This window comes from Prevotella dentalis DSM 3688 (assembly GCF_000242335.1).
Lineage (GTDB): Bacteria > Bacteroidota > Bacteroidia > Bacteroidales > Bacteroidaceae > Prevotella > Prevotella seregens.
The window spans coordinates 1-115343 of record NC_019960.1 but is presented as its reverse complement, the minus strand read 5'-3'; the positions used below and the strand labels follow the sequence as shown (position 1 = coordinate 115343).

General features: G+C 58.3%; 69 protein-coding genes, 2 tRNA genes and 1 pseudogene. 39 read left to right on the top strand and 33 right to left on the bottom strand.

Annotated elements, in window-relative coordinates; translation table 11 throughout:
• Positions 1 to 203 precede the first annotated feature (203 nt).
• The 16 genes and pseudogenes from sufD to PREDE_RS00305 all read right to left on the bottom strand — a co-directional run bounded on the left by sufD (position 204) and on the right by PREDE_RS00305 (position 18343).
• On the bottom strand, positions 204 to 1547 hold the full coding sequence (sufD, locus tag PREDE_RS00370; RefSeq protein ID WP_005845693.1) for a Fe-S cluster assembly protein SufD: 1344 nt from the start codon (positions 1545 to 1547) through the stop codon (positions 204 to 206).
• A 135-nt stretch (positions 1548 to 1682) separates the two neighbouring features.
• On the bottom strand, positions 1683 to 2447 hold the full coding sequence (gene sufC, locus PREDE_RS00365; RefSeq protein WP_044126933.1) for a Fe-S cluster assembly ATPase SufC: 765 nt from the start codon (positions 2445 to 2447) through the stop codon (positions 1683 to 1685).
• Positions 2448 to 2498: 51 nt separating this feature from the next.
• Entirely contained in the window at positions 2499 to 3956 is a 1458-nt protein-coding gene (sufB, locus tag PREDE_RS00360; RefSeq protein ID WP_005845689.1) for a Fe-S cluster assembly protein SufB, read from the bottom strand.
• 341 nt (positions 3957 to 4297) lie between these two features.
• Positions 4298 to 7132 carry a translation initiation factor IF-2 gene (gene infB / locus PREDE_RS00355; RefSeq protein WP_005845687.1) on the bottom strand — a complete coding sequence of 945 codons (2835 nt, stop codon included), beginning with the start codon at positions 7130 to 7132 and terminating at the stop codon, positions 4298 to 4300.
• Between the two features lie 120 nt (positions 7133 to 7252).
• Positions 7253 to 8527: a transcription termination factor NusA gene (gene nusA, locus PREDE_RS00350; protein WP_005845686.1), complete on the bottom strand. Its 1275-nt coding sequence runs from the start codon at positions 8525 to 8527 to the stop codon at positions 7253 to 7255.
• Between the two features lie 3 nt (positions 8528 to 8530).
• Positions 8531 to 8998 (bottom strand): ribosome assembly cofactor RimP, encoded by a 468-nt coding sequence (rimP, locus tag PREDE_RS00345; protein WP_005845684.1) that lies wholly within the window; start codon positions 8996 to 8998, stop codon positions 8531 to 8533.
• A gap of 576 nt (positions 8999 to 9574) precedes the next feature.
• Positions 9575 to 10579 (bottom strand): DUF6261 family protein, encoded by a 1005-nt coding sequence (locus PREDE_RS00340; RefSeq protein WP_005845682.1) that lies wholly within the window; start codon positions 10577 to 10579, stop codon positions 9575 to 9577.
• Between the two features lie 466 nt (positions 10580 to 11045).
• Positions 11046 to 11243: a DUF6169 family protein gene (locus PREDE_RS14215; RefSeq protein ID WP_005845678.1), complete on the bottom strand. Its 198-nt coding sequence runs from the start codon at positions 11241 to 11243 to the stop codon at positions 11046 to 11048.
• A complete protein-coding gene (locus PREDE_RS14210) occupies positions 11203 to 11439 on the bottom strand; it encodes a hypothetical protein (RefSeq protein ID WP_235777495.1) in 237 nt (78 codons plus the stop codon). Before PREDE_RS14210 ends, PREDE_RS14215 begins: the two co-directional genes overlap by 41 nt.
• A gap of 17 nt (positions 11440 to 11456) precedes the next feature.
• Positions 11457 to 11600: a hypothetical protein gene (locus PREDE_RS14010; RefSeq protein ID WP_005845676.1), complete on the bottom strand. Its 144-nt coding sequence runs from the start codon at positions 11598 to 11600 to the stop codon at positions 11457 to 11459.
• Between the two features lie 155 nt (positions 11601 to 11755).
• A complete protein-coding gene (locus PREDE_RS00325) occupies positions 11756 to 14731 on the bottom strand; it encodes a fimbrillin family protein (protein ID WP_015298320.1) in 2976 nt (991 codons plus the stop codon).
• A gap of 213 nt (positions 14732 to 14944) precedes the next feature.
• Positions 14945 to 15199 (bottom strand): hypothetical protein, encoded by a 255-nt coding sequence (locus PREDE_RS00320; protein ID WP_015298319.1) that lies wholly within the window; start codon positions 15197 to 15199, stop codon positions 14945 to 14947.
• A gap of 485 nt (positions 15200 to 15684) precedes the next feature.
• Positions 15685 to 15894, bottom strand: a complete 210-nt coding sequence (locus PREDE_RS00315; RefSeq protein ID WP_005845670.1) for a hypothetical protein — start codon at positions 15892 to 15894, stop codon at positions 15685 to 15687.
• 4 nt (positions 15895 to 15898) lie between these two features.
• A pseudogene (locus PREDE_RS13355) lies at positions 15899 to 16393 on the bottom strand (DUF3990 domain-containing protein).
• Entirely contained in the window at positions 16390 to 16647 is a 258-nt protein-coding gene (locus PREDE_RS13350) for a DUF3791 domain-containing protein (RefSeq protein WP_015298318.1), read from the bottom strand. The pseudogene PREDE_RS13355 and the gene PREDE_RS13350 overlap by 4 nt, the downstream one beginning before the upstream one ends.
• A 28-nt stretch (positions 16648 to 16675) precedes the next feature.
• Positions 16676 to 18343 (bottom strand): S41 family peptidase, encoded by a 1668-nt coding sequence (locus PREDE_RS00305; RefSeq protein WP_407635994.1) that lies wholly within the window; start codon positions 18341 to 18343, stop codon positions 16676 to 16678.
• 163 nt (positions 18344 to 18506) lie between these two features.
• On the opposite strand from PREDE_RS00305, the gene PREDE_RS00300 reads away from it, so the two are divergent.
• The 4 genes from PREDE_RS00300 (at position 18507) to PREDE_RS00285 (ending at position 24357) form a co-directional block, all read left to right on the top strand.
• Positions 18507 to 18580, top strand: a tRNA-Asn gene (locus PREDE_RS00300).
• A 190-nt stretch (positions 18581 to 18770) separates the two neighbouring features.
• Positions 18771 to 21257: a hypothetical protein gene (locus PREDE_RS00295; protein ID WP_005845660.1), complete on the top strand. Its 2487-nt coding sequence runs from the start codon at positions 18771 to 18773 to the stop codon at positions 21255 to 21257.
• A 28-nt stretch (positions 21258 to 21285) separates the two neighbouring features.
• Positions 21286 to 21489, top strand: a complete 204-nt coding sequence (locus PREDE_RS00290) for a hypothetical protein (protein WP_005845658.1) — start codon at positions 21286 to 21288, stop codon at positions 21487 to 21489.
• Between the two features lie 177 nt (positions 21490 to 21666).
• A complete protein-coding gene (locus PREDE_RS00285) occupies positions 21667 to 24357 on the top strand; it encodes a glycoside hydrolase family 2 protein (protein WP_044126859.1) in 2691 nt (896 codons plus the stop codon).
• Between the two features lie 446 nt (positions 24358 to 24803).
• On the opposite strand, the gene PREDE_RS00280 is transcribed toward PREDE_RS00285, so the two are convergent.
• The gene (locus tag PREDE_RS00280) at positions 24804 to 25250 is read right to left on the bottom strand and encodes a cupin domain-containing protein (RefSeq protein ID WP_005845652.1); all 447 of its coding nucleotides are present in this window, start codon (positions 25248 to 25250) and stop codon (positions 24804 to 24806) included.
• Positions 25251 to 25486: 236 nt separating this feature from the next.
• On the opposite strand from PREDE_RS00280, the gene PREDE_RS00275 reads away from it, so the two are divergent.
• From PREDE_RS00275 to PREDE_RS00195, 16 genes are all read left to right on the top strand, one after another.
• Positions 25487 to 25834: a winged helix-turn-helix transcriptional regulator gene (locus PREDE_RS00275; protein ID WP_005845649.1), complete on the top strand. Its 348-nt coding sequence runs from the start codon at positions 25487 to 25489 to the stop codon at positions 25832 to 25834.
• A 325-nt stretch (positions 25835 to 26159) separates the two neighbouring features.
• Positions 26160 to 28976 carry a substrate-binding domain-containing protein gene (locus PREDE_RS00270; RefSeq protein WP_005845646.1) on the top strand — a complete coding sequence of 939 codons (2817 nt, stop codon included), beginning with the start codon at positions 26160 to 26162 and terminating at the stop codon, positions 28974 to 28976.
• Between the two features lie 211 nt (positions 28977 to 29187).
• On the top strand, positions 29188 to 32304 hold the full coding sequence (locus tag PREDE_RS00265) for a SusC/RagA family TonB-linked outer membrane protein (protein ID WP_005845644.1): 3117 nt from the start codon (positions 29188 to 29190) through the stop codon (positions 32302 to 32304).
• 22 nt (positions 32305 to 32326) lie between these two features.
• Positions 32327 to 34063 carry a RagB/SusD family nutrient uptake outer membrane protein gene (locus PREDE_RS00260; protein ID WP_005845642.1) on the top strand — a complete coding sequence of 579 codons (1737 nt, stop codon included), beginning with the start codon at positions 32327 to 32329 and terminating at the stop codon, positions 34061 to 34063.
• A 33-nt stretch (positions 34064 to 34096) separates the two neighbouring features.
• On the top strand, positions 34097 to 35599 hold the full coding sequence (locus PREDE_RS00255) for a DUF4960 domain-containing protein (RefSeq protein WP_005845640.1): 1503 nt from the start codon (positions 34097 to 34099) through the stop codon (positions 35597 to 35599).
• A 12-nt stretch (positions 35600 to 35611) separates the two neighbouring features.
• Entirely contained in the window at positions 35612 to 37144 is a 1533-nt protein-coding gene (locus tag PREDE_RS00250; RefSeq protein WP_005845638.1) for a glycoside hydrolase family 32 protein, read from the top strand.
• 135 nt (positions 37145 to 37279) lie between these two features.
• Positions 37280 to 39052 (top strand): DUF4980 domain-containing protein, encoded by a 1773-nt coding sequence (locus PREDE_RS00245; RefSeq protein WP_005845635.1) that lies wholly within the window; start codon positions 37280 to 37282, stop codon positions 39050 to 39052.
• Between the two features lie 10 nt (positions 39053 to 39062).
• On the top strand, positions 39063 to 40256 hold the full coding sequence (locus tag PREDE_RS00240) for an MFS transporter (RefSeq protein ID WP_005845632.1): 1194 nt from the start codon (positions 39063 to 39065) through the stop codon (positions 40254 to 40256).
• A gap of 101 nt (positions 40257 to 40357) precedes the next feature.
• Positions 40358 to 41239, top strand: a complete 882-nt coding sequence (locus PREDE_RS00235; RefSeq protein WP_005845630.1) for a carbohydrate kinase family protein — start codon at positions 40358 to 40360, stop codon at positions 41237 to 41239.
• A 242-nt stretch (positions 41240 to 41481) separates the two neighbouring features.
• Positions 41482 to 44313 (top strand): ATP-binding protein, encoded by a 2832-nt coding sequence (locus PREDE_RS00230; protein ID WP_005845629.1) that lies wholly within the window; start codon positions 41482 to 41484, stop codon positions 44311 to 44313.
• A gap of 658 nt (positions 44314 to 44971) precedes the next feature.
• Entirely contained in the window at positions 44972 to 47956 is a 2985-nt protein-coding gene (locus PREDE_RS00225; protein WP_005845626.1) for an Ig-like domain-containing protein, read from the top strand.
• A 109-nt stretch (positions 47957 to 48065) separates the two neighbouring features.
• Positions 48066 to 49790, top strand: coding sequence for a hypothetical protein (locus PREDE_RS00220; RefSeq protein ID WP_005845624.1), 1725 nt, complete (start codon positions 48066 to 48068; stop codon positions 49788 to 49790).
• Between the two features lie 16 nt (positions 49791 to 49806).
• Complete coding sequence (locus tag PREDE_RS00215) at positions 49807 to 58053, top strand: hypothetical protein (protein WP_015298315.1); 8247 nt, start codon at positions 49807 to 49809, stop codon at positions 58051 to 58053.
• 46 nt (positions 58054 to 58099) lie between these two features.
• Positions 58100 to 60445, top strand: a complete 2346-nt coding sequence (locus PREDE_RS00210; protein ID WP_005845623.1) for a fibronectin type III domain-containing protein — start codon at positions 58100 to 58102, stop codon at positions 60443 to 60445.
• A 62-nt stretch (positions 60446 to 60507) separates the two neighbouring features.
• Positions 60508 to 61167 (top strand): Ig-like domain-containing protein, encoded by a 660-nt coding sequence (locus tag PREDE_RS00205; RefSeq protein ID WP_005845620.1) that lies wholly within the window; start codon positions 60508 to 60510, stop codon positions 61165 to 61167.
• A gap of 711 nt (positions 61168 to 61878) precedes the next feature.
• The gene (locus PREDE_RS00195) at positions 61879 to 63948 is read left to right on the top strand and encodes a hypothetical protein (RefSeq protein WP_005845617.1); all 2070 of its coding nucleotides are present in this window, start codon (positions 61879 to 61881) and stop codon (positions 63946 to 63948) included.
• Between the two features lie 241 nt (positions 63949 to 64189).
• Here PREDE_RS00195 and pncB read toward each other — a convergent pair whose 3' ends face one another.
• Both pncB and PREDE_RS00185 read right to left on the bottom strand, forming a co-directional pair.
• Entirely contained in the window at positions 64190 to 65401 is a 1212-nt protein-coding gene (gene pncB, locus PREDE_RS00190; protein WP_005845615.1) for a nicotinate phosphoribosyltransferase, read from the bottom strand.
• Between the two features lie 445 nt (positions 65402 to 65846).
• Positions 65847 to 68804, bottom strand: coding sequence for a carbohydrate binding domain-containing protein (locus PREDE_RS00185; RefSeq protein WP_005845613.1), 2958 nt, complete (start codon positions 68802 to 68804; stop codon positions 65847 to 65849).
• Between the two features lie 207 nt (positions 68805 to 69011).
• Between PREDE_RS00185 and PREDE_RS00180 the strand changes: the two genes are divergently transcribed.
• Positions 69012 to 69905 carry a DMT family transporter gene (locus PREDE_RS00180; RefSeq protein ID WP_005845612.1) on the top strand — a complete coding sequence of 298 codons (894 nt, stop codon included), beginning with the start codon at positions 69012 to 69014 and terminating at the stop codon, positions 69903 to 69905.
• A gap of 221 nt (positions 69906 to 70126) precedes the next feature.
• Here the strand turns inward: PREDE_RS00180 and pnp are convergent, their stop codons facing one another.
• Positions 70127 to 72370, bottom strand: coding sequence for a polyribonucleotide nucleotidyltransferase (gene pnp, locus PREDE_RS00175; RefSeq protein WP_005845610.1), 2244 nt, complete (start codon positions 72368 to 72370; stop codon positions 70127 to 70129).
• 192 nt (positions 72371 to 72562) lie between these two features.
• Here pnp and PREDE_RS00170 point away from each other — a divergent pair, with 192 nt between their 5' ends.
• Both PREDE_RS00170 and PREDE_RS00165 read left to right on the top strand, forming a co-directional pair.
• Positions 72563 to 73732, top strand: coding sequence for a TlpA disulfide reductase family protein (locus tag PREDE_RS00170; protein ID WP_015298313.1), 1170 nt, complete (start codon positions 72563 to 72565; stop codon positions 73730 to 73732).
• A gap of 12 nt (positions 73733 to 73744) precedes the next feature.
• Positions 73745 to 74296 (top strand): NUDIX hydrolase, encoded by a 552-nt coding sequence (locus tag PREDE_RS00165; RefSeq protein ID WP_005845606.1) that lies wholly within the window; start codon positions 73745 to 73747, stop codon positions 74294 to 74296.
• 15 nt (positions 74297 to 74311) lie between these two features.
• Here PREDE_RS00165 and PREDE_RS00160 read toward each other — a convergent pair whose 3' ends face one another.
• The gene (locus tag PREDE_RS00160; protein ID WP_005845604.1) at positions 74312 to 74914 is read right to left on the bottom strand and encodes a DUF417 family protein; all 603 of its coding nucleotides are present in this window, start codon (positions 74912 to 74914) and stop codon (positions 74312 to 74314) included.
• A 903-nt stretch (positions 74915 to 75817) separates the two neighbouring features.
• Between PREDE_RS00160 and topA the strand changes: the two genes are divergently transcribed.
• The 5 genes from topA to PREDE_RS00135 all read left to right on the top strand — a co-directional run bounded on the left by topA (position 75818) and on the right by PREDE_RS00135 (position 82324).
• Positions 75818 to 78157: a type I DNA topoisomerase gene (topA, locus tag PREDE_RS00155; protein ID WP_005845602.1), complete on the top strand. Its 2340-nt coding sequence runs from the start codon at positions 75818 to 75820 to the stop codon at positions 78155 to 78157.
• A 90-nt stretch (positions 78158 to 78247) separates the two neighbouring features.
• Positions 78248 to 78856, top strand: coding sequence for a shikimate kinase (locus tag PREDE_RS00150; RefSeq protein ID WP_005845600.1), 609 nt, complete (start codon positions 78248 to 78250; stop codon positions 78854 to 78856).
• Between the two features lie 88 nt (positions 78857 to 78944).
• Complete coding sequence (gene speA / locus PREDE_RS00145) at positions 78945 to 80837, top strand: biosynthetic arginine decarboxylase (RefSeq protein ID WP_005845599.1); 1893 nt, start codon at positions 78945 to 78947, stop codon at positions 80835 to 80837.
• A gap of 153 nt (positions 80838 to 80990) precedes the next feature.
• Complete coding sequence (argB, locus tag PREDE_RS00140) at positions 80991 to 81812, top strand: acetylglutamate kinase (RefSeq protein WP_005845597.1); 822 nt, start codon at positions 80991 to 80993, stop codon at positions 81810 to 81812.
• A complete protein-coding gene (locus PREDE_RS00135) occupies positions 81809 to 82324 on the top strand; it encodes an RNA polymerase sigma factor (protein ID WP_005845595.1) in 516 nt (171 codons plus the stop codon). Before argB ends, PREDE_RS00135 begins: the two co-directional genes overlap by 4 nt.
• Before the next feature lie 26 nt (positions 82325 to 82350).
• Here PREDE_RS00135 and PREDE_RS00130 read toward each other — a convergent pair whose 3' ends face one another.
• The 4 genes from PREDE_RS00130 to PREDE_RS00115 all read right to left on the bottom strand — a co-directional run bounded on the left by PREDE_RS00130 (position 82351) and on the right by PREDE_RS00115 (position 84208).
• Positions 82351 to 82629 (bottom strand): YciI family protein, encoded by a 279-nt coding sequence (locus PREDE_RS00130; protein WP_005845593.1) that lies wholly within the window; start codon positions 82627 to 82629, stop codon positions 82351 to 82353.
• Positions 82630 to 82654: 25 nt separating this feature from the next.
• Positions 82655 to 83410, bottom strand: a complete 756-nt coding sequence (locus tag PREDE_RS00125) for an SDR family NAD(P)-dependent oxidoreductase (protein WP_005845591.1) — start codon at positions 83408 to 83410, stop codon at positions 82655 to 82657.
• A gap of 66 nt (positions 83411 to 83476) precedes the next feature.
• On the bottom strand, positions 83477 to 83833 hold the full coding sequence (locus tag PREDE_RS00120; protein WP_005845589.1) for an NAD(P)H-dependent oxidoreductase: 357 nt from the start codon (positions 83831 to 83833) through the stop codon (positions 83477 to 83479).
• 301 nt (positions 83834 to 84134) lie between these two features.
• Positions 84135 to 84208 (bottom strand) — tRNA-Ile (locus PREDE_RS00115).
• 118 nt (positions 84209 to 84326) lie between these two features.
• Between PREDE_RS00115 and PREDE_RS00110 the strand changes: the two genes are divergently transcribed.
• Genes PREDE_RS00110 through PREDE_RS00100 form a run of 3 tightly spaced genes read left to right on the top strand, consistent with a single transcriptional unit; the run spans position 84327 to position 88933 of the window.
• Positions 84327 to 87140, top strand: coding sequence for a calcium-translocating P-type ATPase, PMCA-type (locus PREDE_RS00110; RefSeq protein WP_005845586.1), 2814 nt, complete (start codon positions 84327 to 84329; stop codon positions 87138 to 87140).
• Positions 87137 to 88081: a riboflavin biosynthesis protein RibF gene (gene ribF, locus PREDE_RS00105; RefSeq protein WP_005845583.1), complete on the top strand. Its 945-nt coding sequence runs from the start codon at positions 87137 to 87139 to the stop codon at positions 88079 to 88081. The genes PREDE_RS00110 and ribF overlap by 4 nt, the downstream gene beginning before the upstream one ends.
• A gap of 12 nt (positions 88082 to 88093) precedes the next feature.
• The gene (locus PREDE_RS00100) at positions 88094 to 88933 is read left to right on the top strand and encodes a CPBP family intramembrane glutamic endopeptidase (protein ID WP_005845581.1); all 840 of its coding nucleotides are present in this window, start codon (positions 88094 to 88096) and stop codon (positions 88931 to 88933) included.
• Positions 88934 to 89109: 176 nt separating this feature from the next.
• On the opposite strand, the gene PREDE_RS00095 is transcribed toward PREDE_RS00100, so the two are convergent.
• From PREDE_RS00095 to PREDE_RS00080, 4 genes are all read right to left on the bottom strand, one after another.
• The gene (locus PREDE_RS00095) at positions 89110 to 89604 is read right to left on the bottom strand and encodes a hypothetical protein (RefSeq protein ID WP_005845579.1); all 495 of its coding nucleotides are present in this window, start codon (positions 89602 to 89604) and stop codon (positions 89110 to 89112) included.
• Positions 89605 to 89860: 256 nt separating this feature from the next.
• Positions 89861 to 90505: a cupin domain-containing protein gene (locus tag PREDE_RS14160; RefSeq protein WP_262498065.1), complete on the bottom strand. Its 645-nt coding sequence runs from the start codon at positions 90503 to 90505 to the stop codon at positions 89861 to 89863.
• Positions 90506 to 90517: 12 nt separating this feature from the next.
• Positions 90518 to 90958, bottom strand: a complete 441-nt coding sequence (locus PREDE_RS14155; protein ID WP_005845575.1) for a carboxymuconolactone decarboxylase family protein — start codon at positions 90956 to 90958, stop codon at positions 90518 to 90520.
• A 229-nt stretch (positions 90959 to 91187) separates the two neighbouring features.
• Positions 91188 to 91478: a hypothetical protein gene (locus tag PREDE_RS00080; RefSeq protein WP_154648454.1), complete on the bottom strand. Its 291-nt coding sequence runs from the start codon at positions 91476 to 91478 to the stop codon at positions 91188 to 91190.
• A 69-nt stretch (positions 91479 to 91547) separates the two neighbouring features.
• On the opposite strand from PREDE_RS00080, the gene PREDE_RS00075 reads away from it, so the two are divergent.
• From PREDE_RS00075 to PREDE_RS00050, 6 genes are all read left to right on the top strand, one after another.
• A complete protein-coding gene (locus tag PREDE_RS00075) occupies positions 91548 to 92180 on the top strand; it encodes a helix-turn-helix domain-containing protein (protein WP_154648453.1) in 633 nt (210 codons plus the stop codon).
• A gap of 212 nt (positions 92181 to 92392) precedes the next feature.
• The gene (locus tag PREDE_RS00070) at positions 92393 to 93409 is read left to right on the top strand and encodes an acyltransferase family protein (RefSeq protein ID WP_005845571.1); all 1017 of its coding nucleotides are present in this window, start codon (positions 92393 to 92395) and stop codon (positions 93407 to 93409) included.
• Positions 93410 to 93734: 325 nt separating this feature from the next.
• A complete protein-coding gene (locus PREDE_RS00065; protein WP_235777494.1) occupies positions 93735 to 96698 on the top strand; it encodes a two-component regulator propeller domain-containing protein in 2964 nt (987 codons plus the stop codon).
• Positions 96699 to 96885: 187 nt separating this feature from the next.
• The gene (locus PREDE_RS00060) at positions 96886 to 100092 is read left to right on the top strand and encodes a SusC/RagA family TonB-linked outer membrane protein (RefSeq protein ID WP_005845566.1); all 3207 of its coding nucleotides are present in this window, start codon (positions 96886 to 96888) and stop codon (positions 100090 to 100092) included.
• A gap of 52 nt (positions 100093 to 100144) precedes the next feature.
• The gene (locus tag PREDE_RS00055) at positions 100145 to 101896 is read left to right on the top strand and encodes a RagB/SusD family nutrient uptake outer membrane protein (protein ID WP_005845564.1); all 1752 of its coding nucleotides are present in this window, start codon (positions 100145 to 100147) and stop codon (positions 101894 to 101896) included.
• Positions 101897 to 101948: 52 nt separating this feature from the next.
• Positions 101949 to 103760: a bacterial Ig-like domain-containing protein gene (locus PREDE_RS00050; protein ID WP_005845562.1), complete on the top strand. Its 1812-nt coding sequence runs from the start codon at positions 101949 to 101951 to the stop codon at positions 103758 to 103760.
• A gap of 121 nt (positions 103761 to 103881) precedes the next feature.
• Here the strand turns inward: PREDE_RS00050 and PREDE_RS00045 are convergent, their stop codons facing one another.
• The 3 genes from PREDE_RS00045 to PREDE_RS00035 form a co-directional block, all read right to left on the bottom strand.
• Positions 103882 to 104091, bottom strand: coding sequence for a hypothetical protein (locus PREDE_RS00045; RefSeq protein WP_005845560.1), 210 nt, complete (start codon positions 104089 to 104091; stop codon positions 103882 to 103884).
• Between the two features lie 29 nt (positions 104092 to 104120).
• Positions 104121 to 108524, bottom strand: a complete 4404-nt coding sequence (locus tag PREDE_RS00040) for a hypothetical protein (protein WP_015298306.1) — start codon at positions 108522 to 108524, stop codon at positions 104121 to 104123.
• 296 nt (positions 108525 to 108820) lie between these two features.
• A complete protein-coding gene (locus PREDE_RS00035; RefSeq protein WP_005845554.1) occupies positions 108821 to 110131 on the bottom strand; it encodes an undecaprenyl-phosphate glucose phosphotransferase in 1311 nt (436 codons plus the stop codon).
• A 402-nt stretch (positions 110132 to 110533) separates the two neighbouring features.
• On the opposite strand from PREDE_RS00035, the gene PREDE_RS00030 reads away from it, so the two are divergent.
• On the top strand, positions 110534 to 111766 hold the full coding sequence (locus PREDE_RS00030) for a nucleoside recognition domain-containing protein (protein WP_005845552.1): 1233 nt from the start codon (positions 110534 to 110536) through the stop codon (positions 111764 to 111766).
• A 130-nt stretch (positions 111767 to 111896) separates the two neighbouring features.
• Positions 111897 to 113387, top strand: a complete 1491-nt coding sequence (locus PREDE_RS00025; RefSeq protein WP_005845550.1) for an oligosaccharide flippase family protein — start codon at positions 111897 to 111899, stop codon at positions 113385 to 113387.
• Positions 113388 to 113940: 553 nt separating this feature from the next.
• Here the strand turns inward: PREDE_RS00025 and ruvB are convergent.
• A complete protein-coding gene (gene ruvB, locus PREDE_RS00020) occupies positions 113941 to 114972 on the bottom strand; it encodes a Holliday junction branch migration DNA helicase RuvB (protein WP_015298304.1) in 1032 nt (343 codons plus the stop codon).
• Between the last annotated feature and the right edge of the window lie 371 nt (positions 114973 to 115343).

Here is a 115343-nt window from a genome sequence, read left to right as displayed (position 1 = left end):
ACGGCAAAGTAATATAGAGACCGTTGGCTATTCAAAAGTCATCATTCAAAATTAGACGAGCGAAAGGGGAAAAACGGAGCGATTCTAAAGTCATCATTCAAAATTCAAAATGGGATGGTGCGACGTACAAACTGCCGAACGAAAGGATATGGCTTGTTAACGTCGCGCGAGCCCATTTTGAATTTTGCATTCTGAATTTTGAATTACAAACACATTCTGCACCCCTCACACTTGTTGAGCTCGCCACGGAAGCGTTTTTCCACGAGGTGATGGAGACGTTCGCGCAGGGGCTCGAGCTTGATTTGGTCGATGACTTCGCCCACAAAAGCAAATTCGAGCAGCAGTTTGGCCTCGTGCTGGTCGATGCCGCGCTGCTGCATATAGAAGAGGGCGGCATCGTTAAGCTGGCCCACAGTGGAGCCATGGGCACACTTTACGTCGTCTGCATAGATCTCGAGCATGGGCTGCGTGTACATGTGCGCCGTGCGCGTCATGCAGAGATTCTGGTTGGTCTCCTGCGAAGTGGTCTTCTGCGCGTCCTTGCGCACCAGCACCAGTCCGGCGAAAGCACCCACAGCCTTGTCGTCAAGCACGTATTTATAGAGCTCGTGCGAGTCACAGCAGCCCACCCGATGGTCAATCAACGTGTTGTTGTCCACGCGTTGTTCCTTGTCGGCAATGACGCAGCCGTTGCACCAACACTCGGCTCCTTCGCCCTTGAACACCAGGTCGAGCTTGTTCCTTGTCACGCCATTGTGCAGAGTGATGACGTTGTGGTTGACGCGGCTGTGGGCCTGCTGCTCGATGTAGACGTTGGACACACGCACGTTCTTGGCATGCGTCTCCTCCAGGCAATAGAGGTCCAGGCCGGCGTTCTCACCCACATAAGCCTCGATGACCTGCGTACCGAGGAAGTGGCGGTCGTCGGCCGAGTCGTCGCAGAAAAGCAGCTTGGCCTCGGCCCCCTCCTCCATCACGATGAGTACGCGGCGGTTCACCATCAGGTCTACGTCGGACCGCAGGATGTTGACCACCTGTATGGCGCGCTCCACCCTGACGTTGCGCGGCACGTAGACGAGCAGTCCGTCCTGGGCCAGCATGGTGTTGAGGGCCGTCACGCCATCCTCGCCGGTGCGGGCCAGACGGGCATAATATTTCTCGATGAAACCGGGATTTTTCTCAGCCGCCTCCCTCAAGCTGCCCACAATGACGCCCTCGGGCAGCGAGGCCTTGGTCTGCTGCTTGCGGTAGAACTCGTCGTTGACGACGAAGTAGAGCGAGGTGCTCAAGTTGGGCACGCTGCAGCTGAAAGCCTTGTAGGGGTTGATGGGAATCTCGATGCGGTTCAGGTTGAGCCCGTAGTCGGGTGCAAACAGCTGCTGCATGTCGGTGTACTTGTAGCGTTCCACCTTGCGGGTGGGCAGCCCCTGCGCCTTGAAATCCTCGAAAGCCCGGTCGCGCACGGCATTGAGCACGGCGGCCGAGTGGTCGAAGAGCACCTGCCGGGCCTGACCATAAAGGTCTATGTATTGTTTCTCGCTGTTCATTCTTTCCTATTTTGGAGTTTGGGAGTGATGTAGTTAGGGAGTTAAGGAGTGATGGAGTTAGGGAGACAGAGAGGCCAAGAAGCATTTGTCCTCACTCCTTAACTCCCTGCCCCCATCAGTCTCCCCACTTCAGACTCACTTCCCGAACCTGGCGTCGGCCTCCTCTTTAATCCAGTCGTACCCTCGTTTTTCTATCTCTTTGGCCAGCTCGGAGCCGTCGGTGCGCACGATGCGACCGTTGTAGAGCACGTGAACCACCGAGGGCTTAATCATGTCGAGCAGCCGATCGTAGTGGGTAATGACGATAATCGACTTCTCCGGGGTGAAGAGTTTGTTTACCCCGTCGGCCACGATGCGCATGGCATCTACGTCCAATCCAGAGTCGGTTTCGTCGAGAATGCTGAGCGTGGGGTTGAGCATGGCCATCTGGAATATCTCGTTGCGCTTCTTCTCGCCGCCCGAGAAGCCCTCGTTCACCGACCGACGCGAGAGCTTGGCGTCGAGCTCGACAATTTCGCGCTTCTCTTTCATCAGCTTCAGGAAGTCGGCCGCATTGAGCGGCTCCAGGCCGTGATACTTGCGACGGGCGTTGACGGCGGCCTTCATAAAGTTGACCATCGATACGCCGGGAATCTCCACGGGATACTGAAACGAGAGGAACAAGCCCTCGCAGGCACGCTCCTCGGGTTTCAGTTCGAGCAGGTTCTTGCCGTTGAACAGGGCCGTGCCCTCAGTGACGGTGTACAGCGGATTGCCCGTGAGCACCGCGCTCAGCGTGGACTTGCCCGAGCCGTTGGGGCCCATGATGGCGTGCACCTCGCCGTCGTTCACGGTCAGGTCGATGCCCTTGAGTATCTCTTTGCCAGCTATTGTGGCATGCAAATTTCTAACCTCTAACATCATTGCGGATACAGAAAGATGAATTTTGAATTGTGAATTTTGAATTATGAATTACCCGACCGTTCCCTCCAGCGACACCGACAACAGCTTCTGCGCCTCGACGGCAAACTCCATCGGGAGTTTGTTGAGCACGTCCTTGGCATAGCCGTTGACGATGAGGCCCACGGCATCCTCGGTGGGAATGCCGCGCTGGTTGCAGTAGAAGAGCTGGTCTTCCGAGATTTTCGAGGTCGTAGCCTCGTGTTCCACCACGGCCGTGTCGTTGTGAATGTCCATGTAGGGGAAAGTGTGGGCGCCGCATTCAGAGCCCAGCAGCAGCGAGTCGCACGAGCTGTAGTTGCGCGCGTTGTCGGTGTTGGGCGTGGCACGCACCAGTCCCCGGTAGGAGTTCTGGCTGTGGCCGGCCGAGATGCCCTTGGAAATGATGGTCGACTTGGTGTTCTTGCCCATGTGTATCATCTTGGTGCCGGTGTCGGCTTCCTGGTAATGATTGGTCACGGCCACACTGTAGAACTCGGCCTGCGAGCCGTCGCCGCGGAGCACGCAACTGGGATATTTCCACGTGATGGCCGAGCCCGTCTCCACCTGTGTCCACGAGAGTTTGGAGTTCACGCCACGGCAGTCGCCGCGCTTGGTCACCAGGTTGAGCACGCCGCCACGGCCCTGCTCGTCGCCAGGATACCAGTTCTGCACGGTGGAATACTTCACCTCAGCATTGTCCATCACCACTATCTCCACCACGGCGGCGTGCAGCTGGTTCTCGTCGCGCATGGGGGCGGTGCAGCCTTCGAGATAGGACACGTAGGCGTTGTCGTCGGCCACGATAAGCGTGCGCTCGAACTGGCCGGTGTTGCGGGCGTTGATACGGAAGTAGCTGCTCAGCTCCATGGGGCAGCGCACGCCCTTGGGGATGTAGACAAACGAGCCGTCACTGAACACGGCCGAGTTGAGGGCGGCCGTGAAGTTGTCGCGGAAAGGCACCACGCTGCCCAGATACCGGCGCACCAACTCGGGATGGTCTTTCACGGCCTCGCCGATGGACGAGAAGATAACACCCCGTTCGGCCAGCTGTTTCTTGAACGTGGTCTTCACCGACACCGAGTCCATGATGGCGTCCACAGCCGTTCCGCTCAGGGCCAGCCGCTCCTCGAGGGGGATGCCGAGCTTGTCGAAGGTCTTCTCCAGCTCGGGGTCTATCTCCTTGTTCTGGGGCTTCTTGGCCAGGGGGTCGGCATAGTAGGAGATGCCTTGAAAGTCGATTTCGGGCACGTGCACGTGTCCCCAAGTGGGCATGGAGAGCGTCTTCCAGTAGCGGTAGGCCTCCAGCCGGAACTCCAGCAGCCAGTCGGGCTCGCCCTTCTTGCGGGAGATGAGGCGCACGACATCCTCGTTCAGGCCCTTGGGAATGACGTCGGTCTCGACGTCGGTGGTGAAGCCGAACTCGTATTTGCGCTCTGCCACCTGCCTGACATATCCGTTTTTCTCTGTATCTTTTTGCTTTGTTTCCATATCTAATCATGGTCGGGCAATGACCATGCCACAATGTTTGCAGTCACATTTGTTATCTATGCGCGCATAAAACAATTTGATTCATGACGTGAACCAAACTGATTCTTTGCGCAAATCAAGTTGATTCACGGCATGAACCAAACAGATTCACCACCGCGCCAATCCGTGGGGCTGGTTGGGCCGGGCTGCGGCCGCAGGGTGGCAAGCCCGCGGGGGCGTTGCCTTTACGCCGTAAAGACGTCGCGAAAAGGCCGCAGACGCAGCGCGATTACGCCGCAATCGCAGCGCCGTTACGCCGTCGTGGCGGGGCCATGGCGGCGCGGCGGCAGTGCCGCGGGCCGTCAGAGCTTCTGCTCCACCTCGATTTCGGTGAAGGTTTCGAGGATGTCGCCGGCCTGGATGTCGTTGTAGTTGACGAGCGAAAGACCGCATTCCAGTCCGGTCACCACCTCCTTCACGTCGTCCTTGTAACGCTTCAGGGCAGCGATGGGAGCCGTGTGCACCACGATGCCGTCGCGCACCACGCGGGCCTTGTCCTTGTTGTGCACCTTGCCTTCGGTGACGAGACCGCCGGCCACGGTGCCCACCTTGGAAATCTTGTAGACCTGCTTCACCTCAACCTGACCGGTGACAATCTCTTTCTTCACCTTGTCGAGCATGCCCACCATGGCGGCCTTCACGTCGTCGAGCGCGTCGTAGATGACCGAGTAGGTGTTGATGTCCACCCCGTCGGCATCGGCCAACTTGCGTGCGGCAGCCGACGGACGCACCTGGAAGCCCACGATGATGGCGTCGGAGGCATCGGCCAGCGTGACGTCGCTCTCCGAAATCTGGCCCACGGCCTTGTAGATGACGTTGACCTGTACTTTCTCCGTGGAGAGCTTGATGAACGAATCGCTCAGCGCCTCGATGGAGCCGTCGGTATCGCCCTTGACGATGATGTTGAGTTCGTGGAACTCTCCGCGGGCAATGCGGTGGGAGATGTCGCTCAGCGTCAGGCGGGTCTGCGTGCGCAGACTCTGCTCGCGCTGCAGCTGTTCGCGCTTGTTGGCGATGTCGCGTACCTCCTGTTCGGTGTCGAGTACATGGAACTGGTCGCCGGCCGTGGGCGCGCCGTTGAGACCCAAAATGATGCAGGGCTCGGAGGGACGGGCCTCGTCCATGCGCTGGTTGCGCTCGTTGAACATGGCTTTGATGCGGCCCCAGCAGGTGCCGGCAATCACGTAGTCGCCCACGCGCAGCGTGCCGTTGCTCACGAGAACAGTGCTCACATAGCCGCGTCCCTTGTCGAGCGAGCTCTCGATGATGGTACCCGTGGCCTTGCGGTTGGGGTTGGCCTTGAGGTCGAGCATGTCGGCTTCGAGCAGCACTTTCTCCAGCAACTCGTCCACGCCGATGCCTTTTTTGGCGCTGATTTCCTGGCACTGGTACTTGCCGCCCCACTCCTCGACGAGCAGATTCATCTGCGACAGGTCCTCGCGTATCTTGTCGGGGTTGGCTCCCGGCTTGTCTATCTTGTTGATGGCAAACACCATGGGCACGCCGGCTGCCTGGGCATGGGCGATGGCCTCCTTGGTGGTGGGCATCACGGAGTCGTCGGCAGCGACGATGATGATGGCAATGTCGGTGACCTGGGCACCGCGGGCACGCATGGCCGTGAAAGCTTCGTGGCCCGGCGTGTCGAGGAACGTGATCTTGCGGCCGTTGGCCAGCGTCACGTTGTAGGCGCCGATATGCTGGGTGATGCCGCCGGCCTCGCCGGCAATGACATTGGTGCTTCGGATGTGGTCGAGCAGTGAAGTCTTGCCGTGGTCCACGTGGCCCATGACGGTCACAATCGGAGCACGCGGCAGCAGGTCGCTCTCATCGTCCTCCTCCACGCTCACGGCCTCCTGCACCTCGGCGCTCACGTATTCGGTCTTGAAGCCGAACTCGTCGGCCACGAGGTTGATGGTCTCGGCATCGAGACGCTGGTTGATGGAAGCCATCACGCCGATGCTCATCAGCGTGGAGATAACCTGGGTGACGCCGACGTTCATCATCGTGGCCAGCTCGGACACGGTAACAAACTCCGTTAGCTTCAGTATCTTGCTCTCCTTGCGCTCGGCCTTGGCCTCGGCCGAGAGCTTCTCCTGCACGGCCTCGCGCTTCTCCTTGCGGTATTTGGCGCCTTTCTTGGTCTGGCTCTGCTTGCTGGTGAGGCGTGCAAGCGTCTCTTTCACCTGGCGTGCCACGTCCTCCTCGTTCACCTCCAGCGGTTTCTGGCTGCGCTTGCGGCTCTTGCTCTTCTTGCCGGCCGCGGCATTTCCGGCGTTGTTGCCTCCGCCGTTGCGCGGGCTGGGCTGCTGGTTGACGGCGGCGTTGATGTCCACGCGCTCCTTGTTGATGCGCTGGCGTTTCCGGCGCTCGCCGCTGCTGGTGCCCTGCTTGGCCCTGTCCTCACGCTCCTTGCGCTTCTCCTCCTTGCTCTTTTTCTTGGGGCGGGTGCTCTGGTTCAGGGCGTCGAGGTCTATCTTGCCCAGCACATTCACCTTGGGAGCATTGAGAATTTTCTTCTCGCTCTTGAGCTGGAACACCTTGGGTTCCTCCTTGGTTTCGGCCTCAGCCACGGCGGGCTGTGCGGCCTCGAGCTGGGGTTCGGGCTCGGTAGTGGCGGCAGACTGTGCGGTGGAAGCGGGCTCCGCCTGGGTCTCGGCAGGGGCCGGAGCGGCGGGGGGGGCCTGCGGCTCGGCCTCGACGGCCTTGGGAGCCTCCTCGACGGGCTCTGCGGGAACCGGGCTGACGGCAGCAGCCTTCGTCTCGGGAGCCTTCTCGGGCTGGGGAGCAACAGTCTCGGGGGCTGCGGGCTTCTGTCCGAGGTGGTCGAGATCTATCTTGCCCAGAGGCTTGTATTGCTGGCGAACGTTCGACTCCAGCAGGCTTTCGGCGCGCTGGTCTTCCTTCTTAGTCTCCACGCGCTTCTTCTCCTTGGGCTTCTTGAAGAGCTTCTCCGCCTCGCTGCGCACGGCGGCGTCCTGCTTGAAAGCGTCGACGAGCGCAGCATATTGCTGGTCGTTGAGCTTGAAACTCAGGTCGGCCTTCACTTCGCCCAGCTCATTCTTCTTCTCCAGGAACTCAACTGCCGTTTGAATTCCTATGTTCAATTCACGTAATGCTTTATTTAATCTGATGCTCATATATTCTCCTTGTCAAGGTAAAAAAGTAAAAGGAAACTCGCCCTTTGCTTTTACCTCATTTACGATTAAGTTGTTTTCCCTTTTACTCTTTTACCCTTTTCTTCTTACGCTTTCGCTGATTTAGCTCTCAAACTCGCGGCGCAGCACGTCGAGCACGTGGTCCACGGTCTCCTCTTCGAGGTCGGCTTTCTCCACGAGCATCTCACGGGGGGCGTTGAGCACGGCCTTGGCCGTGTCGAGACCAATGGACTTGATGGCGTCGATGATCCACTGGTCTATCTCGTCATTGAACTGCTCCAGGTACACGTCGTCCTCGTCCTGCGTCTGCTCATTGCCGTTCACCACGCGGTAAACGTCGATGGTATATTCGGTGAGCATGGAAGCCAGCTTGATGTTCAGGCCGCCGCGACCGATGGCCAGGCTCACCTCTTCGGGCTGCAGGTACACGTCGGCTTTCCTGTTCTCCTCGTCGAGGGTGATGCTGGAAATGGTGGCGGGGCTCAGCGCGCGCTGGATGAAGAGCTTGGTGTTGGCCGTCCAGTTGATGACGTCGATGTTCTCATTGCAGAGCTCACGCACGATACCGTGCACACGGCTGCCGCGCACACCCACGCAGGCGCCCACGGGATCGATGCGGTCGTCATAGCTCTCCACGGCCACCTTGGCCCGCTCGCCCGGCATGCGGGCTATCTTCTTGATGGCGATGAGACCGTCGGCAATCTCGGGCACCTCATGCTCAAGCAGACGCTCCAAGAACGTGGGGCTGGTGCGTGAAAGGATAATCTTGGGGTTGTTGTTCTCGTTGTCCACGCGCTCGATGACGGCCCGCACGGTCTCGCCCTTACGGTACTGGTCGGCAGGGATCTGCTCCGACTTGGGCAGAATCAGCTCGTTGTTCTCGTCGTCGACAAGCAACACCTCGCGCTTCCAAATCTGATAGACTTCGGCAGAAATCACCTGGCCCACGCGATCCTTGTACTTGTTGTAGAGCGAGTCGTGCTCCAACTCCAGGATTTTGCTGGCCAGCGTCTGGCGCAGGGTGAGGATGGCGCGGCGCCCGAACTTGGCGAAGTTCACGGGTTCGGACACTTCCTCACCCTCCTCGTAGTCGGATTCTATCTTCTGTGCGTCGGCCAGACTAATCTGTTTGTTCTCGTCTTCCACCTCGCCGTTGGCCACAACCACGCGGTTGCGGTAAATCTCGAAGTCGCCCTTGTCGGGGTTCACGATGACGTCGAAGTTCTCGTCACTGCCATATATCTTTGCAAGCACATTGCGGAAACTCTCCTCCAGCACGCTCACGAGTGTGGTGCGGTCGATGTTCTTCGTGTCCTTGAATTCGCGGAACGAGTCGATCATGCTCACTTGCCCGTCGTCTTTCTTTCTTGCTGCCATAGCTTATTTGAAACTGATTAAGTATTTAGTATATTTCACTTCGTCCATATTGAAGGCATGATCCACGTCCATCATCACGGGACGCTTCTTTCCTTCGAGCTTCACTTTCTCGTTGACAGACACCACGAAGTCGCGCCCGGCGACGCTCTTGAGCGTTCCGCGCACTTTCTTGCCGTCGGCGCCCAGCACCTCCACCGGCTCGCCGATGAAGTTGGCATACTGCTGTTCCACCTTGAAAGGCTGGCCCAGACCGGCCGACCCCACCTCGAGCTCATAGTCTTCCTGCTCTCGGTCGAGACGGTCCTCTATGTATTTGCTGAGCTCCACGCAGTCGTTGATGTAGACTCCATCGGCGTGGTCTATCTCCACCGTAATCTTGTCATCCGGGCTGACTGCCACATCGACCAGAAAATACTCCTTGCCTTCCAGCCACTCTTCCACCAGTTTTCTAACGACGTTCTTGTCTATCATAAGATGTTATTATAAAAAGAATGAGGAGCTCTCCCGGAGCCCCTCATTCCACTGAACGCTGCAAAGTTACGACTTTTATCCTGTTCCCACAACTGTTTACGCCTTTTTCTTCCAAAAAAGACACACACCTCCGTTATTTTTCAGACAGAACCAACCCCATTCCGCGCCGGTCTTTTAGACAGAACAACATATTTGAACATATAGCTGCGCAGTGAATGTGCACAGGAGTTCAGTGTGGTTTTGGCGTGCAGGGCGGCACGGAGGCCGCCCCCCCCTACGCTAAAACCCAATGTCGCACTCTCGCGCAGCATCTGAGAAATCCGTGCAATCTGTGAGAAAAACGCCCCGCATGGAATCGGCGTGCTCCTTTCCATCGCGCAGCTATATGTCCAATATGTTGTTATGTCTAAAACCCCACTGCGCAGCTATATGTTCAATATGTTGTTATGTCTAAAACCCCACTGCGCAGCCATATACTCAATATCTTGTTCTGTCTAAAAGAATCGCGGGCCGTGTCTCACGACACAGTCCGCGTAAAAAAGAGATATTATAAAAACATGATATATTGAGTATATCCTATTTCACGCCGCCCGGCTTCCCTGCCCCGGCCAGATAGTCCACCTTGGACAAGTGGTCGCCGTCGATCTTCACCCAGACGAACTTGTCGGGGTTGCCGTCCACGTAGAGCAGGTAGAGCTTCGTGCCGTCCGGCAGCTCGCCCGTGTGACCGGCATACGCCAGCGAGCCGGCAGCCAGCCCCTGAGCTGTCTCGAAAGTCGGGATGAGCAGAGACAGCTGCTTCTTGACCGAAGACTTGCCGGAGCCCTTGCCTGTTCCAGAACCTTTCGAGCCCTTGCCGGAACCCGTACCTTTGCCGGAACCTTTTCCCGAGGGCAGCACCTGCTCCTTGAAACGCTTGATCTGCTCGTTCACGTAGGTGATGAACACGAAGTAATCGCCCGCGCCCTCTATCTCGGCATGCGCGTTGACGCGACGCACGAGCGAGAGGTAGGCCTCATCCGTCTTCGCACGCGAGGCTTTCAGGGCCCCAAGCGTCAGCCCCGACTGCTCCGTGTCGCGCCCCGAGAGCGACGTGCGGACCGTCTCGTTGGCCGCTTTCATCCCGTCAACGAAAGGTTTCAGCCCGAGAGCCGCCACCTGCGGGGCCAGACGACCCTGAAGGTCCTCCACGAGGTTGGTCAGCAGGCCCGTCTCGCGGTCGAGCTGCATCTTCGGCTCGATGCCATGGTCCGTCATGTGCTGCCACAGCGTGTCCGCCGCCGTCTTCTGCGCCCCCGCGGGGAACGAGCGGAAGCTCCGCACGCCGTTGCGGTAGCCGCGGTAGTAGGCATCGCGCTGGCGGTCGGCCTCGGCAATCGTGTCGCTCAACGAGCTCTTGCGGCTCAGCATCAGGTCCTCGTTCTCCTGCGCAAGGGCCGACACCAGCGCGTCGGTCTGCGACTTGGCCTTGCCATACACAGCCTCGTCGACCTTCGCCTTCTCGGCCACGTTGCTCATGAAGTTGTAGTGCGCACCGTTGTTGATGCCTGCCAGTCTGATAGTTACAATTTCTTCAGTCATAGTTTTTTGGTCTTAAGGGTTAAAAAATATTTTGTGTCGTTTTCCCGTGGGAGAAACGCCCAATCCGTTGTCTTGGACGAATCGACGGCCGTCAACGCTCACTTCCCGTTGTCTTGGACAAATTTCCCACGGGAAATGTTCACTTCCCGTTTTTTATGGGTTGACAAAGACAACGGATAACAACTCATAACAACAGCAATACCGCGGCGCAGCGTTGTTTTCGGTTGTTGTTCGTTGTCTTTCATCAAATCCTATGCGATTGGGCGTTGTCTTTCAATTCCCCATGCGCCGCACAACGTAGGGACACACGCCCCTGTGTGTCCGCAACATCGTCGGAGGAGTGAACACTTCGGGAATGAACCACACACGACGGAAAACAAAAATCCTGGCAAACGGTGGAAAACAACCGTCCCACGCTCCATTCAAGGGCGTGGGACGGAAGAGAAAATGATATTGTCGGCTTGCGTTACTCTGGCTTGCTCTGGAAGAACCCTACAAACTGCTCAAAGTCGTGGATGATTTGCTCAAGCTGCGGATTGTTCCGCTGGACGATGACAGCGGCATAGTTGTCCACACCCTCTGCCGTTATCTTTGATACTTTGATTACGAACTTGCCGCGATGCTCATATTCCTCGAACCAGCGCAGGAACAGGCGGTCGCGCATGGCTTGGCGGTTGTCGCCCGTTCTCGTTCACAATGCCGAACTCATAGGCTCCGTGCTGCCAAATGGTCTGGTCGTCAATGAATCCGATGCGGTATTGCACACCGTAAGCCGTCTTGAAACCATAGGCCTGCTTGCCTACGGGCCATACGGAATAGGGTGTACGCACGTTCAAGCGATTCAGGTCGAGCGCTTTCATCGTTGTGCAGACCTTAGTTAGGCATTGGTTGTCCTTAACTTGGCGAGTTCCTCAAACTCGCGCTCCGTCTTCTCCACCCACTCGCGCTTGCGCTGCATCATCTTGCGCAGGGCCTCGGCTGCTTCCTCACGATTGCGGTATTTCACAGTTTCGTATGCCATGTATTTTTGCTTTTGATGATTCCGTAGGCAAAGATACTATCTTTCAATCATACTTCCAAATCTGCGCCGCGGATTTTCGTTTCCGTCGTGTGTGTCAGTATGTCAAAGAGCGGGGGGGGATGGCCGAGCGTCCGGGCCGGCCGTCAGCCCATGCGTCATTCATCCTTAATGGGATGAACCGGGAGGCCGTTCGCACATTGGCCGGCATTTCCGGGATACACCACATCATGAGAATAACTCATGGCCATGCCCCGAGGCACAAGCCAACCAGTATTGGCTCTATAATTAGACGCCGTCCAGCTGTAGCCATAGTCTTTCACATGGTGCAGCGTGCCGTCGTAATGGTATCGGGTGCCGGTTGCCGGGAAGAATACGGTCTTGTCGGGATTGGAGAGCTTGTTGTAGAAGTGCCATCCCACGTCCCATCCGCCTTTGACGTTGTAATCGGCCGGGTCAGTCACCATATGGCCCTTGCGGCTGAAGCCGTTATGGGCACCGGATGGGGGTACCTTGAAGCCGACAGGGCTGGGATCATAGATGGTCTTGATGACTTGGTGGTTGGAAATGCCCTCTCCCCGCTTGTTTGACCAGAGATTGAGATATATCCTGGAATACCAATTTTGCTCCACCATGAAGAAATCCTGGATATTATGAAATTCCAAAAACTGCTCGGGATGACCGATGGCATAACCGAGGGGAAGGTCGCTGGAGAGGGTAAAGACAGGGTTGGCACCGTCGCTCACCTCTTCTACACCCGGGAAGGCATCCTTGCGGCCCCACTGGTAGAGCGTGGAGGAGGGTACCCGGTCTCTGCCGGCATCCTGCGTAATCGTGATGTCGCTCGTCTGTTTGTTGCCGGTCTGGCCCACTTCCTGCTCCACCCGGGCCTTGACGGAGCGGGGCTGCTTGTAGGTGGTTTCCAGCCATTGGCGCCAGGCAAAGCCGACGGGATGCTTGGAAAATGTATAAATGATGTTGTTATAGTTGGTTACCGGAATGGGATCCAATGCGTCGTCGTAATCGAACCACAGATGCCAGCTCCACAAAACCTGCCCCGAGGCGTTTTTAATGCCAACGACGGCATTGCCGTTCTTGATCTTGTCGGCGGGCACGTGGAAGTTGAGCCAGGAGTTCTGGCCGCTGCCCGTCACCTGAAGGCTGGCGGCCTCCACGATGCCGCTCTGGTCGCTCCAGACGATGTAGGCCTGCGTGGCGGGGTCGGCGGCGTTCTGCACGTTGATGTAGGGCGAGGTGATGGGGGCATCGTTATGGACCGTGAAATGATGTAATATGAGGTCCCATTCCTCCCAATACGGTTCATCCACTAATTTCCCCACATATGGATTCCAAACTTTTCTCGTTTTGTACTGTGACCGCTGCATGTAGGGACTTTCAGAGCAAGTGTACGCCCCTGTGTTGTTTGCCCCGTTCTTGATGGCATTGCCATAGACCAATGGTATCTTGTACCAGCCCGGGGCGGAGATGAGATACGAGTTGGCCGTGTTCTGCTGCGCCGTGGGGTTGCCCTTGAAGTCGTGCATGGACAGGTCGTAAGGGGCGCCCGAAGTGCCTCTCGATGTGGCTGTCTGAAACTTCTGGTTGTAGACGGCAAGGGAGTCGATGATGTCGGTTGTCCTGACGGTGGCCGTTCCGCTCTCCACGCTCATGGCCGTGGTGCTGCCGTCGCCCTCGGTCTTGCTCAGGCCGGTGAGCCAGGCGGGCTTCTCGCTTATGGCGAAAGTGCCGTCGCCGTCGGCATCGTAGCCCACGATCTTCCACTTCACAGGCTGCTGCACGTGGCTGACGGGGTCCTCGCGGTAGCTCAGGATGGTGTAGTCACCGGTCGTGGCGATGTTGTAGGCCACGGCGGCGGGGCTGGTGGTGGTGAGCTGGTAGTCCCATGTGGACGTATTCTGCGAGAGGGCGTAGGTCTTTGTCGTGCCGGGCTTCCACCTGCCGGTGAGTTCTACCTCGATGGGCGTGGAACTGTCAGCAAAAGTTATCTTCACTTTCACGCCTTTGCCGGTGAGTTCCTGCGGAATCATGTAGAACGTGTAGTTGTCGTTGTTGTTGACACCCGTGATGAGTTGGTTCACGGCCTTTTGGGTGCTTACGTTCACGGTGCCGTCGCCGCCGAGGGTGAAGGTGGCCGTGGAGGCATCGAGGCTGCTCCAGGTACCGGTGCTCGTGCCGTTGGTGGGCAGGACGTAGCGGCCCTTGTTCTTGGCCCCGATGATTTCCACCTTGGTGATGGTCTTGCTGTACGACAGGTTCTGGCCCACCTTGAAGCGCACGGCCGTCAGGGCGTGGCGGAAACGGAGGTCGGTCCGCGGGGCCACGTTCGGCGTGTCGTAATGCACGAGGCCCGAGCAGGCGGTCATGAGGTCTTTCTGGTTCTTCACGTCGGGCTCCACCTCGAAGTCCACGTAGGGTGTGCCGGCGTAGGTGTCGGGCGAGATTTTGAGCCTGGTGTAGCTTGAGGCCTCACGCGGGGCTATGGCAAAGAACTTGCCGAAAGGCTGGGCGGCCCACCAATAGATCGTGTTCACGAGTGTGCCGTCGGGGTTGGTGTCCTTGTCGTGGAACCACGGTGTGTTGCTGATGCTGGTTGCTGATGTACCGCGGTAGCCGATGGTGGTAAAGTGCCCCAAAGTGGTCATCGTGGTGATGTTGGCGCGGGTCGCAGCATCGGTGTCTTCCTTGCCTGTGGTCGCCGCCGTGCGGGCTGTCATCGTGCGGTTGTCCTGTCGCATGGGATTGACGCCGGGCGTGGTGGTCTCGATGAGGCAGAGGTCGGTGCCGGCGGCTCCCTGCACGGAGAGCCTCTGTGTGGTGAGGTCCTCGGGTGTGAGGTTCATCATGCCCAGCTGCTCGCTGAACGCCGCGCGCGTCACGGGCATGCCCGGCATGGTCTTGGCGGCGGCCTTTTGTGCATCGTTCTGCGCCTCGCTCACGTTGAAGCTTACGGCGGCTCCCTTGTCGCCTCCATTCTTGTCATTGTCTTTGCCCAAATCCTCGTTGGCGCACGAGCCGAGGAAGAGCCCGCCGAAAACTGCGAGCACCGCAAGGCACACACTCATGAACGCCGCCCTGCGGGCCCTGCGCTCCAAATATTCCTTGAATCTTATCATGGTTGTTGCTTGTTGTTTAATCGTTGTCTACTTGTCAGCTTGCTTGCTGACTCACTTGCTTGTTTTCTTAATGGTCTGCTTGTCTTAAGAGTGGCTCCGTTCCTGCTTCTCCTTTCCTCCGCGTCTCTGCGTGGGAGCTACACGAGTATGGCTCACGCAGAGGCGCAGAGGAAAGGAGGGATCGCGACAGCACCTTTTACTCTTTTACTTTTATCACTCTTCCCACGCGTCCCAGACGGTGGACTTTTTGGCTCCGGAGATTTCCGTGTCGTCGTCATCCTCCACTGGGCCCTCGATGCTGACGCTGCCTTTGTTGCCTACGGGGCCTCCACCACCAGGCTGAACTGCCGGACTGCCGGCAAGGATGGTGTTTTCGTTCTCCACGGCGACGACCTCGCAGTTGGGGCAGACATAGGGTTGCCTGTGCTTGTCTTGCTCTTTTTTTGTTTTCATGTTTATACGCTTCATTTTAGTTTGGATTTAACTTGCTTTTTGAGTGCTTAAAAGCTGCTTATTTCCCTTTTCGTCCGGCTGCGAAAAGGGCACGAAAAGTGGAGCAAAGGAAACTCCGGGGAGTCCTTTGCCTATTGGGGTTGCGCGTGGTTCGCCTCGCGCGCGTACGCGTAAGTGTTTTAGAGAGAGGTTACGCCAGTGGCTTGAGAGAGAGAGAGAGAGAGAGAGAGAGTAGCAAATTATTTGGAACTACCAAACAATTCGACGAAAAATTTGCAGGAAAATTCATCTTTCCCTGTGCTACGCACATCCCTTTATTATTGTTGGAGAAATGCTGCGGACGCTGATGTCTCTCTATGATGTTCAATACCAAAAACTTGGATTCGGGTGCAAAGATAGCGATAAAAACAGAACTACGCAAGAGAAATGGCAATTATTGCGCGCTATTCATGCCCAACTGTCCCCGAAAAGCTGTTACATGGCAAAATCGAACGACATGGTTATGGCTGCTGCGAGGCCAGTTCTCGCAAGAAACTATCCAGCACATATCGGTCGCCCATCAGTTGCAGACCACTGTCCGGATTGTCCAACAAGGCAAATGTCTCCGAGTTATAGAACATATCCATGGCCCTTTCCACAGACACGTCGAGTTCTTCGGCTGCCAACTGGATAATCCGGGCTGTCTTTCTCCACAATACTTGGTCTCTCATGGCTCTATATCTTTACTTCTTCAATCCCCGCAAAAAGCAAGCAGTGGTCGATGGCAGATTGTCTGTTAATGCACATTTGATGAGTAGGTCTGGCAAACTGCAACTGTCCCAACGCCTGTTCGGCTGTGATGCAGCCCACATAATAGTCCTCAACGGTGTCGATAACCTGATCGTTGGCCACGCCGCCCTCAACCACATCATAATCTTTCCATGGCTGTTCTCCACACCGACTGGCCACGATAAAATCGAGTCAAACCTGGTTGTAATCAGGAAGACACAGATGCCGGAAAGAGTTTTTGACAAAGGCTTTTTCGTCCCATTCGTAAATGCTGAGCACCGGATGGGCACTGTGACGAACCACACAAACTCGCCTGGCCCAGCGTTCTGCCTGTTCTTTCAGCCGGGTAAGATAAAAGCCGGGGCCGAAATCAAGTGCCGGACAGCCCACCTGAACCAGCGGTTTGTCCACCGCAACGCTGGAACCATGATACAAAATCATATAGCTTCCTCCTTTTCTTCTGATTCCCAGTTCTTCAGTGCCTCCGTGACATTCCACACCACACCGTCGATACTCTCTGCATGCAGTATGTCGTAACAATCGAAGAGCAGCCTCCGTACAAGCCCCAATCTTTGCAATCTGTTATAGACCACAGTCGGTGAAACTTGCAGCTTTGCAGCCGTAGCACCAATGGCAAGAACTGCAAACTGTAGTTTGCGACTTTCTTGAGCATGATTTTTCGCGGATGGAACCATATCTATTTCTCCTTATTATATAGAGTTGTCACTTCGCCTCTTCTTTCTGCGGCCGGAGCAGGGAGTGGTATTTGGCGGAGTCGAGGAGCAGGTCGAAGGCGGCCTTAACCTGCTTGTCGGTGCGCAAAGTGTTCTGAACGGCACCCCGCTGATAGTAGTAGGCGGCCACGATGTCGCCGGTGAGGAGCTCCTTGATACTCAATTTATTAAAGTCGAGATCCTTGGCCAGGTTGGGCTTCAGCTTCTTTTTCAAGGCCTCGAATTCGGGCTTGGCCTCCTCGTAATAGCCCTCGAAGCGAGCCACTTTTTCGAGGTTCTCGAGTGTCTTGTCGCTCATGGCGTCGTACTTGAAACTGCTGGCGAGCACACGTTGCTTGAAGTCTTCGTAGTCGGCGTCGCTCAACTCGAAGTCGGCCGCCGGTGCAATCGTGGGATGACGGGCAATGTAATCCACCACGTAATCATTGAGCACCTCGGCCGAATCGCGCACGCCGGCCAGGTAATAAGTGATGCTGGGCAGCGAGTCGGCCTTGACTTCCACGTCGGGTTCAATGCCTCCACCATCCTTGACCGGTCGGCCGCCGGCTGTGTAGAACGTCTTGGTGAGCGAGTCGGCCACCACCTCCGTAGAGCCGCCGTCGGCATGCTTGTAGTTGATTTTCTGGATGCAGCGGCCCGAAGGAATATAGTATTTGTTGGTGGTGAGCTTCATCTGGCCATTGTAGGGCAGGTCGATCATGGACTGCACGAGGCCCTTGCCGTAGGTCTTGGTGCCCATGACAACAGCCCGATCCATGTCTTGCAGGGCTCCGCTCGTTATCTCCGAGGCCGACGCCGAACTGCCGTTCACCAGCACCACCACCGGCAGCAACGTGTCCACCGGCTCCACCGCCGTGCGGTAGTCGCGGTTCACCCGCTGCAGCTTGCCTCGGTTCGACACCACCAGGCGACCCTTGGGCACAAAGCAATTCACGATGTTTACGGCCTCCTGCTCCGAGCCGCCGCCGTTGCCGCGCAGGTCGAACACGAGGCCGCGCATCCCTGCTTTCTTCATCTCGATGATGGCATTGCGCACCTCTTTGCCGCAGCCCTCGGTGAAACTGTTCAGGTTAAGATAACCCAGACCGTTGGACTGCACACCATAATAAGGTACGGAAGGCAGCTGAATCGACCGGCGCGTCACCTTGAACTTCATGTCGCGCTGGGTCGAGGGGCGGTGAATCCTCAGTTCAAACGTGGTTCCGGCGTCGCCACGCAGGTGGTCGCTCACGTAGGCATTGTCGCGCTTGGTCATATCTTCACCGTCTATACTCAGGATGACGTCGCCTTTCTTCAACCCCACTTCGGCGGCAGGCATATTCTCGTAAGGTTCGTCGATGCACACGCGTCCGAGCTTGAAGTTATAGCGTATCAGGGCCCCGATGCCCGCATACTTGCCCTGAAGCATCATCTTCAGGTCTTTCTGCTTGTCCTCGGGATAGTACACCGTGTAAGGATCCAGGCTCTGCAACATGGCATTGATGCCGTTGCCCACCACCTCGTCGGCATCGAGCGTGTCCACGTACATCATGTCGAGATTCTTATAAATCACGTTCAGCACGTCAAGATTCTTGGCCACCTTGAAGTCGTGGTCGCTCTGGGCCCAACCGCTCCATACGGCCATGCAGCAACAGGCAATTGCGAAAATCTTCTTCATTTCCATCTTTTTTATGGCTCTCGCCGTCGTCTTCACGGCTTGCAAAGGTATGGAATTTATGGCGACAGGCAAACTTTTTTCGGCTTATTTCATTTTTTTCTTCGATTTTGTTTGGAGGTTTCGGCGAAACTTTCTACCTTTGCAACCGCAAAACAAAAGCACTGCTTCAGTAGCTCAGTTGGTTAGAGCACCTGACTGTTAATCAGGGGGTCGTTGGTTCAAGCCCATCCTGAAGCGCACGCAAAAAGGAATTACTTCGGTGATTCCTTTTTTTTTTTTCCCACAAAAAAATGCCATCGTCTCAAAAAAAAAGTGTATTTTTTCCGCTTATTACCAAATCTTTTGCCTATCTTTGTGCCGTGAACGTTTCACGACTTGCAATTTGTCACCCTATCTTAAACACATATCAATAACCAAACAAGCGTTTATGAAACATTTTTCCGCACTATTCGCTTCGCTGTCCTTACTGGCCACAGTCGGAGCAAATGCACAGAACGGCGGTGCCTTCGCTGACGGCACCTACTATCTCTACGATGCCACGCATCAAGTGTTCCTCTCCCGCGGCGCTGCCTGGGGCACGGAGACCACGGCCGACAAGTATGGCATTCCCGTCAAGGCAACCTTTGCCAACGATGCCTACACCCTTTCGCCGACCGACTGGAACGGCAACGTCTACATCAATGACGGCGTGTACACCGACGGCGGCACCGCCGTAGCCTGGACGGCAACTTCCACCCAAGTGGCCAACGGCTTCATCTTCTCGGTCAACGGCAAGTACATGACCCACCGCACGGGCCCGCTCGGCGAGTACGTCACCAAGACCGACAATGTCGAAGAAGCCACCGTCTGGACCTTGAAGACCACCGAAGAGCGCAATGCCATGGTCAATGCGTACACGAACGCCAACTATGCCAACGTCATTGCCGCAGCAGACATGAGCAATGTCACGCCCGACAATTTCCTTGCAATCCTTGCTTCAAACTACGGTGCAACAACGGCCTACACCATCGCCCCGACGGACTATGGATTCTCCGCCAGACGGGACGGAAGCAAGGCTTCCAACGGTTCTCCCCGCGAGGTTTACCAAGGCACCGGCCGCTTCGCCTACACCATCGAGGGGGTTGCCAAAGGCCTTTACAAGGTGACCATCCCCGCTTTCTATCGCAACGGCAGCAATGCCTGGTGCGTGGCAAAGCATGCCGACATCACCATCAACTCCAATGCCTACATCGTGGCCAACGGCGAGCAGGCCCGTATCAAGGGCTGGGCCGAGGAGCGCGTGGCCGACAACAAGCCCAACAGCGTGTCAGAGGCCAATGCTGCCTTCGCTGACGGCAAGTATGCCAACGAGGTGTACTGCTACGTGGGCGACGACGGCAAGCTCGAACTGGCCGTAGACTTTCCCAACTTCATAGGAATGGGCTGGGGCATTTTCGGCACCACCACTGTGACACGCTACGCCGATGTCAAGACCATTTTCGACTTGTCGATGACCGAGGCACAGAACATTCTGAACGAAGCCACCTATGTCAACGTGTCGGGCAACGAGAGAACCAACCTGGAAAGTGCCGTCAACACCTACGCCAACATCACCTCCGGCTATGAGGCTGCCACCGCAAAGCTGCAAGAAGCCATCGATGCTTTCAAGCAGGCTGCCCCGGCTTACAATGACTGGGCCGCCCTCAAGCAAGACGTTCCCAGCCCGAATACCCTGCCGTATGCCGCAGCATCCAAGCTCGAAGCCATGACCACGGCTGTGATTGCACGGCCCGCCACCGCTGCAGAAGCAACGGCTGCCCGCACGGCTTTGCAGAAAGCCATCCGCGCCGCCTACGAGTCTCAGGGTAAGGCCGAGGGCGTGGCCAGCGCTTCACAGGTCTATGTTTACGACTTCACCGGCAAGAAAGCCGCTTTCCCCAACGTGGGCGAATGGACGGCCAGCCAAGGCGGAGGCAACCTGGGCGTGCTTAGCGCAGAGTCGTGGACCGACTCCGAGGGCAACCATGAATACGGTTACTTCGACTATTACAACGGCTCGGCCAACAACCAGCACGCCACCAAGACCCTCTCGCTGGAGGCTGGAAAATACCTGTTCACCGTGAAATCGCGTGCAGCGGCCAACATGAACACCCACCTCAGAGCCAATGGCGCTGACATGGAACTGCAGGAAATCGGCAACCAAGGCGGTGTGTTCGGCCGCGGCTGGAACGACTACTCTCTGGAGTTCACCACCTATGGCGGCGACGTGACACTGGAGTGGTACTGCGCCCAGGTGAACCATCAGAACGTGGCCGGCTGGGCCGGCTTCGGCGACGTGCGCCTGATGAAGCTGTCCGACCTGCAAACCACGGCCCTCAGCGTGACTGATGCCGGCATGGCCACCTACTGCGGCGAGAGCGATCTCGTGCTTGCACAGGATGCCCCCATCGCCGCCTACAAGGCTGCCGTGGCCGACAACACCGTAACACTGACCCGCATCTACAACGTGGCTGCCGGCGAGGGCGTGCTGCTGAGAAGTCTGGCCGGAGGCGCCGCCACGGCCAATGCCTACGTGGCCGACGGCCTGACCAAGAACAGCGACAATGCTTTCGTGGGCGTGACCGCCGAGACAGCCATTGCCTCTGACGCCACCACCACCTACTACGTGCTGGCCAACCAGAACAACAACACCGGCTTCTTCGCCGTGTCCACCGAGGGTACCACCGTGCGTGCCCACTCGGCCTACCTGCCCGTGAGCACACAGGCTGGCGCCAAAGTCCTGAACTTCGTCTTCGACGGCACCACCACAGGCGTGTCCCTCCTGCCTCAGAGCAAGGCCGACAACGACGCCACCTACAACCTTGCCGGCCAGCGCGTGGGCAAGAGCTACAAGGGTGTAGTCATCAAGAACGGCAAGAAGTATATCGTCAAGTAATCCATCAACCGTAAAAACAACAACGACAATGAAAAGAACATACGTAAAGCCCTGCACGCTCTACAAGGGCATGACAGAGCAAGAGTCCATCCTCGCAGCATCCGTCAACTTCTCTGAAGACAACTCCACGGGCAGCGCCCAGCTCGGCGGCGACACCTACACCGGCGGTGCCGGCGGCAATCTGTCCAAGCGCGGCTCCATCTGGGACGACGAGACCGAGGCCAACGACTGATGCTCCATGCCGGCCCCCACGGGTTCGGCTCCATCCACAGGGCGGGATTCCACACGGAATCCCGCCCTTTTTTGGTGCCCTCGCGGCGCGTTTACCGGCAAATCGTCCATCTTTATTCCGGCTTTGTCTATGGGCAGGATGGCGCGAAACCGTTATCTTTGCCCCAAAGCTACAGACATGAAACCATCCTTTCTCCTCATGCTGGCCCTGCTGTGGCCGAGCAGCCGTGCCGCGGCACAGCCCTCGGCCGACCTCAGCGGGCTCTGGCAGGTCACCACCGCCTTCAGCCCCACACCCCGCGAAGTGTGCCTGCCCACCACGCTCGACCAGGCCGGCATCGGCACCCCCACCACCCTGCAACCCCATCTGCGGCTGCCCGACGGCAGCGTGAACAAGGCCGTGATGCGCCACCTCACCCGCCGCGTGAGCTACATCGGCCCCGCCACCTACGAGCGCACCGTCGACGTGCCCCGGCAGATGGCCGGGCGACCGCTGCTGTTCGAGTTCGAGCGTGTGCTGTGGCTCAGCCGGCTCTACGTGGACGGGCACGAGGTCGGGCCGGCTCAAGAGAGCCTCTCCACGCCCCACGTGTTCAGCCTGCCACGGGGGCTCGCCGAGGGACGGCACCGGCTGCGCCTCGTCGTGGACAACCGCAAGCAGGTGGATCTCTCTTACGAAGACATGGCGCATGCCTATACTAACGAGACGCAGACCATGTGGAACGGCGTGCTGGGACGCATGCGCATGAGCGTGGCACCCCGCGTAACCGACGTGCAGGTCTACCCCGACGTGGAGCGGCGGCAGCTGCGCGTGGTGCTGGGCGGGCGGCCCGTGCGCCACCCCCGCTTCAGGCTCGACGGCCGGCTACGGCCCTACACCCGCCCGAACGACTCCACTTTCATCATCCCCGTCGGCCGCCCCAGGCTCTGGAATGAGTTTACACCTTATATATATAGGCTCACCGTGCAGGCCGACGGCTGGCAGCGCACGGTGCGTTTCGGCATGCGCCGGCTCGAGAGCAGCCACGGCCGGCTGCTGCTCAACGGCGAGCGCATCTTCCTGCGCGCCACGCTCGAGTGCTGCATCTTCCCTCTCACGGGCTGTCCGCCTACCACCGAGGAGGGCTGGCGCAGGGTGTTCGGCCGAGCCAAGGCGTGGGGACTTAACTCCCTGCGCTTCCATTCCTACTGCCCGCCGGAGGCTGCTTTCAGCGTGGCCGACGAAATGGGGTTCTACCTGCAGGTGGAGTTACCCAACTGGACACTCGACATCGGCTCCAATCCCAAGGCCGAAGCCTACTTCTACCGCGAGTTCGAGCGCATCTGGCGGGCCTACGGAAACCACCCGTCGTTCTGCTTCATGACGCCCGGCAACGAACTGCAACGCGACTTCAACTATCTGAACACGCTCTGCCGCCACATGAAGCAGGCCGACCCGCGCCACCTCTATGCCACCACCACCTTCACCTTTGAGAAAGGCCATGGCGGCCATCCCGAGCCCGAAGATCAGTTCTATGTGACCCAGTGGACCGACCGCGGGTGGGTGCGTGGACAGGGTGTGTTCGACGAGCAGCCGCCCTGCTTCCGCAGCGACTACGACTCCACAGCCGCCGGATGCGCCGTTCCCCTCATCAGCCACGAGATAGGACAGTACAGCGTCTACCCCAACCTGCGCGAGACCGACAAGTACACCGGCACCCTCGACGCCCTCAACTTCAAGGCCATCCGCCGCGACCTGGAGCAGAAAGGGCTGCTCCAACGTGCCGACGACTACACCCAGGCCAGCGGCCGGCTGGCCGTGAAGCTCTACAAGGAAGAGATAGAACGCGCACTGAAGACACGCGACTTCAGCGGCTACCAGCTGCTGGGACTGCAGGACTTCCCGGGCCAGGGCACGGCCCTGGTGGGGCTGGTCGACGCTTTCTGGGACAGCAAAGGGCTCTGCACAGAGCGTTACTTCCGCCAGTTCTGCGCCCCGGTGGTGCCGCTGGCCCGCTTCGACCGCGCCACCTGGAGCACCACGGAGACCTTCAGGGCCGACCTCGAGGTGGCCAACTACAGCCCGACCGACCTCACGGGGCACGCCTTGCGGTGGGCCGTCTGCCGCTCCGACGGCACCGTGCTGTCCCAAGGCCGCTTCGCCGCGCCCCCGCTGGGCAAGGGCCGGCTCAACGCCGTGGGCTCCATTGCCGTGCCCCTCGGCGCCATCGCCGATGCCGACCGGCTCACGCTGCGCGTCCGCATCGTGGGCACCGACTATGCCAACACCTGGGACTTCTGGGCCTACGCCCCCTGCGCCGACAGCCCCGGCATCGTCGTCACCACCAGCCCCGACGAGGCCATCCGCCGCGCCACGGCCGGCGAGCGCGTGCTGCTCCACCCCACGTGCAAGGAGCAGATGGAGGGATTGGAGGGCAAATTCCTGCCCGTGTTCTGGTCGCCCGTGCACTTTCCAAAGCAGGCCGGCACCATGGGACTGCTGCTTCGGCCCCGCCATCCGGCCCTGGCCCACTTCCCCACCGACCTCAACGCCGACTGGCAGTGGTGGAACATCGTGAAGCGTAGCCGCGTCATGGTGCTCGACTCGCTCGGCGGCGTGCAGCCGCTCATCGAGTCGGTGGACAACTTTGTCAGCAACCGCCACCTCGCCCTGCTCTTCGAGGCCCGGCTGGGACGGGGCGGCATCGTGGTGAGCAGCACCGAGCTCGATGCCGACTTGCCCGAGATGCGCCACCTGCGCTACAGCCTCACCGAGTACATGCGCTCGCCCGCTTTCGCCCCCCGGCAGACCGTCGACGCTACCCGGCTGCGCCGTCTCTTCGCAGCCACCGCCTCATCCGAAACCCATGCCACAAGCATCTATGAATAAGTCTGCCCTCCTCTCCTTGTCCCTCCCCCTGCTTCCCGCCACGACGACCGCTGATGGGCAGCCACGATAGCTTGAATTTTGAACAATAAATTTTGAATTTTGAATTCTGAATTTTGAATTAAACCATCTGTTCCTGCCATTCGCCATCATGGGTTTTACCGTAGGGGCCGGCCTCCGTGCCGGCCCCTACGTTTGGAACAAACGCCAAAACACATGGTGGGGACAGTGGGAACCCAACGCCCCGATGGGACGCAGGGGGCGGCGCAAAGGCCGGCCCCTACGGCAATACCCACACAAGCCCAAAAAGAAAACGGCGCAAAGGCGGAATGATGACGGCGTAAAGGCCATGCGATTACGCCGAAATCACCACGCCTTTACGCCGTAATCACCGCGCGATTACGCCGTAACGGCTACGCGATGAAGCGGTGGTCATTGGAGCTTGAGCCCTACCACTCCACCGGCTCGGACAGGATTTCACCGTCGGCGGCATCGTCGGCCGTGAACGTATTGCCCCAATACTGCACGCAAAGCATGAGCATAGGCTCGGTGCCCGTGTTGTGGACGGCACGCTTTCCTGCGGGAGCCACACGCACCACAGTGCCCTCTTCCACGGGAATCACCTGCCCGTCGACCTGATATTCGCCCCGGCCGCTAAGGAAGAAATAGAGCTCTTCGTGGTTCTTGTGGGTGTGGTAGAAGCCGCCTTCCTGCCCGGGCTGGAACACCTGGAACGAGAACTCGCCCCCCGTGGCCCCCACGGCCTGACCGCCAAATACCTTGCCTGGAATCTTCAGATCGCCCATGGATAGCACGTAATCACTCATCTCGTTCAGTCTTCCAAACGCTGCGGCACTGAAATGAGCGCCCTCAGCCACTTTCTTCATCTCTTTCATCTTGTTCGTTTTTTAATGTTTCTTTGTTGTTTACAGTGCAAAGATAAGCGAAAACAACACACGCTGCAAGAACGTACCAAGCAGTGGGATAGTTACCTAAAGGTTGGAAACAGGATGCCTACGGGCTTTGACGAAAAGGCGATTAACGTATATTAACACACCGTCAAGCCGCAGCTATGCTCTCTTTCGGAAACTAATGGTTATCTTTGCACGGTACATCCAACAGGAACAAAGCCATGCAACAGATTCCCAACAACGTTTACGACGCATGCCCCATCCGTCAAGTCATCAGCCGGTTTGGCGACAAATGGTCCATGCTGGTGCTCTCCACTCTCGACCAGAGCAGTTCGGGCGTGCTGCGCTACTCGGAGATTCAACGCCAAATCACCGACTGCTCCCAAAAGATGCTCTCGCAGACGCTGCGCCGTCTGGAGAGCAATCACCTGGTGAGCCGTACGGTGTATCCCGTGGTGCCGCCCAAGGTGGAGTATGCACTGACCGACGTGGGACGGTCGCTCATGCCCTGCATCAACAGCCTCATCGCCTGGGCGCAGGAAAATTTCAGCCGTGTCGTGACAGTTTGAGGGGAGGAGCTTTGCAGAGAAAGCTGGGAGACACGCGAATGTTTCTTGCACGCAGAGGCGCAGAGACTGGGAGAAACTGATCTTCTAAACACACTCGGCGACTCCGTGGGAGAGAAACAAAAGGGAGATTGCGCGCACGCAGAGGAGCAGAGACAGGGAGAAATAGCTTCTCCCCGTGTCCTCTGCGCCTCTGCATGAACCAAAAACAAGCCACCCTACACCCTATCAGCACCTCGGCGTGAGAAAGAAGAAAAAAGGGGAACGACGCGGGATGTATCAAAATAAATCCCTATCTTTGCCTGTAGAGCACCAATACCCATCCGCCATGACACAGCCCGACCCCATCCCCTACACCTTATTATATAAGCGGCGCCCTGTCTGCGGCAGACAGATGAAACGGCAGACGGGGCGGCTGCTCCTCTGCCTACTCGCGCTGCTGACCCTCTGCGGCTGCAACCGGCAGCGGCCCCGCAAATACGTCATCGGCGTGTCGCAGTGCAGTCAGGACGTGTGGCGCGACAAGCTGAACCGCGAGCTGAAAACCAGCGAATACTTCAACGACTCGCTGGAGGTGCGCCTGGCCTCGGCCAACGACGACAGCCGGCGGCAGATGGAACAGATCAAGCGGTTCGTTGACGAGGGCGTGGACCTGCTCGTCGTGGCCCCCAACCAGTACCGCTCCATCACCCCGGCCATCGAACGGGCCTACGACCGCGGCATCCCCGTCATTCTCTACGACCGCAAAACCAACTCCAACAAGTTCACTGCCTTTATCGGAGCCGACAACTATGGCATAGGAAAGGCCATGGGACAGTTCATTGTCCGGCAGCTCAAAGGCCGCGGCCGCGTGGTGGAGATACGCGGACTCGAGGGCTCCTCGCCCGCCGCAGAGCGGCACAAGGGCTTTGTGGACGCCATCAAGGCCTGGCCCGGCGTGCAGCTGGTGGCCTCGGAGGCGGGCAATTGGAAAGAAGAGAGCGCCATTCGGGCCATGGGCCGCATCCTGAAGAAGACGCGCGACTTCGACTATGTGTACGGACAGAACGACCGCATGGCCTGGGGAGCCTACGTGGCCCTGCGGCAGCACGGCATACGCCGGCCGGTGAAGTTCACGGGTGTGGACGGCCTGGCCACCGAGGGCGGCGGGCTGGAGCTGGTGCGCGATGGCGTGTTCGAGGCCACATCGTTCTATCCCACGCAGGGCGAGGCGGTGATTGCACTGGCCATGAAGATACTGCGCGGCCAGCCCTACAGCCGCGACAACCTACTGGAGACCACTGTCATCACCCGCGACAACGCTGAAATGATGCTGCGCGAGGCCCGCGAACTGGCCCGCCAGAACGACAACCTGGACATGCTGCACCGGCAGGTAGACCGCTACTTCACGCAGTACAACAACCAGAAAATCATCATCCTGCTCTTTGTAGGACTCATTGTTCTCATGGTGATTGTCGTGGTCAACATGTACCGGGCCAACATCACCAAGAAACGACTCAACCGACAACTGCGGCAGCGCAACGACGAACTGCAGCGGCTCTCCCGCGAGGTGGAAGACATGACACGCGGGCAACTGGCCTTCTTCACCAACGTGAGCCACGAGCTGCGCACGCCGCTCACGCTCATCCAGGGGCCCATAGAGCGGCTGCTGGAAGAGCTGCCACAGCCCGACGAACGCCGGCAGCTGCTGCAGACCGCACAGCGCAACGCCAACATCCTGCAACAGCTGGTGGACGAGATACTCGACTTCCGCAAGGTGCAGAACGGCAAAATGGAGCTCACGCTGTCGCGCTTCAGCCTCGGCGACTCGCTGGCCGACTGGTGCCGGGACTTCCGGGTGGCGGCCGGGCGCCGGCATATCAACCTGCAAATGGCCGACGAACTGACCGACGAAGGGGTTATCGTGGCCGACAAGGACAAGCTGGCGCACATCTATTTCAACCTGATGTCCAACGCCCTGAAGTACACTCCGGCCGGCGGCACCATCACCACCAGCGTGACCGACGAGGGCGACAGCTACGCTTTCAGGGTGAAAGACACCGGCATGGGCATCGGCACGGCCGACCTGCCCAACATCTTCAAGCGGTTTTACCAGGCCCAGGGGGCGGCGGGCGGCACGGGCATCGGGCTCGCCATCGTGCAGGCCTACGCCACGCTGCACCACGGCACGGTGACGGTGGAGAGCCAGACGGGCAGCGGCACCTGCTTCACCGTGACCCTGCCCAAGGTGCAACAGGGCCCCGTGGGCGAGGCAAGCAATGCCCCGCACACGGCCGCCCGACTGCAGGCATCGCCCTATGCCAACGACACGGTGAACGCCAGGCAGCACTTCGACGACGTGGTGGCCGCCGAGCAGAACGCCCAACCCGAGGTGCTCGTCATTGACGACAACGGCGACATGCGGGCCTACCTGCGCACCATTCTGAAAGAAAAGTACCACGTCACCGAGGCCGCCGACGGGCGGCAAGGGCTGGCCCTGGCCCGCAGGACGGTGCCCGATGTGGTGGTATGCGACGTGATGATGCCCGTGATGGACGGCATGGCTTTCACCTGCGCCCTGAAAGACGACACCGCCACCAGCCACATCCCCGTGATTCTGCTCACCGCCCGCAGCCTCGACGACCAGAAAGCCGAGGGCTACAGCCTCGGGGCCGACTCCTATCTCACCAAGCCTTTCCAGGCCAACGTGCTACTGGCCCGCATCGACAACCTGCTGCAAAACCGTGCACGGCTCTATGCCCTGTTCTCCACGGCCCGCAAGGACGGATCGGAAGACGGCACGGACGAGGCCGGCACAACGCCGACCGCGGCCCCCGCGACGGGCGACAAGGACCGGCGGTTTGTGGGGCGGCTGCGCAAGATTGTGCAGAGCCATCTGGCCGACGCCGACTTCAACGTGGAGCGTATCGGCGAGGAAATAGGGCTGAGCCGCGTGCAGCTCTACCGCAAGGTGAAAGCCCTTACGGGGCAGTCGCCCGTGGAACTGCTGCGCAGCGCACGGCTGCAGCGGGGCCGCCACCTGATAGAGACCACCGACATGACGGTGTCGGAGGTGGCCTACGACGTGGGCTTCACCTCGCCGTCATACTTCACCAAGTGCTTCAAGGACGAGTTCGGGCAGAACCCCAACGAGCTGCGCAGCTGACCGCGACCGAGCCCTGCGCCCTGTCATACCGCCACAACAAGCCATCGACGAGCCTCCCCAGCGGGAGGCTCGTTTGTTTCATTGCATGCCACAAATGATACATGAAACATTTTTTAGCAGGGATGAACGCTTTTTTAACCCGTTTGCCGTTGCCGCCGCCTACCTTTGCCGCATCTGAAACACCAAGTACTAACAATTTCAAAACAATCAGATGGAAAACCTAAGAAGATTTCTATTGAGCCTCGTGCTCATGTTGATCTGCGCCGCCGCGTGGGCGCAGGACATCTCTGTCAGCGGAACCGTTCTGGACCCACAGGGCGAGCCGGTCATCGGCGCCACCGTGATGCAGAAAGGAACGTCCAACGGAACCGTGACCGATCTGGACGGCAACTTCTCGTTCAAAGCCCCCCGAGGCAGTTCGATCGAGGTCACCTACATTGGCTACGAGCCGCAAATATTGCCCGCCGGAGCCGGTCTTCGGGTGGTGTTGAAAGAGACGGCCAGCGACCTGAACGAGGTGGTGGTGACGGGTTACCAGGTGCAACGCAAGGCCGACCTGACGGGAGCCGTGTCGGTGGTCAAGACCGACGCCGTGAAAACCTCGCCCGATGCCGATCCGATGAAAGCCCTGCAGGGCCGCGTGGCCGGTGTGACCATCACCAGTACGGGCTCGCCCAGCGGCACGTCGACGGTGCGCGTGCGCGGCATCGGCTCGTTCAACTCCTCGCAAGACCCGCTCTACATCGTGGATGGCGTGCCCATGACCACCGCCCTGAACACGCTCAACGCCAACGACATAGAGAGCATGCAGGTGCTGAAAGACGCCGCATCGGCCTCCATCTACGGCAGCCGCGCAGCCAACGGCGTGGTCATCATCACTACCAAGCAGGGCAAGAAAGGCGAGAAGATACGGGTGGACTTCACGGCCAATCTCACCGCACAGTTCTACACCGGCCAGTCGAAGATGAAGCTCCTCGACACCAAGGGCTACGCTACGGCCATGGCACAGGCCGCCCTGAACGACGGCATAGACCCCGTGGCCTATGCCAGCAACTACGGACTGAGCCTGAACGCCGCGCAAGGCGTGGGCATCAGGGTGTGGAATCCGGCCACAAAGCAGTATGTGAATTATACGGTGAATGGGCTCTACGACGGCTACATCAACAGCAAACGCACGATGGGATGCTCGGATACCGACTGGGTGGACGAGATTTCGCGCACGGGATTCTCGCGCAATTACAACGTCTCCGTGTCCAGTGCCACGGAGAAAGCAACCTCGATGTTCTCGCTGGGGTACAAGAAGAACGACGGCATACTGAAATATACCGACTTCCAGAGCTTCTCGGCCCGCCTGAACAACTCTTACCAAATCAACAAAATCGTAAGGCTGGGAGAGAACTTTACGCTGTCGTATAACAAGCAGGTGGACAGCGCGCCCATGGAAAACGCACTGAAAATGTCGCCTACCGTGCCTGTCTACGAGGTGGACGGAACCACCTTTGCCGGCCCCGTGGGCGGCATGAGCGACCGTCAGAACCCCATGCGCGAGCTCTACCACAACAAGGACAACCACCTGGATTACTGGAAACTCTTCGGCAATGCCTACGTGGACATCACGCCGACGAAGGGCCTTACGTTCCGTTCCAACTTCGGTATAGACTATACCACCTCGTTCATCAACGCCCTGACGCACACCTTTGCCTCGGACATTGTGAACAACAACATAGCCAAAACCGACCTGGGACAGACCAACAACAGCAACTACACCTGGTCCAACACGCTGAATTATCTGTTTGACGTGAAGAGCGCGCACCACTTCAACGTGCTGCTCGGCTCGGAAATCAACAAGCAGAGCTTCGTGGACTTCCATGCGCTCTCCGAGGGATACACGCTGGAGACCAAGGACTACATGTGGCCCAATGCCGCTACCGGCACCACCCACAACACGGGCGCCAAGGTGGGCTACCGCCTGGCCTCGTTATTTGGAAAGGTGGATTACAACTACAACGACCTGCTGCTGGCCTCGTTCACCCTACGCCACGACGGCAGTTCGCGCTTCGGCGAGAAGCACCGCTGGGGCAACTTCCCCGCCGCCACGCTGGGTTTCCGCATCTCGCAACTGCTGCACGAGAAATGGATGGACGACCTGAAGCTGCGCCTCTCCTGGGGTAAGACGGGCAACCAAGGCATTGACAACAACGCCCACTACGGACTCTACGTGGCCGACTACGGACTGGACCGCACCACGTCGACGGCCTACGACCTGCACCTGGCCGGCAGCGGCACCTTCCCCTCGGGCTACCGCGCCACGCAGACAGGCAACAATGACCTGAAGTGGGAGACCACCACGCAGTACAACATCGGTGTGGACTACACGCTCTTCGGCAACACCCTCTACGGCACGGTGGATGCCTACATCAAGAACATCACCGACATGCTCATCAATCCGGCCTACCTGGCCGTCATGGGCGAGGGCGGAAACAGGTGGTCCAACGGCCCCTCGCTCCGAGACTGGGGCATGGAATTTACCGTGGGCTACCGCAAGACGTGGGCCAACGGACTGGGCATAGACCTCAACGGAAACGTGGACTTCTTCCGCAACCGCGTGACCGAGCTGCCCACTTCGACCACCGGTTCCTACGCCCACACGACCAAACAGAACCTCGTGGAGGCCCGGAAACCCTATGGCTCCATCGTGGGCTACGTGGCCGACGGCCTGTTCCAGAGCCGAGAAGAGGTGCTGGCCTCCGGACAGCCCAACGCCCGTCTGGGTGGCCTGAAGTATGCCGACCTCGACGGCAACGGCAAGATTACCGAGGCAGACCAGACCTGGATTTTCAACCCTGTGCCCGCCTTTGCCTACGGTTTGAACGTGGCCGTGACCTATAAAGGCTTTGACCTGAACATGTTCTGGCAGGGCGTCGCCGACCAGGACGTGTACAACAACCAGAAATTCCAGACCGATTTCTGGAGCATCACCGACGCAGGCTCCAACAAGGGCAGCCGTCTGCTCGGTGCATGGACCACGGACAACACCGCCTCGACCATCCCGGCGCTGACCACCAACAACACGGCCGACGAGGGACGAGCCTCCAGCTACTATGTGGAGAACGGCTCCTACCTGAAGCTGCGCACACTCCAACTGGGCTACAGTCTGCCTGCAAAGCTCATCTCCAAGCTGCGCATGTCGAGCTTCCGCGCCTACATTGCCGGGCAAAACCTGCTGACTCTGAAGAGCAGCAGCCTGACCTGCTCGGATCCCGAGAACCCCAACTGGAACTATCCACTGGCTACTTCCGTGTCTTTCGGCATTCAAATTGGTTTCTAACAATCACTTATCCACACGCAAAATGAAAAAGCTATCATTCGCAATCATACTGGCAATTGGCCTCGGCATGCCGCTGACCAGCTGCAACGACTTCCTCGACTACAAGCCCAGTGCCGTCATTGACGAAGACCAGGCGTTTGCAGACCCCGAGGGCATGGTCACTTCGGCCTACGCCTCGCTGGGCGACGACTGGTACACCTACCCCTTCAACCTCTGGCCCTACGGCGACCTGGCCTCGGACGACTGCCTGAAAGGCGGCTCGGGAACCACCGACACGGAGTACCATGCCGTGGAGGTGTTCTCCACGCTGACCCCCACACTGGGGCATCTGGACGAGCTGTGGTATCACCTGTACATCGGCATCAGCCGCTGCAACCGCGCCCTGCTCTCGCTGAAAGCCAACGGAACGGCCAAGCTCGGCGCAGAGACGGCCGCGCGCCGCGCGGCCGAAGTGAAATTCCTGCGGGCCCATCTGTACTACAAACTCCTCTTGGTGTTCAACAAAGTGCCTTGGATTGACGAGGAAGTGTACCGTAACAACACGCAGGAGCAGACTCGCAACGACGCGCTGACACACCAGCAACTGTGGGGCAAGGTCATAGCAGACTTTGAGGAAGCCTACACGGTGCTGCCCGCTTCGCAGACCGATGGCGGACGCGCCAACAAGGTGGCGGCGGCTGCCTACCTGGCCAAGTGCTACCTGAATCTGGCCTGGGGCAACGGCTACGAGGACAGCACGGGCGTGAATTTCATCAACAAGGCATACATGCAAAAGGTGGTGGACTACACCGACATCGTGGCCAACTCCGGATATGGCTATCTGGAGGACTACGGAGACCTCTTTCTTCCCGACCATAAGAACAGCAAGGAGTCGGTGTTTGCCGTGCAGCACTCCGACTATAAAGACGACAATACCACCTACGGCCGCGCCAACTGGTCGAACATGCTGAACGGAATGTGGGGCATGTGGTCGTGTGGTTGGGACTTCCACAAGCCCTCGCAAGACTTGGTCAACGCGTTCAAGACCAAGGACGGGCTGCCCGAATTCGACAGCTATGCAACCTCCAACGACCATCCGGTCAACGGTGCACCGACGGCCCAGAAGTGGGACCCGCGCCTGTTCCACACCGTGGGCATGCCGACTTTCCCCTATAAATATGAGTCGGCCCACATGCAGAGCACGGCCAACTCGCGCACACCCAACACCTATGGCTACTATACTTCGCTGAAAGAAGTGCCGCAACGCAGCAAGGGCGAAACCTACAACGGCCCGTGGCAAGCCTTTGCCATGAACGATTATGTGATACGATACACTGACGTGATGCTCGACCGCGCCGAGGCTCTCGTCGAACTTGGCCGCCTCGCCGAGGCCCGCACCATCATCAATCAGATACGGCAACGTGCGGCCAACTCCGTCGACAAGCACATCGGCTACGCCTCCAGCCAGTGCGAAATCGCGCTATATCCCGAGTCTTACTTCGACACACAGGCCATGGCCCGCACTTGTCTGCGCTGGGAGCGGCGGCTCGAGACGGCCATGGAACACGAGCGATTCTTCGACCTGCGCCGCTGGGGCTTGCTCTCTTCCACGCTGAACGCCTACTTCAAGCGCGAAGCTGCCGACTCCTACGACGGGCAAGGCTATGCCCAATACTATAAGGACGCGCACTTCACAACGGGCAAGAACGAGTATTTCCCCGTGCCCTACAACCAACTCTACTACATCCCCGGACTCTATACACAGAACAAGGGATACTAAACATTGCCACAACCATTCAAATCACAGCACACAATGAAACACTTATCATACGGTCTATGGCTCCTGCTCGCCCTGCTCGCGGGCTCCTGTCAGGACAAAGATTACGACACCGCGCCCATGGCCCTCAATGCCATTGACGGCACTCAGATAACGGGTAGCCTGAATGGAGACGACTACACTTGGACGTGGCCCGCACTCGACAACGGGCACAAGATGCTGGTCTCGCTCTATACCGACGGCACCATCACGTCGAGCGACACGGTGGCCGGCAACCAGTACACACAGCCGGCCGTGGCCACCAACGTGAACTACACCTATGTATTCAAGGTAAGCGACGGCACCAACCTCTCACGAGGAACGGTGAAGACCTACACCCGCGAGGGGGCCTCGCAGATTACAGGACTGCAAATGGCCCAGGTGGAAAAGGCGGGAGGCTATGACGCCCACGTGGCATGGAACGCGGCTACAGATGCTTCGGGCATCCAGTTCACGGCCTCGAACGGCAGCCGCAACATCACGGAGACCTTGCCGGCATCGGCCACCAGCTACACCATCAGCGACGTGGCCTACGGCGACACATGGGACGTCACGCTGCGTGCAGTCAATGACAAGGGCACTTCGCTGGCCTCCACGTCGCAACTGAAAATCGGAAAGACGGCCATGGCTTTCCTCAGCACCTACCCCACGCCCGAAGAACTCATAGCCCAAGGAGACGACGATGAAGCCTCGGCATGGCTGTGGATGCACAGCGAATACCCGGCCGCCAAGTTCCTTTATTTCGGCAATGTCAAGAGCCGCGACGACATAGACCCCTACCGAGTGGTGTTCTGGCTGCGCGATTTGGAGAGTGGTTCCGAAGCCGACGTGTGGAACATGCCCGCCGTCGTTACGGCTGCCACCGACATTGTCAAGGCCTGGTATAAGGATGGCGGCAACTTGTTGCTCTGGCAACACGCCACGGCCTACATCGCCACGCTGGGTCGTCTCGACCAAAGCATGATGCAGAGCAACGACCATGCCATCGGCATCGGTGCGGGTGGCTACAACGGCGACGCATGGTCCATGGCCCTGGGACTGAACGCCGGCGGCAACGCCATCGACTTTTCCTCGCATCCTCTGTACAAGAATCTTCCCGTCTACACGGGCGGCAACGGCGTGCAAATGCTGACCATCAAAGGCCCAGGATGGACCGAAGACCACAACTGCCTGTACTTCAACCTGCCCGCCGTGCTGACAGGAAAGGGCAATCAAGAGCTCTCCTGCTACAACGAGGTCACGAGAACCTATGGCATCTATCCGCTTGGCGTATGGGATTCGCAGGTGAGCTGGATTTCGCAGCTCAACGTGTGGGAAGCCCGGCAAGGCAACACTGACTACAAAGGCACCGCCATCTGCGTGGGCAATGGAGGATGCGAGTTCTCCATGAAGAATGCAGACGGCAGCGCCGACAAGAACGCTTACCCCAAGAACAACATCTATCAAGGCACCATCCTCAAGATGGCAAAAAACGCACTGGAATACTTAAAGACAAGATAAACGACAAATTCCATGAGACAGATACTATCATTCCTCTTTCTGGCCGCAGCATGCACTAGCATGCTGCAGGCCTGTTCCGACCGCGAAGTAGACCCAAACCTGGGACCTTACGCATCCAGCGACACCACAAATGGCGGCGGCACCACGCCCATCGCGCCGTCCAACTACGACGAACAGTATCGCCCGCAAGTGCATTACACCCCGAAGCGCAACTGGATTAACGATCCCAATGGGCTTGTTTATGCCAATGGCACCTACCATTTGTTCTATCAGTACAATCCCCAGGGCAATGGTTGGGGCAACATGAGCTGGGGGCACGCCACGAGTTCGGACCTGTTGCACTGGACCGAGCAAAGCGTAACACTGACCCGCGACGCCCTGGGAGACATCTTCTCCGGGTCGGCTGTGGTAGACAAGGACAACACGGCCGGCTTCGGCAAGAATGCCATCGTGGCCATCTACACCTCGGCCGGCAGCGCGCAACAGCAGTCCATCGCCTACAGCACCGACGGCGGGAACAGCTTTGCCAAGTACGACGGCAACCCCGTCATCGCCTCTACATCCGCCGATTTCCGCGATCCCAAGGTGTTCTGGTATGAGGCCGGCAGCAAATGGGTGATGGAATTGGCCACAGGAAACAACCATTCCATCGAGCTTTGGTCATCGCCCGACCTGAAAAACTGGACCAAGATGAGCGAATTCACCTCCAGCACAGACCGCTGCAACAAGGGTCAATGGGAGTGTCCCGACCTCTTCCCGCTCGACTACAAGGGCAACGAGAAGTGGGTGCAGTTGGTCAGCACCAACCCTGGCGGCCCCGTGTCGGGTTCAGGCACCATGTACTTTATCGGCAGCTTCGACGGCACACGCTTCATTGCCGACCAAGATTTCGACTACCCCCTGTGGCTCGACTATGGCTCTGACAACTACGCAGGAGTTACCTGGAACAACACCTCCGGACGGCGCACGTACATCGGCTGGATGAACAACTGGAACTATGCCGGCAGTGTTCCCGCCACGCCATGGCGGTCGGCATTCACCCTTCCGCGCGACCTGAAGCTCATTGAATACCAAGGAAAGCCCTTGTTGGCCAGCACGATGGTCAGCGAAACGGAAACGTTGAGCGGAGAGTGGCGCGAAGCAACGGATGGGATGCTGCGCAATACAGATGCCTGCCAACTGCAAGTGACCATGCCAACCACGCAGAATTGGACACTCACGCTGCAAAATGCACAGAACGATCAGTATGCCATCACCTACGATGCACCCAGCCGTCGCATCATTGCAGACCGCGGAACACGCACAGGCGCCAGCTCCTTTGCTGCCAATTTTGCCATTCCTTCGGTCAACATGCCCATCAATACCGAGGGCAACGAAGTCACTCTGGATCTCTACATCGACCGTTCGTCCGTGGAGCTTCTCACGTCGACGGGCTCGGCTGCCATGACCAATGTGGTCTATCCCAAGGCCGTCTATCACCGGCTGTCCACAACCGTCACACCCTCGCTGGTGAGGGTTCGCGACCTGAAACGCGTATGGCCATAGTGCATACCGGCAAGACTTGCAACATATTTACGAGCTTTTGAACGATTTGAACAAGGCTGATGACGGGCATATTGCTATCTTTGCAACATCCTGTCACGAAGCCATCGACAACAAAACTATAAATACAACCGAACAATGAAGACCTCACTCAGAGCGTGGCTGGCCGCCTCCCTGCTCTCCTGCACCTGCCTCACCGCCGGCGCGCAGACGCCCAAGCCCACCTTTCTCAGCGACACACACGTGATGCAGCGCCTCTCGACGGCCCGCAAAGTGCTCCTGTTGCCCGTTGAGGAGAGCCAGGAAAACTGCCGGTTGCGCGTCATTCAGCACAACCAGGTGGTCAAGGAGTTCAACTGCCGGCTGGCTGTCAGCCGCACCGACTACTGCGTGCCGCTCTTTCTCGACGAGCTCGACAAAGGCGAAGCCCTGCTCGACATCCACGTCAACCGCGCCAACTCCTCGGCCCCGTCGGGCGGACAGATTGCCCTTCGCGACTTTGCATGCTGGAAAGGCATGCAATATGCCGACAGCTTCGACACGACCAACCGCGAGCGTTTCCGCCCCGCTTACCATCACACGCCGGCCTGGGGATGGATGAACGACCCCAACGGCATGTTCTATAAAGACGGCGTGTGGCACCTCTATTTCCAGTACAACCCCTACGGATCACAATGGGAAAACATGACGTGGGCCCACTCCACCTCACACGACCTCATGCACTGGACGTTCGAGGGAAAGGCCATTGAGTCCGATGCGCTCGGCACCATCTTCAGCGGATCGGCCGTGGTCGACAAGGAGGGAACGGCCGGATTCGGCAAGAATGCCGTCGTGGCCTACTACACTTCGGCCGGCGAGGCGCAGACGCAAAGCATGGCTTACTCCACCGACAACGGCCACACGTTCACCAAGTACGCCGCCAACCCCGTACTTACGTCCGACATTCCCGACTTCCGCGACCCGCACGTCATCTGGCATGAGCCCACAAAGTCGTGGATTCTCATCGTTTCCGAGAAGCAGCACATGAAAATTTTCTCCTCCAAGAACCTGAAGGACTGGACCTTTGAGAGCGATTTCGGCGAGAGCTACGGCTGTCACGAGGGTGTGTGGGAGTGCCCCGACCTCATGCAGCTGCCCGTGGCCGTAGGCTCCCGTACCGCCAGCGGCGCCAATGCCGCCCCGGCAGCGGATTCCAAGTGGCTCCTCATCTGCAACATCAATCCCGGCGGTCCTTTCGGCGGCTCGGCCACACAGTACTTCACCGGCACGTTCGACGGACACCGGTTTGTGTGCGAGGACAATCCCGCCGAGACCAAATGGATGGACTATGGCAAGGATCATTATGCCACGGTAACCTTTGACAACGCTCCCGACGGCCGCCATGTGGCCCTGCCCTGGATGAGCAACTGGCAGTATGCCAACCAAGTTCCGACCCGGCAATTCCGGTCGGCCAACGGACTCCCGCGCGACCTCGGCCTCTTCATCTACCAAGGCAAGACCTATTGCAGCGTGAAGCCCAGCCCCGAAGTGTTCCGCCATTTCCAGCCCCAAGCCTCCGGCCGCCTCACCGCCGCCTGCCGCATCGACGTGCAGCTCCGGGGCGACGCCGTGATTACACTGTCCAACGGCAAGGGCGAGCACGTCACCATGACCTACGATGCCAAGGCCGAGACCTTTGCCATGGACCGCACCCGCAGCGGTGCAACCGACTTCAGCAATGAGTTTGCCGCCGTCACCACCGCCCCCACACGGGGCAAGGTCAAGACGTTGCAGCTATTCATCGACCACTGCAGCCTCGAAGCCTTCGACGCAGAAGGCAAAATGGCCATGTCAAACCTGGTATTCCCCAGTCTGCCCTACGACAAAATCACGGTCAAGGGAGGCAAGGCCAAGATATATCCAACCCTTTAAACCTACAACAATGCGCAAGACAACCCCTCTCTCTCTCATCCCCGTGATGCTCTGTTTCTTCGCCATGGGCTTCGTGGATCTCGTGGGCATCGCTTCCAATTACGTCAAGGCCGACCTTGGTCTGAGCGACTCCGTGGCCAACATTCTGCCCTCGCTCGTCTTCTTCTGGTTCCTCATCTTCTCCGTTCCCACGGGTGTGCTGATGAACAAAATCGGGCGCAAGCGCACCGTGCTTCTCTCGCTTGTGGTCACCATCGTGTCGTTGCTGCTCCCCATTTTCTCTGAAGACTTCTACGTGATGCTCGTTTCTTTCTCGCTGCTGGGCATCGGCAACGCACTCATGCAGACCTCGCTCAACCCGCTTGTGTCCAGCGTCATCCAGGGCAACCTGGCCTCCACGCTCACCTTCGGCCAGTTTGTCAAGGCCATAGCCTCCTTCATGGCCCCCTACATTGCCATGTGGGGCGCCACGGCCTCCATCCCCAGCTTCGGCCTTTCCTGGCGCGTGCTCTTCCCCATCTACATGGTCATCGGCATCATTGCCACGCTGCTGCTCGCGTCCACACCCATCGAGGAGGAGCCCGCCGATGCCGTCGACAGCCGGGAACAGTCCATGGGCAGTCAGTTTGCCGGTGCTTTCCGCCTGCTCGGCAAGCCCATCGTGCTGCTCAGCTTTCTGGGCATCATGTGCCATGTGGGCATCGACGTAGGCACCAACACCACCGCACCCAAGCTGTTGCAGGAGCGGCTCGGCATGACGCTCAACGATGCAGCCTTTGCCACGAGCCTCTACTTCATCTTCCGCACCATCGGTTGTCTCACGGGCAGCTTCTTCCTTCGCGTGCTCAAGACGCGCACATTCTTCATCATCAGCGTCGTGCTCATGGCACTCAGCATGGCTGGCATGCTCGTGGGCACCAGCCGCACGATGCTCTATACCGCCATCGCCCTCGTGGGTTATGGCAACTCCAACGTCTTCTCCATGGTCTTCTCCCAGGCCCTGCTCTCCGTGCCCGAGAAGAAGAACGAGGTGAGCGGCCTCATGATTATGGGCCTCTTCGGCGGCACGGTCTTCCCCTTGCTCATGGGTGTGGCCAGCGATGCCATGGGGCAGTCGGGTGCAGCTGTGGTCATGACCGTGGGCGTGGCCTACCTCTTCACCTATATCAGAACTTTCACAGCCGGCAAAACGGCCGGTCTCTAAGGCTCCGGAGGGACAAAATTCCCTCCCCCCGACCCTATCCATTGGTAAAAACCCGGAGTGTCTGAGTTCGCTAGAACTCCCCGCTCCCCAAAACACGCAATATGAAACAGATTATCGTCGGCCTCGGAGAGGCCCTGTGGGATGTGCTCCCCGAGGGAGCCAAGCTCGGTGGTGCCCCCGCCAACTTCGCCTATCACACCAGTCAGTTCGGCTACGAAGCCGTAGCCATCAGTGCCTTGGGCAACGATGCCCTCGGCGACCAGACGCTCAAGGAGTTCGACCAGCGCGGGCTCCGCTACATCATGCCCCGCGTGCCGTTCCCCACGGGCACCGTAGCCGTGGAGCTCGACGACCAAGGAGTGCCCACCTACGACATCAAAACTGACGTGGCCTGGGACAACATTCCCTTCACGCCAGAGGTTGAAGAGGCGGCCAAGACCTGCCGCGCCGTGTGCTTCGGCTCACTGGCCCAGCGCAACGAGACCTCGCGCAACACCATCATGCAGTTTCTCGACACCACGCCGATGAACTGTCTCAAGATCTTCGACATCAACCTGCGGCAGAACTTCTACTCTCGCGAGGTCATCTGCGACTCCCTGCGCCGCTGCAACATTCTCAAGATCAACGACGAGGAACTCATCGCCATCGGCCGCATGTTCGGCTATCCGGGGCTCGACATCGAGAACAAGTGCTGGCTCATCCTCGGCAAGTACGACCTCGACATGCTGGTGCTCACCTGCGGCACCAACGGCAGCTACGTCTTCGCCCCCGGCACCAAGAGCTTCCAGTCCACGCCGCGTGTCGAAGTAGCCGACACCGTGGGAGCCGGCGATTCTTTCACCGCCACCTTTACCACAGCCATTCTCTCGGGCATGCCCATCGCCGAGGCACACAAGCTGGCCGTCGAGGTAAGCGCCTTTGTATGCACGCAAAAAGGTGCCATGCCCGTCCTGCCTCCCGACCTCGCCAGCCGCATCCAGTAGCGGCTGCGCGGTGAAATTTTAGACATAACTACATATTGAACATATGGCTAGCGCGTTGGGGTAAAAGACATAGTAATAAAATAACATCGCACCAGCCATATGTTCAATATGTAGTTATGTCTAAAAAACCGGCGATCATCTCTGTCTTCGGATAGTTAACATATCTTAAAAAACTGCGATAAACCATATAAACTTATACAAAAAATATTAACTTTAAACGGTAAATCAAGCTTACGCTCTATATGACCAAGGAGAGAGGCCATGTGGCCGTAGTAATATTGTTTATCGTTGGTATGTTCATGTCAGGATGTGGACAGCAGCCAGCGCCGCTCGCCTACACGGATCGGCAGCGACTGATGCTCGACACCACCGACAACCACACCAAGAACACCGACTCCCTGCTTGCCTTTGTGGAGCGGTTTCGACGGGTAGGCGACCGACATCGGGAGATGGCATACCTCGCCGAACTGGGCCATTGCTACCAGTCGGCCAGCCGATACACTGACGCCATCAAGACCCACCGCAAGCAGCTCACCCTGGCCCAACAGCTCAACGACACCCTCATGATGGCCACTGCCCTCAACGACCTCGGCGTCAACTACCGCCGCATGGGACTCTACTACGACGGCCTCGACCACCACGCACAAGCCGTCGAGCTAAGCGGCGGCGGCCGGGGGGAACAGCGCGACAAGTTCCTCAAGTGCCAAGCCATCGGCTACAACGGCATCGGCAACGTGCACCTCACCATCGGCCACTACCTTTCCGCCGACAGCATGCTGCGCAAGGCCCTCGCCATCGAGACGCGGCTGGGCAGCCATCTGGGCATGAACGTGGACAACTCCAACCTCGGCATGGTGTTCGAGCGGCGCGGACTCATCGACTCGGCATGGCATTATTTCCGCAAGGCACACATCCACAGCCAGCAGGCCAACTCCTCCACCGGGCTGGCCTACAGCCACATGAACTTCGGCCGACTCTACCAACGTGCCGGCCAATACGACCGCGCCGTGGCCGAGTTCAGCCTGGCCATGCGTGTAGTGTCGCGCGAACGCGACCTCTGGCTCTGGCTCCAGCCCTGCATTGCCATGGCCGGCGTGCTGGTGAAGATGCAGAACCATGCCGAGGCCAACCGCTATCTCTCCACCGCCCTCACCACCGCCCGCCAGGTGGGTGCCCGCGAATACTACCCGCAGATCTACCGCCTCTACTCCGACTACTACCGCAACTTGGGCGATTACCGCCGTGCCTTGGAGACCTACGAGCGGGCGTCGACCTCTGCCGACAGCCTCATGAGCGCCAACCACCTCTTTGAAATAGACGAGTTGCAAAGCGACATCAACCAGCGCAAGGCCAACGAGCGCATGGCCCAGGCCCACCACCAGCTCTCTGTGGAGCGCACGGCCAAGCGCCTTTTTGCCGTGGGACTGCTCGGAGCCATCGCCGTGGCACTCATGCTCTGGTACGTAGCACGCATGCGCAAGCAGTCCAATCGGATGCAGCGCAACTTCATGCAGGCGCGCAATCGCTTCTTTACCAACATCACCCATGAGTTCCGAACGCCCCTCACCGTCATCCTCGGCAAGGCCGAAGAACTGCAAAAAGCCACCGCCGCCAGCCTGGAGCAGCAGCACACGGCGGGGTCCATGATTGTGCGGCAGGGCCGCCAGCTACTCTCGCTCGTCAACCAGTTGCTCGACATCTCCAAGGTGAAGTCCGAAGTGGGCAACCCCGACTGGCACACGGGCAACGTCGTACCCTACCTCCACATGATTGTCGAGGGCGGACAGCAACTGGCCAAGACCAAGGGCATCACCATGCTCTTCATGCCCAAGGAGACGGAGATCGTGATGGACGTCGTGCCCGACTACCTGCGCAAAATCATGCGCAACCTCATCGGAAACGCCACGAAGTTCACCCCGCAAAACGGCAACATCACCGTCTCCTGCGAGCGCAGGGACAACCGTCTGTGCATCCAGGTGGTCGACGACGGCATAGGTATTTCCGAGGAAAGCCTCAAGCACCTCTTCGAGCCGTTCTATCAAGCCGAGTCGGAGAGCGCCAATCTGGGCACCGGCGTGGGCCTCTCCCTCGTGCGACAACTGGTCAAAGCCATGCAGGGCGAGGTGAGCGTGCAGAGCCGACTGGGCGAGGGAGCCACCTTCTCCATCCTGCTGCCCCTGAAACACGGCAAGGGCAACTGGAAGCCTTTCAACGAGGAGACCATCACCGAAATCAGTTTCGACAAGGAGCCGGGGGCCGGCACCGGGCAGCCGACGGGCTGCAACAGTCTGCCCGACCACGACCACGACCCACGCACCCGCGTGCTCATCGTCGAAGACAATGTGGACGTAGCCCGGTACATCGGCTCGCAGATGCCCTCCGCCTACAGCCTGACCTATGCCACCAACGGGACCGACGGCCTGCAGAAGGCCCTCTGCCTGCAGCCCGACCTGGTCATCACCGACCTCATGATGCCCGGCATGGACGGCCTGGAAATGTGCCGGCGCATCCGCGCCGACCGCACCATCGGCACCACGCCGGTCATTGTCATCACGGCCAAGACCACGCAGGACGACCTCGAAGCAGGGCTCCGCGCCGGTGCCAGCGCCTATCTCTTCAAGCCCTTCAGCGCCTCGGAGCTGCGCATCCGAGTGGAGTGGATACTGGCCGAACGCCGCATGCTGCACGACAAATACCAGCTCGCCGCCCAGCAGGTGAACGATGCCAAGACCGTGCTCTCACAGGAGGACAAGGACTTTGTGTCCCACTTCACCAACACCATCTACAACCAATTGCACAGCACCGAGATAGACCTTGACGCGCTGGCCGACCATCTTTGCATGAGCCGCCGCACGCTGCAGCGCAAGGTGAACGACCTGGCCGGCATGTCGCTCACGGCCTACATCACCAAGATACGCACCGACTACGCCCGCCAACTCATCCGCCGCCGGCCGGAAATGCCGGTGAGCGAGGTGGCCCAAGCCTGTGGATTCTCCGACCGCAGCTACTTCGACCGCATGTTCAAACAGTCGTTTGGCGTCACCCCGGCCCAGTACCGGCGCAACCTCGAATAGCTGCCCCAGTACACGCCACGGCGTGTCCGCCTTTTCTTCACGGTGCATTCGCCGTTCGATTCCCCGTTTTTCGTCCCGCGTTTACGGCGTTATCCCGACACGATAACGCCGTCTTCGTGACGCGTCCGCGGGACTTTTCAGACAGAGCAACATGTTTTTAGTGTGGCTGCGCAGGGGATTTTTAGACATAACTACATATTTGACAGATGGCTGCGCGGGGGATTTTAAAGACATAGTAACAGAAGAACATGAGGCTGCGCGCCGGTCTTTTCTCACAGATTCCACAGATTTCACAGATGGCTGCCGCGGGGAATCTATGAGAAAACACCACGCGCAGCCATCTGTCAAATATGTAGTTATGTCTAAAAACTCCCGCGTAGCCACAAAAAATCCGGGGAGTTCTGTCCAAAAACACAAAGAGACCGCAACACCCGTTTTGGACTAACCATCCCTCTGTATGCCAACCTGTTAACCTGTCTTCATGTCCGTCTGGTACCATACTTCAGGCAAAGATTGTCCGAATATTACCAAAACTTGGCGCAATAGTCCATATCCCCATCCCCGCTTTCTCCTAACTTTGCCGGTATCCAAACGACTATCCAACCATTGTTTAACCATTAACAAGAGTCTGGCCACGACAGGCGGACACCTAAGAATTATGAAAAGAAAACTGTTTACCCTCGTGTCGCTCCTGATGCTGTGCATCGGGGGCTACGCCGCCGGCCCGCCCGACTGGGCAGAGGTGCAAAATTTCGACGGCAGCAAGTTTAGTAAAGAGTGCGTGGTCTACGCCGACCTGACCGACGCCAACGGAGTAGTGCCCGCCCACATCAACCGGTTTACCGTGGGCGCTTTCATCGGCGGCGAGCTCCGTGGCGTGGCCGACGGCCGGTATGATGCCGCCGCAACCCACCAGGTGGGCTACTTCCCCCTCCGCATCAAGGGCGAAACCGCCGACAACGGCAAGCCCATCGAGTTCCGTCTCGTGGAACGCGACGAGTCGCTGCGCTATATCAACACCTACAAGGTGGCCGGGGCCACGCCCGTGAAGTTCCAGGCTGAGAGCACTGTGGGCGGCACACCCAGCAACCTCTACCACCTGCGCTTCATCTCCCCCACCGCCATCGGCCTCGACCAGGCCACGTTCAACATCAACGTGGGCGCGACCATCGATCTTAAACCTCACATCAAGCTGACGCCCGCCAACGCCACCATGCCCGAGGACATCTCGTTCTCGGCCGGCAACTGGTTACCTTATTTTACGGTGACCGACGGCCACATTCTCAAGGGTGTTTCGCCCAATGCAGGTACGGGCGACAGGATGACGATCGCCGTCGAAACGCCGAACGAAATCCAGTATGACGTGGCCCAGGTCATCGTGCACCAGCCCATCACGGCCCTTGTCCTGAATCCTGACTACAAGGACGGCATCACCGTGGCCGTGGGCGACGACAAAAAGCTCAACATCGACCTCTACAACTGCTACACCGTGACCCCTGCCAACGCCACGGAGCAGCCCGTATGGTCGTCGGCCAACACCGAGGCCATCTCGGCAGATGCCCAAGGCTACTGGACGCCCAAGAAACCGGGCACCTACAACATGACGCTCAAGTCTGCCAAGGCCACGCTCACCGTACCCGTGCACATCACACAGCCAGTGACTGGCCTCACCGCCACTCTGACCGACATCTACGTCAATGTGGGCGACGAAGTGACCGCATTGCTCAAGGTGGACACCAAGGTGCAGCCCGCCAATGCTACCAATCCCGTCGTCAACTACGACTTAGGCTCCACCGTGGTACCGGCCAGCATCCTCGTTAAGAACAATGACGGCACCATCACCGCCACGCAGCCCGGCACGCAGAACGTGGTGGCCAGCAACCCAGACATTCCCAACGCCCCCGTGATCTACACCATCCACGTGCAGACGAAGGTCACCTCTTTCAGGGTGAAACAGCCCGCCATCGCCGTCCTCTGGCAGCCCGGCGCCGCCGCCAACATGATGAACATCACGGCCCAAGTGCGTGGCAACTTCACCATGCTGCCCTCAGGCGACTACCACTCCACTTTCTACAAGATGGCGGCGGCCGACGCCACCGTGCTCGAAGTGCTGCCGCAGGACACGGGCTACCAAGTGAACGCCCTGAAGAAAGGCTCGTCCAAGCTCACCCTCACCCGCACGTACAAGCAGACAAAGGCCGTCAACGGCAAGCTCGTCAACAACGACCAGACCGTCACCGGCAGTTTCACGGTGAACATCGTATCAGGTCTCACCGGCTTCACCGCCAGTGAAATCCGGATGGGCAACACGGGCACCTACGAGCTCCAGCTCACCCCCATGCCCGCCGACGCCACGTTCACGCCCTCCCTCATCACCCTCGGACCCGCGGATATAAACACTCCACAGGGCTGGACGATGATAGAATTCAAGGCTGCCGACGCCACAGGCCTCAAATGGACCATCACGCCACGCAGCGTGATTTCCCAGGGCACGATAGGCGTGTACTACGACCAGCAGTTCCTCTCCAGCATCCCCATCAACGTGGGACAGACCGTTACGGCCCACGCCGGATGGCAGTGGAAGACCATTTTTGCCGGTTCGATGAGAGACCTTCAGAGCAATCCTGACTACAAGTGGGACGAGTTGCAGGAGATTCGCACCCAATACGACCTGCTCTACAACGACGACCAGTATGGCTACTTCGGCACGCTCAACTACCTGCCCGAGGACGATTGCTTCAAGATGCGCCTCAAGGATGGTGCGGGAGACATCACGTTCACCATTCCCACATGGCTCTACAGCCCCACGTCAGACCATGCGTTCAAGCTCCTGCCGCGCTGGTCGTGGATGGGTTATCCCTACCAGTACAGCCACCCGCTGGCCGAAGTGATGGGACAAAACGGCATGACCTTTACCAAGGGCGACCGTCTGGCCTCGCTCGATGCCTTTGCCGAATACGACGGAACCAAGTGGACCGGTACGCTCACCATGCTCAAGAGCGGCGAGGGCTACATGTTCTACAACGCCGGTTCTGAAGTCAACGCCCTGACCATGGTTGGCGAACACAACTTTGCCCAGCCAGCCCCCGGCACCACTCCGGCCAAACGCATGGAACCCAGCGTGTGGGTTTACAACAGCGGCCAGTTTGCCAACAACATGACCATCGTGGCCGACGTGCCCGAGCTCGCCCTCAAGGAGGCCTGCACCATCGGCGCTTTCGTGGGTGACGAGTGCCGCGGACAAGGAACGGCCGTAGACGGCAAGTTCTTCATCACCGTGCACGGCGAGGCAGGCGAGCCCGTCAGCTTCAAGCTCTACAACAACCGCACGGCCGAGTGCCGCCGCCTCACCCGCACGCTCAGCTTCAGCGACATGGCCGGCTCCATCGCCAGCCCGGTGAAGATGGAGCTCGGAGAGGCCACGGCCATCGACGCACTCAACGTGGCCCGCTCGGGCATCGCCGTCATCGACGGCAGGCTCAGCATCGAGGGCCTCAGCGTGAAGAGCTTCCGCGTGTGCATGCCCAACGGCACCGTGGTGCTCCACAACGACACCGACTTAACGAAACTGCCTTCAGGCGTATACTTGGTGACTGTCGTGACGACAGACGGCCATACGCTGACCAAGAAGGTTGTCAGATAAGTTACATACTCTCTCTTTGGCGATGAGGCCTACGGAGCAGCGAGCTCCGTAGGCCCATCCTACCTACATCATCTGTCTATCCAAAAGAACCTTATAAATCCCCGACGAGATGAAAGCCACCCTATCCCATACCTGTCTGCTGGCCCTCACCTTGGGTCTGCTGCCGACAGCCGCGCAGGCGCAGGACATTGCGCAAATTGCCAAGAGCGACCCGCTCATCATCACCGGCTCGGTGGGGACGCGCAACACCTACTACCATTCCTCTGCGGGCAACAGCTACACGTCGCCCCTCAGCAACACGGTGTATGCCAATCTCAACATCAGCATCTACGGGTTCAGCATGCCTTTCTCTCTCTACTACTCCAACGACAACCTGGATTTCAACTATCCGCACCTGTCGTTCAACATGAGCCCGTCCTACAAGAACTGGACAGCCCACATCGGACGCTCCAGCATGGCCTACAGCCCCTACGTGATGAACATGTCGTTCAACGGCGTGGGCCTCGAATACAACAGCGACCGTTTCCGCGCCGGAGCCTTCTACGGCACGCTGCGCTCGGCCGTCAACGACGACCCCACGCTGCCCGCCGCCCGCCGCCCGCAATACAAACGCGTGGGCTGGGGCATGAAAGTGGGCTACGGCACAGCCCGCAACTATCTCGACCTCTACCTGCTGCGCGTGAACGACCGCCCCAGCTCCATCGACGAACGCTGGAGGCAGAGCGTCAGCCCGCAGGAAAATCTCGTCGTGGGCCTCAAGGGATGCGCCAGCTTCGGCCATTGGCTCTCCCTCACGGCCAATGCCGCCGCCTCGGCCTTCTCCACCGACACCGAGGCCAAACGACTCGAAAGCTCCGAAGCCACACGCTTCGACAAGATATTCGACGTGCGCTACAGCTCGCTCATGCGCTTTGCCGGCGACGTCAATCTCAACCTTACCCTGCCCCGATTCTCCACCTCCGTGTTCTACCGCATGGTGCAGCCCGACTACACTTCGCTGGGCACTTACTACATGACCAACAACTACCACAGCCTCGGCGTCAACATGAGCACCTCCTTATTTAATAAGGTGTCGCTCTCGGGAACGTTCTCCGGGCAGGAAGACAACCTCACCAACAAGCAGCTCTACACCACGCGCGGCTTCGTCTACTCGGCCAATGCCTCCACCTCCATCGGCGGATTCATGAACCTCAGCCTGGGCTACAACGGCTATTTGCAGAACCAAGGCGACGGCACAGCCCGCGTGAACGACACCACGCGCGTGCACCGCATCATGCACTCGTTCAATTTTATGCCCTCGTTCAACTTCTCCACGCCGTCGCTCAGCCACAGCGTCTCGCTCACGGCAAGCCTCGTGAAGAACAAAGACCTGAACAAATTCGCCAAGGGCGACACCGACATCCAGACCCTCGCGCTGGGACTCAGCTACGGCCTCGAGGTGGAACCGTGGGAGATGGACTTCTCCGCCGCCCTCAGCCACCAGCTGTCCAAGAGCACCATATCGCGCTACACCAGCGACATCGCCTCGCTCAGTGCCAGCCGCTCGTTCCTCAAGGAGAAGAACCTCAGCGTCTCGGCCACCGGCTCGCTCTGCTACAACGAGGTGCGCCACGCCTCCAAGAGCCTCTCCATGGGCTTCGACGCCGCCGTGAGCTACACGCTCAGCAAGGTGCATGTCTTCTCCCTCTCGGGCGGTGTCAACAAATACGGTGACGTAAACATCTCACAGACCCGATCCCACCTCGACGACACCGACGTCTCGGTTTCCTTCAGCTATGCCTACACCTTCACGCTCCTCGAGATGAAGCGCAAGGCCAACAAGCAAAAGAACTAAAGCACACCCACGCCATATGAAAGCACTACGCACCATAACTACGCTGACCGCGCTCTTGCTGAGCCTCCTGAACCTCATGGCACAGGAGGTGACCGTCGTGGTAACCCCCGTCCAGCAGATTCTGCCTCCGCAGGCAGCCCTGTATGTTTCAAACCCGGGACGCTACTTCAATGTGCAGATCACCAACAACACGCAGGAGGCGCAGAAGGTCTATCTGGGCCTCCAAGTGGAACAGGTGAACCCCTCCAGCGGCCTCTCCGTCTCCACGCCGCCCAAGCGGCAGCCCGAGCACCCCATCATCGTGCCCGCGGGCTCCATGCGGCAAATATCGCCCATCGAGCTGAAGACGATGTTCAACTACCTGCCCGCTTCGGAGATAGCCACCACCCCCGGACTCTTCACCGACTATCAGAATGGCGGCTTCGCCCTGCTGCCCGAGGGGCAGTACCAGGCCCATCTCACGGCCTACAAATGGGATCCCACGCTCTCCACGCCCGTCGTGGTGAGCAATCCCAACGGCGGCGTGTGCCTCTTCACCGTGTGCTACAAGGCGCAGGCGCCCGAGTTCCTCACCCCGCTCTCCACGTTCGGCGACGAATTGAGCGTGGCGCGGCTTAGTCCCCTCAACGCGCAGTTCACCTGGAAACAACCCACGGTGAACTGTGCCGGCATGCAGCAGTTCCGCTACTCGTTCCGCGTGGTCGAGCTCATGCCCGGACAGCAGCCCGACGACGCCATCGACAAGAACCCCACCGTCTATCAGGTCAACGGCCTCATGGCACCCACGTGCATCATTCCGATGAACGTCATCAAGACCAAGATGGATGCCACGCGCACCTACATCGCACGTGTGGAAGCCCGGCAGAGCAGCCTCGCGGCCACCATGCTCGACTACGTGATGATTGAGAACGAGGGCCGAAGCAACCTCAAGTTCTTCAACATCAGCCCGGACAAGAAGCCCGACATGGCCGTCACGCCGCCCGACTCCACCGACAACGACTCGGCACTCATCGCCGGAACCACCGGCAAGGGCAAGAAGATGACCGACTCGCTCTATGCCTTCCGCAACCCCACGCTGCTGGCGCCCACGTTCTACGACGAGTCGTCGCGCAAGGTATTCGTCGACAACGACATCCAGGTGAACTGGCGAAAGGCCTGGCACCTCGGCGGCGAGGGCACGCGCGCCGACACCGTACAGTTCGAGTACGAGGTGCAGCTCTTCAAGTCGCAGGACGGACAGGAGCGCGAAGCCGTGTTTGCCGAGAAGCCATTCTACACCAAGAAGACCGAGCAACTGGTGCACACCGTGCACTGGGATGCCATCAAAGACTGCGTGGAGCCCGGCCAGGTCATCGTGCTGCGCGTGGTGCCCACAAGCCCCAACACGCCATCCATCGAGTTCGTGGACGACAGCGTGAACGTGAAAGACTTTGCACTCTCCACACGGCTGTCCCAGAAAATAGAGATTTGCAACAACGACATCTCCATCACCAACTTCACCCCCACCAGCAGTTCGGCCGCCGACCTGAAAGGCAAGACCGTGGGCATCGGACAGTTCCAGATGCTCCTCGACGAGGTGGAGCAGGTCAAGGGCAAGCAGCTCTTCAAGGGAAAGGGACACGTGGAGTGGAAGCCCGGAGGCGTCCGCACCATGATCTGCGTGAAGTTCGACTCGCTCAAGATCAACACCGACAACATTGTCATCGACGGAAAGGCCGTGACCTATCAGCGGCCCGAGGACAAGGTGCCCGATGACGAGGCCGTGCAGAAGATATTCTCAGACACCGGACTCGACAACCTCGTCGGCGCCAAGGGCGTCGGCGCCGCCAAGAACCTCGGCGAGAAAGTGCACATTGGCAAATACTACGACTACTATGCCAAGGGCAAGGCCATCTACAACAACTTTATGACGGGCGAGATTCGCGATCTCTACCTGCCGCTGCAGATGCCGCGCGAGCTCGTCAACAAGGGCCCCATCGACGTGCAGATTGTCAGCATGACCTTTGCACCGGGCTACGCCACGATGAATTTGCTGGGCCTGTTCATGCTGCCCGAGAGCGAGGTGCTCAACGACAACATCCTCATCGTAGGCTCGCCGCGCGTCTGCATGGAGCCCGACCACGTGCTGCCACGGACCGGAGCCATGAGCCTGCTGGCCGATTTCAACATCCGCGACCCCAAGTCGGACTACGAAATGTGCTTCAAGGCACCCGAGGACGTGCTCAGTCCCACCAACGGCTGCTACATCACCTGGGGCAACGACACCCTCGGCGGGTTGTCGCTCGACCTCGACATGAAGATTCCCAACCTGAAGAAGGAAGAGGGCGGCAAGGTCACCGACCAGCTGCCCACGCTCAACATCCGCTCCTTCATCCGCGACTGGGAGGACTGGACGGCACAGTGCACCATGGAAACGTTCCAGTCGGAAGACATGCCCGGCTTCTCATTCCAGCCCGGTGTCCTGCTCTACGACCACTCCCAGAGGAGCAACGCCTCCGGCATGGGCGCGTTCCCGGCCGGCTACGACAAAGGTAAGGCAGGAATTGCATCCGACAATGAGTGGCAGGGCCTCTACATGGGCAACCTCAGTCTCAAGTTCCCCAAGACATTCCAAATCACCAAGAACAGCGACAAGCGGCTGGCGCTCAACGTCAATTCGCTGTTCATCGACCGCTCGGGCATATCCCTACAGCTCGCCGTCAAAGATCCGATCAACAACGGCAAGGGCGACAACGGGGCCACTGTGGGCGGTTGGGCCTTCACTATCGACAGCATTACGCTGAACGTCACGCAGAACACCTTCGCCAAGTTCGGCTTCGACGGCAAGTTCAATGTGCCCCTGATCGACGGAACCATCCGCTACCAGTGCGACATCTACAACCAAAAGACCATCGACAAGAACCGCAGCGGCTATGCCTATATCTTTAAGGTGCAGTCCATCGAGAATCTCAACATGGACTTCTTCCTGGCCAAGGCCAGCGTCGACAAGGAGCAGACCTACCTGCTCGTCGAGGCCGAAGACCAGCCTTCGGGCGAAACCAAGACGCGTGTGGAGCTCTGCGCCGGCGGCGACATCGACATCGGCGGCAAGGAATACCTCGAGAAACAGCTCAACGATTTGAGCAAGAAGATCCATCTGCCCATAGAAATCAGCCTGCCGGGCATCCACTTTGTCAACATGCGCGTGGCCAACTGCGCGCGCTGGACGTCGACATACGTTGCAAATTTGCAAGAGGATGCCGCAGGAGCGGCCGAAAAGGCCAAGGGCGGTTTCAAGCTGGCCAAGAACAAGGAGTACACTTTCGGCGAGGAGAACAATCCATCGCTCTACTTCGAGCGTGGCGCGTGGTCGCTGGCCTCGGCCGAGAAGAAGATAGGGCCTTTCACCTTTGCCCTCGACGACTTCTCTGCCAAGCAGGAGGGCAAGCGCGTGGGCCTCGGCATCACGGGCCGCATCAATCTCTGCGACACCATCGTCTCCGCCTCGGCCAGCGTCACCATCTTTGCCGAGGTGGACGTGGCCAAGATGAACCTGTCCTACGATAAGACCGAGTTCGACAGTGCCTCCATCGCCTGCAATTTCGGCGGCATGGTCACCCTCTATGGCAAGCTCGCTGTCTCCAGACCGCCCGACAAGGGCTACAGTGGAGAGATTCAAGTGGGCATCAAGGGGCTCTTCACAGCCGCTGCCAAGGGCGGATACTTCGAGCATACCAGCACCGGGGAGAACGACCGCAACTATACTTGGGGCTACTTCAGCCTGAAAGTTGAAGGCAGCATCCCGCTTGGAACCAGCGGCGTCTTCCTCACCAACCTCATGGGCGGCTTCTATTTCAACTGCGTCCGACCAATGAATCCGTCCAATCCCGCGGCCAGCCTCAACGATACGCCCACGCCCCAACACGGCATCATCGGCATCGATTTGGGCACCGGCCTCTCGGCCGGCCCCTCCGACGTAAGTATCGTGGAGGGCAAGTTTACGCTTACCGTGGTCTACGACAAAGACCGCAACCGCCTCACCACCTTCCTCTTCACGGGCAATGCCAAGGCTCTGGCCGGCATGGTGGAGGCCAAGGTCACGCTGCATTACCAGAACGACGACCAAGACCAATACCTGCGCATCAACATCACGGCGGATGCCATGGCCGATGCTACCAAGATGGCCAAGAACGCTACAGGCGTGGACTTGGAGAAGCTGAACGAGAAGATGGGCCAGTTGTCAGACAAGCTCCAGGCCGTTCAAGAGAAGCTGCACGGCAGTGCCGTGGAGATATTCAACGGAGCCGAGGGCGGACTTGAGAACGCTATCGGCGACAAGAGCGGCGACACCCGCGGGAAGAAAGACAACACCCAGTCACAGAAAGCCAAGCAGAATTCAAGCTTTTCGGCCTCGGCCGGAGCCACGATTTCCATCGAGTTTGCCGTCATTTTCAAGGAAAAAGGCGTCAAACCGGACAAGCCCTACTGGCACTTCTACCTCGGAGAACCCGACCCGAGCAAGCGTTGCAAGTACCAATGGATCGACTTCAAGAGCAAAATCGTGTCGGTCAACATCGGAGCCGACGGCTATCTTTGCATCAGCAACCATGGATTGCCCGGCGAAGGGTTGCCGGAAATACCCAAAATCATCCGAGATTTCCTCACCGGCGGCTCGCGCGGAGCCGGCGTGCAGTCAGCATCAGAGGGAGAGGCCAACCAAGCACGCAGCTCTTCTATGGACAAATTCAACAAGGCCATGGAGGGCAAAGGCGGTGCCGGCGTGATGCTGGGTGCCAGCATCTGGGGCTACATCGACGTGGATCTCGGCATTCTCTATGCCAACATGGGCGCCATTGCCGGCTTCGACGTGTGCCTACAGCACTACAAAGAAGCCTATTGCGCCAACATTAATGGCGAGATGGGCTACAAGGGATGGTACGCCACCGGCCAGCTCTACGCCTACCTCTATGCCAAGATGGGTCTGCACATCGACCTGGGCTTCTGGGAAAAGAGGTTCGACATCATCGATGCCGGCTTGGGCGGCGTGCTCAAGTGCGGCCTGCCCCACCCGTCGTGGGCCGAGGGCGAGGCACGCTGCAAGCTGCGCATGTTCGGCGGTCTGGTGAACATCAACAAGAAATACACTTTCGAGTGCGGCAAGGTCTGCAAGGTGTTCTACGGCAACGCCCTCGACAACTTCGAGCTCTTCGGCGGTTGCAGCATCGGCTACGACAACAAGAAAGAGGGCTGGGACAGCAAGAACAAGATTAGCCCGCGCCTCCAGAGCTTCACCTCTATAGAGACACAGGCCCTGCTCAACGCGCCCATCCGCGTGTTGGATCCCACCGACGCCGCCGCGCTGCAGGATGAAAAGAAAGACTCCGCCACCATCGCCGCCCAGGCTTCCCGCACGTTCTACTTCAAGTTCTGGGGGACGGGCAACAACCAGGCAAAGGAGTACGCCGTGCTCTACCAGTACGACAACCCCAATGAAAGCGGTGGTAAAAGAACAGTCATCACCGTGTACAACAACAATAAATCGGGCTACAGGTTCGACATGCAGCTTGCCCTGCAGCCGAACAAATACTACAAGCTCGTGCTCACCGGCGAGGCCAAGGAGGCCCGCAACGGCAGTCTGCACGATCCGGAGACCTACGACAAGCAGCTCAAGAAGTATGTGAACAAGCCGTGGACCAACAGCAAGGAGTTCTTCTTCTGCACCGGGCCCGATACTCCCCTGCCCGAGATGCAGCCCATCCAGAATATAACCAGGATTGTGTTCCCGTCGCGGGACGGCGAACACCTGCCACCAGCTGACGTACTTGTGGATGCCTACGTCGACGACGTGAGGCGGCCCAACATCGCCCTGACCGACACCCGCTTCAAAGACCAGTGCTACAAGCATGGCACACTGATGTGGCAGCTGCTCGACGACAATGGCAGGGTACTCGAAGAGGTGGAGAACCTTTACCAGACGGGCAACAACAGCCTCAACATGATGCCCTCAATCCCGTTCAAGAATGTGACGGCCGGCAGAAACTACACCATCCGGCTGGCGTATGTCACGACACGAACCGAGCAAATACGCACGGTGACCACCGAACGCGACACCGAAGTGGACTTCCTCGAAGACACCTACTCCCAGCAGGAGCTGGCCGAACAGGCGAAAGACATCACCGAACAGACGGGCGTGAAGCTGAGCAATGCCGACAAGCAGAACATCCGCGCTGCCGTGATGGCCAAGAAGGAAGACTTCCGACTGAAGCAAGGCTCCGCCGATGAATTCTCTCTCTCCAAGGACGGCTTGGAGAAAATCGGGGACAAATTTACCGGCTCCATACTGGACGGCAAGCTGGAAAAAGACATCGGGCGCGATGCCATCAGAGACCAGATTAAAGACCAAGCCAACATCAGAGACATCAAGGAAGGCGCTTTTGGCGGAATCGGAGGCGGCAAGGGCGGTGCTCTTGGCGGAATCGGAGGCGGCAAGGGCGGTGCTTTTGGCGGAATCGGAGGCGGCAAGGGTGGTACTCTTGGCGGAATCGGAGGCGGCAGCTTGGGTGGAGGCCGAGGCGGCAAGGGCGGTACCTTGGGCGGAGGCCGTGGCCCGCTCGGTGGCAACACCGGCGGCGGCAAGATTGGAACCGTGACCTCGCCCTCGCTCAGCCACAACTACGGCTCGACGGGCAACCTGACGCAAGGTGCCATCTTCTCGACAACCACCAGCCCGGTGCTCTCCGGTGCCGGCGGCAACAAGCTCGACTTGGGCAACAAGGGCGGCATGAACATGATGGGCAAGGGCAGCGGCATGGAAAGCCACATGAAGGCCAGCATGCCCAAGGGCAGCGAGATGCGCCACCTCATCCGCCCGCTGGTCGACGAAGAACGCGGCCCCATGACCCCGCAGAACAAAAACAGCAAGCCGGGCACGGTGAAGGTGAGCTACAGGGACACCACCATCGTCACAACCCGAGAAATCTTCTCCATGCGAGTGCATACTGTCGACGGGGACTGGAAGACGGGCAACCTGGCCTACTCCAAGCCTTTCGTCAGCTACTGTCTCGACAACGTTTGGTGGGAGGGTTCTGCCATGTCGCGAGACTACACCGACAAGAACATCACCATTGGCGGCACGAAGCTGAAGAATGTCACGAAGGATGAAAATCTGTACCTATGGGACGGAGTAAGGGCCTACCTGCACGATCCCTATGCTTACTTCGCCTATCTGGGCAACGTGGCTTTCCTTGGCGGTATGAAGATCGAGTGCCCACGCCTCAACATCAATGTCACAACCAGCCAATCGCTCATCTACACCACGCCCATAAGCAAATGGGAAGGCATGTACAGGTTGTTCCAGGCAGCAAAAGAAGAGTACGAAGAGGCTAAAAACAAGTGGGTGAAAAGCACCGGGCCCATCCTCCATACCTCCGGCAAGAAAAAGAACAAACCCTACAATGCCAAGGAAATGGGAGAATATTACGAAAAGTGTTTTCCGCGTCCGAACACCGATAACTTCAGCACCGTGAGCGATGCCTACCCCATCTTGCAGCGCATGGGGCTCTACGACCGTGACGCACGAGGCAACCACCCGCAGTACTCGCTCTATCCGCTGCACCGCTGGGGAGAAGTGAACGTGCAGAAAGCAGACGACGCCTACGAGTTGAAGTACACCCCGGACCCCAATGACCGCATCAAGGTGAGTCATGCTCTGCAATTGATGGCTGCGCCCTATTGGTTGGCGCGTGACTTGTCGAGGACCATCTCGTCTCAAGCGGATGACGTCAGTACCGAAGCAGGCAAGGGCAAAGATTTCACAGGACGGGCAAATGGGGTAGGAGATTGGGTGGATATACACGACGGTGTCTACTTCAAGAGCATCTATGACCCCGGGGAAAACCAAATCCACTCTGATGAAAACAGGGGCAACTGGTCTACCCAACTGGGCTGGTCGGCCGTCGAGATACCGTGGTATCAGTTTGCCATCGCCTGGGGTGGGACAGAGGACAACTCCGACAGCAAGAAGAAGGTGACCCTGCACAACACCACACCGCTCGGCCACTCCGATTGGCGGGTGCACAGGGAGGTGTCGCAAACGATATGGGACAGGCTCAATAAGTGGGAGTTCACCCATAAACAGATGACCCAGAGCGCACGGTACATGAAGCGCGCCACGTTCACCATCTATCGCGTCGGGGCCTACAACACCCAAAACTTCACACTATTCCCCCTCTATGACATCCAGGAAATAACCATCGACGACCCCATGAAGGGCATCGTCTATTAGCCGGCGGTCCTCCCCCTCCACTCATGCAACCTCAAAGGAAAGACTTATGAAGACAACCAGACATATCATCGCAATGGTGCTCGGGCTGATGGCCGTCACGGCCTGGGCACTGGCCCCGGCCGGACCATCGGCCGGCGGCCCCCGCCACAGTGGCCAGACACCCGCCGGCAGCCCCGCCGCGGGCGGCATGGCCGCCGACAGCCTCGTGGACGACACGCTCGACATGGCCGACATCGAGCCCGACTCGGCCTCGCTGCGCCTCATGGAAGAGATACGCCGGCAGGTGCGCGACTCGCTGGCCCAACGGGTAGACGGCACGAGCCTGTCCACGATCAACATGTTCATCCGCAGCTACCCCGACAGCGTGGTGCTGCGCTGGGCCCCCGAGGACTACGTGTCGTGGAAACACCTGAACCGCGTGGGCTACAACGTGTTCCGCGAGTGGCGTGAGGGCAACGAGCTGCACTTCGACACGCTGGCCCTGGCCCTGAAGCCGCTGACACAGGACCAAATGCAGGCCAAGTATGCCGAGGAAGACTCGCTGGCCATGATGGTGATGGGCCTGATGTACGGAGTGGGCGGGCTGAAAGTGTCCGACATCAAGTACGAGCCGGGCTCCATGGGCTCGCTGCTGGCCCTGCACGACGACCAGCAGACCACCTTCGGCTTTGCCGTGCTGCTGAGCGAGTGGCGGCGCGACCTGGCCGAAGACATGGCCCTGCGGCTGGTGGACCGCCAGGTGAAGAAAGGACGCAAGTACAACTACATTGTGCAGGCCGTGGAAAACGACACGGTGATGGGCATGTACTTCAAGTCGGCCTACATCGAGGGCGTGGAGACCTTCCCCTACAAGGCGCAGCCTCTCGAGGTGACCCTCGAGGACTCTGTGGTGGAGAACAACACGGTGCACCTGCGTTGGAAGAACGACCTCTACTCGTGCTTCGAGGTGGAGCGGCGGCGCAAGGGCGCAGGGGCGTGGACACGGATTACCGAACGCCCCTACATGCCCATGCCCGAGGCCGACCTTCAGGAGTCGGCGTGCCTCTACAACGACGGCCCACTGGAGCCCGGCACCTACGAGTACCGGGTGCTGGGACACGATGTCTTCGGCGACCTGACGCTGCCCAGCCCGGTGCACGAGGTGCACGTGGGCGACAACGTGCCGCCGGCGCCGCCGGTGCTGCGGGACATCTTCATCGAGCGTCCCGACAACGACCCCTCGGCGCGCGTGCTGGCCCACATCCGCTGGAGCAAGGACACGCTGGAGAGCGACTTCGTGGGCTTCATGCCGCTCTACTACAACGAGCGCGTGAACGGCACGGAGTGGAAGCCGCTGTGCGAGAAGCTGCTCGCCCCCACCGACACCAGCTGCACGGTGGACGTGACGGGACTGCCCACGGGCATGCTGGTCATCGCGGCCTACGACGAGGCCGACAACGTGACGGCCACCATCCCCTACCAAATCCGCATCACCGACATGAAGGCGCCCGAGCCGCCCGTCAACTTCACGGCCACCGTGAGCCGCATGGGCGTGGCAACCCTCACCTGGGACCAGCCCGAGTCTGACGACGTGGCCCACTACGACCTCTACTTTGCCAACGACACCACGCACCAGGCCACGCAGCGCAACAACGGCACGCTGACCGACAACTTCTATCAGGACACGCTGGCCCTCGACGTGAACCAACGCTACATCTACTATAAGGTGCGGGCCGTGGACTACTCGTCGAACATCGGGCAGTTCACGCCCTGGCTCCAGGTGGAACGCCCCTCGCTGGTGCCGCCCTCGGTGTGCCATCTGGACTCGGCGTGGAACGACGAGCAGGGCATACACATGAACTGGGCCATCGGCCGCGACGCCGCGCTCGACTTCCACAACATCTACCGGCGGCTGGCGGGCGAGCCTGAATGGCACCTGCTCGACATCATCTACCAGGCCGACATCCTGGCCACGGGCGACACGGTGATGGCACTGTGCGACAACCCGGGCTACAACCGCCGGCGCAGGTACGAGTATGCCGTGGAGTCGTTCAACAACACGGGCATCAGCAGCGGCATGAGCCTGGCCTTCTCCACCCTGTACAAGGGCCCCGACGTGATCGACGTGCCGGTGAAACTCATGGGCACCTACGAGTCCAAGGGCGGCGAGACGCGCCTGGCCTGGGACGCCAAGCCGCCGCAGGACGAGGGCGACTACTACTACTGCGTGTACCGCCGCGCCCAGGACGACGACATCTTCCGCTTCCTTATCTCGACCAAGGCCGGCGACCCGTCGCTGATCGACTACAACACGCGGCGGGGCCAGGAGGCCGAATACTACGTCATCGTGAAATTTGCCGACGGGCGCACCAGCCAGCCCTCCAACGTGGTGAGGGTGAAGGCTGCGCTGTGACCCCCGCGCCCCGGCACCACCCACCCGCCACCACCATCACCCACCCGCAAGAAGACAGCGATATGAAGACAAAGACTTGGATATACAGCCTGCTGGCCGTCACCGCACTGAACTCGTGCGGGCAGCTGTTCGACTTTGAAGACAACGGCACCGTGGACACGGCCACCATGACGCTCGACCGGCACGAGCTGACGCTCATGATGGGCGACAGCTACGTGTTGCGGCCCAAATTCGTGCCCGACTCGGTGTCGAACGAGGAGATATACTGGTCGTCGGACGCCGAACACATCGTGAAGCTGCGCAACGACACGCTCGTGGCCCTCATGCCGGGCCGCTGCACGGTGACGGCCCTCTCGGTGCAGCGCCGGCTTACCGACCAGTGCGTGGTGAACGTGCAGCACCGCTGGGCGTTCAACCCCGTGGGCTACCGCTACGACATGGTGGTCTACGCACGCATCACCGTGGGCGGCCAGCCCCTGGGCGACCGCTACATGGTGGCGGCCTTCTGCGGGGAGGAGCTGCGCGGCGTGGCCGTGCACCGCGAGCAGCAGGGCGTGGGCTACGAGGAACTGCGCATCTACAGCAACCGGCCCGAGGGCGAAACCATCTCGTTCAGGGTCTACGACCGCAGCACGGGCATCGTGGGCCCGCTCCCCGGGAGTATGAGCTTCGACGGGGAGGCCCACGGGAGTCTGGGGAATCTCGTGGCTCTCGGAAGTTGAGAACGCTGTGCTTGCCCACGCAGGGCAGCTTCTTCTCCGCACGCAGGGCGCATCTGCTCCTCACGCAGAGCCCTTTTCTTGCCGCACGCAGAGGCGCAGAGAGAGGGAGATTTGCGAGGAAACTCAAAAGACTCTGCGCCTCCGGGGTGGAGAAACAAGAGCATAAAAGAGCCTATAGAGCCCTACCTTGCCCACCCAGAGACTTTACTTGCCACACGCAGGGACTTTCCTTGCCGCACGCAGAGGCGCAGAGAGAGGGAGACTTGTGAGGATACTCCAAAGACTCTGCGCCTCTTGGGTGGAGAAACAAGAGCATAAAAGAGCCTATAGAGCCCTATCTTGCCCACACAGAGCGGCTTCTTCGCCGCACGCAGGGCCCTTTTCTTGCCGCACGCAGAGGCGCAGAGTTTGAGAGGTTTCTCCAAAAACTCCCTCCCCTCCAAGACTCTGCGGAAAGAAAAGAAAAAGGAATCTCCAAAGACTCTGCGGCTCTGCGTGAGGAAAGAAAAAAGGAAACTCCAAAGACTCTGCAGCTCTGCGTGAGGAAAGAAAAAAGGAAACTCCAAAGACTCTGCGGCTTTGCGTGAGGAAAGAAAAAAGGAAACTCCAAAGACTCTGCGGCTCTGCGTGAGGAAAGAAAAGACACCGCGTGAAAAGAAAAAGAAAGCACCGCGTGAAAAAAGAAAGAATGAACGAAGAAAGACAACGACTATGCGCAAGAACATTCTCTTATTGATGGCTCCGCTGCTCGTATTCTGCCTGTCGGCGTGCAGCCTCTACTTCGACGAGCAGAGCTTGCCGGAGGAGCAGCAGGGTGTGGGCCAGGAGGCCCACAGGAACGACAGCACCACCCAGGTGGACTACGAATACCAGCCCGGCGTGGTGAAGCTCACCACGGCCCGCGGGGCGTATCTGGTGATGGTGGAGGCCGACACGGTGCTCTACTTCATGGACTCCACCCCCGAGGACATGCAGCTGCGTGAGGGCAACCTCGTGAGCTGCGGACGCACGGAGAAACTGCCCAAGGGGGTGAACGGACGCGTGGAGCAGGTGCAACGGGCCAACGGCATGCTGCGATGCACCGTGACAAGGGTGCCGCTGAACGAAATCTTCAAGACGCTGAAAGTGGAAATGCACGGCAAGGCGCAGTGGCAGGAGGCCGACCTCGTGGACGAGCAGGGCAACCCTGTGGCCCCGGCCAAGGGCACGAGGGCCAATGACTTCAACAAGAGCCTGTACAAGATGGACTGGAAATTCAACATCGAATCAGACTCGAAGGGCAAGGCGTCGGCCAAGTATGCGCACAACGGCAAGACCACCGACGTGAGCATTCCTGCCAACCTGAGCAGCCTGATGGGCAAGGCCGACTTCAATTTCGAGGTGGGGGCACAGACGGAAGAGACGGTGAACGTGTCGGTAGACATCAACAGTCCCTCGGTGAAGTGCTACATCGAAGAGAAGTCTTCCATCGCGGTCAAGGCCCACGTGGGCAAGGACTACAAGAAGGACAGCCTCGTGGTGCTGGAGAAATATCCCGAGGGCAAGCGGCTGCGGCTGCTCGACTCGCCCGTGGCCATCGACCTGATCTACGGCGTGGGCTCGGCGCTCAACCTGGATCTCTCGTCGAAAGTTACGATGGAGAGCGGCGTGGAATCGCACCGCAAGCTGGGCTTCGAGTATGTGAACAAGAAGTTCGACTTCATCAACGAGAACCTCACGCCCGACCAGGATGTGTTCAAGAAGCTGGATGTGACGGGCTCCTCGACCACATCGGTCAAGGCCCTGGCCACGGTGGGGCTCGACATAGGCGGCTACGTGACGGGCTCGGTCAAGGGCACGGTGACCACGGGACTGGAGACGGCACTGACGCACGCGCAGTTTGGCAGTGACACGCTGCAGCTGAACGACAAGAACTACGTGCGCCTCTTCGTGGCCGCAGGGCTCGACGCCGAGGCGAAACTGAAGTTCAAGGGCATCTCGCTGCCCTCGTACACCAAGCACCTGGCGGAGAAAGAGCTGTTCAGCAAGAAGTGGCCGCTCTTCCCCCGCCTGATTGACCTCACGGTGTCGCCGCGCGACGCCTCGGAGAGCAAGGTGTCGTATGACGGGCAGGTGACCGTGAACAGCGGCCTGATGGCCAAGCTGGGGGCCGACATCCGCCCCTTCCTGCGCCTCTACAACGGCGACAAGTATGCCGACTTCCTGCCCACCGAGACCTCGCCCCAGACGGTGACGGGCGACGGCAGCAACCGTTTTGTCTTCGCCATTGCCGACCGGGACAAGGACGCGAGCTTCGAGGCGGTGCCGGGACTCATCTATGCCGATCGCAAATATCTCTACAGCCGCAAGGAGTTTGCCCAGCCGGTGTCGGCGGCAGACGTGGGCATCGCGCTGATGAACTACACGCAGCTCTACGGCGACAAGAACCTGACGACGGACAACAGCTTTGCCCATGAATACATCTTCAACATCGACGCCAAGGTGCTGGGCGGGGCGAAGCTGGCCAGCTGGGGCATCGCCGTGAAGATGCTCAACCGCAAGGGCAAGACCATCGGCACGAAGGACTACGACGTGAGCAAGAACAGTTCGGGCACGTACACCGTGCGCTTCACGCTCTTTGCCAGCGCCGACCCCACGTGCACGGTGCGCCTGCAGCCCTACGCCAAGACCACGGACGACAAGGAGCTGCGGTTCTGCGAATACGAATTCACCCTTGACAACCCGGCCGAGAACCGCCTGGGCGAGGGCAAGGACGCCGACGTGACGCTGGGCGCAGAGTAGCCTCGGCGCCGCTCCGGGCCGTGGCCCGCGGGCCGCGACAAGGCACGGCAAAGGCCGCAACAGACCCATGGGGAATCTGTTGCGGCCTTTTCGTGTGACGATGGCGGCGCAATCGCAAGGCCGTCGCGGCGCAATCGCAAGGCGTTTATGCCGTCATCGCGCGGTGATGACGGCGCAAACGCGGGGCCGTTACGCCGTCATCTTTTGGGGCTTGTGCGGGTATGGGCCGCAGCGGCCGGCGTCAGCGGCCGGCGTCCCAGTGCAGCGCGTCCATGAAACGGCGTATCACCTCGGGGCGGCCGGTGTGCTTGCCGTCGTCCTCGGAGAGCTTGCAGGTGTCGTTGTAGAAAGGCCACGCCTCGGTAATCTTCACGGCCACGAGCTTGATGACGGTGTTCATCGGGACGACGCCCGGGAAGTCGTTGGTGAAATGGGTGCCTATGCCGTAGGAGGGCTGGCACAGCCGGATGGCATATCGCTGGATGGCGATGGCGTCGTCGGTGGTGAGGGCGTTGGAGAAGATGACCTGCTTGGTGAGGGGATCAATGCCCAGCGAGCGGTACTTGTCTGCGATTTTTTGCAGCTGCTGGCGGTTGTCGCCGCTGTCGATGCGGAGTCCCTTGAACAGGTTGGCAAAGTCCTCGGAGAAGTTCAGGGCAAAGATGTCCCAGCCGAAACTGTCGTAAAGATAGGTGCCGAGGGCCCCGCGGAAAGTGTTGCGCCAGGCGTTCATGGCCAGGTGGTTGGCCATCTGGGGGCCGAACATGCCGCCGATGGCGCACACAAACTCATGGGCCATGGTGCCCACGGGCATGATGTTGTGCTTCATGGCCAAGTAGACGTTGCTCGTGCCCACCAGCTTGCCCTTGTGTCCGCGGGCGGCGGCGCAGTCGCGCAGGGCGCGCACCACGGTGTCCTCGGCCTCGAACGAGGCGCGGCGGCGTGTGCCGAAGTCGGAGAACACGCAGCCGGCGTCGAGCAACCGCTCGGCCTTGCGGTAGGCCCGGCGGTAGTAGTCGGCGTAGTCGAACTGCCGGTCCTGGCCGGTCACGATGTAGTAGAGCTCGGAGACGATGGCCAGCACCTTCACCTCGAGCAGGATGGTGTCGGACCAATTGCCCTCGAAACCGATGTGCAGGTGCCCCTCGTCGTCCTGCCTCACGTCCACCCACTCGGAGCGATAACGGAATCCTTTCATGTAGGTGTAGAACCAATTGGGAATGTAGTAGCACTTGCTGCGCATGAAAGCAATCTCCTCATCGGTCATCACCACCTGCTCCAGCATCCTGACCTGCTCCCTCACGAGCTCGGCAAAGCCCGGGGGATAGACGGTGTTGTTGCGGTCCACAAAGGTGTAACGCACCTGCGCCCGCGGGTAATTGTCGATGACGGAGCAGCACATCGAGAACTTGTAGAGGTCGTCGTCCGTGAAATGATTGATAATCTGTCTCATATCTTCTTTGATGATTAGCGGGGAAAGAGGGGGTGAGAGGCTCTTGGCAGGGCCTGATGACCAGGGACAGGCATAGGCCTGGATGGGTTCTTATAGGCTTTGATAGGCTCTTATAGGCCAGTGATAGGCTTTAATAGGCACTTATAAGAGCCTATCCCCTCCTCTCCTATCAAGGCCTATCACTGCCTATCAAGGCCTATCGGTGCCTATCAAGGCCTATCACTGCCTATCAGAGCCTATCCCCGCCTACCAGTGCCTAAGCCCTATCCCAGCCTATCAAAGGCCTATCACTGCCTCCCCCTCCGTGCAAAGGTACGAAAAAAGCCCCACACCGTTTGGGTGTGAGGCTCTTTTTTCGGCTTCATCCTGCTTTCCGGGAGACATATCCCCCTGCAGAATGGCTGCTTGTCCACCGTCAGGCAACAGCTTGCCCGCCCTCGGGCGGCTACTTGTTCACAATCACTTTCTTGCCGTTGATGATGTAGATGCCACGGGGCAGGCCCTCGGCGCGGTCGGAAACCCGCTGGCCGGCGAGGTTGTAGACACCCTGCACGGCGGGCTTCGCGGCCTCGTTCACCGACACGCCCCGGACAGCCGTCACAAGACCGTCGAAGCGGGACTCGGCGCGCTTCAGCGTGAGCAGGGCCTTGACCTGCAAGGCGGCTTTCTCGGCAGCGGCATCCTTGTTGGTGATGTAGCGGTGCTCGGCGGTGCCGGCCGTCTCGTCGGCGGGCTGATAGCCCACGTAGGTCTGGAGGAACGGAGCCTTCACCGTGGAGCTCAGGGCGTAGGCCGGCGTCTGGCCGTCCACGGCGCTCTGTGCGGCCAGCACGGCATTGCGCAGGGCCTTCACCGTGTCGCTGGTCAGTGCGGCATGGGCATCGAGCGAGGCCTTGGCGGTAGCCATCTCGTCTTTCAAGGCCGTCTCCAGGTCGGCAGCGTAGACAGCGAAATCGCCGCAGTAGCGGATGCTGTTGCTGCCAAACTGATAGGTGTTGAGACCGCCGACCGCAGAGGCGTTCTGCAGGCCGTCGAAACCAAACTGTACGTCGGTGGGCGTGTCGTCGATCTTGTTGTACACCACCGTGAAATACTGCGGCGTGTTGCCGCCATAGCCCAGCGAGTCGACGAAGTTACGGTTGGTGTGCAGGGAGATGACGGCGATGGAGTCGGCCGACTCGGCAGCCTTCACGAAATAGTATGCGCGTGAATCGGTGGTCTCGTCGCCGTCGCGGCTGCCATTTTCGTTGTAGCCGAACCACTGACAAGCGAAGACATAGGCACCGGTATGGGTCAAAGTGACGTTCTGCACCACCTTGTTCTTGCTGTAAGCCGTGTAACCACGCCACATCTGAATGTTGCGCACGGCGTCGAAGTGGTCGTTCTTGCCGAACTTCCAGCGGCCGTTGTCGGTCTGCGAGCCGGAAGTGTCCCAGCCGGAAGCGTTGCCCGACTCGAAGCTGGCGTTCTTAACGGTCACCTCAGAGGGGTTGGCATAGCTGGCCGTAGTGGCCTCAAAGTTGGACACGGCGGTGTTGAGCGCAGCCACTTGGGCGGCCGACTTGGCGGGGTCGCCCTCCAAAGAGTCGGCCTGTGCGGCGAAGACGGCGATAAGAGCGTTGGCCTCGGCGAGCTCATTCTTCAGGGCAGCGCGCGTGGCGGCCGATGCCTTGGCATTCTTGGGGTCGTCGAAGCTGGCCTGAGCCACGGCCGTGGCAGAGACGAGGGTGGTGTAGGCCTTGTTTGCGGCATGGTAACCGTCGATGAAACCACGCATGTTGCGCATCACCTCCAGCAGCGAGTCGGCCACGGTCACCATGGTGCCGTCGCCCGCGGCCGACGGCAGCTCGGTGGTGGACTCGGTGCCCTCCAGCGTGGTGTAGTCGGCAGCACAAGCCTCGATGCCCGCCCGCAGGGCTGCCTTGCCCCAAGGATAGTCGGACAGGGAAACCACCACACGGGCAGAATCAATCATGCGCTTGGCGGCCTCCAGCTGGATGGCCTTGGCATTGTCCTGCACGAACTTGGCGATGTCGGCCTTGGCCGTGGGACTGATGAGACGGAGCACGGGGTTCTTGTAGTTGAACTGACCGCCGTTGTCCATGGCCTGATGGATGACGCCCACGTTGACATTCAGCTCGTTGGGCGTGACGGGCGCGTCGAAGTCCTTGACGATAAAGTAGGTCTGGTAGTCGCGGGCGCTCAGCGTCTCGGCGGCCAGCGTGTCGGTGCCGGCAAATATGCGGCTGGTCACGGACTGGTCGTAGTTGACGGTGTAGTAGGAATTGTTGACCTTGGTCTTGAAGTAAGCATAGCCCTGGGCGTCGATCTGGAAGAGATATTTGCCGGCGGGCAGTGTCTTGTGAATGCCGGCATAGCCTGCGGGCAGCGCATAGTTGCCGGGGAAGGAGGAGTTGATGTAGTCGGCATCCTCGGGCTGATGGAACCAGCGGCCCGAGCCGCCCACGTACCAGTCGCCGTAGTTGCCGCCGCCTTTCTGAATCTTGGTGCCCCACAAGGCGCGCGAGGAGATGTCGCCGCCAGCCACCAAGTCATAGGAGTTGGCGTCGAGATAGTTCTGCTCCGCGCCCACCATGGAAGCCACAAAGTCGGTCATGACCTGCATGTCGTCAAAGTTGATGCCCAGCGGGTCGCCGCTGTTGGCAGCCAGACAGGCCTCAAGCCCCTCGACGAGTCCCTGCAACTCCTCCTTGCCCTCGGGCAGTTCGGCCAGGGCGAGGAGCTTCTTGTCGTAGGCCAGCTTGCGCTTGAGGATGCGCGTGTCGTAGACCTGGGCCACCTCGTGAACCTCAATGTCGGTGACCTGCGCCCCGACGTCGAGCCGTCCGATGGCAATCTGGATGCCGCCTACAGAGCCGCCGGTCACGGTGTCGGTGAAAGCAAACGACACGTCTGTCCACTGATTGGCGGGGATACCCGTCGTGGTGGCCACCTGCTGGAAGCGTGCAGCGGTCTTGCTCGACGAGAAGTCGGCATTGGCAAACACGTCGATATAGTTCTGTGCAGTGCTCGTCACGCTGGTGGTGACGGCCGCCGGCATGTAGACCTTCATGGAAACCACGTAGGTTTTGCTGGCCTCGAAAGGCACCGACTGGAAGATATAGGCACCCTCTGCCCCGTCGGCGTTGTTCAGACTCTGGAGTGCATTTTGCCCGTTGGGGCCAGCACCGGTCTCCACCGACCAAAAGTCGGGGGCCACAGCGGCACCGGCCAGATTGGTCCAGGAGCTGTAATTGTCGGCAAAATTGCCGTTGGCAATCAGGTTCTCTCCCACAACCTTGTACTTGGCATCGGAGGTAAAGATGTAGTCGTTCACGTTGTAGGCCAACGCAGAGACGGCCATCACACCCGCAGCCAACGATAGAAGTAATCGTTTGTTCATAGATGTTTTGTTATTTAATGATGTAAAACTATACGCTTGGATAGGTTCTTTGTCTTTAAGCCAGTGGCAAAAATACACATTAATTGTATCTCTTGCAAAGGAAAATCCGGCCAAAAACGCCGAAAAGGTCCTTTCTGTCAAAAATCAAAGACGATTGACAAAATCGAAAGGCAACGGAAATGCGGAATTATCACTACCTTTGCCCGCATGATGGAAAAAAAGAAACTCGAGGGCCACGCCGCCGTGCTGCTGGCCAATACAATCTTCGGGCTCGGCGTGCCCGTGACCAAACTGCTGCTCGACGACTGGGTGTCACCCATGGCCTACATGGCCACACGGTGCATCGGGGCGGCCGTGATTTTCTGGCTCATCTCGCTGTTCATGCCGCGCGAGCGGGTGGAACGGCGCGACCTCATGGTCATCATGGGAGGCGGGCTGCTGGGCTTCGTCGTCTCGCAGACGCTCACCGCCTGGGCGCTCAACTTCACCAGTCCCGTGTATTTCAGCCTCATCGCCACGCTCACACCGGTGGCGACGATGGTGTGTGCCGCGCTACTCATCGGCGAACGGCTGACGGGCCGCGGCGTGACAGGCGTGGCGATTGGCGTGGGCGGCGCGCTGCTCATGGTGCTGACGGGCTGGCAAGGCGGCAGCGGCAGCAACGATTTGATGGGCATCGGACTGGCCTTGCTGAGCCTGCTCACGTGGGCCCTGTACCTCATCGTCACGCGGTCGGTCTCGGCCAAGTACAGTGCCGTGACGCAAATGAAGTGGGTGTTTCTGGTCTCCACGGTGGCGGTGCTGCCTTTCTCGTGGGGCGACCTGCAGGGGGCCACGCTCTACAGCGGCGGCTGGCAGTGGAGCGGGGTGCTGGAAATGGCGTTCATCGTGGTGTTTGCCACGGTGGCCGGCTTTTTCGCCATCCCCTTTGCCATGCGCCATCTGCGTGCCACCACGGTGAGCATCTATACCAACCTGCAACCCATCGTGGCCTCGCTGGTGGCCATCGGGCTGGAGCAGGACGTGCTTACCTGGGACAAACCAGTGGCCTTGGCCCTTGTATTGCTGAGCGCATACATCGTCACGACTGCCTCCAAATAGGAGCCAGCCCCGGGAGGAGGCGTTTCCTGCTCACGCGAGAGGGGAATTTTTTCACGCAGAAACGCAGAGGAAAGGAGGAGAAAGAGGCTTGTGACGCGACCCGGCGAACGCCGGGTGCAGGAAAAAGAAAAAGGGATGGGAACGAGGCCAAGCCTCTTGTTCCCATCCCTTTGATGATTGATATTCAGAGCCCGTCAGCAGCCCTGAAGCGCAAGGAGCGGTTACTCCTCGCCCGAAAAATCGTTGTCGCGGTGCTCGAAACGGTGGGGACGATGGTCGCCGTCGCGGCGCGGACGACGGTCGCCACGCGGACGACGCTCACGTTCCACATAGCCTTCGGGCTTCTCGATGAGCACACGGTGGGAGAGCTTGTACTTGCCCGTCTTGGGATCGACCTCCAGGAGCTTCACCTTGATCTTGTCGCCCTCCTTGATGCCGGCCTCCTCGACCGACTCCAGGCGTTTCCACTCAATCTCGGAGATGTGGAGCAGTCCCTCCTTGCCCGGCAGAATCTCGACGAAGCAGCCGTAGGGCATCACGCTCTTGACGGTGCCGTCGTACACCTCGCCGACCTCGGGCATAGCCACGATGGCCTTGATCTTGCCCAGGGCAATATCGATACTGTCCTTGTTGGGTGCGGAAATCTGCACCTTGCCCACGCCGTCGACCTCGTCGATGGTGATGGTGGCACCGCTGTCTTCCTGCATCTGCTGGATGATTTTTCCGCCCGGGCCAATCACGGCACCGATGAACTCCTTGGGAATCTCGATGGCCACGATGCGCGGCACCTGCGGCTTCATCTCGGCACGCGGCTCGCTCATGGTCTTCATCATCTCGCCCATGATGTGCTCGCGGCCGGCCTTCGCCTGCATGAGAGCCTTTTCCAGAATCTCGAACGACAGTCCGTCGCACTTGATGTCCATCTGCGTGGCGGTGAGACCGTCCTTGGTGCCGGTGGTCTTGAAGTCCATGTCGCCCAAGTGGTCCTCGTCACCGAGGATGTCGCTCAGGATGGCATACTTGTCCTCGCCGGGATTCTTGATGAGTCCCATGGCGATGCCGGCCACCGGTTTCTTCATGGGCACACCGGCATCCATCAGGGCCAACGTACCGGCACAAACGGTCGCCATCGACGAAGAGCCGTTGCTCTCGAGGATCTGGCTCACCAGACGCACAGTGTAAGGGAAGTCGGCAGGAATCTGATCTTTCAGTCCACGCCAGGCCAGATGGCCGTGACCCACCTCGCGACGGCCTACGCCACGCTGGGCCTTGGCCTCGCCCGTGGAGAACGGGGGGAAGTTGTAGTGGAGCAGGAAACGCTGGTAACTGCGGTTGAGCACGCCGTCGACGAGCTTCTCGTCGAGCTTGGTGCCCAGCGTGCAAGTGGAGAGACTCATCGTCTCGCCGCGCTGGAAGAGGGCGCTTCCGTGGGGCATGGGCAGCGGCGACACCTCGCACCAGATGGGGCGAATCTCGGTCGTGGCGCGGCCGTCAAGGCGCAAACCCTCGTCGAGGATGCAGCGGCGCATGGCATCGCGCATCACGTCGTCGTAATAACGGGCGGCCTCAGCGTGTTTCTCGTCCAGCTCTTCGGCGGCGAGATCAGCATGGGCAGCATCATAGGCCTCGAGGAAATCGGCCAGAATCTTGTCGAAAGCATCGTGACGGGCGTGCTTTTCGAGGGCCTGACGGTTCACGTCATAGACCTGTTGGTAGAGGCCTTTCACCTGTGTGCGCAGTTCCTCGTCGTTCACCTCGTCGTCGTACTCGCGCTTCTTGTCGGTTCCAAGCTCGCGGGCCAGCTCGTCCTGCAGCTCACACATCGGCTTGATGGCCTCGTGGGCCACCTTGAGGGCGGCGATGAGATCCTGCTCGGTCACCTCCTTCATCTCGCCTTCCACCATCATGATGTTGTCTTTGGTGGCGCCAACCATGAGGTCCATGTCGGCCTCGGCCATCTGTTGGAAAGTGGGATTCACCACGTACTCACCGTTGACACGGGCCACGCGAACCTCGGAAATCGTATAGTCGAATGGAATATCGGAGCAAGCCATAGCGGCAGATGCTGCAAAACCAGCCAGGGCGTCGGGTTGATCCACGCCGTCGGCAGAGAGCAACATCACCTGCACATAAACTTCACAATGGTAGTCTGATGGGAAAAGCGGACGAAGGGCACGGTCTACGAGACGTGAAGTAAGAATCTCTTCGTCGCTGGGTTTGCCTTCGCGCTTGGTGAATCCGCCGGGGAAGCGGCCTGCAGCACTGTACTGCTCACGATAATCTACCTGCAAAGGCATGAAATCTGTACCCGGAACTGCCTCTTTGGCTGCACAAACAGTGGCCAGCAATACGGTGTTCCCCAAACGAAGGACAGCGGCGCCGTCGGCCTGTTTCGCAACCTTTCCGGTTTCAATTGAGATGGTTCTGCCATCTGGCAACTGAACGGTTTTCGTAATTACGTTCATTAAAATCTAAAAAACTTTATTGTTTTGACTTACATCTAAAAATATAACGGGGGCAAAGATACCCATTAAAAGCGAGAAAGAAGAAGAAAAGAGCATTATTTTTTGTTTTTTTGTCGATTTGCATTAACTTTGCAAACGACTATTCCACAAACCATCACGGACAGGTCGCAACGAACACATCAACCGCTGATTATGAAGATATTCCATCGTCTGGCAGCCGCCGCCATCGTGCTGGCCGCGCTGGCTGCCACCTCATGCACGGGCAAGAAATTCCACATTTCAGGCACCATCACCGAAGCCCGCGACTCTCTTCTCTATTTTGAAAACATGAGTCTCAACGGCGCCGTCACCGTAGACTCGGTGAAACTGGGCGAAGACGGCTCGTTCAGCTTCGACGGCACAGCAGCCGACCACCCCGAATTTTACCGGCTGCGCATAGCCCGACAGATCATCAACATAGCCGTGGACTCCACGGAAAACATCGCCGTGAAAGCCTCCTACCCCACCATGTCGGGGCAGTACGACGTGAAAGGCTCGGAAGAATGCTCCAAAATCAAGGAGCTGGCCGTGATGCAAATGAGTCTCCAGGCACAGATCAACGCCATCACCCAAAACCCCAATGTGTCCTACGACAGCGAGGCCGACAGCATCCGCCAGATTGTGGCGGCCTACAAAGACCGGGTGAAACGCAACTACATCTTCAAGGAGCCAATGAAGGCCTACGCCTATTTTGCCCTGTTCCAGACGGTGAACGTGGGCGGGCAGACGGCCCTCATCTTCGACCCGCGCAGCAAGAAAGAAGACGTGCAAGTGTTTGCCGCCGTGGCCACCAGCTGGGACACCTACTACCCCAACACCGAGCGCGGCAAGAATTTGCACAACATTGCCATCGAGGGAATGAAGAACGTGCGCATCATTCAGGCCGAGCAGAGCCAGACCATCGACGCCAGCAAGGTGTCGGCCAGCGGGGTCATTGAGATTGCCCTGCCCGACAACCGGGGGCACATCCGGCGGCTCACCGGCCTGCGGGGCAAGGTGGTGCTGCTCGATTTCCACGTCTTTGCCACCAAGACGAGCACGGCCCGCATCATGCACCTGCGCGACCTTTACAACAAATACCACGCCCAAGGCCTGGAGATTTACCAGGTGAGCCTCGACCCCGACGAGCATTTCTGGAAAGAGAGCGTGGCCGCCCTGCCCTGGATCAGCGTGCACGACGAGGCCGGAACGGCTTCGCCGGCCGCCGCCCAATACAATGTGCAGAGCGTGCCCACCTACTTCCTCATCGACAAGAACAACGTGCTGCAAAAGCGCGACGTCCAGATTAAGGACCTCGACGCCGAAATCAAAGCCATGCTGTAAAGGAAACCGCCAATGCATCCACTCAGCAAATTCATCTACTGTCCTGCATGCGGGAGCAGCCACTTTGAGGAGCAGGACGAGAAAAGCAAGCGTTGTCGCCACTGCGGATTCGAGTATTACCTGAATCCCAGCGCGGCCAACGTGGCGTTCATCCTGAACGAACGCGACGAGCTGCTCGTCATCACGCGCAAGAAAGAACCGGCCAAAGGCACACTCGACCTGCCCGGCGGCTTTGCCGACATCGGCGAAACGGCCGAGCAAGGCGTGCGGCGCGAGGTGCTGGAAGAGACAGGACTCACGGTATCGCGCCTGCGCTATCTCTTCAGTTATCCCAACGTTTACCTCTACTCCAACTTTGAAGTGAAGACACTTGACAGCTTCTTTCTCTGCCAAGTGGACGACTGCAGCCGGCCGGAAGCCCGTGACGACGCAGCCGACTGCCAGTGGATTCCGCTGGCCGACATCCGCACGGAGCTGTTCGGACTGCGCTCCGTGCGCCAAGGGCTACGCGACTTCATCGAGTCGTACCCAGCCACTTGGCAGAGCGGAAACGGCGAGGGGTGATAGCCTAAAGTTTTCTCAGAATCGGTCTTCACGGCGGCGGGCCAGGATGCGCTGGGCGCAATCGGCAGCCACTACCACGGCACCCGCCAGGATGCACACGTCTTTGATGACCAGACGGCCGGCTCCGGTGAGCAGGGGGAAGCCGTGCTCGCCACTGCCTAAATCGGGCACCCAGACCTCGGGCGTGGTGACCAGGAACGAGAGGGTGCCGATGGTCATGAGAAAGACAAGCCCTGCTCCCACGAAGCCCACCTTGGGCCACACGATGCCCAACAGCGTAAGCACACCGAAAGTCATGATAAGAATGCCGAGGCCCTTGGAAAAGACGTAGGTGTTGTTCTCCTCATGCCACTGGTGTTTACGGGCGTCAAACTCGCCCTCCTTGAGCTTGTAGTCCTTGTATTCGGGCGCCTCCTTGGCATAAAAGAAGCTCATGAAAGGGCTGTTGGCCACAAAAGGCACGATGCCCTCGGCCTCGTAGTTGAAGAACTTGAGGCCTCCAATCCATACGAAAATAATGAAAATGGCGACACGAATCAGGTGAACGCCGAAACCTTTCAAAGAGGCGGAGAGGTGCAACAGCCCATCCACCAGTGCTGTTATTTGCTTTATCATCATTTGAGTTTAAAGAAATGAAACTTGACAGAACCCGGCATACGCTCGCCAGGTCTTGCGGATGCAAAGGTAAACAGTTTTTCTTTCAACGACAAAACCTCCCTGTAATTATTTCAAAATATACCCCGTTCGTGGTAGACATACTACCCGTGACGGACGGAACACCGGCTGGCTTTAGACAGAACAACGGTTATTTTTAGACATAACAACATATTAAACAGATGGCTGGCGCGGTGGGTTTAAAGACATAGTAACAAAATAACATGTGGCTGACGCGGTGAATTTTAACCTAAAAACAGGGCAGCCGGAGGACCATGCCGCAGGAAAGGGGTTTGACATAGGGCCCGACCTCTGCGCCGGCCCCTACGTTTGGAACAAACGTTCAACACGAATCATGTTTGGAATACGATGTACATGCGTCGCAACCACGGTGTACATGCGTTGTGATTACGTCGCAAACGCATTGCGGCAACGGCGTAAACGCGTCGTGATTTCACCGTAAACGCATCGCGAAAACGGTGTCATGACATGACGATGCTCCCGTGCCGACGTTTCCAGCCACCCTAAACGCTTATTCCAAACGGGCCAGCCTCTGCACCGGCCGCCCCCTATGCCAATATCCTTTCCCGTGGCATGGTCCTCCGGCTGCCCTGTTTTTAGGTTAAAAATTCACCGCGTCAGCCACATGTTATTTTGTTACTATGTCTTTAAAAATACGGCGTCAGCCATCTGTTTAATATGTTGTTATGTCTAAAAATAACCGTTGTTATGTCTAAAACCAGCCGTTGTTCTGTCCTCCGCCTCCGCCACCCCATCTATTAAAAAAACTAAATTAATCTCTATATAATAAGGTGCAAGCGAAAGTTTTAATTACTTTTGCCAACCGTTAAATCACAAACAGGAGATATGCAAGACAATCTGGTGATCGTAGAGAGCCCCGCAAAAGCCAAGACCATTGAGAAGTTTCTCGGCAAGGATTTCAAGGTAATGTCCTCGTATGGACACATCCGCGACTTGAAGAAGAAGGAGCTCAGCATAGATGAAAACACACTGGAACCCGACTATGAGATTCCGGAAGAGAAGAAGAAAATCGTCAGCGAACTGAAGAAAAATGCCAAGGCTGCCAGCAAGATTTGGCTCGCATCCGATGAAGACCGCGAGGGAGAGGCCATCAGTTGGCACCTTTGCGAGGTGCTCGGACTGGACGAGACCAAGACCTCGCGCATCGTCTTCCACGAGATTACCAAGCCTGCCATCCTGGAGGCCATACAACATCCGCGCCACCTGGACATGAACCTGGTGAACGCCCAGCAGGCCCGCCGCGTGCTCGACCGCCTCGTGGGCTTCAAGCTCTCGCCGGTGCTCTGGCGCAAGGTGAAGCCCGCCCTCTCGGCCGGACGCGTGCAGAGCGTGGCCGTGAGGCTCATCGTGGAGCGCGAACGCGAGATACAGGCTTTCCAGACCGAGCCCTACTACCGCGTGAACGGCATCTTCGCCGTGACCAATGCCGACGGCAGCAAGAGCGAGGTGAAGGCCGAACTGGACAAGCGCTTCAACACCCACGAGGAGGCTCTGGCCTTTCTGGAGAAGTGCAAGGACGCCACCTTCGTGGTGGGCAACATCGTGAAGAAGCCGCTGAAACGCACCCCCGCACCCCCTTTCACCACCTCGACCCTGCAGCAGGAGGCCGCCCGCAAGTTGGGCTTCACCGTGAGCCAGACCATGATGGTGGCCCAGCGCCTGTACGAGAGCGGGCGCATCACCTACATGCGTACCGACAGTGTGAACCTCTCGGGGCTGGCCATCAACGCCAGCAAGGAGGAGATTGTGAAGACCTACGGCGAAAACTACAGCAAGCCCCGCAACTACCAGACCCACTCCAAAGGCGCACAGGAGGCACACGAAGCCATCCGCCCCACCTTCATGCACGAGGCCGGGCAGGAGTGGACTGCCCAGGAACGCCGGCTCTACGACCTCATCTGGAAGCGCACCATCGCCTCGCAGATGACCGATGCACAGATAGAGAAGACCACGGTGACCATCGACGTGAACGGCACTGACGAGAAATTCGTGGCCAACGGCGAGGTGGTGGTCTTCGATGGATTCCTGAAAGTGTACCGCGAATCGACCGACGACGAGGACAACAACCAGGAGGAGACCCACCTGCTGCCGGCCCTGAAAACCAACGACCGGCTGGAACGTCGGGAGATTAGCTCGACCGAACGTTTCTCGCAGGGCCCGCTGCGCTACACGGAGGCCAGCCTCGTGCGCAAGCTCGAGGAGCTGGGCATCGGCCGCCCGTCGACCTACGCCCCCACCATCTCTACCATCCAGCAGCGCGAGTACGTGCAGAAAGGCGACAAGAGCGGCACCGAACGCTACTATGTCATCGACACCCTGCAGGGCAATCTCATAACGCCACGCAAGAGAAAAGAGATGGCCGGCTCGGAAAAAGGCAAGTTGCTGCCCACCGACATCGGTATCGTGGTGAACGATTTCCTGCTGCAAAACTTCCCCGACATCATGGATTACAACTTCACGGCCAAGGTGGAGAGCCAGTTTGACCGCATTGCCGAGGGCAAGGAAGAGTGGGGAAAGATGATGAGCAAGTTCGATCGGGACTTCGAGCCCACGGTAGACTCGGTGATGAAAGCCCGTTCGGAGCACAAGGCCGGCGAGCGCGAACTGGGCCGGGACCCCAAGACGGGCAGGCCTGTGTTTGTGAAGATAGGGCGCTTCGGCCCCGTGGTGCAGATAGGTTCGGCCGACGACGAGGAGAAACCCCTCTTTGCCCAGATGCCCAAAGACAAGAGCATCGAGACCATTTCGCTGGACGAGGCCCTGGAACTGTTCAAGCTGCCCCGGAAGATTGGCGAGTTCGAGGGGGGCGCCGTGACCATCGGTGCCGGACGCTTCGGCCCCTACGTGCTGCACAACAAGAAGTATGTGTCGCTGCCCAAGACCGAAGACCCCATGACCATCACCCTCGACACGGCTGTGGCCCTCATCGAGGAGAAGCGCAAACAGGAGAAAGAACGGCACATCAAGACCTATGAGGAAGACCCGAAACTGGAACTGCTGAAAGGCCGCTTCGGCCCCTACATCGCCTACGACGGCAAGAACTACCGCATAGACAAGAAGCTGCACGAACGCGCCTTGGCCGCCGACCTGAGCTTCGAGGAGTGCATGGACATCGTGAAAAATGCCCCGGAGCCCAAGGCCAAGACGAGGAGGACAAGGAAGTAGACGCTCCCCAGGCCTCGCCTCAAGAGGGGCGGGTAGCCCGCCCGGGAGCGTCAAACTCGGCCGAAAGGCCTTGCACATCCGCTTTAAACCATGGAAAAGTTAACGAAAGACGCGGCCGACCCGCCATCCACCAGTGCCGGAACACCCTCGCCCGGAGGGGTGGAGAGAGGCTTTCGCATCATTCTCATCGGCTACATGGGGTCGGGAAAGACCACCGTGGGCAAGGCCTTGGCCGCCGACCTGCGCATGCCTTTCTACGACTTGGACTGGTACATCGAGAGCCGCATGCGCAAGAGCGTGAGGCAAATCTTTGACGAGCAGGGCGAGGAAAGGTTCCGACAGATAGAACACAACATGCTGCACGAGGTGGCCGAGTTCGAGAACGTGGTCATCAGCTGTGGGGGCGGCACACCGTGTTTCTTCGACAACATGGACTACATCAACCGCCAGGGCGAGTCGGTCTACCTGAAGTGTACGCCGGAAGTGCTTTACCGCCATCTGAAAATGGGAAAGACCGTGCGCCCCCTGCTGCTCAACAAGACACCCGAAGAGGTGCAGACTTTCATCCATGAGCAGCTCGGGCAACGCGAAGCCTACTATGTACAGGCCCGGCATACCCTCGACGTGACCCTGATGGACAACTACGACAAAATCAAAATCACGGTGGACAAGCTGAAAGAGACGCTGGGGCTGCGCTAATGCTCCCCTATGTCTTCCCGAGTGCTTCCCCCGCAGTTTCTCTTTTACCCTTTTACTTTTTTACGCTTATTCTCTTTTACACGCAACAATGAAGAAGTGGACGATTGAAGATTCGAAGGAGCTCTACAACATTAATGGCTGGGGCACTTCCTACTTTGGCATCAACGACAAGGGCGACGTCTATGTGACGCCCTGCAAGGACAACACTCAAATAGACCTGCGCGACGTGATGGACGAGCTGGCTCTACGCGATGTCACGCCGCCCGTGCTGCTGCGCTTCCCCGACATTTTGGACAACCGCATCGAGAAGACCTCCTCATGCTTTGAAAAAGCCAAGAAGGAATATGGCTTTCAGGGCGAGAACTTCATCATCTACCCCGTCAAGGTGAACCAGATGCAACCCGTGGTGGAAGAGATTATCTCGCACGGCCGCAAGTTCAATTTAGGGCTGGAGGCCGGATCCAAGCCCGAACTGCACGCCGTGATTGCCGTGCAGTGCCAAAGCGACTCGCTCATCATCTGCAACGGCTACAAGGACCAGAGCTACATCGAACTGGCCCTGCTGGCCCAGAAGATGGGCAAACGCATCTTCATCGTGGTGGAGAAACTGAACGAACTGGACATCATTGCCCGCGTGGCCAAGAGCCTGAAGGTGAAGCCCAACCTGGGCATCCGCATCAAACTAGCCTCGTCGGGGTCGGGCAAATGGGAGGAGAGCGGCGGCGACGCCTCGAAGTTCGGACTGAACTCGTCAGAGCTGCTCAAGGCCTTAGAGAAGCTGGACAGCATGGGAATGCACGACTGCCTGAAACTCATTCACTTCCACATCGGCAGTCAAATCACCAAGATACGCCGCATACAGACGGCCCTGCGCGAGGCGGCCCAGTACTACATCAACCTGCACAAGATGGGTTACGACGTGGATTTTGTGGACTGCGGCGGCGGCCTGGGCGTGGACTACGACGGCACGCGGTCGTCGAACAGTGAGAGTTCGGTGAACTATTCCATCCAGGAATACGTGAACGACTGCGTCTATACCTTTGTCGATGCAGCCAACAAGAACGACATCAGCCATCCCAACATCATCACAGAGAGCGGGCGTTCGCTGGCAGCCCATCACTCGGTGCTGGTCATCGACGTGCTGGAAACGGCCTCGCTGCCCGAAATGCCAGAGGAGTTTGAGGCCAAGGACACCGACCACCAGCTGGCCAAGGACCTGTACGAGATATGGGACAACCTGAATCCCAAGAGCATGCTCGAGGACTGGCACGACGCGGAACAGATACGCGACGAGGCGCTGGAGCTTTTCTCGCACGGCATTGTGGACCTGCGCACACGGGCCGAGATAGAGGCCATGTACTGGAGCGTGTGCCACGAAATCAACACGCTGGCCAAGGGAATGAAGCACGTGCCCGACGAGCTGCGCGGCCTTGATAAGCTGCTGGCCGACAAATATTTCTGCAACTTCTCGCTTTTCCAGAGCCTTCCAGACTCTTGGGCCATAGACCAGCTCTTCCCCATCATGCCGATACAGCGGTTGGGCGAACGGCCCACACGCAAGGCTACGCTGCAGGACATCACCTGCGACTCGGACGGCAAGATAGCCAACTTCGTGTCGGACGGCCATGTTTCGCACGTGCTTCCGCTCCACCCGCTCAAGAAAAATGAGCCCTATTACCTGGGCGTGTTCCTCGTGGGAGCCTATCAGGAGATTCTGGGCGACATGCACAATCTCTTCGGCGACACCACGGCAGCCCACATCAGTGTGAAAGACGGCAAGTACAACATAGACCAGATCTTCGACGGCGAAACCGTAGAAGAAGTGCTGGAGTACGTGCAGTACAATCCCAAGAAGCTGGTGCGCCAGCTGGAGCAGTGGGTGACGAAAAGTGTGAAGCAAGGCAAAATCTCGCTTGAAGAGGGCAAGGAGTTCCTGAACAACTATCGTTCGGGGCTGTACGGATATACGTATTTGGAATAGAGTTCTCCCCCGCCACCCCAACAGGAGGGGTACAACGCCACCCTGGAATATAGCAGTAAAGAAGAAAGAATGTGACTCCAACAGGCATTTGTCTTTACTCCGGCGAGCAAGGTAAGCCATAATTCCTTAACTCCATAACTCCTGACGAAAAGAATGAAAGAACAACTGACTATCGTGAAAGTGGGCGGAGCCATTGTAGAAGATGAGGAACGCCTGAACCAACTGTTGCAGGACTTCGCCGCCATATCCGGCAACAAGCTGCTGGTGCACGGCGGGGGCAGACGCGCCACCAAGGTTGCAGCCGCACTGGGCATCGAGAGCCGGATGGTGGGCGGCCGACGCATCACCGACCGGCAAATGCTCGAGGTGGTAACCATGGTGTACGGCGGACTGGTGAACAAGAACCTCGTGGCCAGACTCCAGGCCAACGGCATCAACGCCCTGGGCCTCACAGGGGCAGACATGGGTGTGATACGCAGCCACAAGCGGGCACCTGTCTCCACCCCTGCTACTGATGGTGGCACACCGATTGTGGTTGACTATGGCTTCGTAGGCGACGTAGACCATGTGGACGGGCATGCCCTTGCAACCCTTATCGGGCGCGGGGTGACGCCCGTGATGGCCCCGCTGACACACGACGGACAAGGACACATGCTCAACACCAACGCCGACACCATTGCCGCAGAGACGGCCAAGGCCTTGGCTGGCCAGTATGACGTGACGCTGATATACAGCTTCGAGAAGCCTGGCGTGCTGGCCAATCCCGAGGACGACGGCAGCGTTATCCCCGTGATTACCCGGGCCGACTTTGTACGCTATCGGGCCGACGGCACCATTTCGGGTGGCATGATTCCCAAGATAGAGAATGCGCTGCAGGCCGTAGAGGCCGGTGTGGGGCGTGTCATCATCACCCTCGCCACAGCCATAGACGGGCGGCACGGCACGGTGATCCGTACCCGAATGCCACAACCATGATGTATCAAAATCGTTTCCACACCGACATCCTGCCGCTGAAAAATCAGCTCTATCGCCTCGCGCTGCGTATCACGCTCAACAGTGCCGAGGCCGAAGACATCGTGCAGGAAACGCTCATCAAGGTGTGGAACCGACGCGAAAGCTGGGACAAGATAGACAACATGGAGGCGTTTTGCTTCACGGTGTGCCGCAATCTCTCGCTGGACAGCATCAAACGGCACGGCAACCGCAACGCCACGCTGGACGAAGGGCAGGCCGAACAGCCCTCCAACATGCCCACTCCCTCGGAACACACCATAGAACACGACCAGCTGGCCATTGTGCGGCAACTCGTGGACGCCCTGCCCGAGAAGCAGCGCAGCTGCATTCAGCTACGCGACTTCGAGGGAAAAAGCTACAAAGACATTGCCATCATTCTGGGTATTACCGAGGAGCAGGTGAAAGTGAACATCTTCCGCGGACGGCAAACCATCAAGCAGAAGTTTCAAGGTTTGGACCAATATGGCATATAATATTTGAAACGCCCATGTGCTCCGGGCTATTCCGTAATGTGTTCTGCGATTCTTGCCGCATGAAACTCCTGTATGGAATATTCTACGCAACCAGCTTTCAATAACGGGTCTTCGGCGAGATGCTCCTGAAGCGTTTCCAGACTTTCGGCTTTGGCGATGATGGTGCCATGCCACTCCAAGGTCTTGTTCAAGCCGAACATCACGAATATTCCTTCATCAAACTTCTTGTTGAGAAACTCTTCATGCACGCTGATGAGCGACCGCGTCTGCTCACCCGGTGTTACTTTTGCATCTACAATAAACATTGTTTCTTCGTTTAACGGTTAAACATCAGGCTGTGAATCCGCCGTCTACGGCAAATTCAGAACCGCTCACAAAGCTGGCCTCATCGGATGCAAGAAATGCAACGGCTGCGGCAATCTCCTCCGGTTTGCCGAAACGCCCCATCGGAATAAGTGCCTGTACGGTTTCGATGTGCTTCTTGGCTGCTTCGGGATCCAAATCTGTTTTCTCGTAGATAGGTGTCCAAATGGGGCCTACGTTGACGGCTTTGACGCGAATACCCTCTTTGGAAAACTCACGGGGCCACGCTTTCGTGATGACCGAGACAGCGGCCTTGCTTGCCGAGTAGACCGACATGTTAGCCATGGGACGCAGACTGACCGACGAGGATATGTTGATGATTGTTCCGTGGCTTGCTTTCAACAAGGGGAGAGCCTGTCTGCCTGCATCTACGATGCCGCGCACATTGATGTTGAAAGTATTGTCGTATTCCTCCATTTTCAGGCTTTCAAGCGGTGTGACGGGAGCCACGCCGGCATTGTTGACAAGTATGTCCAGACGGCCAAACTTAACTTTTACCTCAGAGAAGAGCCTTTCAAGGTCGGCAGTCTTGGTGATGTCGGCCACTACATAGCTGATGTTTTCATGTTTCTCCGCCGTCTCCTTCAACGATTTTTCCGTTCTGCCGATAATCACCACGTGGGCACCTTCGTCGGCAAGACGCAAGGCAATAGTCTGTCCGATACCCGATCCACCACCAGTCACGATGGCCACTTTGTTCTCTAAATTATACATAGTCTTCATGTTTTATTGGTTCATTATTTCCTTGATTCTCTCTACCAGTCTGCCGGCGTATGCCACAGCCTCCTGTCACTGCTGCTCTATGCCCTCGGGTGTCTGCCGGGATGTGTAGCTCACACCGTTGATCCACATAGCGCCTTGATAGTCGAGCCGACATAGTTTGGCCGTGGCCGAGTAGAGTTCTGTCAGACGATTGATGTCAGCAATGGCATCAGCCTCTCCGGTATAGGCCACAGCCGGTGCGCCTGTAGTGAAAGACACGAGAAACTTCTTGCCTCCCAGTACCCCTTTGGAGCCGTGGGAAAAACCATGCAGGAAGACCTCATCGAGCCATTTTTTCATCAGTGCCGGCATGGTGTACCAATAGAATGGAAATTGCCATACAATGAGGTCGGCTTTGAGAAGAGCCGCTTGATAACGCATCATTTTAGTGTAGCTTTTTGGCTACAAAGTTCGACATAAGTTCTTGAAAACGAAAGTTTTGCATGCCGTCAATTTAATAGTCATTTTCCATTCATTGCTACATTTTTTTGAGAGCCTGCTTTTGTGTAGCAATTTCTGTAGCAGAAAATGACCGAATGATGACTATCAAAAGGTATAGTTTGGCAGTCAAACGGATATGGATAAAAAAACAAAAAATCGCTGTAAAACCTTGATTTTACAGCGATTATCCTTGTTTTGAAGGCTAAAATGACGTATTGTTTGACGTCCTTTTGAAACCTATTTGTGGACCAGCCTGGGCTTGAACCAGGGACCTCCAGATTATGAGTCTGTTGCTCTAACCAACTGAGCTACAAGTCCGGCTTGTTGCTGTACAAAAGAAAGCAATAAGTTGTTTTGCAAAGGTAAGGGGATTTGGGCAAATAACCAAATGTTTTTTGCAAAAAGTCGCTAAATCAAAAGGAATGTATTGGCAATTATGGGTAATTTAGCTAACTTTGCAAGTGATAGTGAGAATTGGTGGCGCAAGATGTGCATCAACAAGCATAGAAGAATTATGAATCATCAAGTGCAAAATAATTGGCAGGACTTGACCGACGAGGAGGTGCAGGATACGAAGCATGGCCTGACAGACACCCAAGTCTTGGAGAGTCGGCAGAGACATGGTGACAATGTATTGACACCGCCCAAGCGTACTTCCATGTGGAAACTCTACATGGAGAAATATCGGGATCCGATTATTCAGATTTTGCTGGTAGCTGCAGCCGTTTCATTGGCCTTGGCCTTTATCGAGAACGACTTTGTTGAGACCTTTGGAATCCTGCTGGCCATTGTGACTGCTACGACGGTGGGGTTCTATTTCGAACGTGACGCGGCCAGCAAATTCCGTCTGCTTACAGCCATCAACGAAGACCAGCCCGTAAAGGTGCGCCGCAATGGCCGGGTAGTGGAGATTCCTCGCCGCGACGTTGTTGTGGGTGATGTCATCCTGGTTGGCGTGGGCGATGAGATTCCGGCTGATGCCGAATTGCTGGAATGCGTGAATCTTCAAGTTGACGAGTCGAGCCTGACGGGGGAGCCTCTGACAACAAAAGCGGTTTTTTCCAGCTCTTTTCAGGGGCAGAACGGGGAACAACAAAACGAGGGAACTCATGGCGGAGCAACCTATCCTGCCCATCTCATCCTGCGTTCCACCATGGTGATGAACGGTCATGGCGAGGCTGTTGTGACCCGTGTCGGTGACAAGACAGAAATAGGCAGAGTTGCCGCCAGTGCCACAGAAACCACCCATACCAAAACCCCGCTCAGCATGCAGTTGGACAAACTGGCCAAACTCATTTCCCTCATCGGTACTACGGTGGCCGTGACAGCATTTGTATGTTTTCTCGTTCGCGACATCCTGACCAATCCCATTTGGCATGGTACGGATTATTTTGCCATGGCACTGGTGGTGCTCAACTATTTCATGATGGCTGTCACGCTGATTGTGATGGCTGTTCCCGAGGGACTTCCCATGGCCGTCACCTTAGCCTTGGCACTCAACATGCGACGCATGCTGAAGTCCAACAACCTTGTCCGCAAGCTCCACGCCTCCGAGACCATGGGAGCGGTAACTGTGATTTGTACGGACAAGACAGGAACACTGACGGAAAACAAGATGCAAGTGGGAAGCCTCACCCCTATCTCCGACTGTAATCCGGAAAAAGATTATCCCTCTCTCAATAGCGATAGTTTGGAGTCCGACAGAATCCAAGAGTGGCTTGCCATAGCCATTGCCGTGAACACGACGGCAGAACTCGACGGAGACACCCCCATCGGCAACCCGACAGAGGGGGCACTGCTCCTGTGGCTGAAAGAAAATGGATACGACTATCTCAAGCTCCGCCACAAATATCCCGTACAAGAACAGATCGCGTTCTCCACAGAAAAGAAGTATATGGCCACTACCGTTAGCATTGACGGCCGGCCTTGGACCTTTCTGAAAGGCGCTCCCGAGACCGTGCTTGGGGCCTGTGGACTTACGACCGAAGCACGCCAAGGCATCGACCGGACACTGTCCGGCTACCAGCGGCAAGCCATGCGCACCCTGGCTCTGGCTTTTCGCGAGGGTACCTTTGCCGAACCCTCAAGCCATGCCGACTATCATGGACAGGCTGTCGTAGCCATCAGCGATCCTGTGAGGGCGGATGTCCCCGCTGCCATTGCCCAATGCCACAGGGCAGGCATCAAGGTCAAGGTTGTCACGGGCGACACCTCGGAAACAGCCATCGAAATAGCCCGACAAATCAGCTGTCTGGAAAGTAAGGGGAAAGAGAACTGTAAGGGTCGGGAGCGTTGGCACATCACAGGGGCGGAATTTGCCGCCCTCTCCGACAAGGAAGCCTACGATTGCGTGGAGCATCTTTGCGTGATGTCGCGTGCCCGGCCGGCCGACAAGCAGCGTTTGGTGCAGCTTCTCCAGAAACACGGCGAGGTGGTGGCCGTCACCGGCGACGGCACCAACGATGCACCGGCCCTCAACTATGCGCACGTGGGACTGTCGCTGGGCTCGGGCACTTCGGTGGCCAAGCGAGCTTCCGACATCACGCTGCTCGACGACAGCTTCCATTCCATTGCTTCGGCAGTCATGTGGGGCCGTTCGCTCTATAAGAACATCCAGCGCTTTCTCTACTTCCAATTGGTAGTCAACCTCTCGGCTCTGCTGCTCGTGCTCGGCGGCTCGTTCATCGGCACCGAGATGCCGCTCACGGTCACACAGATTCTTTGGGTTAACCTTATCATGGACAGTTTCGCCGCCATGGCCTTGGCCTCGCTCGCACCGTCCCGTGAAGTGATGCTCGACAAGCCCCGTTCTCAGCGTGAGTTTATCATCTCCCGCCCCATAGGACGGGGCATCCTGTCCTGCGGCATCTTGTTCTTTGCCGTGATGTTCGTGTTCCTGATTTGGTGCGAACGTCATGGGGCTGGCAGCATTATCGACGTACACGAGCTTACCCTCTTCTTCACCACCTTTGTGATGCTTCAGTTCTGGAATCTGCTCAATGCCAAGTGCCTCGGCTCCTGCCACAGCGCCTTGCGCCATATCCTGCGCGAACGCGGCCTTTTGTTCGTCCTGCTGCTTATCCTTGCAGGACAGTGGCTCATCGTTACGTTTGGCGGCCGCATGTTCCGCACCCAACCGCTGAGCTTTGGTGAGTGGGCCGGCATCGTGGGGCTCACGGGCCTGTTTGTCTTTGGCGGCGGTGAGCTGTGGCATGCCGTCTGTCGGTTGGTTCATCGTCATCGGGCATGAAGACGCTCTATTTGGATGCCCACACCGCTCCACAAACCCTGCCCAGCGTGGCCACCGTCGGATTTTTCGACGGTGTTCACCGGGGGCATCAGTACCTCATCCGCCGGGTCATAGCCGATGCACGGGCAGAGGGGATGCGCTCGATGGTCATCACTTTCGACCGTCATCCCCGTCAGGTGCTTCAGCAAGACTATCAACCCGAGCTCCTCACCACGCTCGACGCCAAGCTGCTGCATTTGGCACGCACGGGTGTGGACATCGTGGTGGTGCTTCATTTCGATGAAGCCATGGCCCGTCTCTCGGCCCGCGCATTCATGCAGCGGGTGCTGGTCGGGCGTCTCGGTGTCCGCCGGCTGGTGACCGGCTATGACAACCGCTTCGGACACAACCGAAGCGAGGGCTTCGACGACTATGTGGAATACGGTCGGCAGATGGGAATGCAGGTGGTTCGGCAGCCCGCTTTCCTGCTGAATGGCGTGCAAGTCAGTTCTTCCGTGGTGCGGTCGTTTCTTCGCGAGGGTGAAATCGAAATGGCAAATCAGTGTCTTGGCTATCCCTTTACGGTGGTAGGGCGCGTCGTAGACGGCTTTAAGAAAGGACGGGAACTCGGTTTTCCCACGGCCAACCTCGACACTTCCGAATTCGGGCAGCTTGTCCCCGGGGGCGGTGTGTATGCCGTCAGGGCCCGTTTGGAACAGACTGTGGCCTTCATGCCCGCCATGACCAACATCGGCACACGGCCCACGTTTGGCGGTTCACAACGCACACTGGAAACCTTTATCTTCCGCTTCCACGACAACATTTACGGCAAACTGCTGCAACTCTCCTTCATCCGTCGCATCCGCAGCGAACGTCACTTCGAGCATGTGACGCAGCTCATCGAGCAACTCAAGGACGACGAGCAGCAGGTAGAAGCCTTGTTTAACGATGAAATGGATTAAATCTCATAACACATGAATAAGAATGTTCGCGGAATACTCGACGTATTGTTTTTCATCGTCGTGTTCTTTTTGATACAGTATGTCGTTACTGTCGGTGTGGCTGGGCTCGATGTGTGGGTGCAGAATGGCTCTTGGAGCCGGTTCTATGCCCAGCTGTCCACAGGCGGATTCCAACTGTCGGGCAAGCAGCTTGTGCTCGCATCCGTGTTGGGCAGCGCCCTCACGCTCACGGTTTTCACCACCCTGCGATGGGCTTTGCTGTCGCGCGCATGGCTGTCCACCCATCCCTGGCAGGTCCTTGCCTGGGTGGTCTTTGCCTCGCTGGGCTCCATCCTGCCCTCCGAGTGGCTGCAAGACCAGCTGGCTCTCTCCTTGCCCGTTGCCACCCAGAAGATGTTTGCAGAGATTATGGGCGAGCCCACGGGCTACCTGGCCATCGGCATCCTGGCTCCGTTGGCCGAGGAACTGGTGTTCCGGGGAGCCGTGCTGCGCACATTGCTGCGGTTGCTGGGTCCTCGTCGGCATGGGTTGGCCATCCTTGTCTCAGCTGTCCTGTTCGGGGCTGTACACCTGAACCTGCCGCAATTTGTCCATGCCACCCTCATCGGACTGCTGCTCGGCTGGATGTACTATCGCACCGACTCCATCATTCCTGGCGTAGTCTTTCATTGGATCAACAACACGGTGGCCTACATCATGTTCAATCTCATGCCCCAAATGGCCGACGGCAAGCTCATCGACCTCTTCCATGGCGACAGCCGCATGATGTGGATGGGCCTCGCTTTCTCCATCTGCATCCTCCTGCCCAGCCTGCTCCAGCTTTCCATCCGCCTGAAACGGGCCGGCGAATAGCTTGGTGCACAGGCCGGAATCCACCATATACAGATAAGGGACCACATGCTCGCTACAGAGCTGTGGTCCCTTAACTTACATTAGTATGTTATGAAAAATTTGAGAGAAATGAAGCTTCACAGCTTCGTTGTTGTTTTACTAAACATGATTTTTATAGAGAAAGCATAGAAATATTCTTATTTGACAACAGCTTCGCGTATGGGCACACTTGGCTCGATCATGCTCTGCTTCATCGTGTCCACCACCGCACTGTCACCCATGGCCACCGATGTACCCTTGTCCAGCTCGGGCTTGTCGTAGCCGTCGAAACTACTGATGGAGTCGGCATTCTGCTGCCCGAACGGTACCTGCATGGCGTTGCTCAGCGTAAGGATGATGGCCACCACGGCCGCAGCCTTGAACAAAGGCCTCAGGCGCTGCGGCATTGTGATGACGCGTGCCCTTACCGGCTTGGGCTCTTCTATCATTGCACGTATCTTCTCGTCGAAGTCATCGCCCAGCACATCGGTCGCCTTCTCGCACTTTTCATAGCAGAAGAGAGCCTTGTAACGCCCCAATTCAGCCGGAACCTCGTCCTGACTGAAGAACGCCCGCAGGATGCCCTCTTCATTGAGAGTCGTCTCGCAGCGCCAGTAGCGCTCCAAAAGTTGTTGGATGTACTTGTAATCCATCTTGCCGTTGCTTGAGTTGTGCAGATCTTTTTGCTGTTACTGTAAGAATGACGAGCGGCCGGAGGAAAGGTTACAGGACGGCGGCGCTTTTAACATTCGTTTAGACACAAACTGCTCTCAAGGGAGAAAACAAGACAAACGGTGCCAAGCTACAACGACAAGTAGCCTGGCACCGTTTGCCTTTACTGGCCGTGTTTCGTGCATGAACCGGCACTGTCATGCCCCGAACAACGCACTCCCGTGAGTGTTCATGCCCTTATTTCAACTTGTTGTAAACCTCATCGCTCACCGCCTCCAGCCACTCGTTGCTGGCCTCGTCGGCGGTCTTCACGTGCATGGCGATATGCTGGAACCAGCTGTCTTTCTGTGCGCCATGCCAATGCTTCACGCCCTCCGGAATGTCGATCACGTCTCCTGCATGAAGGGCGATGGGCGCTTTGCCCCACTCCTGGTACCAACCCTTGCCCGATACGCAAATCAAAATTTGGTGTGCGCCATGGTGGACATGCCAGTTGTTGCGGCAACCCGGCTCAAAAGTAACGTTGGACATCGGCAGCACGGTCTTCTCGTCGGCTGTCAAGTTCTTCGGCACAAGGCCTGCCAAATGGCTCTCGCCTATGAAATACTTGGCATACGCGGTGTTCGGATTGCCCTTGGGCCATGGGCCGGCATTGGCATCGGCGGCATTGTCGCATTGGGAAAGGCCTTGGGCACTCAGGTAAGCCATGAGCTCGTCCACCGCCTCCCGGCTGTTGCCCATGTTCACCGCACCGGCCTTGTGGGCGGCCAACTGCGGTGCGACGCCCTTGAGCGAAGCCAACGCGGCAACCGTCACTATCTCGCGGTCGGCGTTTGAAAGCTGGTTGCCCGCAAAGATGTCGCCAAAGAGATGGGCCTTCAGGTAGTGATCATTCTAGGGGCAGAAGTCATAATTGAAAGGCCGGCCGCTCAGCTCCGTCTGGTTCTTAACGCCCAGCGCAAGCGCGGCCTTGGCATCATCCCATTCTTTTGGGCGTTCCCAGGCCTTGCCCTCGTTGTCTTTCTTGCCCTCAGCCTTGCGGGTTTCAAGCACCTTGTTCAACACGCCCAGCGCATTGAGCGAACGTGGAAAGCCCGTGTAGGCATAGAGTTGGGAGAAAGCCTCCTTGATTTCATTGACTGTCACCTTGGCCTCCAAAGCCTCCGCCACGGCCGTCTCCAGACGGGTCATGTCTCCTTGTGCCTCAAGACTGGCCAGCGTGGCCAGATGCAACTGGCGCGCCGACAAATATTTTGTTTCCATTTTATGATTCTTTTGTGCGAATGCCATGCCAGCAACAAGCAGCAGCATGAGCGTAATGATTGTCTTCTTCATTTGTCAACAGAATATCCCAAGCCCCTCAGCCATTTGTCGACCTTGCTCATATCCTTTCGTGTCTCGTGGCCATAAATGGCAAAACCGTTGTTTGTTCTTTCCCTGTTTCACCTTTTTTCTATGCGATGCACGAGGTAGACATCATCAATCCGGCCAGCAGTACTGTGAGATACTTGATTGCTTTCATATCCTTCTATTTCATGTGTAGCCTTGAGACACTGTATTAGATCTATTTCCAACCCATGAACAACTTCACCGTCTCTGGGTCATGGTATTCGAACCACTGGCTCTTCTTCAAGTCGAGAGCCTTGATTTCCCTTAACTCGGCCTCCGTCAGCGAGAAGTCAAAGAAGGGAGAAGTTCTCCTCCATGCGCTCCTTGCGAACGGATTTGGGAATGAAGACTGGTTTATTCCACTGATTTTCAAAGCATCAACCATGCACGGCTGCACGGCTCCTGCGCCCATTTGCTCTGTCTGGAGAGCGAAGGCAGCTTCGTGTTCAACGACAAATGCTTTCACTTTTGTGCCGGCGACATCCTGATTCTGACCCTGCCCGACCGACTGAAGAACCTGGGCGCCAGTCCAAATATGAAAGTAGAGTACTTTGCCGCCCCCTACAACTTCCTCAACAACCAGCTGCCCTCCAACAGTTTTGCCATTGGTGGGGGCATCAGCCTCTACGCCGACCCCGTCGTCCATGCCACAACCCACGAGGCCCAACTGTTTCTGGCCGACATCCGTCTGCTCTCCGACCGCATGAAAGAGGCCGGCTCCCACCTCTTTTTTCAGGAGATGATCGGCAGCATCTGCCGCCTGATGATGTACGACCTGTTCTCCATCCATGCCCGCAGAAACCAGGCACAGCACAGCACCGACCGCAGAAGCCACGTGGTTAAGGAACTCATCAGCCTGCTTGCGGCCGGCCGATGCCGCACGGAGCGCACCGTGGAATATTACGCCCGGGAGCTGAACGTGTCGCCCAAATACCTTTCCAAAGTCGTGAAACGCACGACGGGCACCAACGTTTTCTCGTTCATCGACCGCTACACCGTCCCTATTCTCAAGGACTACCTCAACGACAGCCGCCTCTCGCTGACGCAGATTGCCGATGCCATGAACTTCAGTTCCCTGTCCTATTTCAGCCGCTATTGCACCAAGCACCTGGGCATTTCGCCCTCGGAATACCGCGCGAGCCTGCAACCGCAAGGCCGGCAGAGCTGAAAAAGCCGATGGATTGGGCAAAAATAGCAGGGGGCATACACTTTGTATGCCGCTTGTATGGAACTGTGCGGACGGACGAAAGATTGATAAACGAGATTTGTTTTTACCGTTGCAAAGATATGAAAAACGGATGATAACGAGCATGCCCAGATTGCCGGAAAACTTACCCGTTTCACGGTTTTTGCCTGTTCGCATGGAGGATTCAAATAAAAATGGTAAATTTACAGCCTGAAATGGGCACCAACCCCAAGCAAACATCCATCCACCACATGAACATTTCATCGACCCCAAGGAGAGAAGCCAAGAAAAGAATCGAGGAATTGGATTTCCTCAAGGCCCTGTTTATCCTCCTCATGATAGCCTTCCACCTTGTTTATATAGGCGATGGCTATCCCTATCTCAAGAATTTTGTCTACACTTTCCACATGCCCGGATTCCTGATTATATCCGGCTATCTCATGAAAACAGACCGAAGCGCGCGCAGCTACGGCAGGACACTGCTGTGGCTGGCCGTGCCTTACGTCACGATGGAGGCCGGATACGTCCTCATGGCCTCCCTGCTGCCGACAAGAGACCACGTGGACGACCTGACGTGGGGCGTGTTGTTCCATCACCTGTTCGTCAAGCCCTTAGGCCCTTACTGGTATCTGCACACCCTGATGGTCTGTGGCGGGTGCTGCTTCGCGGTGTTCAGATGGGTAAAAGCCTCGGCCACGTCGCGGCTCATCATCCTGGGACTGGCCTACGCCGCCCTGGCGCAGCTTGGACTTGTTTCGCTGGCTTGTGCCATGTATTTCCTGGCAGGGGTCGCGATTCGGCAGAGTCCGCATTCCCTTTTGGAAGTCTTTCGCAGGTCGTGGTGGTCGCTTTTCGCCCTGGCCGTTCTGTTTTTCCATCCCGCCGCATTCGACAGAGCCACTGTCGGAGGCGTGCTGATCGTTTACCTTGTGTTCTCCGCCTCGCTGTCTGTCTACTCCCATGTCCCCGCGGCATTGCGGCGGCCGCTCCTGTTCTTGGGCCGCAACTCCCTGGCATTGTACCTGTTCTCCCCCATCTTTACGATATGTTGCAAGGCGCTCGTACCGTATTTGGCTTTCGACCCGACGCGCCTGCTCTTTCTTTGCACGTCATTGTCGGTCTGCATTGTCGGCTCGCTCGGCCTCTGCCGGCTGCTGGATTTCCTGCACATTTCCCCCTTGATGTTTGGCCGCAAGCGCATCGTGGGATAGCCAACGGCTGCCCGGGCCCAGGTGCACACGCCCCAATCGCAGTGCGGCCGCGCCGTCATCGCAATGCGAAAACGGCGTAATCGCGCGGCGAAAACACCGTAAACGCAACGCGGTTACGGCGCAAACGCAGGCCGGCAAACAAGGAAACGCCGCCGAGGGGCACCGCCCACATACCGCCACAGGCGGGCGGCGGCACCTGCGGCCACAGGCAGGGCAGAGACGGCCAATGGTAAACCGCAAAAGATTTGGCGGGTCGGGGCTTTTTTATTATTTTTGTACGGAATTGCAATTCATAATGTCTCGACCTGCCATGAAGTCCTTGGGCATGATAAGCTGGCTGCTGATGCTGGTGCTGGCAACGCCGGTTGCCGGCCGCACAAGCGCGGGCCGGACCCACGAACGCTACAACGTGGACCTGCTCGACATGGGCCACGGCCTGCCCAACAACTTCGTGGACGACATCCATCAAGACAGTTACGGCTTCATCTGGATATGCACACGGGGCGGCGGCCTCGTGCGCTACGACGGCTACGGCTACGAATACTTCGGCTCCGATTCCCGAGGCCGGCTCATGCGCAGCCACTCGTGCAAGAACGTGGCCGAAGACCGATTCCATCGGCTCTGGGTGGCTTTCGACGACTACACGGGCATACTCGGCCTCAACACCCTTAAGGAGACGATACCGCCGTGCGCCACGACAGCCCTCGAATCGCAGCTGGCACGGGCCCTGAAACAGCGCGGGCTGCGGGTGTACCGCGACACGCAGGGCAACATCTGGATGGTCACGCAGAGCCATATACACCGCATCGCGTTCGACAGTCGGGGCACCGTGGTGGGGATGGCCGCCATGCCCTGCCGCGTTTCCGCCCCCGACGTGGCCATTTGCGACATCCGGGGCGACGGCTCCGTGTGGCTGGGGCACGACAACCAGATAGAGCTACTCACCGTGAAAAACGGCCGATTCCATCGCAAAGACCTGCGCGCCGCATTCGCTCCATTGGGCCAAGCCTACATCATGACCATGACCCGGTACCGGGGCTACGTGTGGCTGGGCACCAATGACGGCATCTATATCGACGACGCCGACAAGACACGCATCGTGCAAGGCAGGGGGCCGGTGAGCCTGTCGCAGAACTATGTCACCGCCCTCTGCCCCACCTCCGACGGCCGTCTGCTCATCGGCACGCTGCAAGGACTGGACATCTACCACCCCCTGACGCGCACCACGGGCCACTGGAACACCACCTCGCCCGAGCTGCAGCTCTCCAGCAACTTCATCAACTGCCTGTTGACCGCCAACGGCCAGATATGGGTGGGCACCGAATCGGGCGGCGTGAACAAGCTCACGCCCCGTCTGCTCAGCCTCGTGAACTACACCCACCAGCCCAAGACACCCGGTTCGCTCTCGCCTAACTGCGTCAACGCCATGTACGTGCAGCGCGACGGCACGCTGTGGGTGGGCACTGTCGAGGGTGGCCTCAACCGCAAGGCACCGGGGAGCAACACGTTCGTACACTACACCACAGCCAACTCCCCGCTCACCCACAACAGCGTGTCCACCCTCGCGGCCGACGCCGGGGAGCGCACACTATGGATTGGTACCTGGGGCGGCGGCATCTGCACGGCCGACCTGCAACAGGGCGGGGCCATCCGGCCACTGAACGTAGGCCCACAATCGGCCGGTTCGCTCGATTTCATCGGAGCCCTGGCCGTAGACACCCTGAACCGCGGCCTGTGGGTGGGCACCAACACGGGGCTCTTTTTCTACGATTTCACCGAGCGTCGGCTCACGCAGCCCCTGCCCGCCCGGCCACGCATCACGGGCTGCATCGGCAGCCTCGTCACCCGCGACCAACAGCTCCTCGTGGGCTGTCTGGAGGGCATGGTGCAGATCGATCTCAGGTCGCGGCGCAACGGTCGCTTCGCCCGTTACCGGCAGTCTGCCTATAAGCTCGACGACCCGCAAAGCGGCATTCTGGAGAAGATTCAGGCTTTCTGCCAGACGCGCGACGGCACCCTTTGGCTGGGCAGCAACGGCTACGGACTGTATCGCTGTACCCGATGGAATGGCCAAAAACGGTTCAAGGCCTACACCACCGACCACGGACTGCCCTGCAACGCCGTGAAAGGCATTGCCGAGGATGCCCGCGGCCGGCTCTGGATAACCACCGAGCACGGCCTGGCCCACTTCGACCCGCAGACCGAAACCTTCGACAACTACACCCGGGCCGACGGTCTGCTCTCCACCCAATTCTACTTCAACTCGGTGCTGCTCTCGCCCCAAGGCGTGCTCTATCTGGGCTCGTGCGACGGCCTCACCGCCCTGATGGGCCTCAGCCGGCCGGCCTATACCCAGTCGCATCTCTGCTTCACACGGCTGCTGGTAGACAATGAAGAGGTCACGCCCGGCTCGGGCTACCTGCACGAAAACATGGTCACCGCACGCACGCTGTACCTGCACGAGGGCATCAAGTCGTTCACCATCGAGTTCTCTGCACTCGATTATGGCTACGGCCATGAGGACGTGTACAGCTGCCGAATGAAGGGTTTCGACGACGCCTGGATGCGGTTGCAGCCGGGCCAGCACAGCGTGCGCTACTCCACGCTGCCGCCCGGCGACTACGTGTTTCAGGTGGCCTACGGCGGCGCGCCCGGCAGCCGCCACGTGCAAACCATCGGCATCCGCGTGAGGGTTGCCCCTTATTTCTACAAGACCTGGTGGTTCCTGCTCGCATTCATCACCATTGCATCGGCCGCGGCCTACGCCCTCTACCGCCGCCGGCTCCGCATCGTGCGTCGCCGCGAGGCCGAGAGACTCTACCGCCCCATCGAGGCCGCCATGAAAGAAAGCGACAATCCCGAGAGCCTGCAAGCCCGCATACAGACCATCCTGGCCAACCAGAACCGCTACGTGGAGAGCGTGGCCAAGACGCAGGAGGCCGACAAACAGGCCATCGCCCGGGCCAGCAAGAGCTTCATGGACCGCGTGATGACCCTCATGGAAGCCCACTACAGCGACCCCGACTTCGGCGTGGAGGAGCTCTGCGAGCGGATAGGCATGGGGCGCAGCGCCCTGAGCAAACGGCTCAACGCCGAGACGGGGCTGCCCACCAGCCAGTTCATCCGCAACTACCGGCTCGACATTGCCCGCCGCATCCTGCTGGAAAACGTGGGCAACCGCAACATCTCTGAGATAGCTTTCAAGGTGGGATTCAACGACCCCAAATACTTCACGCGCTGTTTCACCCGGCAATACGGCACGTCGCCCAGCCTCTACACCGGAAAGTAAAACAGCGGCCCACGGCGGCCCGTTGCGTTTTGTCCACCCATTGGAACGCTTTGTCCACCCATCGTCATCAACCTTTTTCTAATTTTGGCACCGGATATACCGCTATCGCCAAAAGCCTTACACCCAAGCCCGGCCACGGCCGGGCGCGCATGCCAGGCCTTTACATTTAAACCTAAATACAAATCAAATGAGGAAACAACTATTCTCAATCATGCTCTGCATGAGCGCCATGGGCGGCTTTGCAGCCTTTGCCACGCCCGCAATGGCCTCTGTGGCACAGGCCCCGACCATCAAAGTGAGCGGCCAAGTTGTGGACGACCAGGGCGAACCGCTCGTGGGAGCCACCATCAAAGTAAAGGGCACCAAGGACGGAACCGTGACCGACCTGGACGGAAAGTTCCAGCTCGACGCCCCGGCCAACGGCACGCTCGTAGTGAGCTACGTGGGCTACAAGGATGCGGAAGTAGCTGTACGCGGCCGTGCCATCATCGAACAGATCGAGCTCTCGGCGGACAACAACGTGCTCGACCAGGTCGTAGTGGTGGGCTACGGAACGCAGAAAAAGGCCGATCTCACCGGCTCCGTCTCGATTGTCAACGCCGAAGAGATGAAGAAGGCCTCCAACTCCAACATCTCTACCATGCTCGAAGGCAGGGTGCCGGGCGTGCAGATCACCACCGACGGCCAGCCGGGCGCCGACCCGACAGTGCGCATTCGCGGCATCGCCTCGTTCCGCGACACGGCCCCGCTCTACGTCGTCGACGGCGTGCCGATGGGTACCACCATCCGCGACTTCTCGCCCAACGACATCGCTACCATCCAGATTCTGAAAGATGCAGCCGCCGGTGCCATCTACGGTTCGCGCGCAGGCAACGGCGTTATCATCATCACCACCAAGAACGGACGGAAAGACCAGCCGCTCAAGGTGGACTATTCGGGCTACTTCGGCGTGGACAACATCTCGCGTGGAGTCTACGACGTGATGGACGCCAACCAGTACAGCCAGTACATCGGACAGGCCACGGCCAACTCCAACACGCCTCTGCCCGGCGGCTACAGCCTTGACGCCGCGACCCAGCGATACCGCTTCATGGACAACACCAACACCGATTGGTTCGGCGAAGTGTTCAAGACGGGCGTGCGACAGAACCACAACGTAAACCTGAGCGGCGGCGGAGCCCACAACACATTCAACGTTGCCCTCGACTACTTCAAGCAGAAAGGCACCCTCGAAGGGGCCGGGCCCAACTACGAACGCTATACTGCACGCGTGAACAACACGATGGAAACGAAGTTCGTGAAGTTCCGCACCTCGCTGGTCTACTCCCACTCCTCGCAGGACGGCATGGGCCTCTCCAACGCGTCGGAATACGTGCAAGGCCTCTACGGCGACGTGACCAACGTGCTGCGCGGCACGCTCCTCATGCAGCCCACCATCCGTGCCTATGACAACTCCACGTGGGTGCTCGACGACCGCGTGGGCCTGGCCAGCGGCTATAACTACGACGCTTACGGCTACGGCGTGTACTACGACAACATCCACGGCGACATCTCGGCCTCCAATCCACTGCTGGTGAACAACCTGTTGCAGCGCAACACGCGCGTGGACCGATTCGTGGGTACGGGCTCGGCAGACGTGGATCTGCTCAAGATGGTGGGGCTCGGCAGCAAGAACCACAGCCTGACCTACCGCCTCAACCTGTCTTACAGCATGACCCACGCCAAGGATCGCACCTGGATCTCGGCCTGGGCGCAGAGCAACCGCGTGTATCTGGACAAGAGCAACGAGCGCCTTACCAAAGCGAGCCGCGACTATACCGACGCCCTCATTGAGAACACGCTGACCTATGACGGCCATATTGGCAAGCACAATATCAACTTCGTGCTGGGCCAAACCTATGAGGAAGAGCACACAGACCTGCTTACCGGATGGGGCATCAACCTGTACGAGCCCTACTTCCTGCAGGTGCAACACAGTGCCAAGCGCGACGCCGAGTCCTACGAATACGTGCACACGCTGACCTCTTTTATCGGTCGTCTCAACTACAACTACGACGAGAAGTATCTCTTCTCGGCCATCATCCGCCGCGACGGCAGCTCCCGCCTGTCCAAGAAAAAGCGTTGGGACACGTTCCCCTCGGTGTCGTTGGGCTGGCGTTTCGACAAGGAAAAGTTCTTCCCCATCAGCCACGACGTGGTGAATATGTTCAAGTTGAGGGCCAGTTATGGCGTGCTGGGCAACGAGAACATCGGCGAATACCAGTACCAAGCCACCATGGTGCGCAACAATATGACCTATAGCTTCGGCAACACACCCGTCACTGGCTCGGCCGTGTCGACGTTTGTCAACGACAATATCAAGTGGGAAAAGCGCAAGACCACCAACGTGGGCCTCGACCTGGCCATGTTCAACAACCGGCTGGAGTTCACTGCCGAGTGGTACAAGAACCGCTCGGAAGACCTGCTCTACGGTGTGCCTGTGCCCGAGCAGGCCGGTGTTTCCAACACCACGGTCATCATGAACGCCGCCACCATGGAGAACAGTGGCTTCGAGTTCTCGGCCACCTACCGCAACCGCGACCATGCGCTGAAGTATGAATTGAGCGCCAATCTGAGCACGTTGAAGAACAAAGTGGTGTCGCTCGGCTTCGGTACAGAGTCTTACATCACCGGCTCTTATGCCACCTATGTGGGGCAGGAGATCGGCCAGTTCTACGGCTGGGTGTATGAAGGCATCGCACGCACAAAGGACGACCTGGCCAACCACGCCACCCAGCAGGGGGCCAACGTGGGCGACTGCCTCTACAAGGACGTGAGCGGCCCCAACGGCACACCCGACGGAAAAATAGACGAACACGACCAGGTGGTGCTGGGCAGCGGTCTGCCCAAGGTGAACTTCGGCCTCAACGCACACCTCGAATACAAGAACTTCGACCTGAGCATCGCCACCTACGGCGCACTCAACTATCATGTATCGGACGACATCTACAACAGCCTGAACTCCTGCTACGGCTGGGGCAACAAGGATGTGGCCGTGCTGGATGCCAACCGCTGGTCGGAGGACGGGCAGACCTATCTGTCGAATGTGCCGCGCACCTATGCCACGAACAACGCCACACTGGCCTGGAACGACCTCTTCAGCTCGCGCAAGATTCAGAACGCCGCCTATTGGAAGATAGCCAACATCGAACTGGGCTACAACTTCCCGGACAAGTGGTTCGGCGGCATCGTCTCCGGCGTGCGCGCCTACGTGTCGGCCCAGAACCTCTACACCTTCACCGGCTACCATGGCTACAATGTGGACTATGCCGGCGGAACGTTCACCCCGGGCTATAACTTCTGCTCCTTCCCCAGTGCACGCAGCTTCATGTGCGGGCTCCACTTCACATTCTAATCCCTGTATGCACAACCCTAACACGAGAACCATTTAATCAGAATCACACGATATGAAACTATCTCATATATCCCTTGCCCTGCTGATGGGCCTCGGCACGCTGACATCGTGCAATGACAAGCTGGAACTGGTAAACCCCAACCAGCAGACCACGGGTACTTTCGGCTTCAACGCCAACGACCTGGAGGAGAGCGTTGTGGCCGCTTACAACCACATTCGCATGGAGGGTTCCTATGCCCGCGTGGGCTACACCATCGACGTGTGCCGCGGCGACGAGGCCTGGAACTCCTCGCAGGTGTGGTACCTTCCGTTCGACGACCTCAATGCGGCAGTCACCAGTGACATCACGTGGTGGCCCTGGCGAGAGTGGTACTACACCATCAACGTGTGCAACTTTGCCATCTCACGTTGCGGCACCAACAATGCCACACTCTCGCAGGACATGAAGCGCATCAAGGGTCAGGTGCTCTTCCTCCGCGCCCTGGCCTACTACAACCTCGCGGGCTACTACCAGAACCCGCCGCTTATCACCGACTATGCCAGCTATTCCACCCTCGACGGGCTGTATGGAAAGAACAACACTTACGACGAAGTGCTCGACCAAGTGGAGAAGGATTTCCAGGAAGCCATGACGCTTCTGCCCGCCCGAACCGAGGGCGGCGAGTGGGCCAAGGGGCGCGCCACGAGCGGTGCCGCCGCCGGCTATTATGCCCGCACGCTCATGCAGCGCCACAAGTACAGCGAGGCGCTGGCCGTGCTCAAGGACATCATCGGCAAGAAATACGGCTCCTACAAGCTCATGGCCAACTACGGTGACAACTTCCGAGAGGGCCCGCAATACGAGAACAACGACGAGAGTCTCTTCGAGGTGCAGTTCCTCGACAAGGACGCTCAGGGCACCGACGACGAGTGGACACCCGTCAACACCAGTCCCAATGCCACGCAGGGGTCGGCCATCGAGAGTAACTTCGCCCCGGGCCGTTACGGCGGCTGGGCCGACATCTCTGCCTCGCCCTGGCTCTACCAGCTCTTCAAGCAGGAGCGGACCACGGCCGGCAAGCTCGACCCGCGCCTCTATTGGACCATCGGAACCTACGAGGCCGACTGGGAAGGTTTTGAGTATGGCAACATGGGCTACGGACAAGCCATGACTGCAACAGACACCGTGGTGACCAACAACTCCAACGGCGGACTGCCCATCGCCAAGTTTACCAACCTGCGCACCGGGCTCTACGACAAGGTGGTCACCGGTCTGCACGACGGTATCAACCTACGCATGATGCGCTATGCAGACGTGTTGCTACGTGCCGCAGAGTGCGAGAACGAAATCAACGGCCCCACCCAACAGGCCATCGACTGGATCAACGAGGTGCGCCGCCGGGCCGGACTGGCCGACCTGAAGCTGGCCGACTTCCCCACAGCCGACAAGTTGTTCGAGCAGATTGCCAACGTGGAGCGGCCCAAGGAGTTCGGATGTGAGTTCGGCCGCGGCTTCGACCTCATCCGCTGGGGATTCTTCTACAGTGCCGACCGGCTGCAGCAACTCAAGGAACACGGCACTTTCCGCCGCTCGCTGCGTCAGGCCAAAGAGCCCGTCAGCTATGCCGACATTGCCAATGATTCCGAGTTGAAGTGCTCATACGACACCTATGTGCAGGGCCACGAGTTCCTGCCCATCGTCCAGACACTCACCAACAAGAATCCCAACCTCAAGGGCAACTCGGCCAACGAGAGCACAGACAACGCAGCCTACTTCCAGCAGAACGGCTGGACGGTGCGCCCCGTGGTCAGCCTCGGCAAGTAGACGGCAACTTACACCTTATTATATAACATCTTTAGATTAGCAAGATACAGATATGAGACATCTCCATCATATAGCATCCGTCCTCGGTACAGCGGCCCTCGGGCTGCTGGCTCTGACGGGTTGCGAGGGCGGCGACCTGTACAACGTGAACGCCCCCGACTGGATTTCCCAGAAGATAGACTCCATCAACAAGTCGAAACAAAACGTTGAAGAACCGCTCGTCGGCATGCAGGAGGATGTGTATTCCTTCGGCGCCGCCGACTTTACTTCGGGCTGGTGGCAAAGTTTCTCCAAGTACTACGTTGTGCCCGACGGAACCAAGTGGAACGCAGTGTTCAATCTAAGCATCAATCCCAACGACGACACGTACTACAAGAACTTTGCCCTCATCGTGACCAACGATGCCGAACGCGGGGCCACCGACTACAGCGAGTACGGTGCCATACGCTTCGACGCCACGGGCGACTCGGCCAAATACAACTCGCAGTGGGGCAAATACCTTTACTTCAAGTACACCAACAGCACGCTGTTGCTCTCGCCAGATGCCAACAACAAGGATGCCAACGTACAGAAACTCGGCGGCAAAGTGACGCTCACCGTAGACCGTTCGCGCACTGATTCGTTCGTCGTCAAGATGACAAACGGGGCTGTAACCAAGACTTATACCCAGCCCTACAAGCTGCCCAACCTCAATGCCGATGCCGCCAACACGAACATTCGCTGCTTCATCTGCGTGGAAGGCTCGCACATCGACTTCCTGCAGACGAACGTCGTACCCGTGGGCGGCCTCACCTCGGCCCAGGACAAGGCTCCGGTGTCGATGTTGCTGCAGAACGTTCCCGACGAAGTAGACCAAGGCACTACGCTCGCAGATGCTATGGCCAACGTGTCAGCCGTGGTGACTTACGAGGAAGGAGTGACCAAGACCATACCGGCATCGGAACTCTATTTCTCGGCTATTCCCGACATCACCGACCTGGGAGAGAAGAACCTTGTGGCCATCTACAACAAGACTTTCAAGGGTGAAAACGCCGCCACGCCCATTGTGACCAATGCAAAATTCAACGTCGTGGCCAAGATTCAGTCCATCAAAGTGACGCAGAATCCCACCCGCACCCACTACTATTATTACGACTCGCCGGCCACCAGCGACCAGGACCGCACACTGACTTTCGACCCCACGGGGCTGGAAGTGACCGCCACCTACGGCAATGGAACCAGTAGCGTAGTGAACAATGCCAAGCTCTCGTTCTCGCCCGTGCCCGCCACACCCGGCACGCACGCCGTGACTGTCACCACCAAAAACGGCAAAACAGCCACGGTGGACGTGACCGTGGCCGAGTCGAAAATGACTGCCGCCACCCCCACACCAGCCATTTTGGGCGCCGAGGACAACTCGTCGGCATGGTGGTCGGCCCATACCGACAACGTGCAAGTGCCCGCAGGTGAGACCTATGCTTTCTCTTTCACCAACTATAGCAGCCTAAAAGGCAACTGGAACAACTTTGTTGTGGTGCTGCGTAGCAGCGACAACGCCACAGAGTATGCCGTATTGCGCTCCGACAACTATGGCTGGGGCAACGGCTACGCCGCCTGCAGCCACAACGGTACGCAGGGCGAATGGGCCACATGGCTGGCTGCAATGAACGGGGCCAAGGTCACCGTCTACGTCACCAACTGCAACAACGGCACAGCAGACGTGCAGGCTATCATGGCCGGTACCGACGGAAACACCTACACGCAGTACTATCTCGGCGTGAATACAGTCGATCCAGGCAACCTTAACGTGGCTTTCACCATCGATGCCTGCCACTTGGTGTTTGGGACAGCCGGTGCCAAACGGCATCCCGTTCGCCGTCGCTGAGCCCTCTTGCCACGAATCTTTTCCCCCTTTACAACGTCAATCGGGGAAGCCGCCATACGGCGGCTTCCCCGATTTTTTCATGAGGACATGCGGCTGTCATTGGATACCGGCAGCTCGTCCTTCAGTCATCCCAGCTGCAAGTGGACCAGCGTTTGGCTCCCATGTCACTGCCATCGCCGTCGCCGCCATACTGGGGCACCGCCTCTTCACCCGTATTGGTAAGACCCGTTTCCTTGTCCGTAGTCATCGTATTCGGGGATCCGGCAGCCAAGTAAGGCTCTGCATTGACGATAATGGGGGTTGTTTCAGGAACAATATATCTTCTTTTCATCTTCTTTATGTTTCTTTCCGTTTGTCAGATTACTTCACAATGACCTTGCGGCCGTCTACAATATAAATGCCCTTGGGCAAGCTGCCGAGCGGCCTGTCATGGCCGGCCACCCGCTGTCCCTGCAGGTTATAGATGCCGACGGCGGAGGCCGGAGCGGCCGAACTGCCGATCACATCCTCTATGCCAGTGGCTTCATCGGTCAGCGACCCACTGTCATCGCCGTCCACATCACGCCACACCATCGCCCTGGCATGGATGGGAGAGCCAAGCTCGTTGCTCAAATATGAGCGGAATCCCTTGATAGAGGCGCCTCCATCCTTGACAAGTCGCTTCAGCAAGCCGGCCGTGGAGAGGTAGTAGGAGTAGTTGGGCACGGTTCCCTTAGCGAAAGTTCCACGGAAAGTGATGCCTTCGGAACTCATGCCTTCAGTCGGGGCGGCAACATCGCTCTCTAAAGAAACATGCTCGAACTTCAGCTCACTGATGTCCTTAGTGGGCCGGATGAAATAGGGTTGCCCGGCAACAATCATGTGATAGACGTGCTGGTCGAAGTTGATGACCATGTTTTCGGCATCGCTCTTGTCTATGTTATTGAAGGTGATGATCCGTGCATCGTTGCCGAAAGTCTCCCTGAACTTTGTGTCGCTCACCGCAAACGGCAGACAAATGGGGGCCCATGTGTTGGCGGCCAGCGAGCGACCGACCAGCGTCACGTTGACATTCTCGCGGTCAGCAGCCGGGGCGGCATAGGCTGCAACGCCGTCGTTCAGCGTCACATGCCCGGGATTAGTGGTGTAAATACCCGTCGTGTTGCCGGCATCATAGACATAATTGGTGGGAATAAAGGCGAAACCACAGAAGCCCAACTTCGATCCGTTCTGGAAAACATAGTAGCTTTTGCCGGCTTTCACATGGAGGGCATAGCGCACGTAGGCCTTGCTCACGAGCGTGTAGCCGCCATTACTCAGGCGGATAACCTCCTCGGTGGTACCAGCATTCTTGCCTTTCCACCCCGCAGTAAGGGCCGCACAGTCGGCGGTGTTCGAGAACTTCGAGTCCCAGAAGAATGCCAAGTCACCCGTCTGACCGGTCAATCCGGCGATGGCGGCATCGTTCATCCGGCACCGATAGTACCCCTCGGTGTATCGTCCCCTATGGCTTACGTTAGGATTTCCGGCATCCTCAGCCAGTCCGCCCACGGCAGTCCAGTTGTTGTCGAGGTCTTCATTTCTGCCCGTTTCATCGGTAATGAACAGCGGTCGATACTTCAAAGCCAAGGAAGAAGAGGCTCCTGCCGTCTCGTCCTCGTCGTAGTCGCAGGCTCCATTCTGAAGCACATAGACCATGAGCGTACCGCTTTCTTCGGGCTCAAAGCGCAAGTAGGCGCCTCGACAGGGCAGATTGACAAACGTATGAGTGGCATCAGCGTCTGTGGCATAGCCCACAACGTCCTCATCGGTGGCGTTCTGCGTGCCTTGTGTCTGGTAACGGAAGCCGTCGAGCGGGTAGCCCACGAGATCCTCTTTCGAGGTTTTCCACGAGTCGATCAGCGATTCGACACTCTTCACAGTACCGTCATCATTGTGGCTCAACTTGGTATAGGGGCCGACACCGTCCTTCCATCCACCCACGGTCATGAACATTCGGGTGGGAATGTTGGTGGTGGTCAACCGATCGCCTACGGAGAGCTGCTGGCCGTCGGCCATGACATAGGTGGGGATGGCTCCCACGGTCACCGTGTAGGCGGGCGTTCGATACACCCCGGCGACGGTGGCCGAGTTGACAGTGGCCGTCACGATCTCGCTGCCGATACTCACCGGTGTCACCACGCCGCTCTCGGCTTGGACGGTGGCATGGCCGTTGGAGGTGATGGAATAAGAGACCGTACTCTGCCTCTCGGCGGTGAGTTTAGGCAGCGTGCCCACGTATCCATTCATGAAGACCGTGGCCTTTTCAATGGGAGTGATGTCGTTACGCTGATAGATGAAAGCGGGCAGGAAGTTGAGTCCATGGAGTCTCAGTCCCTCGTTGCCGGCTCCGTCGCCTTCGTTGTAGAGGCAATAGGTGCCTCCAGCCAGCAGCGGATGCTCAAAAGTATGCTCTCCACTGGCTGCCGTGGCGGGCATAAAGTTCTCGGTATAGAGCGTGCCGCCGGCGGTCTTGCCTACAAGCACCACCTTGTTGTTGGCCGCCACATTGGCGTCAATGGTGAGGAAACCGTTGGTTATGGGGCGCAAAGTGAAGTATGTGCCCTTGGTGGGGAAGCCGTCGGCATCCTTGTTGCTCACCGGGCCGTCGGCCACCACGAGCCGTCCGTTGTCTTCATAGGCCCTCCATCCGTCCTCGCCGTTCGTGCCGAACATCATTTTCAGTCCGGATACGCCATTGATACCGTAGCCGCCGGGCACGGTGCCCGCTCCCGTAATCCGCATCTTACCCATGTCCTTGTCCGACGGACTGGCCGTCTTTACTATCTCATAGGCAAACCTTCCCGTGGCATCCACCACGTTGATGACATAGGTAGTGGAGCAGGTCTCATAGCCATCCGCGGGTACTTTGCCCGTTGCCGTCACGGTGACGGTGACCTTGCCGGGACGGATGCCCTTGGTGATGGCGCCGGTCTGGGCATCTACTTGAGTACCCGTGCCGTCGGGATCGCTCACCGTATAGGTAAGATTATAGTGCGGGGTCACATCGCCGAGGATGCTGTTTGTGGCTGTGACCACGGGCTGAACAGGCTGGTCACCCACATACACCGTCTGCTCGGCGGGCGTAGCCGTCAGCGTGGCGGGAATGGTTTTGGTCACATCAAACGTGATGGGAATGTCCTCAGAAATGTCCCAACTCACGTGGTTCCAAGGTACAATAAAGATATGAGCATTGAACGAGCCCTCTTGCAGATACTTGATTTTCCAGACCTTGTCGGTGCCATAGCCCTCTGTGGTCTTGAAGATAATCCACCGCTTACCCTCGTCATCGGTGTAGCGGGTCTTCAGTTCTTCGTGGGGAAATCCGTCCAGCGTCAGTTCCACCTTGCCCGACTCCTCCTCGGGAAAGGCCACAAAATAGTCCATATTTCCGTAGTCCACGTAGGTTACCTCCTTCGTGTCCTTGTCGGTGAACTTGCCACGCACCTTGAACTGGTCGGTGAACACATAGGAATAGCCGGCCGGAATCCTTGTCTCGGATGGCGAAGGAGTCACTTCTACCTGCAAGGCGCGCCTGAGCACGTGCAGGGTGTAGCTGGCATCGGCCGGATTTGCATACAAGCCATTGTTTGCGGTGGCCGACGAAACCATGATGATGTCGCCGGGAATGCCGTTAAGCTGATAGCTTCGCTGCGGGTTGTAATAGTTCGTAGCCTTGGCATATTCGTCGTTGGCAAACCAGTCAAGCCAATATTTTGTGTCCCGTTCCAACGGCCTCACATAGGTGTACGACACTTTCTCGGCGCTCTGCCCACCTTTATATAATAAGGTGAACTGCGAGGTCACATCGTTGCCATAGGCATCGTAGACCACAGGAACCTGCTGATTGAGCTCCGCCGCATTCTGCGTGCGGTACACCGTCTCCTCCGCATGGAGGAACACCATGTGCGTGGCAATCTTTCCGTTCACCTGCTCCACTGCCACCGTCACATCCTGCGTCACGGCATCAAAAGTGGCGGCATACTCCGTCTTCGGGGCGATTGTATAGTGGATGGTGGCCGTACCGGCACTCACACCGGTAATGGTTTTGTTGGCGGCATCATAGGCAATGTAGCTGTTGCCGTCGATGGTATAAGTGGTGATAGCGTTTGCAGGGTCGGTGACATGCACCTGTCCCTCGGCGTCGGTATAGGTCAGGACGAATGCCGGGGCCGCTACGGTCTGTCCCACGGCCACGCCCATGTGGGGCTTCGGCGAGACAGAGACGGTGGGTGAAACCTTGGGAACGGCAATGATGTAGTACGCATTGCCGGCATTGTACTGCCCGGCATAGGCTGCAACAGGAGTCGCGGTCACGGCAATGCGCACGGAACCAGCCTTGTCGCCTATCTTCACACTGCCGTAGAGGCGTGTAATGGTGGTACCAGTCACGGGATCCTCGGTGATTTGCTTGCCGTCCTTGTCGGTCTTTCCCGTGGTGCCGTCGGGCTGGAGGCCCTGGCCGTCTACGAAATAATTGATTTGAAAACGATTGGTGATGTCGGCATTTGTTACAGGATCCTTGACGATCACCGAGGGGGCTACGAACTTGTACTGGCCGGGCTGGGCGGCGAATGCCGTCTGGCTGAGTGTCACGACAGGAGTGGCCTTGGACAACTGGGCAGAGCTTTGAAGCTCGTCGAACATGTTGACAGCCTTGCCTTGCAACGCTATGGGCAGAAAGACCGACAGCAATAACAGACGCCACGTCCGTGGAGTCACTCGAAAAGAATTGCTTACACGCATTTTGTGATTTAAATTTGATTTGTCGATTACGTCTGATTACAGACCTTAGATCGCTCTTACATCTTGTTGGCGCGCAAAGGTACACTGTTTATCCATAGACTGATAAACAGGAGAAATATTTTAAGAATCGTTAGTAACGGAAGCCGAAAAATTAATCTTTATTTGCCAATTTGTACAAAAATATAACATGGCAATCCCCAAAACAACTGTTTGCGGGGAACACAAAAGCATGGGGCAACCCGTCCCCAAGCATTCAAGAACACCGGAGCCGCCGGAAAGGCAAGGAGCCGTGCTCCTTAGTAGGCGTGCTCGTCGTGCACGAAGAAAGACTTGACGGTTCTGAAGATAATCCTGATGTCGAGCCAGAAACTCCAGTTCTCCACATACCAGATGTCGCGGCGCACGCGCTCTTCCATCTGCCACAGCTCCGAGGTCTCGCCGCGGAATCCCGTCACTTGGGCCCAGCCTGTGATGCCGGGCTTGGCAAAATGGCGCACCATGTACTTGTCAATGAGCCGGCCGTAGAGCTCGGTGTGGTGCAGCATGTGCGGCCGTGGGCCCACAATGCTCATGTCACCCTTGAGCACATTGAAGAATTGGGGCAGCTCATCGATATTGGTTTTGCGCATAAAGTTGCCGAAAGGGAACTTCCGCGGGTCGTCCTTGGTGGCCTGAACGTTGTCGGAATCCTTGTTCACGTGCATGGAGCGGAACTTGTAGCAGTCGAAGGTGTTGCCGTCCAAGCCCGTGCGTCCCTGCCTGAAGAAAATGGGACCGGGACTCTGCAGCTTGATGATGAGCCCCACAATGAGGATGACAGGCAGCAGAAAGATGCACACCACGAGGCTGAAACACAGGTCAAACGTCCGCTTGATGAACCGGTTCATCGGTTTGGTGAGCGGTTCCTCGCGGTTGGTGAACACCGTGTAATTGCCAAACTGCTGCATGGAAAGGTTCATCTCATAGTCCTCAAAGATGCGCGGCACATAGAAGAAACGCACGACGCTCTTGTCGCACGACCGCACGATGCGCATCACTTCTTTCTCTTCCTCGTGGGGCACACTGCAGAATATCTCGTTGACCCCCGGATCCAGCAACGGGTCGGCATCCCATCGGTCGAGCAGTGCATTGAGGTCCTCGATGGTGCCCAGATACTTCAGTCCCGCCGGCGGATTCTTCATTTCGTGGTGAGCATAGTAGCCCTTGACGCGGTAGCCCATGGAGGTTGTCATCGTGAGATCCCGGTACAGACGGGCCAGCGAGAGGTCGTGGCCCACGAAGAGCACGCTCTGTGTGTTGCGCCCCATCTTGCGCAGACACCTTAATGCCCAACGCTCAATGATGCGCGAGACCATGAAAACGACGTAAGACGTGGTACCGAAGACCACCAGAAAGGGGAAGAGCGTCTCGCCGTCCGACAGGAAGCGAACCATCAGAAACATCAGCACCACCTGCGTACCCACCAGTTTCAAGGTGTTGCCGGCAATGTTGGCCACGGTCACCAGCCGCCGCTGTACGATGGTATGGAAGAAGTATTCGGCAATGAGCATGGTGAAATTCACCACCAGCAGCGACTGTCGGGTATAGACATCGAAATAAGGCGGCACCCTGTCTGTGAATATAAAGGCCCAGGAAGAGAACGTTCAGTAAAATGAAGTCGAAGATAAAGACAGCAGCCCGTACATAGTCGTTGCCACCCGAAGTCTTCCGAAGCGTAATTCCCCCTGTCTCGTTATTCTTTTTCATACCGTGTTTCGTCATTTGTATTTGCATCATGTTTTCATAGTACCTCATCTGCCGGTCTTACGGACGGCCCGGGACCGGGCCTTTCCATGCCAAATAAGGAGTATTCTCTTTAAAGTCGGCATAAAATTAAGAAATAAATCTGAAATGAGCAAGCGTTTACGGCTGAAATCGTCTCAAAATCCTCCGTATTTCCGTTTTTCGACAACACTTCACCGGCTTTTTGTTTTCGGGCTATTCGCTTTTTCGTACCTTTGCAGCCAGTTATGGTACTCAACTATATTTGGATCGCTTTCTTCGTCATCGCCTTCGTCTTCGGGGCCATTCAGCTTTGCCTGGGCGACACTGCCATCTTTCAAAAGATGGTCGACTCCACTTTCGATTCCTCCAAGACGGCCTTCGAGACCTCGCTGGGCCTCACCGGCGTGCTGGCTCTTTGGCTCGGCATCATGAAGATAGGCGAGCGTGCCGGCGTGGTCAACGTGCTGGCCCGTATGCTGAGTCCGGTGTTCACCAAGCTGTTTCCCGACATCCCGCGCAACCATCCCGTGATGGGCAGCATCTTCATGAACATCGCGTCCAACATGCTCGGACTCGACAATGCAGCCACTCCTACGGGCCTCAAGGCCATGTCGCAGATGCAGGAACTCAATGCGCACAAGGACACGGCAACCAATCCAATGATTATGTTCCTGGTGCTCAACACCTCGGGCCTCACCATCATTTCCACCACCATCCTGGCTTTCCGCGCCTCCTACGGCGCCGCCACGCCCACCGATGTGTTCATCCCCATCCTGCTGGCCACCACCATGGCCACGCTGGCCGGCATCATCATCACCTCGCTGTGGCAGCGCATCAACCTGCTGCAACCGGCCCTGCTGGCCGTGATGGCGGGGCTCGTGGGGTTCGTGGGCGTGGTGATATGGGGCTTCGGGCGGATGGACAAGGACACCATGGGGCAAGCAACGTCGGTGGCTGGCAACCTCATCCTGCTGGGCATCATCGTGCTTTTCATCGTGGCGGGCCTGTTGCGGCGCATCAATGTCTACGACGCCTTCATCGAGGGAGCCAAGGAGGGCTTCACCACGGCCGTGCGCATCATTCCTTATCTGGTGGCCATCCTCGTGGCCGTGGGCGTGTTCCGCGCCTCGGGGGCCATGCAGCTGCTCACCGACAGTATAGCCTGGGGCGTGCGGGCATGCGGCCTCAACACCGACTTTGTGGGGGCGCTGCCCACGGCTTTCATGAAGCCCCTCTCGGGTAGCGGGGCCCGCGGCCTGATGCTCGAGGCCATGAAGACCTACGGCGCGGACTCGTTCGTGGGGCGGCTGAGCTGCATCTTCCAGGGTTCCACCGACACCACCTTTTATATATTGGCCGTCTACTTTGGCAGTGTAGGCGTGAAGTTCACGCGCCATGCCGTGGCCTGCGGTCTGCTGGCCGACCTTGCGGGGGTGGTGGCAGCCATTATGGTGGCGTATGTGTTCTTTGGAGGGTAGGCAGGAGAATAGGAGATGACAGGCTGTTATAGGAGGGGATAGGCCATCATAGGAAGAAAGAACAGGCTGTTATAGGAAAAAGAACAAGCTGTTATAGGAAGAAATCAAAGTATAAAGCAACGCGATATTCATGGCAAATTTAAAATCATTGCTCAAAGACACCGCCATCTACGGCATCAGTTCGATAGCCGGGCGGTTCATCAACTACCTGCTCGTGCCCATCCAGACAGCGGCGTGGGCGGCGTCGGGCGGGCAGTATGGCGTGGTGACCAACGTCTACGCCTACACGGCCCTGCTGCTGGTGGTGCTCACCTACGGCATGGAAACCACTTTCTTCCGCTATGCCAACAAGACCGAGGAGAACCCGCAGACCGTCTATACCACGACACTTCTCGCCGTGGGCTCTACGTCGCTGCTGTTCATCCTGCTGGTGTTGGGCTTCCTGGGGCCCATTGCTTCGTTCATGGGCTACGCCGACCACCCCGACTGGGTGGCCGTGATGTTTGTCTGCGTGGCCGTCGACGCTTTCAAGTGCATCCCTTTCGCCTACCTGCGCTACAAGAAGCGGCCCGTCAAGTTTGCCTGTATCCAGCTGGCCAACATCCTGCTCAACGTGGTGCTCAACATCACCTACCTCTTCATCCTGCCCCGGCTCCACCTCAACCCCTTTGGGCTCTACGACGAGCACTTCACGCTCGACGTGGGCATGGTGTTCTACATCAACCTCGTCTGCACGGGCTTGGTGACGCTCATGTTCTGGCGCGAGCTCACCGAAGTGCCCTACCGTTTCGACGCCCGGCTGCTGCGCCGCATGCTGCGCTACGCCTGGCCGCTGCTCATTCTGGGCATTGCGGGCATCCTGAACCAGACGTTCGACAAGATTGTCTTCCCCTTTCTCTACCGCGGAGCCGACGCCCGAGCCGAGCTGAGCATCTATGGCGCCACGGTGAAGATAGCCATGATTATGGCCATGATTACCCAGGCTTTCCGCTATGCCTACGAGCCTTTCGTCTTCGGCAAGGCCAAAGACAAGGACAATCGGGAGACTTACGCCAAGGCGATGAAGTACTTTATCATCTTCACGCTGCTGGCCTTCCTGCTCGTGGTGGGCTATATGGACGTGCTGCGCTACATCATTCGCAACCACGACTACTGGGCCGGGCTGCGCGTGGTGCCCATCTGCATGGCGGCCGAAATCATGATGGGCGTGTACTTCAACCTCTCGTTCTGGTACAAGCTCACCGACCGCACCATCTGGGGAGCCTGGTTCAGCGGTGCGGGCTGCCTGGTGCTCATTGCGGTGAACGTGGTCTTCGTGCCCCAGTACAGCTACATGGCCTGTGCCTGGGGCGGCTTTGCGGGCTACGGCACAGCCATGCTGCTGAGCTACTTCGTGGGCCAACGCTACTACCCCATCAACTATCCCGTGCGCCAAATCATGGCCTACGTGCTGCTGGCTCTCGTGCTCTTTGCCGGCATGACGGCCGCCAACGCCCGGCTCGGCATGCTCTCGGCCCTGGCTGTGAACACTGTTTTGGTGGCCATCTTCGTGGGCTACGCCGTCAGGCGCGACTTCCCCCTGGCCTCCCTGCCCGTCATCGGCCGGCATTTCAGACACTAAACACGCTTTCAAAGTGGACATCCGCCACGTGCTCTGCATGATGGACCGCCGGGGACATGCCGACCGTCTGCTGCGCGAGATCGGGGCACGATAACGCCACCGCCTCGTCCCCGCATCACGACAAGGCCGTAGTCGCTGTGCGACTACGGCCTTGTCGCGTCATGAACACACCGTAATCGCGCGGCGTTTGCGGCGTAGACACAACGCGTTTACGGTGTTTTTTAGACAGAACTACATATTCAACAGATGGCTCGCGCGGTGGGTTTAAAGACATAGTAACAGAATAACATGCGGCTCGCGCGCTGTTTTTTAGACATAACTACATATTCAACATATAGCTGCGCCATGATTGTCGGGGTATGAATGTAGGGGCCGGGCCGCACGCCAATACCCCATGATTCACCGCGCCAGCCATCTGTTGAATATGTTGTTATGTCTAAACCATCCTCGCGCAGCCACTTGTTATTCTGTTACTATGTCTTTAAACCCACCGCGCGAGCCATCTGTTGAATATGTAGTTCTGTCTAAAAAACACCGCGCCAGCCGTCAAACATCAGAAGAGGGAGGTCTGCATGATGTCGCTCTCGTAGGGGTTGCGCCCCAGATGCTCGTAGGCCAGCCGCGTGGCCATACGGCCGCGGGGCGTGCGTTTAATGAATCCCTCCATGATGAGAAAGGGTTCGTACACCTCCTCCACCGTACCGCTGTCCTCGCCGATGGCCGTGGCGATGGTCGACACACCCACCGGACCGCCCCTGAACTTGTCGATGATGGTGAGCAGAATCTTGTTGTCGGTCTCGTCGAGGCCGTACTCGTCGATGTTGAGCGCCGAGAGCGAGAGCTGCGCGATGTCGGTGGTGATGGTGCCGTTGCCCTTCACCTGGGCAAAGTCGCGCACGCGGCGTAGCAGTCCGTTGGCGATACGGGGCGTGCCACGGCTGCGACGCGCTATCTCGGCGGCGGCATCGGCGTCGATGGGCACTTTGAGCAACATGGCCGAACGGCGGATGATGCGGCGGAGCGTCTCGGGGTCGTAGTACTCCAGGTGCATGTTGATGCCGAAGCGGGCACGCAGCGGAGCCGTGAGCATGCCCGAGCGCGTGGTGGCCCCCACAAGGGTGAAAGGGTTGAGGTCTATCTGGATGGAGCGGGCCGAGGGGCCCTTGTCGATCATGATGTCGATGCGATAATCCTCCATGGCCGAGTAGAGATACTCCTCGACCACGGGCTGCAGGCGGTGTATCTCGTCGATGAAGAGCACGTCGTTGGGCTCCAGCGAGGTGAGTATGCCTGCCAGGTCGCCGGGCTTGTCGAGCACAGGACCGCTGGTAATCTTGAACCCTACGCCCAGCTCATTGGCGATGATGTTGCTCAAAGTGGTCTTGCCGAGGCCCGGAGGACCGTAGAGCAGCGTGTGGTCGAGGGGCTCGCCGCGATACTTGGCGGCCTCGACGAAGATCTCCAGGTTCTCTACAACCTTCTGCTGGCCGTTGAAATCCTGGAAGCGCAACGGGCGCAAGGCATTCTCAAAATCCTTTTCAGCCGTGGAGACCCGCTCCTCCCTGATGTCAAAATCGTCTGTCATTCCGTTTGTCTTTTCGTCTGCAAAGATACAAAAAAGTGCCGCCATGGCGACAGTATACCCCGAGTTTTGACCAAAAAGACAGGGTTTTAAAGACATAGTAACAGAATAACATGTGGCTCGCGCGAGGAGATTTAGACAGAACAACATATTAAACAGATGGCTGGCGCGATGGGTTTAAAGACATAGTAACAGAATAACAGATGGCTATCGCGCTGTTTTTTAGACAGAACAACATATTAAACAGATGGCTGCGCCACGGTTGTCGGGGTATGAATGTAGGGGGCGGGCCGCGCGCCAACACCCCATGATTCACCGCACGAGCCATCTGTTATTCTGTTACTATGTCTTTAAACCCATCGCGCCAGCCATCT

Excerpts from the sequence above, each read along its gene's own strand:
- sufD (WP_005845693.1), bottom strand. The coding sequence starts at position 1,547 with ATGAACAGCGAGAAACAATACATAGACCTTTATGGTCAGGCCCGGCAG.
- sufC (WP_044126933.1), bottom strand. The coding sequence starts at position 2,447 with ATGTTAGAGGTTAGAAATTTGCATGCCACAATAGCTGGCAAAGAGATA.
- sufB (WP_005845689.1), bottom strand. The coding sequence starts at position 3,956 with ATGGAAACAAAGCAAAAAGATACAGAGAAAAACGGATATGTCAGGCAG.
- infB (WP_005845687.1), bottom strand. The coding sequence starts at position 7,132 with ATGAGCATCAGATTAAATAAAGCATTACGTGAATTGAACATAGGAATT.
- nusA (WP_005845686.1), bottom strand. The coding sequence starts at position 8,527 with ATGGCAGCAAGAAAGAAAGACGACGGGCAAGTGAGCATGATCGACTCG.
- rimP (WP_005845684.1), bottom strand. The coding sequence starts at position 8,998 with ATGATAGACAAGAACGTCGTTAGAAAACTGGTGGAAGAGTGGCTGGAA.
- PREDE_RS00340 (WP_005845682.1), bottom strand. The coding sequence starts at position 10,579 with ATGACTGAAGAAATTGTAACTATCAGACTGGCAGGCATCAACAACGGT.
- PREDE_RS14215 (WP_005845678.1), bottom strand. The coding sequence starts at position 11,243 with ATGCGCGACCGCCTGTTCCTGCGCTGGTTCGAGGAATATGAGCATCGC.
- PREDE_RS14210 (WP_235777495.1), bottom strand. The coding sequence starts at position 11,439 with ATGAAAGCGCTCGACCTGAATCGCTTGAACGTGCGTACACCCTATTCC.
- PREDE_RS14010 (WP_005845676.1), bottom strand. The coding sequence starts at position 11,600 with ATGGCATACGAAACTGTGAAATACCGCAATCGTGAGGAAGCAGCCGAG.
- PREDE_RS00325 (WP_015298320.1), bottom strand. The coding sequence starts at position 14,731 with ATGATAAGATTCAAGGAATATTTGGAGCGCAGGGCCCGCAGGGCGGCG.
- PREDE_RS00320 (WP_015298319.1), bottom strand. The coding sequence starts at position 15,199 with ATGAAGCGTATAAACATGAAAACAAAAAAAGAGCAAGACAAGCACAGG.
- PREDE_RS00315 (WP_005845670.1), bottom strand. The coding sequence starts at position 15,894 with ATGAGAGACCAAGTATTGTGGAGAAAGACAGCCCGGATTATCCAGTTG.
- PREDE_RS13350 (WP_015298318.1), bottom strand. The coding sequence starts at position 16,647 with ATGGTTCCATCCGCGAAAAATCATGCTCAAGAAAGTCGCAAACTACAG.
- PREDE_RS00305 (WP_407635994.1), bottom strand. The coding sequence starts at position 18,343 with ATGAAGAAGATTTTCGCAATTGCCTGTTGCTGCATGGCCGTATGGAGC.
- PREDE_RS00295 (WP_005845660.1), top strand. The coding sequence starts at position 18,771 with ATGAAACATTTTTCCGCACTATTCGCTTCGCTGTCCTTACTGGCCACA.
- PREDE_RS00290 (WP_005845658.1), top strand. The coding sequence starts at position 21,286 with ATGAAAAGAACATACGTAAAGCCCTGCACGCTCTACAAGGGCATGACA.
- PREDE_RS00285 (WP_044126859.1), top strand. The coding sequence starts at position 21,667 with ATGAAACCATCCTTTCTCCTCATGCTGGCCCTGCTGTGGCCGAGCAGC.
- PREDE_RS00280 (WP_005845652.1), bottom strand. The coding sequence starts at position 25,250 with ATGAAAGAGATGAAGAAAGTGGCTGAGGGCGCTCATTTCAGTGCCGCA.
- PREDE_RS00275 (WP_005845649.1), top strand. The coding sequence starts at position 25,487 with ATGCAACAGATTCCCAACAACGTTTACGACGCATGCCCCATCCGTCAA.
- PREDE_RS00270 (WP_005845646.1), top strand. The coding sequence starts at position 26,160 with ATGACACAGCCCGACCCCATCCCCTACACCTTATTATATAAGCGGCGC.
- PREDE_RS00265 (WP_005845644.1), top strand. The coding sequence starts at position 29,188 with ATGGAAAACCTAAGAAGATTTCTATTGAGCCTCGTGCTCATGTTGATC.
- PREDE_RS00260 (WP_005845642.1), top strand. The coding sequence starts at position 32,327 with ATGAAAAAGCTATCATTCGCAATCATACTGGCAATTGGCCTCGGCATG.
- PREDE_RS00255 (WP_005845640.1), top strand. The coding sequence starts at position 34,097 with ATGAAACACTTATCATACGGTCTATGGCTCCTGCTCGCCCTGCTCGCG.
- PREDE_RS00250 (WP_005845638.1), top strand. The coding sequence starts at position 35,612 with ATGAGACAGATACTATCATTCCTCTTTCTGGCCGCAGCATGCACTAGC.
- PREDE_RS00245 (WP_005845635.1), top strand. The coding sequence starts at position 37,280 with ATGAAGACCTCACTCAGAGCGTGGCTGGCCGCCTCCCTGCTCTCCTGC.
- PREDE_RS00240 (WP_005845632.1), top strand. The coding sequence starts at position 39,063 with ATGCGCAAGACAACCCCTCTCTCTCTCATCCCCGTGATGCTCTGTTTC.
- PREDE_RS00235 (WP_005845630.1), top strand. The coding sequence starts at position 40,358 with ATGAAACAGATTATCGTCGGCCTCGGAGAGGCCCTGTGGGATGTGCTC.
- PREDE_RS00230 (WP_005845629.1), top strand. The coding sequence starts at position 41,482 with ATGACCAAGGAGAGAGGCCATGTGGCCGTAGTAATATTGTTTATCGTT.
- PREDE_RS00225 (WP_005845626.1), top strand. The coding sequence starts at position 44,972 with ATGAAAAGAAAACTGTTTACCCTCGTGTCGCTCCTGATGCTGTGCATC.
- PREDE_RS00220 (WP_005845624.1), top strand. The coding sequence starts at position 48,066 with ATGAAAGCCACCCTATCCCATACCTGTCTGCTGGCCCTCACCTTGGGT.
- PREDE_RS00215 (WP_015298315.1), top strand. The coding sequence starts at position 49,807 with ATGAAAGCACTACGCACCATAACTACGCTGACCGCGCTCTTGCTGAGC.
- PREDE_RS00210 (WP_005845623.1), top strand. The coding sequence starts at position 58,100 with ATGAAGACAACCAGACATATCATCGCAATGGTGCTCGGGCTGATGGCC.
- PREDE_RS00205 (WP_005845620.1), top strand. The coding sequence starts at position 60,508 with ATGAAGACAAAGACTTGGATATACAGCCTGCTGGCCGTCACCGCACTG.
- PREDE_RS00195 (WP_005845617.1), top strand. The coding sequence starts at position 61,879 with ATGCGCAAGAACATTCTCTTATTGATGGCTCCGCTGCTCGTATTCTGC.
- pncB (WP_005845615.1), bottom strand. The coding sequence starts at position 65,401 with ATGAGACAGATTATCAATCATTTCACGGACGACGACCTCTACAAGTTC.
- PREDE_RS00185 (WP_005845613.1), bottom strand. The coding sequence starts at position 68,804 with ATGAACAAACGATTACTTCTATCGTTGGCTGCGGGTGTGATGGCCGTC.
- PREDE_RS00180 (WP_005845612.1), top strand. The coding sequence starts at position 69,012 with ATGATGGAAAAAAAGAAACTCGAGGGCCACGCCGCCGTGCTGCTGGCC.
- pnp (WP_005845610.1), bottom strand. The coding sequence starts at position 72,370 with ATGAACGTAATTACGAAAACCGTTCAGTTGCCAGATGGCAGAACCATC.
- PREDE_RS00170 (WP_015298313.1), top strand. The coding sequence starts at position 72,563 with ATGAAGATATTCCATCGTCTGGCAGCCGCCGCCATCGTGCTGGCCGCG.
- PREDE_RS00165 (WP_005845606.1), top strand. The coding sequence starts at position 73,745 with ATGCATCCACTCAGCAAATTCATCTACTGTCCTGCATGCGGGAGCAGC.
- PREDE_RS00160 (WP_005845604.1), bottom strand. The coding sequence starts at position 74,914 with ATGATGATAAAGCAAATAACAGCACTGGTGGATGGGCTGTTGCACCTC.
- topA (WP_005845602.1), top strand. The coding sequence starts at position 75,818 with ATGCAAGACAATCTGGTGATCGTAGAGAGCCCCGCAAAAGCCAAGACC.
- PREDE_RS00150 (WP_005845600.1), top strand. The coding sequence starts at position 78,248 with ATGGAAAAGTTAACGAAAGACGCGGCCGACCCGCCATCCACCAGTGCC.
- speA (WP_005845599.1), top strand. The coding sequence starts at position 78,945 with ATGAAGAAGTGGACGATTGAAGATTCGAAGGAGCTCTACAACATTAAT.
- argB (WP_005845597.1), top strand. The coding sequence starts at position 80,991 with ATGAAAGAACAACTGACTATCGTGAAAGTGGGCGGAGCCATTGTAGAA.
- PREDE_RS00135 (WP_005845595.1), top strand. The coding sequence starts at position 81,809 with ATGATGTATCAAAATCGTTTCCACACCGACATCCTGCCGCTGAAAAAT.
- PREDE_RS00130 (WP_005845593.1), bottom strand. The coding sequence starts at position 82,629 with ATGTTTATTGTAGATGCAAAAGTAACACCGGGTGAGCAGACGCGGTCG.
- PREDE_RS00125 (WP_005845591.1), bottom strand. The coding sequence starts at position 83,410 with ATGAAGACTATGTATAATTTAGAGAACAAAGTGGCCATCGTGACTGGT.
- PREDE_RS00120 (WP_005845589.1), bottom strand. The coding sequence starts at position 83,833 with ATGATGCGTTATCAAGCGGCTCTTCTCAAAGCCGACCTCATTGTATGG.
- PREDE_RS00110 (WP_005845586.1), top strand. The coding sequence starts at position 84,327 with ATGGGTAATTTAGCTAACTTTGCAAGTGATAGTGAGAATTGGTGGCGC.
- ribF (WP_005845583.1), top strand. The coding sequence starts at position 87,137 with ATGAAGACGCTCTATTTGGATGCCCACACCGCTCCACAAACCCTGCCC.
- PREDE_RS00100 (WP_005845581.1), top strand. The coding sequence starts at position 88,094 with ATGAATAAGAATGTTCGCGGAATACTCGACGTATTGTTTTTCATCGTC.
- PREDE_RS00095 (WP_005845579.1), bottom strand. The coding sequence starts at position 89,604 with ATGGATTACAAGTACATCCAACAACTTTTGGAGCGCTACTGGCGCTGC.
- PREDE_RS14155 (WP_005845575.1), bottom strand. The coding sequence starts at position 90,958 with ATGAAGAAGACAATCATTACGCTCATGCTGCTGCTTGTTGCTGGCATG.
- PREDE_RS00075 (WP_154648453.1), top strand. The coding sequence starts at position 91,548 with ATGAAAGTAGAGTACTTTGCCGCCCCCTACAACTTCCTCAACAACCAG.
- PREDE_RS00070 (WP_005845571.1), top strand. The coding sequence starts at position 92,393 with ATGGTAAATTTACAGCCTGAAATGGGCACCAACCCCAAGCAAACATCC.
- PREDE_RS00065 (WP_235777494.1), top strand. The coding sequence starts at position 93,735 with ATGATAAGCTGGCTGCTGATGCTGGTGCTGGCAACGCCGGTTGCCGGC.
- PREDE_RS00060 (WP_005845566.1), top strand. The coding sequence starts at position 96,886 with ATGAGGAAACAACTATTCTCAATCATGCTCTGCATGAGCGCCATGGGC.
- PREDE_RS00055 (WP_005845564.1), top strand. The coding sequence starts at position 100,145 with ATGAAACTATCTCATATATCCCTTGCCCTGCTGATGGGCCTCGGCACG.
- PREDE_RS00050 (WP_005845562.1), top strand. The coding sequence starts at position 101,949 with ATGAGACATCTCCATCATATAGCATCCGTCCTCGGTACAGCGGCCCTC.
- PREDE_RS00045 (WP_005845560.1), bottom strand. The coding sequence starts at position 104,091 with ATGAAAAGAAGATATATTGTTCCTGAAACAACCCCCATTATCGTCAAT.
- PREDE_RS00040 (WP_015298306.1), bottom strand. The coding sequence starts at position 108,524 with ATGCGTGTAAGCAATTCTTTTCGAGTGACTCCACGGACGTGGCGTCTG.
- PREDE_RS00030 (WP_005845552.1), top strand. The coding sequence starts at position 110,534 with ATGGTACTCAACTATATTTGGATCGCTTTCTTCGTCATCGCCTTCGTC.
- PREDE_RS00025 (WP_005845550.1), top strand. The coding sequence starts at position 111,897 with ATGGCAAATTTAAAATCATTGCTCAAAGACACCGCCATCTACGGCATC.
- ruvB (WP_015298304.1), bottom strand. The coding sequence starts at position 114,972 with ATGACAGACGATTTTGACATCAGGGAGGAGCGGGTCTCCACGGCTGAA.